At 59.5% G+C, this 97,074-nt stretch carries 81 protein-coding genes, 1 tRNA gene and 2 pseudogenes; 37 read left to right on the plus strand and 47 right to left on the minus strand.

The features are described from left to right. The 4 genes from AO388_RS29620 to AO388_RS12935 all read right to left on the minus strand — a co-directional run. On the minus strand, window positions 1–116 hold a 116-nt coding region (locus tag AO388_RS29620), incomplete at its 3' end, for a hypothetical protein (RefSeq protein WP_236713908.1). 179 nt (window positions 117–295) lie between these two features. Then, a complete protein-coding gene (locus AO388_RS12925) occupies window positions 296–2,347 on the minus strand; it encodes a putative bifunctional diguanylate cyclase/phosphodiesterase (protein WP_044310414.1) in 2,052 nt (683 codons plus the stop codon). Between the two features lie 403 nt (window positions 2,348–2,750). After that, complete coding sequence (sodB, locus tag AO388_RS12930) at window positions 2,751–3,332, minus strand: superoxide dismutase [Fe] (RefSeq protein ID WP_003313497.1); 582 nt, start codon at window positions 3,330–3,332, stop codon at window positions 2,751–2,753. A 192-nt stretch (window positions 3,333–3,524) separates the two neighbouring features. Beyond that, the gene (locus AO388_RS12935) at window positions 3,525–4,127 is read right to left on the minus strand and encodes a LysE/ArgO family amino acid transporter (protein WP_003363930.1); all 603 of its coding nucleotides are present in this window, start codon (window positions 4,125–4,127) and stop codon (window positions 3,525–3,527) included. A gap of 94 nt (window positions 4,128–4,221) precedes the next feature. On the opposite strand from AO388_RS12935, the gene AO388_RS12940 reads away from it, so the two are divergent. The 3 genes from AO388_RS12940 (at window position 4,222) to AO388_RS12950 (ending at window position 7,137) form a co-directional block, all read left to right on the plus strand. Continuing rightward, complete coding sequence (locus tag AO388_RS12940; protein WP_003431419.1) at window positions 4,222–5,121, plus strand: LysR family transcriptional regulator ArgP; 900 nt, start codon at window positions 4,222–4,224, stop codon at window positions 5,119–5,121. Window positions 5,122–5,194: 73 nt separating this feature from the next. Then, entirely contained in the window at window positions 5,195–6,187 is a 993-nt protein-coding gene (locus tag AO388_RS12945; protein WP_003363927.1) for an NAD-dependent epimerase/dehydratase family protein, read from the plus strand. Window positions 6,188–6,285: 98 nt separating this feature from the next. Next, window positions 6,286–7,137, plus strand: coding sequence for a hypothetical protein (locus AO388_RS12950; protein ID WP_003363925.1), 852 nt, complete (start codon window positions 6,286–6,288; stop codon window positions 7,135–7,137). A gap of 126 nt (window positions 7,138–7,263) precedes the next feature. Here the strand turns inward: AO388_RS12950 and AO388_RS12955 are convergent, their stop codons facing one another. The 3 genes from AO388_RS12955 to AO388_RS12965 are packed head-to-tail and all read right to left on the minus strand — an operon-like array spanning window position 7,264 to window position 9,844. Further along, window positions 7,264–8,313: an alkene reductase gene (locus AO388_RS12955; RefSeq protein ID WP_003431417.1), complete on the minus strand. Its 1,050-nt coding sequence runs from the start codon at window positions 8,311–8,313 to the stop codon at window positions 7,264–7,266. A gap of 21 nt (window positions 8,314–8,334) precedes the next feature. Then, window positions 8,335–9,501, minus strand: a complete 1,167-nt coding sequence (locus AO388_RS12960) for an MFS transporter (RefSeq protein WP_003431415.1) — start codon at window positions 9,499–9,501, stop codon at window positions 8,335–8,337. A gap of 28 nt (window positions 9,502–9,529) precedes the next feature. Continuing rightward, window positions 9,530–9,844, minus strand: coding sequence for an ArsR/SmtB family transcription factor (locus tag AO388_RS12965; protein WP_003363918.1), 315 nt, complete (start codon window positions 9,842–9,844; stop codon window positions 9,530–9,532). Window positions 9,845–10,008: 164 nt separating this feature from the next. On the opposite strand from AO388_RS12965, the gene AO388_RS12970 reads away from it, so the two are divergent. Then, the gene (locus tag AO388_RS12970; protein ID WP_003431412.1) at window positions 10,009–10,608 is read left to right on the plus strand and encodes an acyl carrier protein phosphodiesterase; all 600 of its coding nucleotides are present in this window, start codon (window positions 10,009–10,011) and stop codon (window positions 10,606–10,608) included. Here AO388_RS12970 and AO388_RS12975 read toward each other — a convergent pair. Both AO388_RS12975 and olsB read right to left on the minus strand, forming a co-directional pair. Next, a complete protein-coding gene (locus tag AO388_RS12975) occupies window positions 10,566–11,360 on the minus strand; it encodes a lysophospholipid acyltransferase family protein (protein ID WP_058416562.1) in 795 nt (264 codons plus the stop codon). The two genes, AO388_RS12970 and AO388_RS12975, sit on opposite strands and share 43 nt — an antisense overlap. Then, window positions 11,360–12,115, minus strand: coding sequence for an L-ornithine N(alpha)-acyltransferase (gene olsB / locus AO388_RS12980; protein ID WP_003405915.1), 756 nt, complete (start codon window positions 12,113–12,115; stop codon window positions 11,360–11,362). Before olsB ends, AO388_RS12975 begins: the two co-directional genes overlap by 1 nt. 234 nt (window positions 12,116–12,349) lie before the next feature. Between olsB and AO388_RS12985 the strand changes: the two genes are divergently transcribed. The 4 genes from AO388_RS12985 to AO388_RS13000 all read left to right on the plus strand — a co-directional run bounded on the left by AO388_RS12985 (window position 12,350) and on the right by AO388_RS13000 (window position 15,612). Beyond that, entirely contained in the window at window positions 12,350–13,456 is a 1,107-nt protein-coding gene (locus AO388_RS12985; protein WP_058416563.1) for a serine hydrolase domain-containing protein, read from the plus strand. Further along, on the plus strand, window positions 13,453–13,782 hold the full coding sequence (locus tag AO388_RS12990) for a hypothetical protein (protein WP_003363909.1): 330 nt from the start codon (window positions 13,453–13,455) through the stop codon (window positions 13,780–13,782). Before AO388_RS12985 ends, AO388_RS12990 begins: the two co-directional genes overlap by 4 nt. An 89-nt stretch (window positions 13,783–13,871) precedes the next feature. After that, window positions 13,872–14,453 carry a YceI family protein gene (locus AO388_RS12995; RefSeq protein ID WP_024661583.1) on the plus strand — a complete coding sequence of 194 codons (582 nt, stop codon included), beginning with the start codon at window positions 13,872–13,874 and terminating at the stop codon, window positions 14,451–14,453. A gap of 1 nt (window position 14,454) precedes the next feature. Beyond that, on the plus strand, window positions 14,455–15,612 hold the full coding sequence (locus AO388_RS13000; RefSeq protein WP_003431405.1) for a phospholipase D-like domain-containing protein: 1,158 nt from the start codon (window positions 14,455–14,457) through the stop codon (window positions 15,610–15,612). Between the two features lie 41 nt (window positions 15,613–15,653). Here the strand turns inward: AO388_RS13000 and AO388_RS13005 are convergent, their stop codons facing one another. Next, a complete protein-coding gene (locus AO388_RS13005) occupies window positions 15,654–15,887 on the minus strand; it encodes a DUF6124 family protein (protein WP_003313478.1) in 234 nt (77 codons plus the stop codon). Between the two features lie 434 nt (window positions 15,888–16,321). Here AO388_RS13005 and AO388_RS13010 point away from each other — a divergent pair, with 434 nt between their 5' ends. Further along, window positions 16,322–16,807 carry a hypothetical protein gene (locus AO388_RS13010; RefSeq protein ID WP_003363903.1) on the plus strand — a complete coding sequence of 162 codons (486 nt, stop codon included), beginning with the start codon at window positions 16,322–16,324 and terminating at the stop codon, window positions 16,805–16,807. Window positions 16,808–16,883: 76 nt separating this feature from the next. On the opposite strand, the gene AO388_RS13015 is transcribed toward AO388_RS13010, so the two are convergent. From AO388_RS13015 to AO388_RS13025, 3 genes are all read right to left on the minus strand, one after another. Next, the gene (locus AO388_RS13015) at window positions 16,884–17,324 is read right to left on the minus strand and encodes a type VI secretion system amidase immunity protein Tai4 (RefSeq protein WP_058416564.1); all 441 of its coding nucleotides are present in this window, start codon (window positions 17,322–17,324) and stop codon (window positions 16,884–16,886) included. A gap of 22 nt (window positions 17,325–17,346) precedes the next feature. Then, window positions 17,347–17,787, minus strand: a complete 441-nt coding sequence (locus AO388_RS13020) for a type VI secretion system amidase immunity protein Tai4 (RefSeq protein ID WP_003431402.1) — start codon at window positions 17,785–17,787, stop codon at window positions 17,347–17,349. A gap of 402 nt (window positions 17,788–18,189) precedes the next feature. Continuing rightward, entirely contained in the window at window positions 18,190–19,713 is a 1,524-nt protein-coding gene (locus AO388_RS13025; protein ID WP_003363897.1) for a fumarate hydratase, read from the minus strand. Window positions 19,714–19,892: 179 nt separating this feature from the next. On the opposite strand from AO388_RS13025, the gene AO388_RS13030 reads away from it, so the two are divergent. After that, on the plus strand, window positions 19,893–20,831 hold the full coding sequence (locus tag AO388_RS13030) for an iron-sulfur-binding ferredoxin reductase (protein WP_003431401.1): 939 nt from the start codon (window positions 19,893–19,895) through the stop codon (window positions 20,829–20,831). A gap of 145 nt (window positions 20,832–20,976) precedes the next feature. Here the strand turns inward: AO388_RS13030 and pyk are convergent, their stop codons facing one another. Beyond that, the gene (gene pyk / locus AO388_RS13035; RefSeq protein ID WP_003363893.1) at window positions 20,977–22,428 is read right to left on the minus strand and encodes a pyruvate kinase; all 1,452 of its coding nucleotides are present in this window, start codon (window positions 22,426–22,428) and stop codon (window positions 20,977–20,979) included. Between the two features lie 176 nt (window positions 22,429–22,604). Here pyk and AO388_RS13040 point away from each other — a divergent pair, with 176 nt between their 5' ends. Both AO388_RS13040 and AO388_RS13045 read left to right on the plus strand, forming a co-directional pair. Then, complete coding sequence (locus AO388_RS13040) at window positions 22,605–23,000, plus strand: tetratricopeptide repeat protein (RefSeq protein WP_003363891.1); 396 nt, start codon at window positions 22,605–22,607, stop codon at window positions 22,998–23,000. A gap of 203 nt (window positions 23,001–23,203) precedes the next feature. Next, window positions 23,204–23,563, plus strand: coding sequence for a PilZ domain-containing protein (locus AO388_RS13045; RefSeq protein WP_058416565.1), 360 nt, complete (start codon window positions 23,204–23,206; stop codon window positions 23,561–23,563). Between the two features lie 28 nt (window positions 23,564–23,591). Here AO388_RS13045 and AO388_RS13050 read toward each other — a convergent pair whose 3' ends face one another. The 3 genes from AO388_RS13050 to AO388_RS13060 form a co-directional block, all read right to left on the minus strand. Next, window positions 23,592–24,935: a DUF58 domain-containing protein gene (locus tag AO388_RS13050; RefSeq protein WP_003363888.1), complete on the minus strand. Its 1,344-nt coding sequence runs from the start codon at window positions 24,933–24,935 to the stop codon at window positions 23,592–23,594. Continuing rightward, window positions 24,932–25,990: an AAA family ATPase gene (locus AO388_RS13055; RefSeq protein WP_003363887.1), complete on the minus strand. Its 1,059-nt coding sequence runs from the start codon at window positions 25,988–25,990 to the stop codon at window positions 24,932–24,934. Before AO388_RS13055 ends, AO388_RS13050 begins: the two co-directional genes overlap by 4 nt. 185 nt (window positions 25,991–26,175) lie before the next feature. Then, window positions 26,176–27,069 (minus strand): LysR family transcriptional regulator, encoded by an 894-nt coding sequence (locus tag AO388_RS13060; RefSeq protein WP_003363886.1) that lies wholly within the window; start codon window positions 27,067–27,069, stop codon window positions 26,176–26,178. Window positions 27,070–27,350: 281 nt separating this feature from the next. Here AO388_RS13060 and speB point away from each other — a divergent pair, with 281 nt between their 5' ends. The 8 genes from speB to AO388_RS13100 all read left to right on the plus strand — a co-directional run bounded on the left by speB (window position 27,351) and on the right by AO388_RS13100 (window position 37,794). Further along, window positions 27,351–28,310 (plus strand): agmatinase, encoded by a 960-nt coding sequence (gene speB, locus AO388_RS13065; protein WP_044308907.1) that lies wholly within the window; start codon window positions 27,351–27,353, stop codon window positions 28,308–28,310. Between the two features lie 366 nt (window positions 28,311–28,676). Beyond that, window positions 28,677–30,179 carry a purine-cytosine permease family protein gene (locus tag AO388_RS13070; protein ID WP_058416566.1) on the plus strand — a complete coding sequence of 501 codons (1,503 nt, stop codon included), beginning with the start codon at window positions 28,677–28,679 and terminating at the stop codon, window positions 30,177–30,179. Window positions 30,180–30,221: 42 nt separating this feature from the next. Beyond that, a complete protein-coding gene (locus AO388_RS13075; protein WP_058416567.1) occupies window positions 30,222–31,082 on the plus strand; it encodes a sugar phosphate isomerase/epimerase family protein in 861 nt (286 codons plus the stop codon). After that, window positions 31,079–32,113, plus strand: coding sequence for an isopenicillin N synthase family dioxygenase (locus tag AO388_RS13080; RefSeq protein WP_058416568.1), 1,035 nt, complete (start codon window positions 31,079–31,081; stop codon window positions 32,111–32,113). Before AO388_RS13075 ends, AO388_RS13080 begins: the two co-directional genes overlap by 4 nt. Window positions 32,114–32,148: 35 nt before the next feature. After that, a complete protein-coding gene (locus AO388_RS13085) occupies window positions 32,149–32,943 on the plus strand; it encodes a transporter substrate-binding domain-containing protein (protein ID WP_003363874.1) in 795 nt (264 codons plus the stop codon). Window positions 32,944–33,119: 176 nt separating this feature from the next. Beyond that, window positions 33,120–34,637 carry an amino acid ABC transporter permease/ATP-binding protein gene (locus tag AO388_RS13090; RefSeq protein WP_058416569.1) on the plus strand — a complete coding sequence of 506 codons (1,518 nt, stop codon included), beginning with the start codon at window positions 33,120–33,122 and terminating at the stop codon, window positions 34,635–34,637. Beyond that, window positions 34,634–36,235 carry a 5-guanidino-2-oxopentanoate decarboxylase gene (locus tag AO388_RS13095; RefSeq protein WP_058416570.1) on the plus strand — a complete coding sequence of 534 codons (1,602 nt, stop codon included), beginning with the start codon at window positions 34,634–34,636 and terminating at the stop codon, window positions 36,233–36,235. The genes AO388_RS13090 and AO388_RS13095 overlap by 4 nt, the downstream gene beginning before the upstream one ends. A 131-nt stretch (window positions 36,236–36,366) precedes the next feature. Continuing rightward, window positions 36,367–37,794 carry an aldehyde dehydrogenase family protein gene (locus AO388_RS13100; protein WP_058416571.1) on the plus strand — a complete coding sequence of 476 codons (1,428 nt, stop codon included), beginning with the start codon at window positions 36,367–36,369 and terminating at the stop codon, window positions 37,792–37,794. A 152-nt stretch (window positions 37,795–37,946) separates the two neighbouring features. Here AO388_RS13100 and AO388_RS13105 read toward each other — a convergent pair whose 3' ends face one another. From AO388_RS13105 to AO388_RS13120, 4 genes are read right to left on the minus strand one after another with little or no spacing between them, the layout of a single operon-like run. Beyond that, a complete protein-coding gene (locus AO388_RS13105; protein WP_058416572.1) occupies window positions 37,947–39,164 on the minus strand; it encodes a DUF4350 domain-containing protein in 1,218 nt (405 codons plus the stop codon). After that, a complete protein-coding gene (locus AO388_RS13110; RefSeq protein ID WP_058416573.1) occupies window positions 39,161–40,750 on the minus strand; it encodes a DUF4129 domain-containing protein in 1,590 nt (529 codons plus the stop codon). The genes AO388_RS13105 and AO388_RS13110 overlap by 4 nt, the downstream gene beginning before the upstream one ends. Continuing rightward, the gene (locus tag AO388_RS13115) at window positions 40,737–41,717 is read right to left on the minus strand and encodes a stage II sporulation protein M (protein ID WP_058416574.1); all 981 of its coding nucleotides are present in this window, start codon (window positions 41,715–41,717) and stop codon (window positions 40,737–40,739) included. Before AO388_RS13115 ends, AO388_RS13110 begins: the two co-directional genes overlap by 14 nt. Next, entirely contained in the window at window positions 41,714–42,439 is a 726-nt protein-coding gene (locus AO388_RS13120; protein WP_058416575.1) for an RDD family protein, read from the minus strand. The genes AO388_RS13115 and AO388_RS13120 overlap by 4 nt, the downstream gene beginning before the upstream one ends. Window positions 42,440–42,619: 180 nt before the next feature. Here AO388_RS13120 and sbcB point away from each other — a divergent pair, with 180 nt between their 5' ends. Continuing rightward, window positions 42,620–44,050 (plus strand): exodeoxyribonuclease I, encoded by a 1,431-nt coding sequence (gene sbcB, locus AO388_RS13125; protein ID WP_058416576.1) that lies wholly within the window; start codon window positions 42,620–42,622, stop codon window positions 44,048–44,050. A gap of 73 nt (window positions 44,051–44,123) precedes the next feature. Here sbcB and mvaT read toward each other — a convergent pair whose 3' ends face one another. Beyond that, window positions 44,124–44,504 (minus strand): histone-like nucleoid-structuring protein MvaT, encoded by a 381-nt coding sequence (mvaT, locus tag AO388_RS13130; protein WP_058416577.1) that lies wholly within the window; start codon window positions 44,502–44,504, stop codon window positions 44,124–44,126. A gap of 358 nt (window positions 44,505–44,862) precedes the next feature. On the opposite strand from mvaT, the gene purU reads away from it, so the two are divergent. Together purU and AO388_RS13140 are read left to right on the plus strand one after the other, a co-directional pair. Further along, the gene (gene purU, locus AO388_RS13135) at window positions 44,863–45,714 is read left to right on the plus strand and encodes a formyltetrahydrofolate deformylase (protein ID WP_003363851.1); all 852 of its coding nucleotides are present in this window, start codon (window positions 44,863–44,865) and stop codon (window positions 45,712–45,714) included. A gap of 76 nt (window positions 45,715–45,790) precedes the next feature. After that, window positions 45,791–45,991, plus strand: coding sequence for a hypothetical protein (locus AO388_RS13140; protein ID WP_058416578.1), 201 nt, complete (start codon window positions 45,791–45,793; stop codon window positions 45,989–45,991). 49 nt (window positions 45,992–46,040) lie between these two features. Here AO388_RS13140 and AO388_RS13145 read toward each other — a convergent pair whose 3' ends face one another. Continuing rightward, window positions 46,041–47,513: an inorganic phosphate transporter gene (locus AO388_RS13145; protein WP_003363847.1), complete on the minus strand. Its 1,473-nt coding sequence runs from the start codon at window positions 47,511–47,513 to the stop codon at window positions 46,041–46,043. Between the two features lie 205 nt (window positions 47,514–47,718). Further along, a complete protein-coding gene (locus AO388_RS13150; protein ID WP_002554967.1) occupies window positions 47,719–47,916 on the minus strand; it encodes a hypothetical protein in 198 nt (65 codons plus the stop codon). A gap of 857 nt (window positions 47,917–48,773) precedes the next feature. Between AO388_RS13150 and pcaR the strand changes: the two genes are divergently transcribed. The 5 genes from pcaR (at window position 48,774) to AO388_RS13175 (ending at window position 54,122) form a co-directional block, all read left to right on the plus strand. Continuing rightward, on the plus strand, window positions 48,774–49,616 hold the full coding sequence (gene pcaR / locus AO388_RS13155; RefSeq protein ID WP_003363842.1) for a pca regulon transcriptional regulator PcaR: 843 nt from the start codon (window positions 48,774–48,776) through the stop codon (window positions 49,614–49,616). Window positions 49,617–49,772: 156 nt separating this feature from the next. After that, the gene (locus AO388_RS13160) at window positions 49,773–50,630 is read left to right on the plus strand and encodes a CoA transferase subunit A (RefSeq protein ID WP_058416590.1); all 858 of its coding nucleotides are present in this window, start codon (window positions 49,773–49,775) and stop codon (window positions 50,628–50,630) included. Then, window positions 50,627–51,409, plus strand: coding sequence for a CoA-transferase subunit beta (locus AO388_RS13165; RefSeq protein WP_170846028.1), 783 nt, complete (start codon window positions 50,627–50,629; stop codon window positions 51,407–51,409). The genes AO388_RS13160 and AO388_RS13165 overlap by 4 nt, the downstream gene beginning before the upstream one ends. Then, entirely contained in the window at window positions 51,409–52,608 is a 1,200-nt protein-coding gene (pcaF, locus tag AO388_RS13170) for a 3-oxoadipyl-CoA thiolase (RefSeq protein ID WP_003431382.1), read from the plus strand. Before AO388_RS13165 ends, pcaF begins: the two co-directional genes overlap by 1 nt. Before the next feature lie 212 nt (window positions 52,609–52,820). After that, the gene (locus tag AO388_RS13175) at window positions 52,821–54,122 is read left to right on the plus strand and encodes an MFS family transporter (RefSeq protein WP_003431380.1); all 1,302 of its coding nucleotides are present in this window, start codon (window positions 52,821–52,823) and stop codon (window positions 54,120–54,122) included. A gap of 67 nt (window positions 54,123–54,189) precedes the next feature. Here the strand turns inward: AO388_RS13175 and AO388_RS13180 are convergent, their stop codons facing one another. From AO388_RS13180 to AO388_RS13190, 3 genes are read right to left on the minus strand one after another with little or no spacing between them, the layout of a single operon-like run. Then, complete coding sequence (locus AO388_RS13180; RefSeq protein ID WP_003431378.1) at window positions 54,190–55,650, minus strand: AdeC/AdeK/OprM family multidrug efflux complex outer membrane factor; 1,461 nt, start codon at window positions 55,648–55,650, stop codon at window positions 54,190–54,192. Then, window positions 55,647–58,781: an efflux RND transporter permease subunit gene (locus tag AO388_RS13185; RefSeq protein ID WP_058416579.1), complete on the minus strand. Its 3,135-nt coding sequence runs from the start codon at window positions 58,779–58,781 to the stop codon at window positions 55,647–55,649. The genes AO388_RS13180 and AO388_RS13185 overlap by 4 nt, the downstream gene beginning before the upstream one ends. A gap of 3 nt (window positions 58,782–58,784) precedes the next feature. Further along, complete coding sequence (locus tag AO388_RS13190) at window positions 58,785–59,945, minus strand: efflux RND transporter periplasmic adaptor subunit (RefSeq protein ID WP_003363822.1); 1,161 nt, start codon at window positions 59,943–59,945, stop codon at window positions 58,785–58,787. A gap of 254 nt (window positions 59,946–60,199) precedes the next feature. Between AO388_RS13190 and AO388_RS13195 the strand changes: the two genes are divergently transcribed. Together AO388_RS13195 and AO388_RS13205 are read left to right on the plus strand one after the other, a co-directional pair. After that, the gene (locus AO388_RS13195; RefSeq protein WP_003363819.1) at window positions 60,200–60,859 is read left to right on the plus strand and encodes a TetR family transcriptional regulator; all 660 of its coding nucleotides are present in this window, start codon (window positions 60,200–60,202) and stop codon (window positions 60,857–60,859) included. Window positions 60,860–61,335: 476 nt separating this feature from the next. After that, on the plus strand, window positions 61,336–62,469 hold the full coding sequence (locus AO388_RS13205; RefSeq protein WP_058416580.1) for a DUF3396 domain-containing protein: 1,134 nt from the start codon (window positions 61,336–61,338) through the stop codon (window positions 62,467–62,469). Between the two features lie 14 nt (window positions 62,470–62,483). Here AO388_RS13205 and AO388_RS13210 read toward each other — a convergent pair whose 3' ends face one another. Both AO388_RS13210 and AO388_RS29365 read right to left on the minus strand, forming a co-directional pair. Further along, window positions 62,484–63,998, minus strand: coding sequence for an MDR family MFS transporter (locus tag AO388_RS13210; protein WP_330219497.1), 1,515 nt, complete (start codon window positions 63,996–63,998; stop codon window positions 62,484–62,486). 109 nt (window positions 63,999–64,107) lie between these two features. Next, window positions 64,108–64,278 carry a hypothetical protein gene (locus AO388_RS29365; RefSeq protein ID WP_164989056.1) on the minus strand — a complete coding sequence of 57 codons (171 nt, stop codon included), beginning with the start codon at window positions 64,276–64,278 and terminating at the stop codon, window positions 64,108–64,110. Window positions 64,279–64,443: 165 nt separating this feature from the next. On the opposite strand from AO388_RS29365, the gene AO388_RS13215 reads away from it, so the two are divergent. Continuing rightward, entirely contained in the window at window positions 64,444–64,683 is a 240-nt protein-coding gene (locus AO388_RS13215; RefSeq protein ID WP_003406313.1) for a hypothetical protein, read from the plus strand. Here AO388_RS13215 and AO388_RS13220 read toward each other — a convergent pair whose 3' ends face one another. The 9 genes from AO388_RS13220 to bglX form a co-directional block, all read right to left on the minus strand. After that, the gene (locus AO388_RS13220) at window positions 64,684–65,307 is read right to left on the minus strand and encodes a flavin reductase family protein (RefSeq protein ID WP_003406312.1); all 624 of its coding nucleotides are present in this window, start codon (window positions 65,305–65,307) and stop codon (window positions 64,684–64,686) included. 143 nt (window positions 65,308–65,450) lie between these two features. Continuing rightward, window positions 65,451–65,768, minus strand: coding sequence for a hypothetical protein (locus tag AO388_RS13225; protein ID WP_003363807.1), 318 nt, complete (start codon window positions 65,766–65,768; stop codon window positions 65,451–65,453). A 591-nt stretch (window positions 65,769–66,359) separates the two neighbouring features. Then, window positions 66,360–67,685: an MFS transporter gene (locus tag AO388_RS13230; RefSeq protein WP_003431373.1), complete on the minus strand. Its 1,326-nt coding sequence runs from the start codon at window positions 67,683–67,685 to the stop codon at window positions 66,360–66,362. Between the two features lie 215 nt (window positions 67,686–67,900). Beyond that, complete coding sequence (locus AO388_RS13235; protein ID WP_058416582.1) at window positions 67,901–69,448, minus strand: J domain-containing protein; 1,548 nt, start codon at window positions 69,446–69,448, stop codon at window positions 67,901–67,903. After that, window positions 69,445–71,139, minus strand: coding sequence for a molecular chaperone HscC (locus tag AO388_RS13240; RefSeq protein ID WP_044308891.1), 1,695 nt, complete (start codon window positions 71,137–71,139; stop codon window positions 69,445–69,447). Before AO388_RS13240 ends, AO388_RS13235 begins: the two co-directional genes overlap by 4 nt. Before the next feature lie 166 nt (window positions 71,140–71,305). Further along, entirely contained in the window at window positions 71,306–73,681 is a 2,376-nt protein-coding gene (locus tag AO388_RS13245) for a PAS domain-containing protein (RefSeq protein WP_072366703.1), read from the minus strand. A 223-nt stretch (window positions 73,682–73,904) separates the two neighbouring features. Next, window positions 73,905–75,239 (minus strand): sigma-54-dependent transcriptional regulator, encoded by a 1,335-nt coding sequence (locus AO388_RS13250; RefSeq protein WP_058416584.1) that lies wholly within the window; start codon window positions 75,237–75,239, stop codon window positions 73,905–73,907. 6 nt (window positions 75,240–75,245) lie between these two features. After that, entirely contained in the window at window positions 75,246–77,003 is a 1,758-nt protein-coding gene (locus tag AO388_RS13255; protein ID WP_054082088.1) for an ATP-binding protein, read from the minus strand. Between the two features lie 69 nt (window positions 77,004–77,072). Then, the gene (gene bglX / locus AO388_RS13260; protein WP_054082089.1) at window positions 77,073–79,370 is read right to left on the minus strand and encodes a beta-glucosidase BglX; all 2,298 of its coding nucleotides are present in this window, start codon (window positions 79,368–79,370) and stop codon (window positions 77,073–77,075) included. Between the two features lie 320 nt (window positions 79,371–79,690). Here bglX and AO388_RS13265 point away from each other — a divergent pair, with 320 nt between their 5' ends. Beyond that, the gene (locus AO388_RS13265; RefSeq protein WP_032609151.1) at window positions 79,691–80,383 is read left to right on the plus strand and encodes a TPM domain-containing protein; all 693 of its coding nucleotides are present in this window, start codon (window positions 79,691–79,693) and stop codon (window positions 80,381–80,383) included. Between the two features lie 26 nt (window positions 80,384–80,409). Beyond that, entirely contained in the window at window positions 80,410–81,027 is a 618-nt protein-coding gene (locus AO388_RS13270; RefSeq protein WP_003431360.1) for a TPM domain-containing protein, read from the plus strand. Window positions 81,028–81,084: 57 nt separating this feature from the next. On the opposite strand, the gene AO388_RS13275 is transcribed toward AO388_RS13270, so the two are convergent. Together AO388_RS13275 and AO388_RS13280 are read right to left on the minus strand one after the other, a co-directional pair. Next, window positions 81,085–82,101, minus strand: coding sequence for an alpha-xenorhabdolysin family binary toxin subunit B (locus AO388_RS13275; RefSeq protein ID WP_042930194.1), 1,017 nt, complete (start codon window positions 82,099–82,101; stop codon window positions 81,085–81,087). Further along, window positions 82,098–83,321: an alpha-xenorhabdolysin family binary toxin subunit A gene (locus tag AO388_RS13280; RefSeq protein ID WP_058416585.1), complete on the minus strand. Its 1,224-nt coding sequence runs from the start codon at window positions 83,319–83,321 to the stop codon at window positions 82,098–82,100. Before AO388_RS13280 ends, AO388_RS13275 begins: the two co-directional genes overlap by 4 nt. 296 nt (window positions 83,322–83,617) lie before the next feature. Between AO388_RS13280 and AO388_RS13285 the strand changes: the two genes are divergently transcribed. The 4 genes and pseudogenes from AO388_RS13285 (at window position 83,618) to AO388_RS13300 (ending at window position 87,985) form a co-directional block, all read left to right on the plus strand. Then, the gene (locus tag AO388_RS13285; protein ID WP_054082092.1) at window positions 83,618–84,838 is read left to right on the plus strand and encodes a class I SAM-dependent methyltransferase; all 1,221 of its coding nucleotides are present in this window, start codon (window positions 83,618–83,620) and stop codon (window positions 84,836–84,838) included. A 141-nt stretch (window positions 84,839–84,979) separates the two neighbouring features. Further along, window positions 84,980–86,129 (plus strand): annotated as a pseudogene (gene yiaY / locus AO388_RS13290) (L-threonine dehydrogenase). Between the two features lie 23 nt (window positions 86,130–86,152). Further along, the gene (locus AO388_RS13295; RefSeq protein WP_003431350.1) at window positions 86,153–86,614 is read left to right on the plus strand and encodes a GNAT family N-acetyltransferase; all 462 of its coding nucleotides are present in this window, start codon (window positions 86,153–86,155) and stop codon (window positions 86,612–86,614) included. A 105-nt stretch (window positions 86,615–86,719) separates the two neighbouring features. Continuing rightward, window positions 86,720–87,985: a pectate lyase family protein gene (locus AO388_RS13300; protein ID WP_058416586.1), complete on the plus strand. Its 1,266-nt coding sequence runs from the start codon at window positions 86,720–86,722 to the stop codon at window positions 87,983–87,985. Window positions 87,986–88,126: 141 nt separating this feature from the next. On the opposite strand, the gene AO388_RS13305 is transcribed toward AO388_RS13300, so the two are convergent. The 7 genes and pseudogenes from AO388_RS13305 to AO388_RS13335 form a co-directional block, all read right to left on the minus strand. After that, window positions 88,127–88,200, minus strand: a tRNA-Gly gene (locus AO388_RS13305). A gap of 158 nt (window positions 88,201–88,358) precedes the next feature. Continuing rightward, window positions 88,359–89,240 (minus strand): alpha/beta fold hydrolase, encoded by an 882-nt coding sequence (locus AO388_RS13310; RefSeq protein WP_058416587.1) that lies wholly within the window; start codon window positions 89,238–89,240, stop codon window positions 88,359–88,361. Window positions 89,241–89,366: 126 nt separating this feature from the next. Continuing rightward, a complete protein-coding gene (locus tag AO388_RS13315) occupies window positions 89,367–90,059 on the minus strand; it encodes a pseudouridine synthase (RefSeq protein WP_058416588.1) in 693 nt (230 codons plus the stop codon). A 35-nt stretch (window positions 90,060–90,094) separates the two neighbouring features. Beyond that, entirely contained in the window at window positions 90,095–90,331 is a 237-nt protein-coding gene (locus AO388_RS13320; RefSeq protein WP_003425245.1) for a cysteine-rich CWC family protein, read from the minus strand. A 41-nt stretch (window positions 90,332–90,372) separates the two neighbouring features. Further along, window positions 90,373–93,707, minus strand: a pseudogene (locus tag AO388_RS13325) (dermonecrotic toxin domain-containing protein). A 130-nt stretch (window positions 93,708–93,837) separates the two neighbouring features. Beyond that, window positions 93,838–95,655 (minus strand): allophanate hydrolase, encoded by a 1,818-nt coding sequence (gene atzF, locus AO388_RS13330; protein WP_058416589.1) that lies wholly within the window; start codon window positions 95,653–95,655, stop codon window positions 93,838–93,840. A gap of 36 nt (window positions 95,656–95,691) precedes the next feature. Then, on the minus strand, window positions 95,692–97,074 hold a 1,383-nt coding region (locus AO388_RS13335; protein ID WP_153003986.1), incomplete at its 5' end, for a carboxyltransferase domain-containing protein.

Genomic DNA, 97,074 nt, shown 5'->3' on the forward strand with positions numbered 1-97,074 from the left:
GGAGCAGCGGCTGGCGCGGGTGCCGGGGCGGCAGCCTTGTCCTTGCCTTCGCCACAACCGGCGAGAGAGATAGCGATGGCCAACAGACTAGCGGTTGCCAGAGGCATACGAATCATGACGGAATCCTGCGTCGATAAAGGTGATGGCGGGGTGCGCCCATAAAATCTGCGACATAATGCGAAAGATTTGCATTCGGTGTAAAGGCAAAAAGCCTGTGTCGGCGTATTCGGACATCCGGCAGGTTGTAACAGTCGGTTTCAAGATGACGTGAATGGCCGGAAGTGTGCAGGTCGGCTCACAGGCTGGTGGCGTGGTCCTGACGCGACTGCTTGAGGTAGGCCAGCAACTCCCGACCCTGCAACGGCTTGCTGTACAGATAGCCCTGGCCTTCATGACAGCCCTCGGTCACCACGTAGGCCTCCTGCTCGACGGTCTCCACGCCTTCGGCAATGACTTGCATGCCCAGGCTTTTGCCCAACTGGATAATGGCTCGCACGATGGTGGCGTCATCGTCGTCGTCAATCAGGTCCTGCACGAAGCTGCGGTCAATCTTGATCTTGTCCAGCGGCAGACTTTTCAGGTAGCTCAGCGATGAGTAGCCGGTGCCGAAGTCATCAATGGCAATCAAGGCGCCGGAGCGTCGCAAGCTCAACAGGTGCTGGGCGGCGGTGTTGATATCTTCCATCAGCCCGGTTTCGGTCACTTCCAGTTCCAGGCTGCGCGGTGGCAAGCGATAGATCTGCAGCAGGTTGTTGACCACACGCGGCAACTCCGCGTGATGCAACTGCACAGTCGACAGGTTGACTGCCATGCGCAAGTCGGTAAAACCCTGGTCGAGCCATTCGCGCAGTTGGCGGCAGGCCTGATCCAGCACCCATTCCCCGATGGCGATGATGCTGCCGTTCTGTTCGGCCAGCGGGATGAATACGTCCGGCGGCACCAGGCCATGTTCCGGATGCTGCCAGCGGATCAGCGCTTCCACGCCGACGATACGGTGATCGCGATAGCTGATCTGCGGTTGATAGACCAGATACAACTGATTGAGTGGCAGGGCTTCGCGCAGGTCTTTTTCAAGTTCGCGGCGGCGGCGCATTTCGCTGTCTACGCTGGCGATGTAGAACTGATAACGGTTACGCGAGCGGGCCTTGGCCAGCGTCATAGTCTGCTCGGCTTTTTGCAGCAACTTCTCGGTGCTGTCGCCGTCTTCGGGAAACAGGGTGATGCCGATGGTTGCCCGCAGTCGAATCTGTTGATCACCGACGATGAACGGCGCTTCCAGCTCATCCAGAATATTTTGCGCCAGCTCTGCCGCCTCGTAGGGCTGCTCGATGTTGGATTGCACCAGCGCAAACTGGTCGCCGCCCAGGCGCGCCAGTGCCCCGAGTCGCACGCTGTGCGCGCGCAGACGGTCAGCGAGTGCGAGCAGCAATTGATCGCCGGACTGGTAGCTGAACTGTTCGTTGATGCCTTTGAAGTCATCCAGACCCACGCACAACACCGCCACTCGGTGTTGCTGGCGTCCTGCATCTTCCAGAATCCTGTCCAGCCCGGTCTGCAACTGAAGTCGGTTGGGCAGACCGGTGAGGAAATCGTATTGCGCCATGCGCTGCAGATTGTTTTCGGCCTCATGGCGCAGGTAAGTGTGGCGTTCGATGGAGGCCAGCAACTGGTTGGCGGTGTTGACCCAGATCCCCAATTCGTTTTTCTCGTGGCCTTTAAGCAACGGCAATTGGTGTTCGCTGGGGCGGTCGGGGTTGATCGCGATCAGGTGCTCGATGATCTTCGACAGCGGCTTGGTCAGCAGCCAGTGATAGACCAGATACAGCACCAGCCCCATTGCCAGCGCACGCAGCACGCCCGCGACAAAGATGATTCCGGCATTGACCAGAAAGCTTTCACCGTAATTGGCCGTGTCCAGCGTGATGCGCAGGTCGCCGTAATACTCGCTGTAGGGGCTGCGGCCTACCAGTTGAGTGGTGAAGCTGCGTTCCTGGCCAAGGATGAGGTCTGTCAGCCACCGCGTAGGGGACGTCTTCAGCGGCCGGTCTTTCTCGGCGAGCAGGCTTTCGTTAGGGTGCCCGATGGACGCCATGCGCACCGAGTCATCCTGGAACAGGCCTTCGATGACCTGCATGCCCATCTCGCGGTCCAGGCTGTAGACGGCCTGTGTCGACGGATCGCGGAACATGCCGAGAATCCGCTCGGCGTCGCTCGCCACAGCCTGACGTGTCTTGTAGGCGTCGAAGACGATTTGCGCACAGCTGAGCAGGACGCCTACCAGAAGCGCCGAAAGCAGCACAACGCGCAGCAACTTTACCGACAGGCTGTTCTTGAGTTCCAGCTTCAATGGCCGTTCCTTAGTTAGTGTCGGAGGGCATATCGCCTCATGACCCTCGAAAAACCAGACCCGCACGCCGTGACCTTGTCACAACCGGTGCGCCTGGCTGATCTTCGCGTTCCTTGCACCTGCTGGCCAAAGCCACCTCAATGCGTCGGGTGGCCAGGTAGGTAACTAGAGCAGAACACTGTAAAGAATTACGTCATAGAGAATTAAGTTGTATTACGAGTCAGCGAGCGTTTTCCGACAATACACAAAGTACGAGCGGCAGGCGAAAAAAGATTTGCGATTCGCCTGACCGGCAGGCAGGCGGTTGACGCTATATGTGAAACAAACGTCTGGCAGGCGGCCCTTACAGGCCGGGAAACATAAAAAACCCGACGCGAGGCCGGGTTTTTCGATGAGGCTGGAATCAGGCTGCGAATTGCTTGGCCACGAAGTCCCAGTTCACCAGGTTCCAGAACGCTTCTACGTACTTCGGACGCAGATTGCGGTAGTCGATGTAGTAGGCGTGTTCCCACACATCGCAGGTCAGCAGCGGGGTGTCGCCGCTGGTCAGCGGGTTGCCGGCACCGATGGTGCTGGCCAATGCCAGGGATCCATCAGCCTTCTTCACCAGCCAGCCCCAGCCGGAGCCGAAAGTGCCGATGGAAGTCTTGCTGAACTCTTCCTTGAACTTGTCGAAGGAACCGAACGCCTTGTTGATGGCTTCGGCCAGAGCGCCGGTAGGCTCGCCGCCAGCGTTAGGAGCCAGGCAGTTCCAGTAGAACGTGTGGTTCCAGACCTGAGCGGCGTTGTTGAAGATACCGCCCGAGGAGGTCTTGATGATCTCTTCCAGGGTCTTGCCTTCGAACTCGGTGCCAGGCACCAGGTTGTTCAGGTTCACGACGTAGGTGTTGTGGTGCTTGTCGTGGTGATATTCCAGAGTCTCCGCAGAAATGTGCGGCACCAGAGCGTCTTTGGCGTAGGGCAGTGGCGGCAATTCAAAAGCCATGGTTTATCTCCTTTCAGGTCAATTGCGGTAGTCGCACGGCCGATCACGGGCGGCCAGATACAGCATGCACCGGGAGTTTTACTCTTTTGCGGCGCAGACCCCGGATCATAGCACCGGGTCTGCGCCTTAACCACGCAACAACTGTGTGGGATAGAGGTTCCCACGGGTTTGACTCTGCGGTCATGAAATCCGTCAGGCCGAGCGGATCAACTGCACGGCCACGCTGAACATCATCACTGCGATCATCAGGTCCAGCATCCGCCAGGTGGCAGGTCGGGCCAGCCAGGGAGCCAGCCATGCCGCGCCCAGGGCGAGGCTCGAGAACCACAGCAGCGAAGCGCTGGCTGCACCGGCGACATACGCGCCAGGCACGCCCTGTTGTGCGCCCAGCGAGCCAATCAGCAACACGGTGTCCAGATAGACGTGCGGGTTGAGCAAGGTAACGGCCAATGCGCTGAGCAACACGGTGCGCAGTGATTTTCTGCCAACCGCTGCGCTGTGTTCCAGGCTCTGCCGCGAGCAGGCGCGGCGTAATGCCTGCAGGCCATACCAGCTCAGGAATATCACGCCGCCCCAGCGCGCCACCGCCAGCAGCGTCGGATTCTGCGCCAGCACGTTGGCCAGACCGAACACGCCTGCAGCCACCAGGATGGCGTCGCAGACAATGCACAGCATCGCCACGGCCACATGATGTTCACGACGCAGGCCCTGAGCCAGCACAAAAGCATTTTGAGTACCGATCGCCATGATCAGGCCTGCCGCGATCAGCAGCCCATTGAGGTAGCTTTGCCACATGAGGATGTTCCATTGAGCGGATTCAGGTAGCCATTCTCAGAGGGTGAGGGTTATAAGGAAAACCAATAATCTTCATCGCTCATTAGGAAAACTGATGTTCGACTACAAATTGCTGTCGGCGCTGGCGGCCGTGATCGAGCAGGCCGGGTTCGAGCGCGCCGCTCAGGTGCTTGGGCTTTCTCAGTCAGCAGTCTCGCAACGCATCAAATTGCTGGAGGCGCGCATTGGCCTGCCGGTGCTGGTACGCGCCACGCCGCCGAGCCCGACCGACATCGGCCGGCGCCTGCTCAATCACGTGCAGCAGGTCCGCCTGCTGGAGCGCGATCTGCAAAGTCAGGTACCGGCACTGGACGAGGAGGGCATGCCCGAGCGTTTGCGAATCGCCTTGAATGCCGACAGTCTGGCAACCTGGTGGGCGCCGGCCATTGGCGCGTTTTGTACGCAACACCGTTTGCTGCTGGATCTGGTTGTCGAAGATCAGGACGTAGGCCTCAAGCGCATGCGCGCCGGTGAGGTGGCGGCCTGCCTGTGTGGCAGCGAGCGTCCGGTGGCGGGGGCACGCAGCCAGTTGCTGGGGGCCATGCGCTATCGGGCGCTGGCCAGTCCCGCGTTCATCGCCCGCCATTTCCCGGACGGTGTCAGCCCAGAGACGCTCGCCAGATCCGCTGCCTTGGTATACGGCCCGGACGATCTTCTGCAGCATCGGTATCTGGCTATGTTGGGTGTTCAGGACGGCTTCGAGCATCATTTGTGTCCTTCCTCCGAAGGTTTCATCCGTATGATCGAGGCGGGCATGGGCTGGGGGCTGGCGCCCGAGTTGCAGGTGCGCGACCAGTTGCGCAACGGCACGCTGCTCGAATTACTGCCGGACCGTTGCATCGATGTGCCGCTCTACTGGCATCATTGGCGCAATGGTGGGCAGCTTCTGACGCGCCTCACCGAACATCTTGCGCAACATTCGGCTCACTGGCTGGTGCCGCTGAGCGAAGACTGATCGTCAACAGGATCATGTGTAATCCATGCAGGCAGGGTTTGCCTTTCCTGCAGACGCGTTAACGGAGCGGTAAATGAAGATTCTGGTCACCGGCGCGAGCGGCTTCATCGGCGGACGCTTTGCGCGTTTTGCCCTTGAGCAGGGCATGAGCGTGCGGATCAATGGCCGTCGTGCCGAAGGTGTCGAGCACCTGGTCAGGCGCGGTGCCGAGTTTATTCAGGGCGACCTCGCCGATCCTTATCTGGTGCGCGCACTGTGCGATGACGTGGAAGCGGTCGTGCATTGCGCGGGCTCGGTCGGTACGTGGGGACGTCGCCAGGATTTCATGCAGGGCAACGTGCAGCTCACGGAAAACATCGTCGAGGGCTGCCTGAAACAGAGGGTGCGAAGGCTGGTTCATCTATCTTCGCCGTCGATCTACTTTGATGGCCACTCGCACCGTGGCATCAAGGAAGAGCAGGTGCCCAAGCGCTTTCACAATCACTACGCGGCCACCAAGTATCTGGCCGAGCAAAAGGTCTTCGGTGCCGAAGAGTTCGGGCTGGAAGTCATTGCCCTGCGGCCACGCTTTGTCACCGGCGCGGGCGATAACAGCATTTTCCCGCGTCTGCTGCACATGCAGCGCAAGAGGCGCCTGGCGATTGTCGGCAACGGCTTGAACGTGGTGGATTTCACCAGCATGCAGAACCTCAACGAAGCCCTGCTGAGCAGCTTGCTGGCAACGGGTTCTGCACTGGGCAAGGCCTACAACATCAGCAATGGCACGCCGGTCCCGCTGTGGGACGCGATCAATTATGTGATGCGGCAGATGCACTTGCCTCAGGCCACCCGTTATCGTTCATACGGGCTGGCCTACAGCGCTGCGGCGATCAATGAGGCCGCCTGTATGCTGTGGCCGGGCAGACCTGAACCTACCCTGTCGAGAGTGGGCATGCAGGTCATGAACAGGGATTTCACGCTTGATATCAGCCGCGCCAGGCATTATCTGGATTATCAGCCCCAGGTCAGCCTGTGGACGGCGCTGGATGAATTCTGTGGCTGGTGGCAGGCACAGCACGCGATCTGAAAGCGGTAGTGGCACAGTGAGATTGATTCTGCGCTGTTGTTATACTGCCCAACTTTGATCTACGAACTTTGATTTAACAGCTTCCTGAAGGGTTATTCATGCGCAACGATCCCTACGACGACGTCGATGACGTTCCCAGCCTGAGCGCCAAGGACGATGATGACGACTTCGCGCCGAGCAATAGCGCACGCGAGCGCACCACCGTCTATTCGCGCACCACGCCTGTAGTCAAGGTCAAGGCGCCGAGCACCGGGCCTTTGTGGGCATTGGTCGGTGCGTTGTTCATTGCTTTCTGCGGTTTGGGCTGGTGGAGCTTTCAGCAGGTTTCCCTGATGGAGCAGCAGTTGGTGGCGACTCAGGAAAGCTTTGCGCGCATCAGCGAAGAAGCGGCGGGGCGCTTGCAGGATATTTCCGGCAAGGTGGTCGCGACCGAAGCGCTTTCCAGTGATGGAGAGGCGCTCAAGCAGCGTATCAAGTTGCTGGAAGCGCAACTGGAAGATCAGGACAAACAACGCGAAGGCGTTGAAGGTCAGCAGGGCAGTCTCGACAAACGTCTGGAGCAGATGGCCGCGCAAACCGCCCAGCAGCAGAGTGAAAACGCGCAGTTGCAGGAACAGCTCAAAAGCGTTGTCGCTGAACTGACCACGCTCAAGGCCGCGTTGCCTGACCTGAAGACCGCTCAGGCGGATCAGGGCAAGCTGGATGCGCAGATCAAAAGCGTGGCGGCCGATGTCGCCACGTTGAAAAAGCAGGGCAACCCGTCTGCCGCTGTCGAACGCCTGGAACAGGACCTGATGGTGCTGAAAAGCGAACAGGAAAACCGCCCGGCGCCTTCGGCAGAAGCCAATACGGCCGAGTTCGATGCGTTTCGTGCTCAGGTGACTCGTAACATCAATACCCTGAACAGCCAGATCCAGAACCTGTCGCAACAGCTCAACGCACGCCGTTGACCTTGGCATCCTCTGCCGCCTTCAGCGCGGCAGTTCGCCGAGGGAGCGCTGGCCAGTAAATCCAGGTGCAGATACGAAGAAACCCCGATTCCTGCGAATCGGGGTTTCTGGTCTTACGACAGCGGTTTACATCCGTGGGTAGTCGATGTAGCCGACTGGCCCTTTGCCGTAGAACGTTTCCGGATGGGCTTCATTCAGAGGCGCATCGCTGGCCAGACGCTCAGGCAGGTCCGGGTTGGCGATGTAAGGCACGCCAAAGGCAATGGCGTCGGCCTTGCCTTCTGCCAGCCAGGCGTTGGCAGTGTCCTTGGTGAATTTCTCGTTGGCGATGTAGACGCCGCCGAAATCCTTCTTCAACTGTGGGCCAAGGCTGTCTTCAGCATCACGCTCACGGGCACAGATGAACGCGATACCGCGCTTGCCGAGCTCTTTAGCCACGTAGCTGAAGGTTTCGGCGCGGTTTGCATCGCTCATGTCGTGCATGTCGAAGCGAGGCGAGAGGTGAACGCCTACACGGCCAGCGCCCCAGACTTCGATGACGGCATCCGTGACTTCCAGCAGCAGACGCGCACGATTTTCCACCGAACCGCCGTACTCGTCGGTGCGCTGGTTGGTGCCGGTCAGCAGGAACTGTTCAAGCAGATAGCCGTTGGCGCCATGCACTTCCACGCCGTCGAAGCCCGCCGCCTTGGCGTTTTCCGCACCGACGCGATACGCCTCGACGATGTCACCGATTTCCGCCAGTTCCAGCGCCCGCGGGGTTGGCAATGGGGTGATCGGACGCATCAGGCTGACATGGCCTTCGGCTGCGATTGCACTTGGCGCGACCGGGGTTTCGCCGTTCAGGTAGGCAGGGTGGGAAATACGGCCCACGTGCCACAACTGCAGGGCAATGCGGCCACCGGCGTTATGCACTGCCTTGGTGATGTTGCTCCAGCCACGCACCTGATCGTTGGACCAGATGCCCGGGGTGTCGGGGTAGCCCACGCCCATTGGCGTCACAGAGGTGGCTTCGGTCAGGATCAGGCCCGCCGAGGCACGCTGAACGTAATACTCGGCCATCATCGCGTTCGGTACACGGCCTTCATCGGCACGGCAGCGCGTCAGTGGGGCCATGATGATGCGGTTGGGCAGTTGCAGATCGCCCAGGGTGATCGGGTCAAAGATAGTCGTCATGTGTCGAATCCTCGTAATTGATCAATGCGTAGCAGGTGCCAGCTCGGGGTTGCCGGTCTGGCGAAAGGTAATCAGGGTAATCAGCAGCGCCAGCACGGCCAGGATGGCGGCGGCCAGCGGTACGCTGGTCAGGCCCAGACCGTGGGCGATGACGCTGCCACCGACCCAGGCGCCCAGCGCGTTGCCGACGTTGAAGGCGCCGATGTTCAGGGTTGACACCAGGTTCGGTGCGGCTTTGCCGAACGTCACCACGTTGATCTGCAGGGCCGGGACGGCGGCGAAGGCCGCGACTGCCCAGAGGAACAGCGTGATTTCAGCCGGGATCAGCGCGGTGCTGGTCCAGCTGAGTACGGTGGAGATCACCGCCATCGAGACGAATACGCCAATCAGCGTGGACGCCAGGCGGCGGTCGGCCATCTTGCCGCCAATCACGTTGCCGGCGGTCAGGCCCAGGCCGATCAACAGCAGGGTCCAGGTCACGCCGTTGGGCGATACGCCGGTGACTTCGCCGAGCAGTGGGGCGATGTAGGTGAACAGGGTGAACATGGACGCTGAAAACAGCGCAGTCATGGTCAGCGACAGCCAGATGCCGGCCCCTCTGAGGGCGCCGAGTTCAGCGCGCATGTCGAGCTTTTCTTCGTTGCGGTTGGTCGGCAGGAAGCGGATCAGGCCGATCAGCGCAATCACCCCGATGACCGTGACGGCCCAGAAGGTCGAGCGCCAGCCCGCGTATTGACCCAGCGCAGTACCCAGCGGCACGCCCAGTACGTTGGCCAGTGTCAGGCCGGTGAACATCAAGGCCACCGCTGAGGCACGCCGGTTGGCGGGCACCAGACCTGCGGCAACCACCGAGCCGATGCCGAAGAACGCACCGTGACACAGTGCAGTCACCACGCGGGCGAACATCAGGACGTTGTAGTCACTGGCCAGCGCACAGAGCAGATTGCCGATGATGAAAATCCCCATCAGCGTGACCAGCGCGGCCTTGCGCGGCAGTTTTGCCGTGGCCATGGCCATGAACGGTGCACCGACAGCGACGCCCAGCGCATAGCCGGTCACCAGCCAGCCTGCACCGGGGATCGATACGCCGAGGTCGGCTGCCACATCGGGCAGCAGGCCCATGATGACGAATTCGGTGGTGCCGATGGCGAAGGCGCTCAGAGCCAGAATGAGTAGCGAAAGAGGCACGGGGCAACTCCTGGTAAACGTTGGAAAATCAGGTCGGGTTGTTCAGTTCTTCAACCAGCGCCTGAACGAATGCCTGTATGACTTCTTCGTTGCGTCTGAAGAAATGCCATTGGCCGACCTTCTTGCTGCTGATCAGACCAGCGCGTTGCAAGGTCGCCAGATGGGCCGAGACAGTGGATTGTGACAATCCCGCACGCTGATCGATCTGTCCGGCGCACACGCCGTGTTCGATCGAGTACTCCTGGGCGGGAAAGCTCGCACGCGGGTCTTTCAGCCAAGTCAGGATTTCTCGGCGGACCGGGTGGGCCAGGGCTTTTATTATGTCGTCGAGGTCGATCTGCATGTCGTTCTCACAGGCGGTGTAGCGATATATCGCGATAGAGCGAACCTTATATCTATATTTCGCGATATACAAATATGATTATGTGCTTAGGATCAGCCAAATCGCTATATCGGGTTATAACGATATATGGACAGCGGGCCCGAAAGCGGCCTAGGCTTGCAGCCATGAACTACTTGGCACATCTTCATCTTGGCGGGCACCGGCCCGCCCAATTGCTTGGCAGCCTGTATGGCGATTTCGTCAAAGGTCCGCTGCCGGGACGTTTTCCTGCGGAACTGGAGGCGGCGATTCGTCTGCACCGCAGCATCGACGCCTTCACTGACAGTCATCCGCTGATCAAGGCCTCCATTGCCCGCTTTCCGCTCCAGAGACGGCGCTATGCCGGCATCATGCTCGATGTTTTTTTCGATCACTGCCTGGCGCGCGACTGGCATCGTTATGCCGACCTGCCGTTGGACGCATTCACCCGCAAGGTCTATGGCACGCTGGCTGCCGAGCCACAATTGCCCGAGCGGCTGGCGCTGATCGCACCGCGCATGGCGGCGCAGGACTGGCTGGGGTCGTATCGGGATTTCGGAGTGCTGGAGCAGGTGTTGAGCGGGATATCCCGACGCCTGTCAAAACCCGAAGGGCTGGCCGGCGGCATGCAGGAACTGCAGGCGCTGTACCAGCCCTTGAGTGCGGATTTCGCCGAGTTCTATCCGCTACTCGAGGATTTCGCTCAGGCCGCTCGGGCCGGACGCGAAACCTCGTCGCTCGGCTGAACCGGCGGCTCGCCAAACAACGCCACCTGAACGGCCTGCTGGGCCTTGAAGGCCAGTGCGGCGCGTTCCTGGTCAGCGGTCGGAATCGGTGTCAGCAGGTGAATATGCACATCGCTCTGCTCGTTGGCGAACAGTCGGCGCAAGTGCGACAGCAAGTCATCGTCGCCAATGAAGGGGGCGATCGGGTCCGGCTTGCCGTCACGCGAGTAACCAATGGCCACCGGCTGGATCGGCACGCCAGCGTCGATGGCGCTGGACAGCAGACGACCGTGAAAGGTGCGCAGGCTTTTGCCGTCCGTGGTGGTGCCTTCGGGGAAGATCAGCAGCGCGTTGCCTTGCTGCAGATGGTTGCACATCTGCTTCTGGATCAGACGGCTGTCGCCCGATCCGCGACGAATGAACAGCGTACCGGCCTTCAGCGCCAGCCAGCCCGCTACCGGCCAGGTCCGCACTTCGGCCTTCGACAGAAACGACAGCGGCGCGAGCATGCCGAGCAGGGCGATGTCGGTCCATGACACATGGTTGCTGACCCACAGCATGGGTTGGGTTGGCAGTTGACCTGTCACGGTGACGCGAAACGGCAGGGCGTTGGTCAGGCGTGCCATGAACCAGCGGCTCCAGCGCTGCCTGCGCTCCATCGAACCTCCGATCCTGGTGCGTTCCAGGACCGCGAACGCGCTGGCAATCGTCAATCCGAGCGCTACGACCAGTAGCACCCGGACTACGCGGGCATAGCCGCGCAACCGGCTCATCACACGGCCGCCTTGAAGTGGCGGGCATAGCGCGGGCACAAGTCGTCGCGCTTGAGCAGGATGAACACGTCGGCCACCTGGAAGTCTTCGTCCCAGCACGGTTCGCCGCAGATCTTGGCCCCCAGACGCATGTAGGCCTTGAGCAGCGGTGGCATCTCGCAGATCACATTGCTCGGGATGTCGAGGGTCGGCAGCGGATTCTTCGGCTCGGCGCGCAGGTGCTCGTTGCACAGGTAGCGTTCGCGCAGGCGTTGCATGATCGCATGGGCCTGAATACCGCCGTCCTGCATCGGGATGCTCGCGCAGCCCATCAGGTAGCTGTAACCGCCTTCGTTGAGCACCTCGGCCAGTTCGCTCCACAACACCGCGATGGTGCCGCCGTTGCGATAGGCCGGATCGACGCAGGTGCGACCCAGTTCGAGGATCGGCCCTTGCAGATTGACCAGCCCGTGCAGGCTGAATTCCTCTTCGCTGTAGAAGCGTCCCAGCGTGTTGGCGGCCTGATGGTCGAGCAGCCGGGTCGTGGCAACCAGACGCCCGGTGTTCAGGTCGCGTACCCCGATGTGCGAGCAGTGAACATCGTAATCGTCGATGTCCAGGCCTTGTTCAGCGCCGTTGAGACGGGCGTTGAACTCTTCGCTGAACACACTGAAACGCAACGCCTGTGCTTCCTGCAAGGCGCGCGCTCCAATCAGGCGCTCGGCCTGAAGACGACGTTCAGAAGTGTTGTCACGAATGCGGGCGATCTGGGTCATACGAATCTCCATGAGCCAGCCTTGCAGATGCAGAGAGGGCTGGTTGACTGATTTGTCCAGGCGCTTTGCCGTACTTGCAGGCTAGGGAGATGGCGTGTCATGCCTGTGAAGCTTTGGTGATGGTTGTGTGACGGGAAACGCTGTGGCCATTTCCTCTGCGTCTGCTCTTGGGTTGATAGCTGACTGTCATGAAACGCTGATACGGTGTGCGGATAATTCTGTAGAGGCCTTGTCATGCCGCTTGGATTTGTCCGTCTGTGTCTGGTTCTGATTCTGGGTTTCAGTACCCAGGGCGTCGTTGCTCAAACATGGCCGACAGAGCAATGGCCTTCTCAGTCTGTGCCGCGATCTGCGGCCATCGAAGAGCTCGAGGCCTACGCCTTCCCGCCCCGTGACGACGCCACGCGCAAGGGCATTCGCACCGATGCGCTGCTGGTGATTCGTGATGGCGAAGTCGTGTACGAGCGCTACGGCGGTGTGACCACCGCGCAAACGCCGCACCTGACCTGGTCGATAAGCAAAAGCATCATGGCGACGGTGCTGGGGGTGGCGTTTGCAGAAGGACGCTTTCAACTGAATGATCCGGTGGCGAAGTTCTACCCGCCGTTCAAGGCGCACCCCGATATCGCCATCAAAGACCTGATGCACTGGGCTTCGGGTCTGGATTGGCAGGAAGACTACGAATACGCACCGCTCAACTCTTCGGTGGTCGCCATGCTCTACACCCGCGGGCGCGACGACATGGCGCGCTTCACCGCCGATCACCGCGCTGCCCACCCCCCCGGCAAGACTTACCTCTACTCCAGCGGCGATAGCACCGTTCTGGCGGCGGCCTTGAAAAAGATGGTCGGCGATGATGCTTATCCGGGTTACCCATGGACCGCGCTGTTCGACCCGCTCGGCATCCGCAGTGCGGTCTGGGAAACCGATGGCGCGGGTACATTTGTAGGCTCTTCCTATGCCTACATGACCGCCCGCGATCTGGCCCGCATCGGCCTGCTGATGCAGCGCGGCGGGCAATGGCAGGATCGGCAGTTGCTCAACAAGGAGTGGATGGGCTTCGTGCTGACGCCGTTTGCCGGTGAGGGCGTGGATGCCAGTGTTGAAGTGCCCGCTGGCCAATGGTGGCTCAACCGAACTGCCGATGGCGGCAAAGGACCGTGGCCAGACGCTCCCCCTGACACCTTCGCGGCATTGGGGCATTGGGGGCAGGCGCTGTATGTGATTCCCGATCAGAAGCTGGTGATCGTGCGCTATGCCGATGACCGCGACGCTACCTACAACCACAATGAGATGCTCAAGCGCGTACAGGCCGCGTTTGGCAAGGAGGGCGGTCAATGAGCACGCGCCGAATGTTCATCCTGCGCCGTCCCTTCAGCAGCCTGCTGTTGCTGATGGTTGCCGCACTTGCCGTGCTCGCCTGGCAGTACCGTGTGAACCTGCAGGCGTTCCCGACCATCATCAGTGCCTACACCGCCAAGGAATACTGCTCGTGCAGGTACGTCATGAATAATTCCGAAGCGTATTGCCAGGGCTACATCAAGCAGTATCTGCCCAGCACGCTGGTCGACGACAGCAGTCAAAAACGGGTCATTGCCAGCGGCCTGGGACGCACCAGCAGCGCGTCCTGGCAGGGTGAGCGACAGGGTTGTCGCCTGCTGCCATGAGGGCCTGATGAATTGCCGCCGAACGCGGGCGTTTGCCAGCGGTCAGACAGGCGGATAAGGTGGCCCTCAATTGCACGTCTGGAGTCTGCATGCTCACTATGAATCGCCTGCTGCTGGTCATGCTGGCCGCCGTGGCGTTACCTGCCCATGCGAACTGGTATCTGGATAACGAGTCGTCGCGACTCTCGTTCACCTCGACTAAAAATGCCGATATTGCCGAAGTGCATCGCTTTCTGGTGCTGCACGGCAAAGTCGACGCCAAGGGGCTGGCTGAAGTGGAAGTTGAAACCGATTCAGTCAGCACCGGCATTCCGCTGCGCGACGAGCGCCTTCGAGAGCAGGTGTTTCAGGTGCGCAAGTTTCCGGCTGCTCAGATCAATGCGCAGTTAGACATGCGCCCGATCAATAACCTCGCGCCCGGCGCACAACTGGAACTGCGTTTACCGCTGACCGTCAGCCTGCGCGGCAAGACCCACAGCTATAACGCCGAGCTGCTGGCGACGCGTCTCGACGAGCGGCGATTTCAGGTCGTGACGCTCGAGCCGCTGGTGATCCATGCCCAGGATTTCGATATGACCCCGGACTTCAAGGCCTTGCGCAACGCCGCAGGATTGTCGGCGGTGAGCCTCTCGGTCCCGGTCGGGGCTGTCCTGATCTTCACGGCGCGCTGATATGAACGGTGCGATTTTTCCGTGGCGTGAAAACAACCGCTTTCAATTGCTGATCGACGGTCCTGCGTTCTTTCCGCGCATGATCGCAGCCATCGATCGCGCCGAGCAGCAGGTCGATCTGGAGTTGTACCTGGTCGAAGCCGGGGCCTGCGCCGACGCTATCGTGCGCGCGCTGGTCGAGGCGGGCAGGCGTGGCGTGATTGTGCGCTGCCTGTTCGATGACTTCGGTTCCAAAGCCTTCGACGCCGGCCTGCGCAAGCAACTGACCGATGCCGGTGTGATTCTGCGTTTCTACAATCCGATCCACTGGCGGCGGGGCGTGCGTAACTTCTACCGCGACCATCGCAAACTGCTGGTGGTGGACAAGGCCTTGGCCGTGGTGGGCGGCACCGGTGTGACCGACGAGTTCTGGGAGCCGGACAAGGACGCCAGCCAGTGGCACGAAGTGATGGTCGAAATCACCGGGCCGTTGGTGATCGACTGGCAGGCGCTGTTCAACCGGCAGTTCCACGCCAACGCCCGGCGTTTCGCCTGGCGTCCGAAAGAAAACTTCGGCCTTGATCATCTGCCCAAGGCCCCGATAACCGGCGAGGGCCTGGGTCGTGTCGCGTATGCCGATTCCCGCCAGCACCGCGACATCCTGCAGTCGCTGGTACGTGCGCTGAACACCGGGCAAAAGCGGATCTGGCTGGCCACCCCTTACTTTCTGCCCACCTGGAAAGTTCGCCGCGCCTTGCGTCGGGCGGCGGCACGTGGCGTTGATGTGCGTTTGTTGCTGACCGGGCCGCGCACCGATCACCCGTCCGTACGCTACGCCGGTCACCGCTACTACCCGCGCCTGCTGCGTGCCGGGGTCAAGGTGTTCGAGTACCAGCCGTGCTTTCTGCACCTGAAAATGGTCCTGATCGACGACTGGGTGAGTCTCGGCTCGTGCAATTTCGATCACTGGAATCTGCGCTTCAACCTGGAAGCCAACCTCGAAGCCCTCGACCCCGGACTAACCCGAGACGTGGTCGCCAGCTTTGAAAAAGACTTCGCCCTGAGCGCCGAGACCACGCTGGCAGACTGGAAGGCCAGACCGCTGTGGCGACGGGTCAAGCAGCGCTTGTGGGGCTGGATCGACCGGCTGGTGGTGAACTTGCTGGATCAGCGTAACTGAGGTTTGCGCGGGGCCGAGCGTGGCCCCGGGTTGTCATCCGGTCAAACGATGCATTCCAGTGAGCGATCAACCATGGCTTTGGCCATCTCGGCCATGTGCAGCACCGAAAACGCCAGATCACGGCTGGTGCCCTGAGTGCTGTCGCCGGACTCATAGGCCGTCGTGATGATGCAGCGCAGCAGATCCGAAGCGTAGTTGAGCGCTTCTTCCTGGCTGACGGATGCGTTGACGGTGAACAGGGCGGTGGGCGGGTCGGGGACGATTTTATCGGGCATGTTTGCAACTCCTGATCAATGAAAGGAGCCGCCCCTTTCGCTACCAAACGATCAGGGTGGCGGCCGTACGCAGGTTGGTAGACCGGTGACCAGGCAAGCCGGTGCGTCCGAAGACGCCAAGCGCACGGCCACCATAAACGCAGGCCGAAAAAATGCGCCTTGAGAAGGTGGCGCATTGCGCACAGGTCACTCAGGTCTACCAAACCTGATCGCTGATTGGGCAGCGACCGATGAAGGCTAGAGACCTGAATAGCCAAGCGCAATAGGCCGGGATTTTCTCGGAAATTTCCTTCAATTGGAAGGGAGGCTTCCTGCAGTTAATTCTTACAAGAGTTATCGAAAAAGGTTTTCTGAGGATCTTTCGTTGCCTGCCTTGTAAACGTGGGTACACTCTTTTCTACGTCACAAAGACGTGTTCAGCGCTAAGGACAGGAATGGATAATATAGGGAGCGATGGGCAACAGCCGGAAAGCCTCAATCTGAAATTCAACTATAAATTCTTCTTCTGGCTGCTGTTCTCGATAGTGGTTTTGAAACTCACACTGTTCGACTACCTGGACAGCCCTTCGGGCGCGGACGAAGTAGTCATGAAGCGCGAGCTGCCACAGGGTGACTGGCTCTACATCACTCGCTACGGCGCACCCGCAACAGATCAGGACACCTTGCGTTTTTACATCAGTAAACGTCTGGATGGCAGCGACTCGCAAGTGCTGAAGCAGTTGAACGACTCTAATCTTTTTCTGCTGACTGACAGCGCTCTGAGTGATGTGAAGATTTTCGACACGCCAAATGGTGTTGGTGTAGAAGTGACTGGCGCTGTTTATCAGTATTTCAGCAAGCAGTACATCACCGAGGGGGTGACGTTAAAAAGCTATCGGATCACATTGAATCAGCATGATGTGTCTCCGCCCTACAGATAATGTGCGGGGTAGAGTGCTTGCAATGAAAATAGCCTGTGCAGCGTTTGCTGGACAGGCTTGTTGCTGAAGGAAGTAGTTAAGGCTTTTTGATATTCTGCATGTAGGTATGATTTGGTTCTGTAACGACTTTCTTCGTCAACGCGTCCAGTTCCTTGCTGTGATACATGTCCAGGCATTTCAGCAGGTCGAATTTTATACCCTTGATCTGGGATTCGGCCAAAGGGTTTGTGTAGTCGCGCGCGAGGTATTTTTTTACCAACGCTCTGATTTCATCTGGACCTTCCTCCCAATCGTAGTTTGCCCAGTCTTCCATTGCGGTGGCACTACTGCCCGCGTCAATTCCTACCTTGACATCATATGCATAGGCATTTGCTATACAGTTGGCGAGCACCAGGTCCTTGTAGTTCTGTGCATAGCTTCTATGCATGCCTTCCGGTGATGAAGGTAGTGTGTCTGCAAAACAGTTGGTTGTCGCGAATACAAGAAATACTGTCTTGATTGCAAGAGGTAGCCTCATTGCACTTAACTCCATTTGGTGTTTAGGGTTTTTTGTAGTCTTGCGCGTCGGTATGTGTAGGGTTTATTACGGCTTTTTTTGTCTGTGCTTCCAGCTCTTTGCTGTGGTAAAGATCAAGACACTTAAGCAAGTCAAATTTCACACCTTTTATTTCGGACTCGACAAGAGGGTTTGTGTAGTTTCTTGCGAGGTAGTTGTCTACGAATTCTCTGGGTTTCTCAGGACTTTTTTCCCAATCATAGTTGGCCCACTCGCGCAACGCTGTGACGCTGCTGCCAGCGTCAGTCCCGACGTTGTCACTGAATTTGTAAGCGCTCGCAATGCAGGTGGCAAGAACCATGTCTTTATAGTTTTGTGCGTGGGTTCTATACATGCCTTCTGGCGATGATGGCTGAGCAGATGCATGAATAGTAAGCGCGGTGAGCGAGCAACAGGCCAGTACGGTCGTAAAAAGTGATTTCATTGCGTAAGGCTCCAGAAATTTGTCATGGCTAGCAATCTCGACACAGTCCTTGTAGTGATCATCCAGTGCTTCACCCGGTATGCCTGAAAAAAAATTTATTTTTCATGAGTCCAGTGGTTTACAGCCAGCAGAAGAATAAGCTGTGTTGCGAGGAGGGACAGGGGCAATGAGCCTCAGGAAGGTACCGAACCATCTCGGTTTGTTGTCTGAAATGTATTACGGACTGATCGCAAGGGCACGATGTTTCTAGCCACTGTGCCGTATTATTCAGGGAGTAAGTTACCGGGTTATATTGGCAACAGACTGACGCGTCTATTTGAGCCGATCGCAATTTCAGGTTCAATCAGTTACTCAGCAAAAACCCGGCTTGCGCCGGGTTTTTATTGTCTTGCAGATCAAAGCTTACTGCACTTCCACTGCCAGACTGTCGCTGATCTTCTTCTGCCAGATCTGCGGGCCGGTGATGTGAACGGATTCACCGTTGCTGTCCACCGCAACGGTAACCGGCATGTCCTTGACCTCGAACTCGTAGATCGCCTCCATGCCCAGTTCGGCGAACGCCACGACTCGGGATTTCTTGATCGCCTGAGCCACCAGATATGCAGCACCACCAACGGCCATCAGGTACACGGCCTTGTGGTCACGGATCGCTTCGATGGCGGTCGGGCCGCGTTCGGATTTGCCGATCATGCCCAGCAGGCCGGTCTGGTCGAGGATCTGACGGGTGAACTTGTCCATCCGGGTGGCCGTGGTCGGGCCTGCCGGGCCAACGACTTCTTCGCGTACCGGATCAACCGGGCCGACGTAGTAGATGAAGCGACCCTTGAGGTCCACCGGCAGCGTTTCGCCCCTGTTGAGCATTTCGACCATGCGCTTGTGCGCGGCGTCGCGGCCGGTGAGCATCTTGCCATTGAGCAATACGGTTTCGCCCGGTTTCCAGCTCTGCACTTCTTCCGGGGTCAGGGTATCGAGGTCGACGCGGCGGGCCGATGGGCCGGCTTCCCAGACGATTTCCGGGTAGGCGTCCAGCGATGGAGCCTCCAGCGAAGCAGGGCCGCTGCCATCGAGTACGAAGTGCGCGTGGCGGGTGGCGGCGCAGTTGGGGATCATGCACACCGGCAGCGACGCAGCATGGGTCGGGTAATCCATGATCTTGACGTCTAGCACGGTGGTCAGACCGCCCAGGCCCTGAGCACCAATGCCCAGTTGGTTAACCTTCTCGAACAGCTCCAGACGCATCTCTTCGATACGATTCTGCGGGCCGCGAGCCTTCAGCTCATGAATGTCGATGGACTCCATCAACACTTCCTTGGCCATGACCGCAGCCTTTTCTGCGGTGCCGCCGATACCGATACCGAGCATGCCCGGCGGGCACCAGCCAGCGCCCATGGTCGGGACGGTTTTCAGAACCCAGTCGACGATCGAGTCGGAAGGGTTGAGCATCGCCATCTTCGATTTGTTTTCCGAGCCGCCACCTTTCGCCGCGACGTCCACTTCCACGGTGTTGCCCGGGACGATGGAGTAATGAATGACGGCCGGGGTGTTGTCCTTGGTGTTTTTGCGAGCGCCTGCCGGATCGGCAAGGATCGAGGCACGCAGCACGTTCTCAGGCAGGTTGTAAGCGCGACGCACGCCTTCGTTGATCATGTCGTCCAGGCCCATGGTGGCGCCGTCCCAGCGAACATCCATCCCCACGCGCACAAAAACCGTGACGATGCCGGTGTCCTGGCAGATCGGGCGGTGACCGGTCGCGCACATGCGCGAGTTGATCAGGATCTGGGCGATGGAGTCACGAGCGGCAGGCGACTCTTCACGCAGATACGCCTCGTGCATGGCCTGGATGAAGTCTACGGGGTGGTAATAGGAAATGAACTGCAGTGCGTCTGCAACGCTCTGAATCAGGTCGTCTTGCTTGATCACGGTCATGCGGCGCGCTCCTCTGTAAGGACGGGAACATTCAATTACGCTATCGGCGGCAGTCTGGAACTGCGGCTTGAACCAGAGCTGTCAGGTTGGCCGTAGCGGGCGCAAAAAGGCGCGGCAGTATAACCCGCCCGACAGGCCAGTCTGTACAATCGCCGTTATTTTCTGCACAGGCCGTTTTGATGCCTCAATTGCATGTGGGTGAGCTTAGCTGGTCGGTGGCGTCGGCCAGCAATCTGCTCGACGCCCTGAACCATGCCGGTATTCCGGTCCCTTATAGTTGCCGTGCCGGCAGTTGCCACGCGTGTCTGGTGCGCGTCGTAAAGGGCGAGCCTGAAGACGCGTTGCCCGACGCGCTGCCTGCTGAAAAGCGCCAGCAGGGTTGGCGGCTCGCCTGTCAGTGCCGAGTGGCAGGAGATCTGGCTGTCGAGGTGTTTGACCCGCAGCGCGATGGCCTTCCTGCCACAGTAGCAGGCTGCGACTGGCTCTCTGCGTCGGTGCTGCGCCTGCGTCTGGAGCCTGCGCGGCCACTGCGCTATAGCGCCGGGCAGCATCAGGTGTTGTGGACTGATAGCGGTGTTGCGCGACCATACTCGCTGGCGAGCCTTCCCGGCGAGGATGCGTTTCTGGAGTTTCATATCGACTGCCTGCAGCCCGGGGCCTTCCGTGACGTTGCCCGCCAGTTGCAGGTGGGTGACGCCCTGAGGCTCGGCGAGTTGCGTGGCGGGGCGCTGCGTTACGACCCGGACTGGCAGGAAAAACCCTTATTGCTGCTGGCCGCCGGCACCGGGCTTGGCCCTTTATGGGGTGTGTTGCGCGAGGCGCTGCGCCAGGACCATCAGGGCGCCATACGTGTGATTCATCTGGCCCGCGACAGCCAGGAGCATTATCTGGCCGATGAACTGCACGCCCTGGCTGAACGTTATCCCCAGCTGCATGTTCAGCTGGTTACTCCGCAGACGCTACAAACAACCCTGGCTGAACTGCGCCTGTTGTCGCGGCACGCAATGGCGCTGGTGTGCGGCAGTGCTGACAGCGTCGAGATGTTTGCCAAACGGCTGTATCTGGCCGGGCTGCCGCGTAATCAGTTGCTGGCGGATGTGTTTGTGGCGCGCGAATAAATAAAAGGCACGTTAGTTAAAGCTCTAGTTCCGTATGCTCCCACGCCCTACGGGCAGAAGCCTGAAAGCCCAACTTCCCGGGCTGACACAATGCAAAAAGGCCCCGGCTCTTGCGAGACGGGGCCTTTGGCTTGCAGTGCTGCGATCAGACCAACGGGTCGCCGACGTGCAGAATCTTCATGCCGTTGGTGCCGCCGATGGTGTGGTAGCTGTCGCCCTTGGTGAGGATGACCCAGTCACCTTGCTCGACCAGACCACGCTTGAGCAGTTCGTCGACTGCGGCCTGGCTGACCTGACCTGGCGGCAGGGCTGCCGGGTCGAAGGGCACGGTGTAGACACCACGGAACATCGCTGCACGCGCCTGAGTGCCACGGTGCGGGGAGAACGCGTAGATTGGCACCGAAGAGCGGATGCGCGACATGATCAGCGGGGTATAGCCGCTTTCGGTCAGTGCGATGATCGCCTTTACACCCGGGAAGTGGTTGGCGGTGTACATGGCCGCCAGCGCGATGCTTTCATCACAACGGGTGAAGGAGTGACCGATACGGTGGCTGGAAGTCTTGCCGGTCGGGTGCTTTTCAGCGCCGATGCAGATACGGGCCATGGCCTGAACCGCTTCGATCGGATAGGAGCCTGCAGCACTTTCGGCCGACAGCATCACGGCGTCGGTGTAGTCGAGCACGGCGTTGGCCACGTCGGACACTTCGGCACGCGTCGGCATCGGGCTTGAGATCATCGACTCCATCATCTGCGTGGCGACGATCACCGCCTTGTTGTGGCGACGAGCGTGCAGGATGATGCGTTTCTGTACGCCGACCAGTTCGGCATCACCGATTTCAACGCCCAGGTCTCCACGAGCGACCATGACCGCATCACTGGCGCGGATCAGCTCATCGAGCACTTCGTCGTTGGCAACGGCTTCGGCACGTTCGATCTTGGCCACCAGCCAGGCCGTACCACCGGATTCGTCGCGCAGCTGGCGAGCGTATTCCATGTCGGCGGCATCGCGCGGGAAGGAAACGGCCAGGTAATCCAGGTCCATCTCGGCAGCGAGCTTGATGTCCTGCTTGTCTTTTTCGGTCAGTGCCGGCGCCGTCAGGCCACCGCCACGACGGTTGATGCCCTTGTGATCGGACAGCGGGCCACCGATCAGCACGGTGCAGTGCAGTTCGTCGGCGGTCTGGGTGTCGACGCGCATGACCACGCGACCATCGTCGAGCAGCAACTCGTCGCCTACGCCGCAATCCTTGACCAGATCCGGGTAGTCGATACCCACGATCTGCTGATTGCCACTGGTCAGCGGATGAGCGGTAGAGAAGGTGAACTTGTCACCGACCTTCAGCTCTATTCGCTTGTCGGTGAACTTTGCAATACGGATCTTCGGACCCTGCAGGTCGCCCAGCAGAGCGACGAAGCGCCCGTGTCTGGCGGCGATTTCGCGGATCAGCCTGGCGCGAGCCTTGTGCTCGTCCGGAGTACCGTGAGAGAAGTTCAGACGAGCAACGTCGAGACCCGAAAGGATCAGTTGTTCGATGACTTCCGGCGAATTGCTGGCAGGGCCAAGTGTGGCGACGATTTTGGTGCGGCGAACGGTCATGCACAAACTCCTTAATTGAAGCGCAGCGAGAGGCTACTCCTGTCTGGGTCTTTAGTCATTGTTCCTTTGCACTACCGTGTCAGGGTCAGGGAGGGCAATCGGCTGACAACCGGCGCTCTATTGGCCTGAAGAAACAGGCCGTGACGCCGATACAGGGCAGAGAACAGGAGAGTCCCATGCGTATTGTAACGATTGTTGTATTACTGACTGCGCTCAGCGGTTGCACCCGCTGGGCGATGAATTCCAACCTTGATCACGCCTACCGTGCCTATCAGGAAGGTGATTGTGATCGGGTGATGCTCGATCTCTCCAAGGTCGAACGCCAGAGCCGCTCACGCCGTTATGTCCAGCCGGAAGTGTCGATGTTGCGCGGCCAGTGCCTGGAACGGCAGAAATTGTACGTCGATGCAGCGCAGACTTATCAATTTCTGATGGCCCAGTATCCAGAGAGCGAATACGCCTTCCGTGCACGCGCCAGACTCGACACGCTGGCACAAACGGGTCTTTATCCCAAGGCTCAGCCGGCCAGAACCATACCTGTACCTGTTCGAAACGCTCCTGTATCGAAATAATTACCCTCGTTTGAATGGAAGGCGTTGTGTTCGGGTGGCTTTCGAATAATTCTGAGCTAGGCTGAGGTCACACATTGGACGAGCTGCAGGGCACCGGGTCGAGGCTGTTTCCTGGATCGCTTCTGTAGTGCAGCGCAGTTGAAGTCCGCAACGAATACACGGTGTTGCCTGGGCGCAACACCCGACTCGGAAGGCAGCCTGCCATGTATAAAGAGCGGAAAATCGAACGCCATCAACTGCAGGATTATCTGCAGGTTTTCAATCGCCATACTGGCAAGCTGATGGGCTGTCTGGGGAATGTGTCCGGTGAGGGGCTGATGCTTATCAGCAGCCTGCCGATCCTGGTGGGCGTCAGGTTCGATCTGTGTCTGAAATTGCCGAATGGCAATGTCGGACAGCCCATCGACGTGAGCGCCACGTGCCTCTGGTGTCATGAAGATGAGACACCTGGCAGTTATGACTCCGGTTTTGAATTGTGCCAGGTCTCGACAGAGTATCTGGAGTTCGTGCAGCTGTTGCGACAGTACTTCTGTTTTTACCCTTCCTATGAAGCCTCTGCCTGAGGCTGCTGCCTGACGGGCAGGACGTCGTTCATAACGCCCCTGCCTTTTTCCAGCTCATGTAACGGTTGACCAGCTGTGGCCCCAGTTCTCCTGGTCGCGCATCCATGATCACGATGCCTTGCGCACTCAAACGGTCGTGCAGCGAAGTACGGGCGTTGAGAAAGTCGATTGTCCCGCAATAACTCAGCGCTTCATCGTACGTGTGTACCGGTGACTGACGCAGGCCGTCGAGCACTTCTTCGCGCAGACTGGCGATCAGTACCCGATGCTGTTTGCCAAGCTGTCTTGCGGCGGCCAGCAGCTCCTCATCGTCTTCATCGCGCAAGTTGGTCATCAACACCACCAGTGAGCGTCTCTTATGACGAACCATCAGCTGGCGCACAGCGGCGCTGTAGTCAGCGGGGCGCCGGGTGGTCTGCAGGTCATAGACCGAGTTGAGCACGCGATTCAACTGCCCGGGCCCCTTCACCGGAGCTAGATAACGATCCTGCTCGCCGGCAAAGGTCGCAATGCCGACAGAATCACCCTGACGCAGCGCGACATAACTCAATAGCAGGCAGGCGTTGAGCGCATGATCGAAGTGAGACAGTTCGCCGTCCTGACTGCGCATTCGGCGTCCGCAATCCAGCATGAAAACGATCTGCTGATCCCGCTCGTCCTGATACTCCCGTGCAATGGGCGCTCGCTGGCGGGCGGTAGCTTTCCAGTCGATCTGGCGCAGGCTGTCGCCCTCGCGAAACTCACGCAACTGGTTGAACTCCATGCCCAGCCCGCGACGTTGCAGCTGGCGCACACCCAGTTGGCTCAGCCAGTTATCCACCGCCACCAATTGCCCGCCGCAGAAGCGGGCGAAATCCGGATAGACCCGCGTGGTGCCGGGCACTGCCAGGTAGCGTCGTACTGTCCACAGGCGCAAAGGCCCCGGCAGGCTGATTTCGCACCGTTCAAACGTGAAATGACCCCGGCTTGAGGGGCGCAGGCGATAGCCGATGCTGCCTTTTCCGCGTGCGCCCAGGGTGAGGGACTGAGGCAGGTTTTCGTGTTCCAGCCCGTGCGGCATATGATCGAATAGCCGCACGGTAACGGGTCGGCCACCGTCGTGTTGCACGTCGAGTCGGGCTTCGTTCCAGCGGTCCAGCGCCAGACTGCCCGCCAGCTCGCGCTGCACGCGTGGCGAGGGGCTTCTGAGCAGCCAGATTGCATCCAGCAGGCTCACGGCAACGAGGGCCAGCAATGCTCCCCAGTAAAGGTCATCGATTTTTGCCGGATACTCGATGCTCAGCGCACGAAGCGTGCCGAGCAGCAAGGCCACGCCCATCAGTCCGCCGAGCCAGCGCAGCAGCGTTATCGACGGCTTGAGGACCTGTGTCACAGGCGCGGGGCCGAGACCTGATCGAGGATCTGCCTGAGCACCTGATCCACCGACAGCCCTTCGATGTCCAGCTCCGGCGACAGCCTGACCCGGTGTCGCAGCACCGCCAGTGCACAGCCCTTGATATCGTCCGGGGTCACGAACTCGCCGCCACGCAATACGGCTCGGGCCCGCCCGCCACGCACCAGCGCAATCGAAGCGCGGGGGCCAGCGCCCTGACTCAGACCCAGCCAGGTGCGCGTGCTGCGTGCCAGCCGCACGGCGTAGTCCAGCACCTGCTCATCAATCGGCAGCTCGCTGGCAATGCGTTGCAACGCCTGAACCTCGCGGGCCTGCATGATGACCCTGAGCGGTCGCACGTCCAGCATGTCAGCCCGGGACGAGCGGGTGACCTGACGCACCATGTTCAGCTCTTCCTGCGCTTCGGGATAATCCATGCGCAGTTTGAGCATGAAACGATCCAGTTCAGCTTCAGGCAGTGGATACGTGCCTTCCTGTTCGATGGGGTTCTGGGTCGCCAGCACCATGAACGGCTGCGGGATCGGCAAGGCGCGCCCTTCAAGGGTGACTTGCCGCTCCTGCATCGCTTCGAGCAATGCGGCCTGGGTCTTGGCCGGTGCCCTGTTGATTTCGTCGGCCAGCAGCAGGTTGGTGAACAGCGGCCCCTTGCGCAGCTTGAACTGCTCGGTCTGCATGTCGTACACCGCATGGCCGGTGACATCGCTGGGCATCAGGTCCGGCGTAAACTGGATGCGGGCGAATTCGCAGCCGATACAACTGGCCAGCGCCCGAACCAGCAGCGTCTTGCCAAGCCCCGGAACACCTTCCAGCAGTACATGTCCGCCGCCGATCAGCGCGGTCAACACGTCGTCGATAACCGCATTTTGTCCGATCACGGCCTTTTGCAGCTCGTTGCGCAACGCCTGGGCCAGCTGGCTGGCGCGTTGACGCTGCTGCAACTGGGTGCTTGCCGCAACGGTCGGGCTGACAGGCTCGATGGAGGGCTCGATAAATGGCTCGGTGCTTACCGATGGGTCGGGCGTTTGCTCGCTCATGCGTTCCGGCGTCCTGTTGACGGTTGCCTGTGTTTATCGTCGGTAAATCAGGCGCTAAGCTGATTTGGCTTTTTTCAAGTTTCTCAGTGTGCTGAAAAGAGGGGGGAGCGGTCTACCACTCCGTGTGAAATCGCGCTTGTACCCGGATTATCTCCGAGCGCGACGATTGCCTCCGCTGCGCATCGTCACCCCGCCTCAAACCAGCCTTTGAGCCGATCACGAAAGCTCTGTATCAACGGTTCCCTCGATCTGCCCCTGCGCAACGCCAGAGAAAACGGTGCCTGATAGCCGAACGTGGTCGGTAGCAACACCTTCAAGCGTTTCTGATCCGCCCAGAATTGCGCGTAATGCTCGGGCAGGTAGCCGATATACGCCCCCGACAGCACCAGAATCAGCTGGGCCTCCATCGACTCCACCGTAGCGGCGCTATGTTTGAACCCATGCCGCGCCAGTTCTGCCTGGCTCCAGTAGCCGCGTCCGACCATACGCTGCCGGGTGATCACTTCTGCCGGAATGCGGCGCTGGTCGAACAGTTCATGGCGATCGCTGCAATACAGCCAGTGTTGTTCGCGATAGAGAGCCTGATACATCAGGCCGCTCATACGAACCGAGAAGGCACCGATGGCCAGGTCCAGGCGATTTTCCTGTACGCCCAGTTGCAACTGCGCCGGGCTGAGAACACTCAGGTGCAAGTGCACGGCAGGGTGCTCCTTGCTGTAGGCGCCGATAACGTCCGCGAGCGGCAGGGCCGGGTCGCTGACAGTGGAGTCGAGAACGCCGAGGTTGAGGGTGCCGCGCAGTTCACCCTTGAGGGCAGCGCTGTAGCGTTCGAAGCCCTCCAGTTCAGCGAGCAGCCGCAGGGTTTCCTGGTGGAACAATTCGCCTTTGCTGGTCAGACTGAATCCACCGCGGCCCCGATGGCAGAGAACCAGACCAAGCTGGCTTTCGAGTTGGCTCATGTAGGTGCTGATTGCAGACGTGGAGAGGTTGAGCTCCTGCTGCGCGGCGGCGAAGCCCTGATGGCGCACAACGCTGGCGAAGATGCGCAGCAATTTGATGTCAGGCAGGACAGAGGACATTGGCGTCTCCGATGGCAGGCGCAGCGTGGCTCGGGTATTTCCGGTTCAGGCCGGCTGGCGTGTATCTATGTTCAGGGAGTGGGTATGTAACGTTCTTGCCGTGGGCTGAGCCCCTTCACGCAGGTGCAAAGCCGGCGGGAGTGTGGAGAGGATCAGGGGCAGAGTGTATCCATGGATAGTTTAGAAATCTCTGAACTGATTTTTTGTCTGCAGCGATTCTTCCGGCTGCCAGGCGTCACCAGAATGGCCTCACATTAATGACAACACGGTGAGGCACTCCTGTGGACACGACTTTCCACCAGCCCCTGAGCGGCAACGAGATGCCTCGTTTTGGCGGTATCGCCACCATGCTGCGTTTGCCGCATGTGCAGAGCGCTGAAGAGCTCGACCGGCTGAACGCCGCGTTTGTCGGCATTCCGCTGGACATCGGCACCTCGCTGCGTTCCGGCACTCGTTTCGGGCCACGGCAGATCCGCGCCGAGTCGGTGATGATTCGTCCTTACAACATGGCCACGGGGGCCGCGCCGTTCGATTCGCTGAACGTGGCAGACATCGGTGACGTGCCGATCAATACCTTCAACCTGCTGGACGCAGTACGCATTATCGAGCAGGAGTACGACCGGATTCTGGGCCACGACATCGTGCCGCTGACGCTGGGCGGCGATCACACGCTGACGCTGCCGATCCTGCGCGCCATCCACAAGAAGCATGGCAAGGTCGGGCTGGTGCATATCGATGCGCATGCCGACGTCAACGATCACATGTTCGGCGAAAAGATCGCCCACGGCACCACATTCCGCCGTGCGCAGGAAGAGGGCCTGCTGGACAGCAACCGTGTTGTGCAGATCGGTCTGCGTGCGCAGGGTTATACCGCTGAGGATTTCAACTGGAGCCGTAAACAGGGCTTCCGCGTCGTGCAGGCCGAAGAGTGCTGGCACAAGTCATTGACCCCGCTGATGGCAGAAGTGCGCGAGAAGGTCGGCGGCGGTCCTGTGTATCTGTCGTTCGACATTGACGGTATCGACCCGGCCTGGGCGCCAGGCACCGGGACACCGGAGGTCGGCGGGCTGACCACGATTCAGGCGCTGGAAATCATTCGCGGTTGTCACGGGCTGGACTTGATTGGTTGCGATCTGGTCGAGGTGTCGCCGCCGTACGACACCACCGGCAACACCTCGCTGCTGGGTGCCAATCTGCTCTACGAGATGCTCTGTGTGCTGCCTGGTGTGATACGCCGGTGATTCGCGAAGCCGGGTGATCCGTACGGCTGAGGAACGTCGTTGCAGGCGTGCGAGACGATTGTGTTCGGCTACGACAGCGGGCAATGGCTGGCCTGGCACGCACACTTGTCGGTGGTGACATCGGTTTAAGGACGGTTTGTTCGCAACAATAACAATGAGCACGACACACGTTTCATTCGCGGGAGCGAATGTGGTTCGCGAACCGGTGGGCAAGACTCACGCACCGGTGTAGTCGCGTGCTGACGTTGGAAGTGTGCCGGAAGTCGATTGAATGGAACCCCCCCGTCCGTGGTTAACGGGCGGCTATAAAGGGTCAGCGTGCCTGCGCTGGCCTTACAACAACCGTGACAGGCGCTGGAGCAACACATGAGCCATTCGACGCGTATCGAAACCTTTGGTGTGGAACAGATACCCGACACCCAACGCGATGCTTCCCCTATCGATCTGTTTCGTCTGATCTTCGGCGGTGCCAATACCTTTGCCACGGCGGTGCTGGGCAGTTTTCCGGTGTTATTCGGGCTGTCGTTCCAGGCCGGCGTCTGGGCGATAGTTCTGGGCGTGACAATGGGCGCGTTGATCCTCGCGCCGATGGGCCTGTTCGGTGCGATCAATGGCACCAACAACGCGGTATCTTCCGGCGCGCATTTCGGTGTGCACGGGCGCATCATCGGTTCGTTTCTGTCACTGCTGACCGCAGTGGCCTTCTTTTCCCTTTCGGTCTGGAGCTCTGGCGATGCGCTGGTCGGCGGCGCTCAGCGGCTGGTCGGCCTGCCGGAAAACAATACCAGCCTGGGGCTGGCCTACGGGCTGTTCGCAGTGCTGGTGCTGATCGTATGCATCTTCGGCTTTCGCTTCATGCTGTGGATCAACAAGGTCGCGGTCTGGGCATCCAGCCTGCTGTTTCTGTCGGGAATCCTGGCCTTTGCAGGGGCGTTCGATCCGGGCTATGCCGGCAGCGTCAATCTGCTGCAACCGGGCTTCTGGGCGGCCTTCACCGGGTCGGCCTTGCTGGCGATGAGCAACCCTGTTTCGTTCGGCGCCTTTCTCGGCGACTGGTCGCGCTACATCCCGCGCGACACCTCCAGATCGCACATCATGCTGGCAGTGCTCGCGGCTCAAGCCTGCACGCTGATCCCTTTTCTGTTTGGCCTGTGCACCGCGACGCTGGTCGCGACTCAGGCGCCGCAGTACATCGAGTCCAACAACTATGTCGGTGGCTTACTGGCGATTTCACCCGGCTGGTTCTTTTTACCGGTGTGCCTGATTGCGGTGATCGGAGGGCTGTCTACCGGCACCACGGCGTTGTATGGCACCGGACTGGACATGTCGAGCATGTTCCCGCGTCTACTCAACCGAGCCGCAGCCACGCTGTTGATCGGTGTGGCGGCGATTGCCTTTATCTTCATAGGTCGCTTCACCTTTAATCTGGTGCAGAGCGTGTCGACCTTCGCAGTGCTGATCATTACCTGCACCAGCCCATGGATGGTGGTGATGATCCTCGGCCTGATCAGTCGTCGCGGTTTTTACCACGCCGATGATTTGCAGGTGTTCACCCGTGGCCAGCGTGGCGGGCGTTACTGGTTTCACCACGGCTGGAACTGGCGCGGGCTGGGCGCGTGGATTCCGAGTGCGGCGGTGGGCCTGTGCTTTGTCAATCTGCCTGGCCAGTTTGTCGGGCCGCTGGGCGAGCTGGCCGCAGGCATCGACATCAGTCTGCCGATCACTCTGGGCCTGGCGGCGCTGCTGTACCTGACCTTGCTGCGCTCGTTTCCGGAGCCAGTGTCAGTGTATGGCCCCAAGGGCGCGCACCCGATGCTGGGGCGCAAGGCCATCAGCAGCGCCACCCCGTCAGCCACCGCCCATTCGTGATCCGCGCTGTGCCACTGCGGGCACAGGCGGCGAGGTTTGCCCATGAAACTGGAACTCTTTCGTACACTGTGGGGCTATCGCGGCACTTGGCAGCAGGCGCTGCTTGAGGCGCGTGAAGCGGGCTTCGAGGGCTTCGAGGCGCGCATCCCCGAGCAGACAGCCGAGCGTGCAGCGTTCGTGGCGTTCCTGCGGGATAATTGCGTGCCGTACATCGCCACTCTATTCACCTCCAGCCAAGTGCTGCCGGTGCAGGCGGCGACGCCTGCCGAGCATCTGGTGGATTTCGCCGGCAAGCTGCAACAGGCTGCCGAACTGGCGCCGCGGTTTGTCAATGTGCTGGCCGGCAACGACCGCTGGCCGCTGGCTCAGCAAGTGGATTTCTTTGGCGAAGCGCTGGAAATCGCCCGGCGCAGCGGCCTGACCTGCAGCTTCGAGACGCACCGCGCGCGCTCACTGTTCAACCCATGGCTGACCCTGCAATTGATCGAGCAGGTGCCGGATCTGCGTTTCACCAGTGATATCAGCCATTGGGTGGTGACCTGTGAGCGGTTGCTCGATGACCCGGCCGACGATCTCAGCGCTTTCGTCGAGCGTGTGCACCACATTCAGGCCCGGGTCGGTTATGACCAAGGGCCGCAAGTGCCGCACCCGGGCGCGCCGGAATACGCCGCCGCGCTGGCATTCCATCAGCAGCACTGGGAAGCGATCTGGCGCTCGCAGCGCGCCCGTGGCTTTGCCGGCACCACGCTGACGCCGGAGTTCGGGCCTGATGGCTACCTGCATCATTTACCGTTCACCAATGTGCCAGTAGCCGATCTGTGGGGCCTTAACGCCTGGATGGGCCGTACCGAGCGTGAACACTTTTCTTCGCTTTTCAACCGTCCGGGGAGCCTGCTGCCATGAGTCAACCTTCTGCTTTCACACACGTTCCGCTGATCGATATCCACGGCCTGTTCAGCGAACGTCTGGACGATCGCCAGGCAGTGGCCAAGGCTCTCGGCGAAGCGGCCCGGCGTGTGGGCTTTGTGTATATCACCGGTCACGGTATCGCGCCTGAACTGATCGAGAATCTGCACCGCGCTGCCGAGCAGTATTTCGCCCAGCCGCTGGACGCCAAGATGCGACATTACATCGGCGCTTCGCAGAGCCACAAAGGCTTCGTTCCCGAGGGTGAGGAAGTGTACGGGACTGGCAAGCCGGACCATAAAGAGGCGTTCGACATCGGCTTTGAAGTGCCCGCCGACAACCCATTGGTACTCGCCGGCACACCGCTGCTGGGGCCAAACGACTGGCCGGCCTTGCCGGGCTTTCGGGCGGCGGTGCAGGCCTACTATCAGGCGGTATTCGCCCTGGGGCATCAGTTGTTCCGCGGTTTTGCTCTGGCGCTTGACCTGGACGAGCATGCCTTCGATGACATGGCCCGCTTTCCACCTTCCAAGCTGCGCCTGATCCACTACCCGTTCGATGGCGATGCCCAGGACGCGCCAGGCATTGGCGCGCACACCGACTATGAGTGTTTCACCATTCTTCAGGCCGATCAGCCGGGTCTGGAGGTCATGAACGAGCGGGGTGAGTGGATCGATGCGCCGCCGGTGGAAGGGGCCTTTGTGGTCAATATCGGCGACATGCTGGAGGTAATGACCGCGGGTGCATTTGTCGCCACCGCTCACCGCGTGCGCAAGATCCAGCGAGAGCGTTATTCGTTCCCGCTTTTCTATGCCTGCGACTACCACACCCTGATCAAACCCCTGCCGCAGTTCGCGGACGGCGAGCAGAACTACGCGCCTGTCGCCATTGGCGAGCACATGTGGGCTCAGGCTTTGCAGACCTACCAATACCTTCGCCAGCGTGTTGCCGATGGGCAGCTTGCCCTGCCTCAGCACGCCAGAAAGCCTTCAAGCTTCGGGCACCTGAAAAACCAGAGCGTGACTTAGTGATCTGCCTTTTCCCTCAATCTGGAATGACGACTATGCCAAACACCACGTTTTCGCGCTTCGCCACATGTCTGTTGGGCCTGGCCCTGTTTGCCGGCAGCGTTCAGGCTGCGCCCACCGCCACACCCGGTACGCTGAAAGTCGGCATGGAGATTTCCTATCCACCGTTCGAGTCCTACGAGGGTGACAAGGTGGTGGGTTTTGACCCCGAGGTGGCGAACGAGCTGGCCAGGCAACTGGGCGGTATGAAGGTCGAGTTCGTCGACACACGCTTTCCGAACCTGATCCTGGGCCTTAACGCCAACCGCTTCGACACCATCATTTCCGGCATGTACATCACTGATGAGCGGACCCGGCAGGCCGAGGCGATTCCATATGCGCAGGTGGGCGCAGCCATCATGGTACGCAGCGACAGCACCGCGAAACCCCAGCAGCCTGAAGACTTGTGCGGCCTGAAGGTCGGTTTGCAGCAAGGCACCAACTGGATCAATCAGCTCAAGGCCGTGTCAGCCGATTACTGCGTCCGGCAGAACAAGGGCGAAATCGCGATCAGTGAGTTTCCGACCACGGCAGAGGCGTCGCAGGCACTGATCTCCGGCAATATTCAGGCACATCTGGAGATCTCGGCGGCGGCGAAAATGATCGTCGACAAGGCCCGTGGCCGCATCGTGATCAGTTCTGAAAAGTCCCTCTACCCGCAGACGCTGGGCATCTATGTGAAGAAGGGCAACGGCGAACTGATTGAAAAACTGCGCGATGTGGTCGAGCGCTACAAGCAGAGCGATGCGTACCGTGAGCTGCTGAGCAAGTACAACCTGGAACCGGCGTAAGTCACGGCTGCCCGCACACTTCACAGCAAGCGGCTTTTTGTCACGCGCGCGCATCGCGCAGCCGGCAAAGAGCTGCTTGCGCGAATGCGGTGCCTGCTTAACGGCCAGAGACGGTCCTGCGGCGACAGCGGTTCGCCGCTCGGCCTTCGCCATCCATCTGCTGCACCGAGGTCATCATGGCATTCGAATGGGCCTATTTTTTCTCGCTGTTCTCCGTACAGGCTTTCTGGAAAGCCTGCCTGACGGTGGTTCAGCTCAGCGTCCTGTCCTGGTCGGCAGGTCTGGCACTGGGTTTCCTGCTGGCCAGCGCCAGGCTGTCGACACATGCGTGGTTGCGCGTGCCGGCCAGCCTGTACATCTGGCTGTTTCGTAGCATCCCGTTGCTGGTGCTGCTGGTGTTCGTTTACAACCTGCCGCAACTGTTTCCGGCCTCAAGCAGTGTCTTGTCGCAGCCGTTTTATTCCGGGCTGATCGCCCTGGTACTGACCGAAACGGCGTACATGGCCGAGATTCACAGAGGCGGGCTGCTGTCAGTGCTCAAGGGCCAGCGTGAAGCCGCCAGAGCGCTGGGCATTCGCGGTCTGGGCGCGCAGCGTCTGGTGGTCATTCCGCAGGCGATTCGTATATCGCTGCCAACGCTGACCAACGAATACGTGACCATCGTCAAACTGACGTCGCTGGTGTCGGTGATCTCGCTCAACGAGTTGCTGCTGGTTGGCCAGCGCCTTTACGCACAAAACTTTCTGGTGCTGGAAACCCTGGCGGCAGTAGCGATGTACTACGTGCTGATCGTCACGCTGTTTGGCTGGCTGTTGCAATGGGCCGAGCGTCATCTGGACTTGTCGCGCAAAAACGCACAGACCCTGGAGGATGCGCAGACCGATGCCCTGCGCCAACCCGCAGGGTCTGGCAAGCCGCGTTGCGTGCCGGTTCCGGGACAACCCGATGCCCTGCTGCTGCGCGGTATCCACAAGCGCTATGGCAACCACGAAGTACTCAAGGGCATCGACCTGCTGGTCAGGCCCGGTGAAGTCATTTCGATCATTGGTCCGTCCGGCTCCGGCAAGACTTCGTTGATCCGCACGATCAACAATCTGGAAAGCATCGATCAGGGCGAGATTGTCCTGTTCGGCAATGACTTCATTCGCGCAGGAGAACGCGCCGACTCTCCGGTGATCCGGCAGGGCATCCGGCGCATCGGTATGGTGTTCCAGAACTTCAACCTGTTCCCGCACCGTACCATTCTCGACAACGTCATTCTCGCGCCGCGTTATCACGGCCTGGCCAGCACCGCTCAATTGCGTCGCAAGGGCCATGCGCTGCTGGATCGTGTCGGGTTGCTGGCGCATGCCGACAAATACCCGCATCAATTGTCGGGCGGCCAGCAGCAGCGTGTGGCGATTGCCCGTGCGCTGGCGATGGAACCGGACATCATGCTCTTCGACGAACCGACTTCGGCGCTGGACCCGGAGTTGGTCGGCGACGTGCTCAACGTCATTCAGGATCTGGCTGCCGAGGGCATGACCATGCTGATCGTCACTCATGAGATGGATTTCGCGTTGTCGATTTCCGATCGCATCGTGTTCATGGAGAACGGCCATGTGGTCACTGATGCCTCGCCCGCGACCATCCGCCAGGACGGCGATCCGCGCGTGCGACGCTTTATCGGCCTGGAACAGGAGCGCGCAGCATGACCACCTGTGGAGAGTTTCTGGTCAGACAACTGAGCGCCTGGGGCGTCGACACGGTATTCGGCATCCCCGGCGTGCATACGGTTGAGCTGTATCGCGGCTTGCCGGGCAGTGGCATTCGACATATCACGCCGCGCCACGAACAAGGCGCGGGCTTCATGGCCGACGGTTATGCACGGGTCAGCGGCAAGCCCGGGGTGTGCTTTATCATTACTGGCCCGGGCATGACCAATATCCTCACGGCAATGGGCCAGGCGTATGCGGACTCGATCCCGATGCTGGTGATTTCCAGCGTCAACGAACGTCATCGGCTGGGTCTGGGCAATGGCTATCTGCACGAGTTGCCGAACCAGCGCGCGATGGTCGCCGGGGTCAGTGCCTTCAGCCACACGCTGATGAGCGTCGAGGAACTGCCTGCGGTTCTGGCACGGGCCTTTGCCGTCTTCGACAGCCAGCGTCCACGGCCTGTACACATCGAGCTGCCGCTGGACATTATCGTCGCCAGCGCCGCGCACATGACACTGCAGCCGCGCCAGATCATCGATCGACCCGCGCCGGACCCTACAGCCATTGCCCGGGCCGCTGCACGGTTGCGCTCGGCCCGGCGTCCGCTGTTGCTGCTCGGCGGTGGCTGTGTCGCAGCGATGGAGCAAGTGCGCGAGCTGGCAGCCCGGCTGGATGCACCGACGGCCCTGACCATCAACGCCAAAGGCCTGCTGCCGGCCGGGCACCCGTTGCTGCTGGGCAGCAACCAGTCGCTGATGCCGGTTCGGCAATTGGCGCTGGACGCCGATGTGGTGCTGGCGATTGGCACCGAGCTGGGCGAGACCGATTACGATGTGGTGTTCGACGGCAATTTCAGGATTGGCGGCGAGTTGATTCGCATCGATATCGATGCCGGGCAGTTGACCCGCAACCATCCTCCGAGTCTGGCGATCCTCAGCGATGCCACTGCGGCAATAAGTGTCTTGCTTGCCGAGTTGCCAGTGCGTGCGGCCAATAAAGCCAGCCCGGGTGCTCAACGAACCGCGGCGGCGCAGGAGCAACTGGCCGAAGGCTTCAGCGCCTGGGCACACTACCGAAAACTGTTCGAGTGCGTGCTTGAAGTGCTGCCCGAGGCGCGTTTTGTCGGCGATTCGACGCAGACGGTGTACAGCGGCAATCACCTGGTCGAGCTGGACAGCCCACGTCGCTGGTTCAATGCCTCTACCGGTTACGGCACCCTGGGCTACGGCTTGCCTGCGGCCATCGGGGCCAGACTGGCTGAGCCCTCGCGCGCGGTGATCAGCCTGATGGGCGACGGCGGCATTCAGTTCACCCTGCCGGAACTTGCCAGCGCCGTGGAGGCGCGGGTCGGCATTATTGTGTTGTTGTGGAATAACCAGGGCTACGGCGAGATCAAGCGCTACATGGAGCGCCGCGACATCACGCCGCTGGGCGTGGACATCCATACGCCGGACTTTCTGACCATCGCCCGAGGGTTCGGCTGTGTGGCTGAACGTGCTCGGGATTACCAGCACCTGCAGGCGCTGCTGCGTGAAGCGCCGGATGACCGGCCGCTGATTATCGAAATCGAAGAGGCGCCGCCGTTTGCGCCTTGAGCCGCCGCGCGTCGTCACCGCCGCCGCCGCGAGCCAATCCGCTTCAGCCGCAAATCGGTGGCGTCTGCCTGGCGGATAAAGCCTGCCCGGTGCAATTGCGTCCTGCATGGAATTCTTGATGGAGCTCTGCCATGAACACCCCGCATTACATCAACGGTCGTTGGCTGGAAGGCCAGGGTGCTGACGTTCTGATCGTCCACGAGCCCGCTCTGGGCCAGCCCTTCGCCGAAGTGATCAGCGCCAGCAGCGCGCAGGTCGATCAGGCTGTCGCCGCTGCCCGCGCCGCGCTTCCCGTCTGGAAAAATACGCCTGCTGCCGAACGTGCCTCATTGCTGCGCGGCTTTGCTGATCACCTCGCGCAGCGCCGCGAAGCCTTGATTGCGCTGCTGATGCGCAATAACGGCAAGCCTCGTCATGAAGCCGAAGTCGATCTGGATGACGCCGTGGCAACGTTCAGTTACTTCGCCCACCTGCTCGAGGCTCAGCCCACCCATCGCGAGGTTGAACTGGCCGCCTCCGGCTTTACTTCGCGTACCCGCCTGGAGCCGGTGGGCGTAGTGGGTCTGATCGTGCCGTGGAATTTTCCGCTGGTCACCAGTGCCTGGAAACTCGCTCCGGCGTTGGCTGCCGGTTGCACTGTGGTGCTCAAGCCCTCGGAGGTCACGCCCCTGATCGAGCAGGTTTACGGCGAAATTGCCGACGCGCTCGGCTTGCCCGCCGGAGTGCTGAATATCGTCAGCGGCAGGGCTGATACCGGCGCAGCGTTGAGCAACCATCCCGGTCTGGACAAGCTGTCGTTCACCGGCAGCAACGGTGTGGGCCGCCAGGTCATGCACAGCGCAGCGGCGTATTGTCGGCCGGTGACGCTGGAGCTGGGCGGTAAATCCGCGATTATCGTATTCGACGATTGCGATCCGGATCAGGCGGTGGAATGGATCGTCGCAGGCATCTGCTGGAACGCCGGGCAAATGTGCTCGGCCACCTCGCGGCTGTTGGTTCAGGAGGGCATCGCCGAGGCATTGATTCCTCGTTTGCAGAAGGCATTCGAAGCGCTGCGGGTCGGTAATCCGCTGACTGAAGACGTCGACATGGGACCACTGAGCAGTGAGGCGCAGTGGCACAAGGTCCGTGAGTATTTCACTGTTGCCCGGGAGGAGGGTATGCAGTGTCTGACCGGTGGAACAGCACTGGCACGTGATGGTTGGTTCGTCAGCCCGACGTTGTACCGCGACGTGCCTGTCAGCAGTCGCCTGTGGAGTGAAGAAATCTTTGGTCCGGTGCTGTGCCTCCGCTGTTTCAGCACTGAACAGGAAGCTGTCGACCTGGCCAATGACAGCTGCTTTGGGCTGGTGGCGACGGTTGCCAGCGCTGATATCGAGCGCGCCGAACGGGTGGCCGATGCGCTTGACGTAGGGCATGTGTGGATCAACTCGATCCAGGCGGTATTTGTCGAAACGTCGTGGGGAGGCAACAAGGGCAGCGGTGTCGGGCGTGAGCTCGGGCCTTGGGGACTGGCGGCCTATCAGGCGGTGAAGCATGTGACCCGATGCCTGGGGTAGCTCCTTCTGCCTGGAAAGAGCCCCCCTTTATTCGTTATACGCTGCTGGACGTGGTTTATCGGACAGGGCTCACTGGAATGATCCCTAGTCGGCCTGGCATTCACACACCGGGTGATTGATGTACAGAAAAACGGCCCTCTGCGGGTGCCGGGTTACAAGGCATTCCTGAGCGTTTGCAGGTGGGCTACCTGGCGGGTGAATTCGCTGTGTGACAGGCGTTGCGGCGGGCGAGGGCGCAGTGCGTCGCTGATGGCGCTGGTGGGCTGACGGGTCAGGCGTGCAAGCACTTGCCATTGTTCGGCAACGACCAGCCGCTCGAAACCGGGATGCAGTTGGCGGGCGCGACGCAGGATGTCCTGTTGCAGGCGTTTGATCAGCGCCTGCTGCCCGGTATGTTTGCGCAGGAACTCGGCGCTGGCGCGCAGGTGCTCGGTCAGTTGGCGGCGTGCAAGTGGCGCGGGCCTGCGCAACGGGCCCTCGCGCAGACCGATGTGCCAAAGACCCAGGCCGATCAGCAGTGCCAGCGTCAGCAGCGCCTGAGGATAGTTGCTCAGCAACAGGCTCAGCAGGTTGTCGTGTTCGGTTTGCAGCACCAGGGTCACTTGGCTGTCCTGCGTCAGATACCAGAGCAGCCAAGCATTGTCATAGTGGCCGATCGAGCGGGTTTTCCACAGGTTGGCGTCCGTGACGACGGTGATCAGCCCGTTGCCCCGGCTTATTTGCAGCAGGTGTGTGGCATCGGCGCTGTTGGCCCAGGATTGAGCGTGATCTTCCGGGTCTTCGAGGTGAAACGCCGGATCGAAACTCATGTAGGCCGGGGCGCTTTCGTTTTCCAGGTACAGGCGGGTCAGCTCCGGCCAGGGCATTTTCTTACGTTTGGGGGCGGGCGTCATCAGCGGGATGGGCAGTGGCGGCTGAGCGTCGGTCAACTGCTGTTCCTTGGCATTGATGTCTTTGGTGAGGTACTGATGAATCTGCAGACTGTCCAGCAGCAGATCGCCGCTGCGGCCTTTTTGTTCGTCCCAAAGTTGTTCGGCGACGAACAGCAGGTGCCCGCCTGCCTCGGCCCAGTTCAGCAGCTTTTGGGTTTGCGTCGGGGTCATGTCTTCCCGGTCATCGAGCAGCAACAGGGTCTGGGTGCTCTGAGTCGGGTCGGGAAGTTGAGCCAGCGTGTCGATGGTATTGACCGTGATGGAGCGGCCACGCAGAAAATGTTCGGCCGCCAGCCAGGGATTGGCCTTCGCCTGTGGCGAGGGGCCCTGATCGACCGTTTTCTCGTAGCGCTCGAGCTGAGTGCTCAGAAACAGCGCGCCGCCTGCCAGCAGCAACAGGGCCAGCAGCCCGATCAGCAGGCCGGTGCGGCGGCTCATGGCTGCGCTGCCTGGCTGAACAGACGACGCCAGCCATCGCAGAGTTCCTGCCGGGCATGGGCCGGTGGCAGGCGATGTCCATAGGCGAGGTTCTGCCAGTGCAGGGTCAGCGTGTGGCTGAACTCACTCAGCCGCGGCTGGTTGAGCGCGGCGATACGTTCCAGCACCTGACTTTCGGTATCGGCATTTTTTAATGGCAATCGATAGTCGCTCAGCAAGCGGCTGAGCAGGGCGCGATACAACAGACCCAGCGCTTCGCGAGGCTGGCTGTTCCAGAGCTGTTCGGCCCGGCCGGCAACATCGTCGGGCAGGCTTTCGGCACTGACTTGCAGGCCGAAAAGTTGCTCCGGCGCCGGGCGGGTGATTTTTACCTTGCTGACCTCTCGGCCTGCGAAGGTCCTGAACCAGTCCCGATAACGGAAGATCACCAGCCCCACAAGCACGATGATCGCGGCCCACAGCAGCACTTCAATCAGGCTGGCCAGGGCGCTCGCTGCGCGCAGAAGCCGATTGAGCCAGGTCATCAGCCAGCTCTGGTCGCGCGTGTCCCGAGCCGCAGACTGGCCTTTCTGTTTTTCAGGAAAGCGCCAGCCGGTTTCAGTCTTTGGATTACGGAAGGGCGGTTGTTGCAGAACGTTCTGGATCTGGCTGCGTGCCGCTTCGCTGGTCAGGGACTGGCGGGTCAGGCGCGGTGTGTCGGGCGCGGCCATGGACGGGTCAGGGTCCGTCTGAGCGGTTTCCGGCAATGGGCAGCTGTAGCTGGGTTGATCGGCCCAAGCCGGTGCTGGCGCTGCAGAAAGTACCAGCCCGACGCCCATCAACACCGCATAGGCCGTGCCGATCAGGCGCTGTCGCAGGCGCCGGAAGATCAGCTCTATATCCCAGGCTTCAAGAACCGTGCGGCGATTCAAATACAGGGTGAAGCCGCAGGCGACATACACAGGCTCCCAGATGATCAGCGCCAAGGCATAGAAAAGGTTGGTCAGGTGGTCGATCCACAGCCACTGGTTTTCAACGTCGAGCAGACTTATCCAGTGCCAGTCGATCTGGATCTGCTGCGGTATCAGGGCGTAGAGCAGGATCAGCAGGCCTATCCACAGTGCGTATTCCAGGTGTGCGCCAACGATGGTGAGCAGCTGTGCGGCACGCAGGTCTTTCTGGCTGAGCAGGCTGATGCGCAGGGCGCGCTCGGTACCTGCCAGATGTTCCAGTTGCTGCACCGGCAGTTGGAAACTGCGACTCAGGGAAAGACGTCGCCACAGGAGGCTGGGCAGCAGTTGCTCCTTCAGGGTCGCCGGCCATGCCTTGAGGGCCTGTCCCAATGTCGGCGTGGCACCGAACAGTGACTGCGAAAGGATCAGCAGCGGCAACCGTTCGAACGCAGGTTTGAGCCACCAGAACAGCAGGATGGCGGCCGTGGGGTAATCCCAGAGCAACGCACTGAGGATGCCGAAAAAGGGCAGGGTGACGATTGCCCAACTGCTCATCAGCACGCGGCGGTGCCGCCCGGCGAGCAGCACGCCCAGGTCGATGGCTTCCCAGGGCAAGCGCGGGCGTATGGCAACGGTCGACTCAGTCAGGCGCATGAGGTGTACGTCCTGCCAGAGTCAGATACGCGGCCACCATCACCCACAGGACGGTACCTGTCACGTACTTGAGAAGTGGTCCGGGCCAGGTCATCGATGACCAGTACGCCTCGATGAAGGCTGCGATCAGCAGAAACAGGATTACCCCGCCGACCAGTTGCATACTTGCCCGCGCGGCGATGCGCAGCGCGGCACTGCGCGTCAGCCTTCCGGGGGCCAGCAAGGCCCAGCCCAGCTTGAGACCCGCCGCCCCGGCGAGGGCGATGGCCGTCAGCTCGAAGGCGCCGTGACCAATGACGAAGGGCCAGAAGGTCTGTCCGTATCCGATGTCTGTCAGGTGCCCGGCGATTGCGCCGTTCATCAAGCCGTTGAAGAGCAGGAAGAACAGGCTGCCCAGTCCGAACAGCAAACCGCTGGCATAGGTCTGGAAGGCGATACCGATGTTGTTCATGATGTAGTAGCCGAACATCATCCAGTCCGTATCGGAACCCCGCTCGACGGGCTGTCCGACCCGGCTGGCCGACGGGTCATACATGCTCTGCATGTCTGCCAGTTGTTCGGGGCTGACGACGCTGTAGATCAGTTGTGGAAAACCATACACCAGCAACGCCATGCCGATCAGGCTGCCGAACAGCAGGAGGCTGGCAACCAGTACAAAGCGCCACTCGGCCCGCACGCGTCGCGGAAAGCCGCTCAGAACGAAGCTCAGCAGTCGTACCCCGGCAGTGCTGCGGTGACGGTAGAGTTGCTGGTGACCGCGCATGGCCAATTGGTGCAGGGGGTCGACCAGATGGCTGCTGTAGCCGCGCTCCTGGGCCAGCGCCAGATGGTGGCAGAGGCGTCGATAATCGCCGGGAAAGCTCTCGCCGCCGCTGACATCGCCCTTGCCCTGTTCAAGGGCCGTCAGGCGCTGCTCAAAGCGTTGCCACTCCTGCTGATGGCGGGTTTCAAACAGGCTCTGCTTCATGTCGGCCCCAGCAGGTGGCGGGCGATGCCGTTGACATGAGCGACCGCCGTGTCGGTGGGGATACGCAAGGGTTCGGCAAGGATGGCCGCCAGTTCCTGGGTTCGTGCGCTGGACAGTTCACCCTGCCGCTCCGCCAGACCGAGCACCGCCCGCTGTTCATCCAGATGCAGGGCAAAGGGCACCATGACCGGTTCGGCCTGCGGCAGGGTAGGGCGCGCCACCGGCCGGTCGCTGTAAATCACCAGCGTTCCGGCGGCGAGATCACCCAGCCGTTTGAATAGCGGATGGTTCAGACAAGTGATCGCCCCCAGCCCGTAGCCCAGCGGGAGCATGTCGACGAAGCGCAGCAGATTGCGGATCAGCGACGAAGACCAGTCTATGGGCGTGCCGTCGTCATGCACCACCCGCAGCCCGAGCAGGCGCTTTCCGGGTGTGCGTCCCTGGTTGAGCACTTCAAACAGCACCATGTACCACCAGTTCAGCAGAAAAAACACCAATGCGGCCAGACCCATGCCGAGCTTGTCGAACAGTTGCAGAAGCACAAAGAACACGCCGATGAGGGCTGCGCGAATAGCAAAGTCGATGCCGAACGCCAGTGCGCGGGAAACCAGCCCGGCAGGGCGCAGAAGCATGTCGATGCCTTCTGGCGTCTCGATTTCAATGCGCGTGTCCAATGGCGTGGGCAGCGCTGCATTCCTTGGCGAAGCGGGACGGGATGACATTGTCGGAAGGACGCGCCTGAAAACGAAAACTGATGCTAGCTACCGCAGCGGAGCTAAGCAACCGACCATTCAATACGCGGGCTGTAAGAAAACATTTCCCGGTGCGCCGGATACGACCCGATTAGCCAATGACACCTGTCACGCCCTACACTTCGCGGGTCTTTTGTTCAGGATCAGCCCGTGACTTCCAGCATCTTCTGGTACGACTACGAAACCACCGGTATCAACCCGCGCAATGATCGTGCGCTGCAGATGGCCGGGATTCGCACGGATACCGACCTCAATGAAATCGCGGCTCCGGTCAATCTGCACTGCCAGCTCAGCGATGACATCCTGCCTCATCCTGCCGCCTGCATGATTACCGGAATCACTCCAGCCACGCTGGCAGAAAAAGGCTTGTGCGAGGCCGATTTCATGACGCGCGTACATGCCGAACTGTCGGCACCGGGTACCTGTGGCGCGGGTTACAACACCTTGCGTTTTGATGACGAAGTCACGCGCTACAGTTTTTATCGCAACTTCTTCGACCCCTATGCCCGCGAATGGCAGGGGGGCAACAGTCGCTGGGATCTGATCGATGTTGTCCGGGCTGCCTATGCATTGCGCCCCGATGGCATTGTCTGGCCGGAACAGGACGGTCGGGTCACGCTGAAACTGGAGCGGCTGACGGCTGCCAATGGTATTGATCATGGACAGGCGCACGACGCGTTATCCGATGTGCGTGCAACTATTGCTCTGGCCCGTTTGATTCGTGAAAAGCAGCCGAAGCTTTATGACTATTTGTTTGCATTGCGCAGCAAACAGAAAGTCCAGGAGCAGGTTCGCCTGATGCAGCCTCTGGTGCATATTTCCGGACGCTTTTCTGCGGCGCGCAATTACCTCGGCGTGGTGCTGCCGTTGGCATGGCACCCGCATAATCGCAATGCGCTGATCGTGTGTGATCTGCACCTGGATCATTCACCGTTGTTGCACGAGGACGCTGAAATACTCAAACGGCGTTTATATACGCGGCACGACGCGCTGGGCGACGGCGAATTGCCCGTGCCGCTCAAACTATTGCATATAAACCGCTGCCCGGTGATCGCGCCGCTGGGGGTGCTGCGTAGCGAAGATCAGCAGCGGCTGCAACTGGACATGGCCGGCTATCAGGCACGCGCAACGCAATTGAGTGAACACCGCGAAGTTTGGCACGATAAACTGGCGGCCGTTTACGGCAAGGACGATTTCGCCGCAAGTGAAGATCCCGAACAGCAGTTATATGATGGTTTTATGGGGGACCGTGATCGTCGACTGTGTGAGCAAGTTCGGCAGGCCGAACCCGAACAATTGGCGCGTGACGCCTGGCCGTTTGATGATGCCCGATTGCCTGAATTGTTATTCCGGTATCGCGCTCGTAACTTTCCTGACACCTTGAGTGGCGAAGAGCAAACACGCTGGCGGGATTTCTGTCAGCAGCGATTGCGCAGCCCGGAATGGGGCGCTCCCAACACCCTGCATGACTTTACGGCCGCATTGATAAAATGCTCCCTTAGTGCCGCGCCAGAGCAGTTGGAGGTGTTGCGGCAATGGCAGGATTATGCAAACGAACTGAGTAACCGTCTGGGCGTATAGAAAATACCGGGCAATAAAAAACGCCAGCAAGCTGGCGTTTTTGCAATCGCGATGAACCGCGACCTTGTGAAGCTTAGCCCAGCAAAGTGGCCCAGCTTTCAACGTCGTCGCTGCCCCACTTGGCTTTCCACTCTTTCAGCGTCTTGTGGTTGCCACCTTTGGTTTCGATGATTTCACCGTTGTGCGGGTTCTTGTATTGCTTGACCTTGCGCGCGCGTTTGGTGCCGGCAGGTTTAACAGCGCCGCCACGAGGGGCCTTGTTTACCTTGGCATCCGGATCCAGCAGGGCAATGATGTCACGCAGCGACTTTTGGTATTCGCCCATCAGCGTGCGCAGTTTGCCTTCGAATTCCAGCTCGGTTTGCAGTTTGTCGTCTTGCGACAGGTTCTTCAAACGGGCTTGCAGTTCTTTGATGGCTTCTTCTGTGGCGCGGTATTCGTTGATCAGGGACATGAGGAGACCTTATGTTGTGAGGGTTGCAGGGATACAGTGCGGCAATAATAGTCACTGTAAATGAGCAAGTAAACATTAAATAAAAGTTTTATTTGAATTATTTAGCAATATACACGCGTCCTACAGACCTCTGAACTAGGGGTGGGCCGTGCGTCCTTCAAAAGATCGCCGCTATAAAGCCCTCCTTATTACAGGTTTTGTTTAGCGGCGGACCCCGTAAAAACCCATACTGGCAAGGTGCAATCTTTGGCCTTGGCGGTGTGCTTTTTCGGCATCCGAATTCAGGCAACAGAGATACTGCAGTTTTGCTGCGCAGCCGCTAGAATAGCGGCTTTGCGAAGTTCTGGAGTTTCCCCTAATGCGCACTTTTCGTCTGGTGATTGCTTGCCCGGACCGTGTAGGCATCGTTGCCAAAGTCAGTAACTTTCTGGCGTCCCATAACGGCTGGATCACCGAAGCGAGTCATCATTCTGACAATCTCAGCGGCTGGTTTTTCATGCGTCACGAGATTCGTGCCGACACCCTGCCTTTTGACCTGGACGGGTTCCGTGAAGCCTTCACGCCGATTGCCGAAGAGTTTTCGATGGACTGGCGCATTACCGACTCGGCGCAGAAGAAGCGCGTCGTGCTCATGGCAAGTCGTGAATCGCACTGTCTGGCTGACCTGCTGCACCGTTGGCACAGTGACGAACTCGACTGCGACATCGCCTGTGTGATTTCAAACCACCAGGACCTGCGCAGCATGGTCGAGTGGCATGACATCCCTTACTACCATGTTCCGGTGGACCCGAAAGACAAGGAGCCTGCGTTCGCCGAGGTATCGCGTCTGGTCGGTCATCACCAGGCCGACGTCGTGGTTCTGGCGCGTTACATGCAGATCCTGCCGCCACAGCTGTGCCGTGAATATGCCCATCAGGTCATCAATATCCACCACAGCTTCCTGCCATCGTTCGTCGGCGCCAAGCCTTATCACCAGGCCTCGTTGCGTGGCGTCAAACTGATCGGTGCGACCTGTCACTATGTGACCGAAGAGCTCGACGCCGGTCCGATCATCGAGCAGGACGTCGTGCGCGTCAGCCACCGTGACAGCATCGAAAACATGGTGCGTTTCGGCCGCGACGTGGAAAAAATGGTGCTGGCCCGCGGCCTGCGTGCTCACCTGGAAGACCGCGTTCTGGTTCACGACAACAAGACAGTCGTCTTCGACTGATCTATCTTTTCCGGAGCGCGCCCGTCGCGCTCCCGACTCAATGTCGGCAATGGTGCAACGCGCAAGGTGACCGCCAATGACCGATCCTCTCGACAAAGCCACTTCCACCGCTCCGGCAACGCTTGGCGAAGGCTGCCTGAGCCGCTATGACCCTGCTGAACTGACTGCGGAAAACGGCACTGATTTCGACGGAGCCGCAGCACTGTGGCGCGAGCTGCAGCAAGCGCAAGCGCCTGTTGAAGGGCTTGAGGAGGAGGGGACGCAAGAGGGGAAGTGAGTCAAACCCTTGAGCGGCGCCATGCATGCACCGCCCAAAGGGTTTCAGATCAGGCCAGGGCTTTGGAAGCCAGCCAGAACAGCGCTGCGGACAAGGCGACGGTCGCCGGCAGGGTCAGCACCCAGGCCAGCAGGATGGTGCGCACGGTTCCGCCTTGCAGGCCGCTCTTGTTGGCGACCATGGTGCCAGCTACACCTGAAGACAGAATGTGCGTGGTGGAGACTGGCAGACTGAACACGTTGGCCAGACCGATCGCGCAGGCGGTGGTGATTTGCGCCGACATGCCTTGTGCGTAAGTCATGCCCTGCTTGCCGATCTTCTCGCCGATCGTCAGGACCACGCGTTTCCAGCCGACCATGGTGCCGATGCCCAGCGCCAGTGCCACCGCGAGAATCACCCAGAACGGTGCGTATTCGGTGGTGGTGGTCAGGTCCTTGCGAAGTTTCTCCAGGTCGGATTTTTCACGCGCAGACAGGTCCGGAAGTTTGCCGACCTTGCGGGCGGTGTCGTCCAGGCACAACAGATAGCGACGTACTTCGATGCGGCTTTCAGGGGCCAGCGCGTGGTAGTCGGACACGCCTTTCAGGCGGTCGAGCAGCGCGTCGATGGTAGGTTCGGTCTGCTTCGGATTACAGGCGGAGCTGGACGGCAGGTCGCCTTTTTCAGCTTTACCCATCGCCAGATATTCACCCAGCGTGCTGCTGTTGCGCTGATAGAACTGGCTCAGGTGCTGGGTCGCATCGCGGGTGCGTTCGATCTGATAGGTGGTGCTGGTGAGGTCAAGCACGAACTGGCTGGGCACGATACCGATCAGCACCAGCATGATCAGGCCAATGCCTTTCTGGCCGTCATTCGAACCGTGTACGAAGCTGACCGCCATGGCGGAAATGACCAGCACCAGACGGTTCCAGAACGGCGGGTGCTTCTTGTCATCCAGCTTGCGGCGCTGGTCGGGGGTCTTGTGCATCTTCGACAGCGGGCGCCACCATTTCAGGGCAACCAGCACCAGACCCGCAACGATAAAGCCGGCCAGCGGCGAGAACACCAGCGAAGCACCGATATCGATCGCTTTTTGCCAGTTCACGCCATCGGCCAACGGGATATCGTTGAGCAGCGCATTGGCCAGACCCACACCGAGTATCGAGCCGATCAGCGTATGCGAACTGGAGGCCGGAATACCGAAGTACCAGGTACCGAGGTTCCAGGTAATCGCCGCCGCCAGCAGCGAGAACACCATGGCCAGGCCATGTCCGGTGTTGACGTTGATGAGCAGCTCGACCGGCAGCAGATGGACGATGGCATAGGCAACGCCTACGCCGCCCAGCAACACGCCGAGAAAGTTGAATACACCGGAAAAGAACACGGCCAGATGAGGCGGCATCGCTTTGGTGTAAATGACTGTCGCCACCGCGTTGGCGGTGTCATGAAAGCCGTTGATGAACTCGAAGGTGAGGACGAAAGCCAGGGCGAGCAACAGGCTCACAAGCACCCAGGCATCAAGCCCGCTGAATAAATCGATCATGTAGGTTTTCTGACCGGGTCTGAAGGGGGCGCGATTATGACAGAAAAAATACCGAACGACTTGTCGTCACCGCCAGGTGTCGCCTCAAACCAAAAAAAAGACGCATGAGCGCCGCCCCGTTGAATGCTCAATGAGGCAGTAAGGCATGTAATTCAGAGTGCTGGAAGTGAGAGGCGAATCGGGCAGGGTCATCAGACCCGCGCTGTCACGGCTCTTCTTTCAGGCCTTCTTCCATTTTTTGCAGTTCTTGCTTGAACGCCTGGTCCAGCAGGCTGGCTCTTTTGCGCCAGGGCTTGCGTTCCGGTTCCGGTTGCGCGGCGTAGGTGGTGATTTCACCGCCGTAGACATCCTTGTAGCGTTGCTCCTGGCGCTCAAGTTCCGCGCGCAGTTCATCTTTAGTCACTTTAATACCTGTTTGAGTCGAATGGGCTCTGGCGATGACGCAAAACATTGCAAGTATGTTCACTCCAGTCTGGCTGTATACCCAATACAGTCAGCGACCTGTTCGGACAATTGCGCGAAAGGTTTACCGGACATGCCTGTTGTTGTCTGCGGCTACGTGCACCAGAGAAAAACACCTGTCGTAGCGACACTCGTTTGATTTCAAGCGCAGGGCTTGCGCTGGCAGGCCTGCTTAAGGTCTCGCTGCGAGGGTGCACCGCGACAACGCGCCGACAGGACAGTCGAGGCGTGAATCGGGTGAACGGATCAATCGTTGCGAGTGTAGAGCCGACCAACTGACGGATACTATCTCCAAGAACTTCTGCTACGTCAACAACAGAGGTTGAATGAGTTCACAGGTCTGGTTTTTTTGTACGATTGTTCCGAAGTTTCAGTGAGCCGTTTATATGACATAAGTTTTATAAAACAGTTTTCACTTTCGACGACAAAATGTTGGCGAATAAATTCAACGCCTTTTATATGCAGGATGTGTGGAGTTACGCGGCGGGCACAGACCGGGAACGGGATGACGAGGAGAGGGTCGCAAGCGTCGGTCGCGCGGAAGGTGCCTGAATAATGAAAACGGCCTTGCTTGATAAGCAAGGCCGCTGCCTTGGACTTCTCAGTGGGTACCTGACCAGTATTTCCAAGAAGTCACTTCATGGCAGAGGTAAAGGTATAAGTATATTTACATGGGGTCAATTGCGATTATCGGCCACCTGTTCGATAATCGCACAAGTGGGTGCGGGTTTCGCTTCTCTAAAAAGAGCTGAAACCTGCGGTTTACAGGGCTTCAAGGCAGTTACATAAGGTGTGTCAATGAACGACGAACTGCGTAAATCTTTTGCCTCATTGGCACCGCCCATCGTGGCATCGCCCGCAAAGCGCATTCAGGCGCTGACCGGTGACCCGGATTTCATGACGTCGCTGGCGCGTGGGCTGGCCGTGATTCACGCCTTTCAAGAGCGCAAGCGGCACCTGACCATTGCGCAGATCAGCCATCGCACGGAAATCCCCCGCGCGGCAGTTCGCCGTTGCCTTCACACGCTGATCAAGCTCGGTTATGCGACCACTGACGGCCGTACCTACTCGCTACTGCCCAAGGTGCTGACCCTGGGCCACGCCTATTTGTCATCGACGCCACTGGCAACGTCTTCGCAGCCTTATCTGGACCGTATGAGTGACCAGTTGCATGAGGCGTGCAACATGGCCACGCTGGAAGGCGACGACATTCTTTATATAGCGCGCTCTGCCACGACGCAGCGGCTGATCTCGGTCGACCTCTCAGTGGGCGGCCGTCTTCCCGCGTACTGCACGTCCATGGGCCGCATTCTGCTGGCCGCACTCGATGACGTGTCGTTGCATGAATACCTTGACCATGTGGATCTGCAGCCCAAGACCAGCCGCACCATTCGCACGCCGGAAGCCTTGCTCGAATGTCTGCAACTGGTTCGGCAGCAGGGCTGGTGCATTGTCGATCAGGAACTGGAGCAGGGGCTGCGTTCGATTGCCGTGCCGGTCTATGATGCGTCGGGCCAAGTGCTGGCCGCGCTGAATGTCAGCACCAGTGCCGGGCGTGTGGCACGCAGCGAGCTGGAGCAGCGCTTTTTGCCGATCATGCTCGATGCCAGTCGTGACCTGAGCACGCAACTGTTTACCTGACGTGGCCGTGTTTTCGACTGACTGAATTCGTTCGATTACCGAACGTTTAGTCGATTATCGGATTGTTTGCCCTCGTGCTCAGGCATAACCTCATTTTCATTCCGGCGCAGGTCTTCGCGCTGATCATTGAACGTGATGTTGGGTTCGGAGCACCTCATGGCAGACATTCTTTCTCTACGCGATGCGGTGAAGCAACTGGTCAACGATGGCGACACCGTTGCGCTGGAAGGCTTCACTCATCTGATCCCCACGGCCGCCGGCCATGAAATCATCCGTCAGGGTAAAAAAGACCTGACCCTGGTGCGCATGACGCCTGACCTGATCTACGACCAGTTGATCGGCGCCGGTTGTGCGAAGCGGCTGATTTTTTCGTGGGGCGGCAACCCTGGGGTTGGCTCCTTGCACCGTTTGCGCGACGCCGTTGAAAAACAGTGGCCGCGTGAAATGGAAATTGAAGAGCACAGCCACGCCGACCTCGCCAACGCCTATGTCGCTGGCGCATCCGGTCTGCCGTTTGCGGTGCTGCGCGCTTATGCCGGGTCCGACCTGCCCAAGGTCAACCCGCTGATCAAGACGGTCACCTGCCCGTTCACCGGCGAAGTATTGGCAGCGGTGCCTTCGGTACGTCCCGACGTCACCGTGATTCATGCGCAGAAAGCCGACCGCAAGGGTAACGTGCTGTTGTGGGGCATTCTCGGTGCGCAGAAAGAAGCCGCGCTGGCTGCGAAGCGTTGCATTGTGACGGTGGAGGAAATCGTCGATGACCTCAAGGCACCGATGAATTCCTGCGTGCTGCCAACCTGGGCGCTGAGTGCGGTGTGCCTGGTGCCAGGTGGCGCTCACCCGTCTTATGCGCACGGTTACTACGAGCGTGACAATCCGTTCTATCAGGCCTGGGACCCGATCGCCCGAGACCGGGAGACGTTCACGGCGTGGATCGATGAATACATCCACGGCACCGCAGACTTCAGTGAATTCCAGAGCAAGCTGGCTCACGCTTCGGAGGCCAAATAATGACTTACTCCACCAGTGAAATGATGACCGTTGCCGCAGCCCGTCGCTTGCGTAATGGTTCTGTGTGCTTCGTCGGCATCGGCCTGCCTTCGAAGGCGGCGAATCTGGCACGTCTGACCTCTGCGCCCGACGTGGTACTGATATACGAGTCGGGTCCGATCGGCGCCAAGCCCACGGTGTTGCCGCTGTCTATCGGTGATGGCGAGTTGGCTGAAACCGCAGACACAGTGGTATCCACCAGCGAAATCTTTCGTTACTGGCTGCAGGGCGGCCGTGTCGATGTCGGCTTTCTCGGCGCGGCGCAGGTCGACCGTTTCGGCAACATCAACACCACCGTGGTCGGCGATTACCATCATCCAAAAGTGCGTCTGCCGGGAGCCGGTGGTGCGCCGGAGATCGCCGGGTCGGCCAAGTCAGTGCTGATCATTCTCAAGCAGTCGGCGCGTTCGTTCGTCGACAAGCTGGACTTCATCACCTCGGTTGGCCATGGCGAAGGCGGCGATTCGCGCAAGCGTCTGGGTCTGCCCGGTGCTGGCCCGGTGGGCATTATCACCGACCTGTGCATCATGGAGCCGGAAGCCGGCACCCATGAGTTCGTCGTGACAACGCTGCACCCTGGCGTGACCCGCGAGCAGGTTATTGCCGCAACCGGCTGGGCGATCCGCTTTGCCGACACCGTTGTTGTGTCCGAAGAGCCTACTGACGTCGAACTGACGGCGCTGCGTGATCTGGAAGCACGAACCGCTGCGGCTCACGGTCAGGTTGCGGGAGAAGCGTGATGCGTGAAGTATTCATTTGCGATGCGATTCGTACGCCCATCGGTCGGTTTGGTGGCGGGTTGTCTTCAGTGCGTGCAGACGACCTGGCCGCGGTGCCGATCAAGGCGCTGATGGAGCGCAATCCTTCGGTCAACTGGGAAGAAATCGACGAAGTGTTCTTCGGCTGTGCCAACCAGGCCGGTGAGGACAACCGCAACGTTGCGCGCATGGCTGCTCTGTTGGCCGGGCTGCCGGAAAGCGTACCGGGCGTCACCCTCAATCGCCTGTGTGCTTCCGGAATGGACGCCATCGGCACCGCTTTCCGGGCCATCGCGTCAGGTGAAATCGAGCTGGCAATCGCCGGAGGCGTCGAGTCGATGTCTCGTGCGCCCTTCGTGATGGGCAAGGCCGATGCCGCGTTTTCGCGCAACATGAAGCTGGAAGACACCACTATCGGTTGGCGCTTTATCAATCCGGCGATGAAAGCGCAGTACGGCGTGGACTCAATGCCGGAGACAGGCGACAACGTTGCAACCGACTTCAGGATTTCTCGAGCCGATCAGGACGCTTTCGCCCTGCGCAGCCAGCAACGCACTGCCGTTGCCCAGGCTGCGGGCTTTTTCGAGGAAGAGATCGTGCCGGTGCGGGTCGCGCACAAAAAGGGCGAAACCATTGTCGACAAGGATGAGCATCCGCGTGGCGATACCAGTCTGGAAACCCTGAGCAAACTCAAGCCGGTCAACGGCCCGGACCGCACAGTGACTGCCGGTAATGCGTCCGGGGTCAACGACGGTGCTGCGGCGCTGATTCTAGCGTCGGCCGAAGCGGTGAAAAAGCATGGCCTGACACCCCGTGCCCGCGTACTTGGCATGGCCAGCGCGGCGGTTGCACCACGGGTGATGGGCATTGGCCCGGTGCCAGCGGTGCGTAAACTGGTCGAGCGGCTGGGCTTGGCGGTGACCGATTTCGATGTCATCGAACTCAATGAAGCATTTGCCAGCCAGGGTATTGCGGTGCTGCGCGAACTGGGTCTGGCGGACGATGCGCCGCAGGTCAATCCCAACGGCGGGGCAATTGCCCTTGGCCATCCGCTGGGCATGAGTGGCGCGCGGCTGGTGCTGACGGCGCTGCATCATCTGGAGAAAACCGGCGGGCGCAGAGGCCTGGCAACCATGTGCGTCGGCGTCGGGCAGGGGCTGGCGCTGGCCATCGAGCGGTAAGCCCTCCCGTTTCAACCTGTTGTCCAGCAACCCGGATCGTTTGTCTGCCTCCACGAAAAGGCGGGCCGATGATCCGGGTTGTTGTTCGTCCGGGCACTGGATGTTCAACCCTGCCGATTTTTCCTGGTGGCTGAATTGCTCTGACTTATTGTGCTCGATTAAAGACGGTGTTACAGATTGTTTCTTATGGACAGTTCTGCTTGGGGAAAATAATGACTACAACATCAAAAGCACCGCATTACACCGGCGAGGAGCGAAGCAAAAGAATATTCGCCATTGTCGGTGCTTCATCCGGCAACCTGGTCGAATGGTTCGACTTTTATATCTACGCCTTCTGCGCGATTTATTTCGCACCGGCTTTCTTTCCTTCCGATGATCCGACCGTTCAGTTGCTCAACACTGCAGGTGTGTTTGCCGCTGGCTTTCTGATGCGTCCGATTGGCGGCTGGCTGTTTGGTCGTGTCGCAGACAAACATGGCCGCAAGAACTCCATGCTGATTTCGGTCACCATGATGTGTGCCGGATCATTGATCATTGCCTGCCTGCCGACCTATGCATCGATTGGTGCCTGGGCGCCGGCCTTGTTGCTGATGGCGCGCCTGCTGCAAGGCCTGTCGGTGGGTGGCGAGTACGGCACCACGGCCACTTACATGAGTGAAGTGGCGTTGCGTGGCCAGCGTGGCTTTTATGCTTCGTTTCAGTACGTGACTCTGATCGGCGGGCAACTGCTGGCGGTGTTGACGGTGGTCATCCTCCAGCAATTCCTGACCACCGAAGAGTTGCGTGACTACGGCTGGCGCATCCCCTTCGTGATCGGTGCTGCCGCAGCGGTCATCGCCTTGCTGCTGCGTCGCACCCTCAACGAAACCACCACAGCCGAAAGCCGGCAGGACAAGGACGCCGGCAGTATCGCGGCACTGTTCAAGCATCATGCCGCAGCCTTCATCACAGTGCTGGGTTACACCGCCGGTGGCTCGCTGATTTTCTACACCTTCACGACCTACATGCAGAAATACCTGGTCAACACCGGAGGCATGGAAGCCAAGACCGCCAGCTACATCATGACCGGCGCGCTGTTTCTGTACATGTGCATGCAACCGTTTTTCGGCATGCTCGCGGACCGCATCGGCCGTCGCAATTCGATGCTTCTGTTCGGTGCGCTGGGTACGCTGTGTACAGTGCCGATCCTGATGACGCTCAAGACCACCACCAACCCGTTCATTGCGTTTGTGCTGATTACCCTGGCGCTGGCGATCGTCAGCTTCTACACCTCGATCAGCGGGCTGGTCAAAGCCGAGATGTTTCCACCTCAGGTTCGCGCACTGGGCGTGGGGCTGGCGTATGCGGTGGCCAACGCGGTGTTCGGTGGCTCGGCTGAGTGGGTTGCGCTGAAACTCAAGAGTGCCGGGATGGAGAACAGTTTTTACTGGTACGTGACGGCCATGATGGCGGTAGCGTTCCTGTTCAGTCTGCGCTTGCCCAAAGAGCCCAAGTACCTGCATCAGGATCATTGATCGCAGGGTTTGTTTCGGCCACAAAAAAACCACCTGATCAGGTGGTTTTTTTGTGTGCCGCTGTCAATCAGAACAGCTGAACCGAAGGCTTCTCCTTGGAGATGGTTTCGGTCTGTCCGGTTCTTTCATACCAGCCGCCACCGAGGGCCTTGTACAGGTTGACCTCGCTGGTCAGCTGCGACAGGCGATCGGTGATCAGCGTTTGCTGCGCACTGAACAGCGAGCGCTGGGCGTCGAGGAAGGTCAAGTTGCTGTCGATGCCGATCCGGTAGCGACGCTCGGCCAGACGGTAGTAGTCCTGGTTGGCTGCGACGAAGTCGCGTTGCGCCTGGAGCTGCTCGTCATAGGTCTTGCGTGAGGCCAGGCCGTCGGACACTTCCTGGAAGGCGGTCTGAATCGCCTTCTCGTAGTTGGCGACGCTGATTTCCTTCTGGATTTTCGAGTAGTCCAGGCTGGCGCGCAGGTTGCCGGCGTTGAAGATCGGGATGTTGATGCTTGGCTGGAACAGCCAGGCACCCGATCCGCCCTTGAACAGGCCGGACAGCTCGCTGCTGCTGGTCCCGGCACTGGCCGTCAGGCTGATGCTCGGGAAGAACGCTGCACGTGCCGCGCCGATGTTGGCGTTGGCCGCCTTGAGCGAGTGCTCGGCCTCCAGAATGTCCGGACGACGCTGCAGCAGGTCGGACGGCAGGCCTGCCGGCATTTCGGTCAGCATGTCGGAATCGAGCAAGTGGCTGGCCGGCAGATTGTCAGGCAGGCTGGTGCCGAGCAGCAGCACCAGGCTGTTCTGATCCTGGGCAACCAGGCGCTGGTACTGGGCCAGTTTGGCACGCGCGCTTTCGACGGCGGTGCGCGACTGGCTCAGGTCCAGTGCCGAAGAAACGCCGACTTCGCTGGCACGCGAGGTCAGACGGAAGCTTTCTTCGTAGGTCTTCAGGGTGTCCTGCGTCAGCTTGAGCAGTTCCTTGTCGGCCTGCCAGGTCATGTAGGCATTGGCGACGCTGGCCACCAGACTGATCTGGGTGCTGCGACGCGCTTCCTCGCTGGCGAAGTAGGTCTCCAGCGCCTGCTCGCTGAGGCTGCGGACCCGGCCGAAGAGGTCCAGCTCGTACGAGCTGACGCCCAGACTGGCCGAGTAGCTGCTGGTGATGCCGGACTGACCGGTTTGCGACTGGTCGGCTGGCACGCGCTGACGTGTACCGCTGCCGGTGGCCGAAACAGCAGGGAACAGGTCCGAGCGCTGGATACGGTACTGGGCGCGGTAAGCGTCGATGTTCAGCGCCGCAACCCGCAGGTCACGGTTGTTGAGCAGTGCAGTCTGAATCAGCTGTTGCAGCGCCGGGTCATTGAAGAAGTGCCGCCAGCCTTGTTCCGCGGCGGCCATTTTGGCGCCTTCGACCGGCGAGTACGCCGGCCCTTGCGGATATTGTGCGGCGACCGGTGCTTCCGGCTGCTTGTAATCGGGGATCAAAGAGCAGCCGCCGAGAATGAACGCGGTAACTGCAAGTGAGATCAATGACTTGCTCATTGGCCAGCCTCATCGTGTGAAATATGTTTCTGCTTGCTCTTGAAGAGCCCCGAAACCGTTACGAAGAACAGGGGCACCCAGAAGATCGCCAGAATAACTGCGGTGATCATACCGCCAATTACGCCTGTACCGATCGAATGCTGACTGCCCGAACCTGCGCCCGAGGAAATCGCCAGCGGTACAACGCCGAGGATGAAGGCCATGGAGGTCATGATGATCGGGCGCAGACGCATGCGGCAGGCCTCGATCGCCGAGTCGACCAGGCTCTTGCCCTGTTCGTGAAGCTCTTTGGCGAACTCGACGATCAGAATGGCGTTTTTCGCCGCCAGACCTACCGTCACCAGCAGCCCGACCTGGAAAAACACGTCGTTGGACAGACCGCGCAGGCTGGTTGCCATCAGTGCACCGATGACCCCCAGTGGCACCACGAGGATGACCGCGATCGGAATCGACCAGCTTTCATACAGCGCCGCCAGACAGAGAAACACTACCAGCAACGACAGGGCATACAGGGCAGGGGCCTGCGATCCGGACAGGCGTTCCTCGTAGGACAGACCGGTCCACGAAATGCCGATACCTTGTGGCAGCTTCTTGGCCAGCGCCTCGACTTCGGCCATTGCCTCGCCGCTGCTGTAACCAGGGGCGGGAGTACCGAGCACTTCCTCTGCCGCCACGCCGTTGTAGCGTGACAGTTTCGGCGAGCCGTAGGACCATTTGCCGCTGGCGAAGGCCGAGAACGGCACCATCTCACCCGCGCTGTTGCGCACGTACCATTTCTTCAGGTCTTCAGGTGTCATACGCGCACCTGCATCGCCCTGGATGTACACCTTCTTCACACGGCCACGGTCGATGAAGTCGTTGACGTAGCTGCCACCCAACGCAATGGACAGGGTGTTGTTGATGTCCGACAGAGTGATGCCCAATGCACTGGCGCGCTCATCGTCGATGATCAGTTGGTACTGCGGTTCGTCGTTCAGCCCGTTCGGACGTACGCCCGCCAGAATCTTGCTCTGTGCGGCTATGCCGAGGAACTGGTTACGCGCTTCCATCAGCTTGTCGTGACCCACGCCGCCCTGATCCTGCAAGTAAACGTCGAAGCCGGTGGCGTTACCCAGTTCGAGTACCGAAGGCGGGACGACCGCAAACACCATCGCGTCGCGCAGGCTGAAGAAATAGCCCTGAGCCCGTTTGGCCAGTTCGAAGACGCTGTTATTGGAATCACGCTCCTCCCACGGCTTGAGCATCACGAAAGCAATCGCCGAGCTTTGACCGCGGCCCGCGAAGTTGAAGCCGTTTACCGAGAACACCGACTTCACTGCGCCGCTTTCCTTGGTCAGCAGGTACTCACGCATCTGATCGATGACTTCCTGCGTACGCGCGGTCGAGGAGCCGGCCGGTGTCTGGATCTGGGCGAAGATAACGCCCTGGTCTTCTTCGGGCAGGAACGCAGCCGGAATACGCATGAACATGAACACCATGCCCGCACAGATCAGTATGTAACCCAGATACGCAGGCCACTTGTGCTTGAGCATGTTGCCGACGCCGCGCTCGTAACTCAGAACGCTGCGGTCGAAGGTTCGGTTGAACCAGCCGAAGAAACCACGTTTCGGTTGCCCGTGCTTCTCGTGATCGATGGGCTTGAGCATGGTGGCGCACAGCGCCGGCGTGAAGATCAGCGCAACCACGACCGACAGGGCCATGGCCGAGACGATGGTGATCGAGAACTGCTTGTAGATCACCCCGGTGGAGCCGCCGAAGAACGCCATTGGCAACAGAACCGCCGAGAGCACCAGGGCAATACCGACCAGCGCGCCCTGAATCTGAGTCATGGATTTGATCGTGGCGTCGCGCGGGGAGAGCTTTTCCTCCTCCATGACCCGCTCGACGTTTTCCACCACGACAATCGCATCGTCCACCAGCAAGCCGATGGCCAGCACCATACCGAACATGGTCAGGGTGTTGATGGTGAAGCCGAAGGCGGCGAGGATACCGAACGTACCCAGCAAGACCACCGGAACCGTCATCGTGGTGATGATGGTTGCGCGGAAGTTCTGCAGGAACAGGTACATCACCAGGAACACCAGCACGATCGCTTCGATCAGGGTGTGCACCACGCCGTTGATCGATTCGCTGACCACCGGTGTGGTGTCATACGGGTACACGACTTTCATGCCAGGCGGGAAGAACGGCTCCAGCGAGGAAACGGTCGCGCGGATGGCCTTGGCGGTGTCCAGTGCGTTGGCGCCGGTGGCGAGTTTGATGGCCAGACCGGAAGCCGGTTTGCCGTCGAACTGCGAGTCGGTGCTGTAGTTCTCTGCGCCCAGGCCCACGGTGGCGACGTCTTTCAGGCGAACCTGCGAGCCGTCGGTGTTGACCTTGAGGAAGATATTGCCGAACTGCTCGGCGGTCTGCAGACGGGTCTTGCCGATGATCGTGGCGTTCAACTGCTGGCCGCTGATCGATGGCAGGCCGCCCAACTGGCCGGACGACACCTGAACGTTCTGCGCGGTGATCGCGTCTTTCACGTCTACTGGCGTCAGCTGGAAGTTGTTCAGCTTGGCCGGATCGAGCCAGATACGCATGGCGTACTGCGAACCGAACACCTGAAAGTCACCCACACCGGAGGTCCGCGAGATCGGGTCCTGCATGTTCGACACGATGTAGTTGGCCAGGTCTTCCTTGCCCATGCTGCCGTCTTCCGACACCAGGCCGATCACCATCAGGAAGTTCTTCACTGCCTTGGTGACGCGGATACCCTGTTGCTGCACTTCCTGCGGCAGCAGCGGGGTGGCGAGGTTGAGCTTGTTCTGTACCTGCACCTGCGCCGTATCCGGGTTGGTGCCCTGATTGAAGGTCGCCGTGATGGTCATGCTGCCGTCGGAGTTACTTTCCGAGCTGACATAACGCAGGTTATCGATACCGTTGAGCTGTTGCTCGATGACCTGAACCACCGTGTCCTGCACCGTCTGGGCAGACGCGCCCGGATAGGTGACCTGGATACCGATGGCAGGCGGTGCGATGCTCGGGTACTGGTTGATCGGCAGGCTGGAAATCGACAGCGCGCCGACCAGCATGATCACGAGGGCAATAACCCAGGCAAAAATGGGTCGATCAATAAAAAATTTCGACATGGGTTACTCCCCTTTGCTGCCTGCGGCTTTATCAGTGGCCGGGGCAGGTGCCGGGTTTGCTCCTTTGACGTTGGTCGCTTCGGCGACTTTCACTTCGGCGCCTGGTTTGACGTACTGCAAGCCTTCGGTGATGACACGATCGCCTTCCTTCAGGCCGTCTTCGATCAGCCAGTCGCTGCCCACGGTGCGATTGGCCACCAGCGTACGCATTTCAACCTTGTTGTCCTGATTGACGACCATGGCGGTCGGCGTGCCTTTCAGGTCGCGGGTCACGCCTTGCTGCGGTGCCAGAATGGCTTTCGAGTTGACGCCAGCCTGCAATTGGGCGTGAACGAACATGCCCGGCAGCAGACGGTGTTCAGGGTTCGGGAACACGGCACGCAGGGTCACGGAGCCGGTAGTCTGGTCAACCGACACTTCGGCGAATTCCAGTTTGCCTTCCTGGCCGTAGACGCTGTTGTCTTCCAGTGTCAGCTTGACCTTGGCGGCGTTGTCGCCGGCTTTCTGCAGCTTGCCGCTGTCCAGATCGCTGCGCAGCTTGAGCATGTCGGCAGACGACTGCACCACGTCGACATAGATCGGATCGAGCTGCTGGATGGTTGCCATCGCGTCGGTCTGCGCGCTGCTCACCAATGCGCCCTCAGTCACCGCAGAGCGACCGATACGGCCGGAAATAGGGGCCAGCACCTTGGTGTAGCGCAGGTTGATCTGGGCGGTCTGCAGGCTAGCCTGAGCTTCCTGGGTGGAGGCCAGCGCCGTGTCGTATTCCTGACGGCTTACCGCTTGCTCGCTGACCAGTTGCTTGTAGCGATCGGACATCGACTTGGCGGACTGCAGGGTGGCCTTGGCGCTGTTGGCGTTGGCCTCATAGACAGCCGGGTCGATCTGATAGAGCTGCTGACCGGCTTTGACATCGCCACCTTCGGTGAACAGACGCTTGAGAATGATGCCGTTGACCTGAGGGCGAACCTCGGCGACGCGGAAGGCGGTGGTCCGGCCTGGCAGCTCGGTGGTCAGGGTATACGGCTGTGCTTTGATGGTAACGACGCCTACCTGAGGGGTTTGCGCAGGCGGGGCGGCCTGTTCCTTCTTGCTACAGCCACTGAGCAGGGTTGCCAGGGCGACGGCAGTGACCAGAACGGTAACAGCTGGCTTGAATTGCATGAAGATCCTCGGGGCAGGAGCCTGTTATCTCAACAGTACGTTGAAGTGTAAAAAAATATTTCGGCTAGATAAGTAGCATGCTAAGGAATATACTTACATTCGCGGCTGTTTGTAAACACCGCAATGCGCATTCGGCCACTATTCAGGGAGCCGGGAGCCGATTCGGGACAAGGCGAGACAAATGCCGCCCGGCCATATCTCGAGGCATGACGCAAGACGCGTGCCTGAGGTGAATTTTTTGAGGTCTTATTGCCATGGTTCGTCGCACCAAAGAGGAAGCTCAGATCACTCGCAGCCAGATCCTGGAGGCTGCCGAGCAGGCTTTTTATGAGCGAGGCGTCGCCCGCACCACGCTGGCCGATATTGCGACGCTTGCCGGTGTGACGCGAGGCGCCATTTATTGGCACTTCAATAATAAGGCCGATCTGGTGCAGGCCATGCTCGACAGTCTTCAGGAGCCTCTCGACGAAATGGCGGAGGCCAGTCAGAGCGAGGACGAGGAAGACCCGCTGGGCTGCATGAGAAATCTGTTGATTCACCTGTTTCATGAACTCGCACTGGACCCGAAAACCCGTCGCATCAATGAAATCCTGTTTCACAAGTGCGAGTTTACCGACGAGATGTGTGATTTTCGTCGTCAGCGCCAGGACAACGCCATACAGTGCCACGACCGTATCACCCTGGGGCTGAACAATGCCGTACGCCAAGGACAATTGCCCAAAGGGCTGGACACGGCCCGGGCTGCAGTGGCCCTGTTTGCTTACGTCAATGGCATCATCTATCAGTGGCTGCTGGTCCCGGACAGCTTCTCTTTGCCCGCAGAGGCCGAGCAATTGGTCGACGTGTGTCTGGACATGCTGCGCTTCAGTCCGACGTTGCTGATTAATGACACTCGCTCAACGACTGGCGTCTGACTAAACACGACCGGCGGCACCCGCCGGTTCTGCCTGCCAGCGACTCTGTGCAGAGCCTAACTCCAATTCGTGCCTCTTATATAGCGGGTTTACCGATCGTTTATCGGTATTCATGGATTGCGCTCGCCGTGCAAGCATCGGCGAGCGTTGATCTGACAAGATATTGTAGGAAGCAGGTAGGACATTTCCTGATACATGTAGCTGATTTCCCAAAGTAAATTCCGAGTATTGCTCCGCAGGAAAACTCCCTTCACTCTTCGCCCCCTGAAAGAACAGAAGAGAGGAAAGTTGCATGTTTTTGCCGGATCTTGCGCTTATGTGCCCTGAAATCATCGCCAGTTACGTTGATGTCCAATCGGGCGGGCAGGGCCTCGGCTACCCCATGAGCGGGGAGATTTCCGGGTTGATCAAAACCTGTGAAGGGCATGCACGCACGCGCAAAAACCTGACTTCCGCGAATAATGGGAGGGCGGAGCATGTCGGATACTGCAACTGACGCTGTGAGGTTATTGGCCAGGATCACGCAACAATCCGAGCGTGTGGCCATGGATTCCGTATTGGGCACACCGGTCATTCGATTGGGGTTGATCACCACGCTGTATTTTCGCAACGGCCACAGCGTGGAGATGAAGCGTCGCGTCGAGGCCTGTTTTTCGCGCTTCTATGACGCGTTCAAAACGAAACTCAAATGGCAACTGTTCAAACGCATGCGGCGCCTGAGCGGCACCGGGTTTGCCTCGACCCGGCGTCAGATTGTCGAGAGTCCGCCAGACGAGCAGTTCATCTGGTCTATCGCCAGTGCGACTCAGGCTGAAGTCGCCACCTACAGCCTGTTTGTGATGAACACCTCGGAGGGGCAGGCCGACAACGATCGATCGTGTCTGAAAATGGTCTTGCCCTGGTCGTATCTGACCGAGCCCGAGGGGTTGAAGCATTACGAGAACTGGATCAGGTACCTCAGCAGCGAACTGCAGGCCGAGCACGGCTTTGGTGGTCTTGCCTGCGTATTGCCGTGTGACGGTCATCAGTATTTGCCTTGGGAATATCGGCTGGCTCAGGATTACAGCGGGCTGATGGTCGACCCCGGCCCGCACATTGAAAGCCTGCGCCTGCTGGACCGTATCAAGGGTGTCAGTTGGTACACCGTGCTCGGTGATGCGTTCGTCAGGCAGTTGGGAGGCAGCGACAAAATGCGCGGCGAGATGAGTGCACACAGCGAGATCGTGTTCCACACCTACCGCAACGGCCTGATCATTCGCGCCGGTGAGGTGCCCGAGCTGGGTGGGCGAGGGCTGCCGCCGCCAAAGCCTTATGTGACGGTCAACAGGATGATCAAGCCAATCCGCTTGCAGGACACCGGCAATCTTCATCCCTACCTGGCTCCAGGAATTGGCTTTACCGATGAAACCACTGCGCAGTGGTATGCGCGATTCGATGAAAAGCCGCTGCCGCCGGTCGATGCCGGGCAAGTATGCCCTCGCTCAGGCAGCTGGTTCAGCAGCGCTCAGTCAGGCTCCCGTCGGCACTTCGATGAGGGCGAACTGATGCCTGCGTTTGCCCATATAAAGAGCAAGAAAACGCAGTGGTTCTGGGCCGGGATGCTTTCCTGAGCCCGAGAAGCGAATCAGTCCCGTCCTCGCAATAGCGTATTAGGCATCACTGCGGCTGCCGCAAGGCCGAGCAGCGAAATGGCCGCGCTGGTGATCAGCAGGTTTCTAAAGGTCAGTGCCAGTTCGGCGCGCAGGGTTTCCAGCGCGGGTCCGGTGGCCGCGTTCAGACTGTCGAGCAGGACGTTGCCGGAGCTGCCTTCGCCACCCAGCGCCCCTGCACCGAGTTGACCGACGCCGGTGTGCTGCAACATGGCCAGCAGCAGCGCCGACATCAGTGCCACGCCCACGGCGCCACCCAGCGAGCGGAATAGATTGGTCGTGCTGGTGGCCACGCCCATATCCCGCGGCTGAACCGAATTCTGAGTGCCCACCAATGAGGTGGGGAACTGCATGCCGGTGGCAACCCCCGTGAGAATCATGAACAGGCTCATCACTATCAGCGATTGCGGCGGCGTGAAGGCCATGCCCAGAATCGCAATCGGCATCAGCAGCGCACCGGTCAGGATAAGCGGCTTGTAGCGCCCGGTATGCGCGGTGCGTCGCCCGGCGAAATAGGCACCCATCGGCATGCCAATCGCCAGCGGAAGCAAGTGCAGGGCGGCGCTGTCTGCTCCGCCACCGGTGACGGTCTGGTAACGCAGCGGCATCAGGACAATCAGGGAGATGGCCTGAAAGCTGGTGAAGAACACGGTGCACCAGCACAGCACCGCGCTCTTGTTGGTGAACAGATGCATGGGCAGCAAGGGTTCGGCCGTGCGACGTTCATACCAGACGAAAATAGCCAGTGTCAGCAGGGCGGTGCCCAGTAACAACTGAACCTCGGTATCGCCCAGACCGTGCCCTTGGCCAATCTCGGTAATCCCCAGCAGCAGCGCTGTCAGGCCGATGATCATCAGCACGGTACCGAGATAATCGATAATCGGCTTGCGTTGCGGTACTGGCAGGCCGACGAGGGTCCGATACGCGACGATCAGCGCGGCGGCCCCCAACGGCAGATTGATCAGAAACACCCAGCGCCAGGACAGGTATTCAGTCATCAGGCCACCGAGCACCGGCCCGGCGACGCTGGCCACGGCGTACATGCTGCTGAAGTAACCTTGATAACGGCCGCGCTCACGAGGTGGAACGATGTCGGCGATGATCGCCTGGCTGACCGAAACCATCCCGCCCGCGCCGATACCCTGAAGGACGCGCGCCAGCACCAGTTGTTCCATGCTTTGCGCCAGGCCACAGAACAGCGAAGCCAAGGTAAAAATCCCCAGCCCGAACAGCATCAGTTTACGTCGCCCGTAAAGATCGCCGAGCTTGCCGTAGATCGGCACAGCCACGGTCAGCGACACCATGTAGGCGGAAATAACCCACGCCAGTAGATCGATGTCCCTGAACTGGGCGGAAATGGCAGGCATCGAGACCGCGACGATGGTTTGGTCCAGCGCGCTGAGCAGGACTGCCATCATCAACGCAAACAGGATGCTACGAATGGCCGGAGGCGTATGAGTAAGACTGGTCAAGGCAAAACCTGATGGCAGTGTTGACCCGCCGCAAGTGTGGCAGGAGAGTCTGGCCAGTCTAATCCGATAGCTTGCTAATCGATAGGTGCCTTTGCGGAATGGCGATGCAATTCACGCTGTGCGAGCCTCATCGCAAGGCGCTGAAGGTGGCATCGGTTGGCACGCAATGGCCAAACGTACAGCTGGAGACATAAGGGGCCTGGCGCGCCAGTTCGTTACGATAGGCGCCGGCGGTGTAGACGGCCAATACCGCCAGAGCTCCTGCGACAACCATGCATTTTCTTGTTATTGCTTTCATGACGCACTCCTTACCTCGGCTACAGAGCAGTTTGAAAGAACTGATTAGAGTGTAGGACAAGGTTGGGTTTTGCGTCGGCTGCCGTTATCGCTGGATGCCGCATGTCGGACGAACCGGAAGACGCGCTAGAATTCGCGCTTTGACGTATTGGCAGGGTTGAGACACATGGCACGCAAGGAATACAACGGGTTTGAAGTGGTCTCGGCAGTGATGCCGTCCGAGCAGGGTTATAACGCGGCGATTGCCGTAAAGGCGCTGGGTGCCGGCGGCGCACCGCGCTTCCATGCGCTGCTGCCGGACCAGAAATTCAAGACCGCCGATGATGCCGACCTAGCCGCTGTGCAAGAGCTGCAGCGGCTGGTCGATATTGATGCAGAGGGCGAACCGGTCTGGGCTGACGCCTGATCAGGCGCCTGGGCGGAACATCTTGAACAGCGCTTCCGGGCCAAGCTGGAAGTAATCCGCCGGGCCGCCGCCGCGCAGAATCGGCTCGGCGGCGGCAGTGTCGTAAACGCCGTCCTTGAGCAGTGACTTGTCGATGTGCACCGCCACGACCTCGCCCAGAATCAACCAGCTGGGCACCAGTTCCTTGTCGGCGCGTTGCAACTGAATGATCTGCGTGACCTTGCACTCGAACGACACCGGCGTTTCGAGTACACGCGGCACCGAGACGATCTGCGAGGCCAGTGGTGTCAGGTTTGCCAGCTCGAATTCGCTGACATCCGGCGCTACCGGTGCGCAGCTCTGGTTCATGGCTTCGGCCAGCGAGCGGGTCGCCAGGTTCCAGACGAACTCGCCGGTCTGCTCGATATTATTGAGACTGTCCTTGCGACCCACGCTGCAGAACCCGATGATCGGCGGCACGTAGTTGAACGCATTGAAGAAGCTGTAAGGTGCCAGGTTGAGTTTGCCGTTGGCATCCTGCGACGAAATCCAGCCAATCGGGCGTGGGCCTACAATCGCGTTGAACGGGTCGTGCGGCAGGCCGTGACCCTTGGAAGGCTCGTAGGAGTGAATAGCGTCTGACATGCTCGGTTCCTGATGGGCTCAATAATGGATGTCAGCATAGTGCTGCGCATTTGCAGAGGATGCCAGAGCAGTTCGCGTGTTTCACTCTGAGCCAGACATGAAGAAGCCCGACATTGGCCGGGCTTGGGATGTTGCGTGAGCGATCAGCCCAGACGATTGGCGCCTACGCGATCTGCACCGTCTGCCGCAAGACGATTGGCACCGACGTGGTCTGCACCATCGGCAGCCTGACGGTTGGCACCGACGCGATCTGCACCATCAGCGGCCAGACGATTGGCACCGACGTGATCGGCGCCGTCAGCAGATACGCGGATCGAGCCGACGTTGGTATGTTTGGTACCGCCTTCAGCAACGAGGGTGGCGCTGGACAGGTCGCTTTGAACGTGGGTGACTGGAAGTGCAAATGCGCTGGAAGCCAGAACAGAGATAGCCAGGCCAAAGATCAATGTGTTGGTTTTCATGATGATGTCTCCAATGAGTGTCGGGTGAGTTGTCATCCCGGTATGGAGGCAATGCTACGCGCCAGCGGATTATTAAGAAGTTAATAGGATTGCTAGCGATCATCGCTGAAAATGATAGTTGGCTGTAATGCTCTGGTTTCGGGCCTTTCAGGCGGGGTTGCATTATTGTGGTGCAATTCTTGAAAAGTCTTGTAATAAAGGCCCTTGACAAATTAAAAGTACAGCTAATTCAAGCGGTTATTGCTGAAAGTTGGCCAAATGATGCACCGCCCTGTAACACTTTGTTGCAGGTCATGGATGTAATTGATTGTTTTGTAGCGGCTGATGTATCGATGCGGACGATGATATTGATCGTTGTAAGCGAGCTTGATGACTCTCGTGCCTTGGCAGAGTCCTCAGCGTTATATACAGGTCTCGATAAGCCCGAAAAATGGAGTGAACGGGGCGGCGATCCCCATTGCTCACGAAGAGTCAGTCATAACGCTCTATTTCTGGAGGTTGTACCGGCCTCTTCGCGAGCAAGCTCGCTCCTACGAGATTTATATATCACGATGAGAGCGGAGCCTGGGCACGAGAATCGTCGCAATCCGATCAGTCAGTTTCGATGCGCGAGTGCTTGCGGGTATCTTTCATGAACACATACACCAGCAGCGAGCAGGCGATACAGGCAGTGACGTACCAGTAGTAACCGGTTTCCATACCGATGCTCTTGAACCACAGCGCGATGTATTCCGCAGTACCGCCGAAGATCGATACCGTCAGGGCGTAAGGCAGGCCGACGCCCAGCGCGCGGATCTCGGTCGGAAACAGCTCGGCCTTCACCACTGCGTTGATCGAGGTATAACCGCTGACGATGATCAGCGCCGCCATGATCAGGAAGAACGCACCCCACCATGTCTGAATGGTATGCAGCGTGGTCAGGATCGGTACGGTACACAGCGTTCCCAACACGCCGAACGCAATGAGGATCGGACGACGCCCGACCTTGTCGGACAGCGCGCCGACGATCGGTTGCAACAGCATGAACAGAAACAGTGTTGCCGCTGATATCGACGTCGAGTCGGTGATGCTCATGCCGACGGTGTTGACCAGATACTTCTGCATGTAAGTGGTGTAGGTGTAGAAAGCCAGTGTCCCGCCCATGGTCAGACCGACGACGGTCATCAGTTCCTTGGGATGACGCATCAGCGTGCGCATCAGGCTTTCCTTGGGTTTTTCCTTCTTCTTGCGCGTGAACGATTCGGTTTCTTCCATGCCACGACGCAGGAACAGCGCGACGATTGCGCACAGGGCACCGATGACGAACGGGATGCGCCAGCCCCAGGCATACAGTTGCTCGGTGGTCAGCGTCTGTTGCAGCACGATCAGCACGCCCAGTGCGATGAGCTGGCCGGAAATCAGCGTCACGTACTGAAAGCTGGAGAAAAAGCCGCGACGTTCCTTGGTCGCCATTTCGCTCAGGTAGGTGGCGGACGTGCCGTATTCACCGCCGACAGACAGCCCCTGCAGCAAGCGGGCGAACACCAGCAGGATCGGAGCACCGACGCCGATGCTTTCATAGCCTGGTGTCAAGGCAATGATCAGCGAGCCGAAGCACATTAGCAGCACCGAGGCCATCAGCGCAGCCTTGCGCCCTTTGTAGTCGGCGTAAAGCCCCATCAGCCAGCCACCGATGGGCCGCATCAGAAAGCCGACGGCGAAGATCGCGGCGGTGTTGAGCAGCTGTGCGGTGGTGTCGCCCTTGGGAAAGAAGGCTTTGGCGAAGTACAGCGAGAAGGCGGCGTAGACGTACCAGTCGTACCACTCGACCATGTTGCCGACCGAGCCACTGAAAATCGATTTGAGACGGCTGGAGGTGGTTTTCTGGCCAGCAGCAGTAGCAGCCGACCCATGGGAGGCGGGATTGGAGGTTTCCATGGTGTTCCTTGTTTTCATTATTTTTGGAAGGAGGCATTGGGTGCCCTGCCTGTTACATAGCAGGAGCTGTGCCAGACCATGAGGGCTTGTTCTAGAGCCGTCGGGAATCTTTGATGAGCAAGAATCCGCTTATCTGCCCGGTTGAGGTAAGCGGATTCTTGCCGATGGGAGCGCTCGCAGCAGGGCGTTCTGGTCGATTGCCGACAGAAGACCGCTCAAGCGCTCAGTTTGGAGGAGAGCAACAGCGCCGCCATGACGATGCTCAGCGTGCCGATGATCACCATGATCGTGTGCCTTGCATAAAACTGCCGAATCCTTTGCCGGATAGGCGCTGTTTGAAACAGGTAGCGATAAGGCGACAGGGCGACCCACAGCACCGCCAGCACCAGATAAGCCAGAAGTGTCCGCGGGCCGTCGAGCACCTGGACAAGGCCCAGAAACAAAAAGGGGAGGCCATGCCGCAAGACCAGCGCCTGGGCACCGGGCCAGCTCAGCACCTTGGGCAGTAACTTGCTGCTCAGCCACGCATCGGCTGGCTCTGCCAGAACCATCAGCGGACGCCATACGCAGATGAAGATGAAGAAGCCGACGGTTGTCCAGAGCGGTGACAGGAATAGCACGAGGACCCGCGTTCCCGGATCGTACTCCACACCTTCAGGCGCCAGCGGGGGTGCCAGCAACGCCAGCAGAAACGCGCCTATGTAGACCCAGATGAGCGGCGTGAAGTCGCTCTGCTCACGCATGAGTTTCCAGGCGCTCAGGTCCGCTTCGGGGTAGCGCTTGAGGACGTCGGGGTAGTGAACGGTCAACTGCTCCTGAATATGCGCGCAGGCGTTCCACACCGAAGCGTCTTGCTTGACTGCGGTACGGATCCGCGCGGCCAGACGTGGCGGCTTGAACATCAAGTGCGCGGCCTTGCCTTCGGCAGTGCTTGGTTTGGCATCGAGCAGGCGTTGCAGATGCTCGGCATACTCCACTTCTTCGTATCGCTGGCGCAGCGCCTGCCAGAGGTCTTCGGGACCGGGGTGGAGGTTTTGCTGCAGGTTCCAGCCAAATACCGCGCGCGTCTGTTCCAGCAGGTCGGAGGTCACAGGATGGCTGGCAATCAGCAAGACCATGCACCTGCATTGCAAATGCTCGCGACGCTCCAGTTCTGTCAGCCAGGGCTGTTGTTCCAGCGCCCGAAGTTCTTCAATGAAGCGCGCATGCTGCCCGTTCTCGATGAGTGCGCTGAACGCTTCGAACGCCTCGCGCAATATCGCCTCTGCCAAGGCGTGCTGCTGGTAGCTGCTGATATGAATGCTTTGCCATACCGTCAGCCAGCGCAAATGCTGAAATGCAGCTTTGATCAACTCGACACGGCGCGCCGAGTCGTTCAGGCACTCCAGCAGCAACAGTTGTTGAAAGCGCTCCGCCTGTCCGTGCTCCATGGCGATCTGCTGTTGCTCGGGCAGATTCTGCGCAGTGGTCTGCCTGACCTGTTGAAGCCAGTCCATGCCATCGTGCTGCTCGATAACAGTCGTTGTCAGGAGGGGGGCAGGCGAGGGCTCAGGCAAAGGCTGGCGCAGCATGACGGGCGGGTCATCTTCGTCCGCGCGTGATCGTGCCAGCTGCAGCGCCTCTTCATAGGCATCACGCAGATTCTGGAAGGCTGCCGGGTCTTCATCAGGACGGTTGACCTTCAATAACCGGGCATATTGTCGTTTGATGCTGCGCTCGTCGGCATCGTTATTCAGCTCAAGTACGGACCAACAGTCGATCATCTTGCGCCCTGCTCGAACGTGTCGACTTCCTGTTTGAGTTGCTTGCGAATTTCGCTGATCTGCCGCTCGTCCTGTGTCTCCAGCACATGCTGAAACTGGCTGGTCCAGTGATCGATAAGTTCTCGATCGCTGCCCAGGCATTCCTGGTACAGGCGTTCAAGTCTGGCGATCAGGTGAGTGTTGGCCTGCTGTTCGCGTGGATGGACTTTGAGCGCTTCGAGTACCTGAAGGCGTTCCTGTATTTCATCAGGCGTCATCACGCCAGGGTTGTTTTCGATAACCAGCTTGTGACGTTCCCCGGTCAGCTGTGTCATCACATCGGCCTCCAGCAGGCCGTTGTTGTCATAGGTAAAGCGCACATCCAGCGCTACTTCGCCGGCCTTGGCTTTGGGGATCGGAATGATGAGCTCACCCAGCGCAATGTTGTCCTTGACCATGCGACTTTCGCCCTGAAAGATCCGCACCATGACGTGTTCCTGATCATCACTGACGGTCTGAACTGTTTTTACCCGGCTGACCGGTACGACGCTGTTGCGTTCGATAATGGGCAGGTAATGACCGCTTTCATAGCGATTGGCAATTTGCGCGATGGTCTCGATTCCCAGCGTGTAAGGGCATACGTCGGTGAGGACGATCTCCTCCAGCGCTGCGTCCCGCTGCTTGAGCGCCGCTTGCACCGCGGCGCCCTGTGCGACGATTTCATCAGGGTTGAGTGCGATGGAAGGGAAGCGCCCGAACAGGCTCGCGGCGAGCTTGCGGATCAGTGGCATCCGCGTTGTGCCGCCCACCAGCAGAATCTCATCCAGATCGGCGACGCGTATCCTCGCGTCTCGAAGCGCACGCTCTGCCGGAGCGCGCAGGCGGTTAAGCAGGGGCGCATAAAAATCGCTCATCTGCTCTTGAGTAATGGTCTTGCGCCATTCCCTCTCGGCGTGACGCAATACGAAGTCGGCACTTCCGTCCTGACCCAAAGCCCTGCGCACTCGCTCGGCTTCGCGCCGCAAGGCCGGGGCAATCAGCTCCGTTGACGGGAAGTCCGGCTCATCGCGGTGCAGGTTCACGAAGTGCTCGACCATGACCTGGTCGAAATCTTCACCCCCCAGAAAGTTGTCGCCCGCACTGGCACGCACTTCCATCACGCCGTCGAAGAGTTCGAGGATCGAGATGTCGAACGTACCGCCACCCAGATCGAAGACCAGAAACGAAGTTTCGCCTTCCTTCTGGTGAAGGCCATACGCGAGTGCCGCCGCTGTCGGCTCGTTGATGAGCTTCTCGACCTTGAGCCCCGCCAGCTCTCCGGCAATACGCGTGGCTTTACGTTGAGCGTCGCTGAAATAGGCCGGAACGCTGATCACCGCTTCCGTGACAGGCTCGCCAAACGCGCGCTCGACATCGGCTTTCAGGCTTTTGAGGACCAGCGAGGACAACTCTTCCGGGCGGTAAGTAGCAGAGCCCAGTCGAATTTCCTGGGCACTGCCCATGTAGCGTTTGAACAGGGCCGTGGTTTTTTCCGGGTGAGTCTGCAGTCGTTCGCGGGCCGCCTTGCCGACCAGAATCTGCCCGTCATCGTCCAGCCCGACAACGCTGGGGGTGAGAGTTTCACCCAGTGCGTTGGTCACCAGTTCACTGCTGCCGTCGCGCCATACAGCCACCAGGCTGTTGGTAGTCCCCAGATCAATACCAACGATCATCTCGAAAATGCTCCCTGCTCTAAGAGTGTTGCGATGTTTTGCGTGATTCTGAATCAAGGCAACCGGTGTTGTCTTGGTTTTATGCGTGGGAAGTGCCGGGGTTCACTCATGCGTATCAGGCATCAGTGAATCCGCTGGCATGATGGATTCAGACCAATTCACACCATCAGTGCTCGCCGGTACGACTCACGGCCTTGTGCAGAATCGCCGCCAGATCATCTTTGGAATAGGGTTTCTGCAGCAGGTCGAAGCGGTGTGTTTCGTCCTGAGCGATCGTCGCGAACTCGGTGCTGTACCCGGTGGTAAGAACCACCGGCATCCACGGATAGCGCGCTTCGATTTCGGCGTACAGCTCCAGTCCGCTCATGCCCGGCATGGCGATGTCCGAGAACACCACATGAAAGTTTTCCGGGTTACCGGAGAGCTCTTTCAGCGCCTCGGCGGCACTGCTCACCCAGAGCACCTGAAAGCCCAATTGCTCAAGCATCGGGCGTGTATAGGTGCCGATGTCCTGATTGTCCTCGACCATCAGCACGCACATCCCTGGCAATGGGGGGAGGATATGGTGATTATCTTCCTGGATCACTTCGTGACGTTGTGCGCTGGGCAGGCACAGCGTGAAGCGGCTGCCCTTGCCCAGCTCGCTTTCAACCAGAACTTCACCGCCCGACTGTTTGGCAAAACCGAATACCTGCGACAACCCCAGCCCCGTGCCCTGGCCGACACTCTTGGTGGTATAGAACGGTTCGAAGATCAGCCCCAGCTTCTCCTTGGCGATACCTGCGCCGGTATCGGTCAGCGATACCCTTACATAATCACCCTCACCGAGTGAAGCGGGCTGATCGTCGGCAGCACAGGCAGCGCAATCAACCTTTATGACCAACTTACCCGCGCCGGACATGGCATCGCGGGCGTTGACCACCATGTTGACCAGCGCCGTGTCGAACTGGCTGCCGTCGGCAAAGATGAAGCACGGCTCGGCAGGCAGGTCGATGCTGACCTGAATACGTGCGCCGGTAAGCGTGTCCATCATCTCGCCAATGCGCGCCACACTCTTGCAGACATCGAACACTTCCGGCTGCAAGGCCTGGCGGCGGGCAAACGCCAGCAACTGTCCGGTCAGGCGAGCAGCTCGGTCTACCGTGCTGGAAATGGCCTCGACATACTTAACGCGACGGGACTCTTCGAGGTTAGGCGATTTCAACAGGTCGCTGCAGGAGCGGATCACCGTCAACAGGTTATTGAAATCATGCGCCACGCCGCCGGTCAGTTGACCGATGGCTTCCAGCTTCTGCGCCTGGTGCAGGGCGTCCTGCGAAAGCCGCAACGCTTCATTGGCCTCTTCCTCGGCCTGAATGTCACGGCCGACGGCATGGATGAATTGTTTGTCCGGCACGGCAGTCCAGGAGATGGTCCGGTACGACCCGTCCAGATGGCGATAGCGGTTCTTGAAGTGAGGAATAGTGCGGCCGTTCTCCAGCCCGCTCATGGCGGCCAGCGTACTTTCCACGTCTTCAGGGTGCACCAGTGCCAGGAACTGGCTGTTGAGCAGTTGCTCTTCCGACCAGCCCAGAGCCTGATTCCAGGCCGGATTGACCGCCGAGACGATCCCGTCGAACTGCGCCACCAGCATCAGGTCGGTCGACAGCCGCCAGATACGATCACGGTCCTGGGTGCGTTCGATCACGCGCTGCTCGAGTGTCTCGTTGAGCGACAGCAACGCTTCTTCAGCGTCTCTGAGCTGGGTCATGTCTCGGGAAACACACAGAATCTTTTCCGGTTTGCCATCCTTGCCGAAAATCGGGCTGACCTGCACATGCCACCACTTGGTGGTACCGGCCATGGTCTGCGCCGAGCCGGTGAAGCTGGCGTTTTGACCCGATCTGGCCGCTTCGACCGCAGCGATGGCGTCCAGATTGCCCTGGTCCTGCCAGAAGTCGGGCCAGGGGCAGCCGCGAATCGCGTTGAAATCGCTGACTTCCATGATCCGCTGGCCGCCTTCGCTCATGAAGGTCAGGCGCGAGTCGAGGTCCAGCACCTTGATGCAGTCGTTGATGCTCGACAGCACACGGTCCGTGAACGCTTCGTTCTCCGACTGACGGGCTTCAGCCATGACCTGCGAAGTGGTTTCGTTGACCCGGCAGAATACCCCCTCGATCAGGCCGCTATCGCCGTACAGTGGAGAATAGGACAGCGACCACCAGGTCTGCTCGGGCTTGCCATTACGGACGATGGTGCGCTGAATATTGTCGGATCGGCGGCTTTGTCCGGCCAGCGCGTGCTCGGCGAGTGGCCGCACGGCGTCCCAGGCATCGCCCCACACCGAGGCAATGGGTTGGCCCTGCGCCTGTCGTGCCGCAATGGGCAGCACCTGAGAGTAAGCGTCATTGAAGAACAGAATGTAGTCAGGGCCCCAGAGCAGGTACATGCTATCCGGGCAACTGAGCATCAGGTTCATTGAAGACAGTAGCGCTGCGGGCCATGCTTGCTTCGGTCCAAGCGCGGACGTAGACCAGTCCGTCTCTCGGATAAACCGACCCATTTCGCCGCCTCCCAATGGGAGGTCGAGGGGAGTATTCACGGTAGAAAATGCCCCATCTTTCGGACTGTCAAAATGAGCTGAATAGCCAGGCGGGTATGATGTCATTATGCCTTGCCAGTATCCAGCCATCACGACCGCACATGGCCGTGACAGTATGCAGACCCGGCGCTGCGGGAAATGTTCGGTTATCGCCGGAACAAGCTGTACGGAATATGCGCAGCCCTCATTCGAGGAACGTTTCGCGTACCAGAGCATGGCGCTGCATCTTCTCGTTCAGCGTCCTTCGAGGCAGTTGCAATTCATTGAGCACCGCCTTGATGTCGCCTTTGTGACGGGCCAGCGAGGCGCGCAGGCATTGTGCTTCGAAGGCCTCCTGACGCGCCGCCAGCGAGTGCCCCGGCCATTGCGTATCAGGTTGCGGCAGGGCTTGCTCCAGCCCCAGGGCCTGGCGCTCGGCGGCATTGGCCAGCTCGCGCACGTTGCCTGGCCAGCCATGGCCGAGCAACTGACCTAGATGTGCGGCATCCAGCGCTGGCGCTTCCCGGCCTACACGCTCGGCGGCGGCGCGGGCGAAGTGGCTGAACAGTTGCGCGATGTCTTCAAGGCGCTCGCGCAGCGGCGGCAGGCGCAGCTCGGCAACGTTGAGGCGGTAGGCCAGGTCTTCGCGGAAGCGCCCGGCACGCGCTTCTTCGAGAAGATCAGGTTTGGTCGCCGCGATGATTCGCAGGTCGACGTCGATACTCTGATTCGAGCCCAGCCGCTCAAGGCGCTTGTCCTGTAGAACGCGCAGCAGCTTGACCTGTTGCGCCATCGGCATGCTCTCGATTTCATCAAGGAACACCGTGCCGCCGTGGGCATATTCCAGGCGACCGACGCGCTTGCCCTGTGCGCCGGTGAAGGCGCCGCTCTCGTGGCCGAACAGCTCGGCTTCGAACAGGTGCTCCGGGATGGCCGCGCAGTTGAGTGCGACAAAAGGTTTGGCGGCGCGCGGCCCAAAATCATGCAGGCAGCGAGCGACCAGCTCCTTGCCGCTGCCGGTCTCCCCGCGGATGATCACGTTGACCGGCAGTTGCGCCAGTTCCAGCACCTGGCGACGCAGGGTCTGCATACCGGGCGATACGCCGAGCAACGTGGCGTCCAGGCGGGTTCTGGCATCGGCCTGCTCATGCAGGCGGCGGTTTTCCAGCACCAGTTGGCGTTTCTCGAGGGCGCGCCGCAGGTTGCTGATCAGGTTTTCCGGGCTGAAGGGTTTTTCCAGAAAGTCATAGGCCCCTTCGCGCATCGCCTCCACAGCCATCGGCACGTCGCCATGGCCGGTCAGGAGGATGACTGGCAGGTCGCGGTCTGCGCCTTGCAGCCGGGTCAGCAACTCCAGGCCGCTCATGCCCGGCATGCGCACATCGGTCAGCACGACGCCGGGGAAGTGCTCCGGTATACGGTCCAGGCACTCTTCGGCGCGGGCGAAGACCTGCACCTCGAACCCCGACAGCGTCAGCCATTGCTCGACGGCTTGCCGAATGGGCGCCTCGTCGTCTACCACGATGACCGAATTCAACATGCCGGGTCAGGCCTCCAGAAAGTCATTGGGCAAGCTGAACCAGAACTCGGCGCCGTCCGCATGGTTTTGCGCCGTCAGTTGTCCGCCCAGTTCATGAATGATGGCGTACGACACAGCCAGGCCAAGGCCCAGGCCGTCGCCTACCGGTTTGGTGGTGAAGAACGGATCGAAAATGCTCGGCAGATCCTTCGCAGCGATCCCGCTTCCGTTGTCCCTGACGCTGAGCCGCCACTGGTTGTCGACGGCGTCGATACGCACTTCAAGGCGCCTGGAGCGGCACTCGCGCATGGCGTCCAGCGCATTGCGCAGCAGGTTTATCAGTACCTGTTCCAGGCGGATGGCGTCGCCGCGCACCCATGCCGGACGTGACACATGCAGAACGCAGTCGACGTGCTCCTCGCGCAGGCGCGGGTCGAGCAGCAACAAGGCCTGATCGACCACCGTGGCCAGGTCCAGCCGTTCGCGCAGTCCGCTGGGGCTCTTGCGTGCGAAGGTCTTCAGGTGGCTGGTCAAGGCGGCCATTCGTGTCAGTTGCTGATCGACGGGAACCAATGCTTTGCACGCTTCATCGATTCGGCCCTGATCGAGCAGCAGCCGCAGGGTCGCCAGTTGCATGCGCTGGGCGGTCAACGGCTGGTTGATTTCGTGGGCCAGCGCTGCCGACATCTGCCCCAGCGCCGCCAGTTTGGCCGACTGCACCAGACCGTCCTGCGCGGTTTGCAGATCACGCGTGCGTTCTTGCACCAGGCGCTCCAGTTCATCCCGGTTGCGCTCTCTCAGTCGCGCCAGTCGCCAGCGCTGATAGAGAAACAGACTCAGAAATACCAGCGCCAGCCAGATACCCGCGGCAGCCAGTCCTGCATTGCGAACGTCCTCACTGGCCGCGGGCGGCTTGCGCAGCAGATGCAGAGTCCAGTTCTCATCCGCAAGGGGCAGCGACTGCCAGAGATAATCCGTGGTGCCGTCCGGGCCTTCGACACGGCTCAAATGACTGTTTTCGCTGAAGCTGTCGAGGACCCGGCTGCGTAGCGGTGACAATACTTTCTTGTCGTACTGGCGGGTGCGCAACAGGCTGGCACGATCTTCCACCGAGATTGGCAGCAGCTCGCGATAGCGCCAGCCTGGTTGATTGGCGATGAACACGATGCCTTTCTCATCGCTGACCAGCAGCAGGTCCTCACCCTGATCCCACTCCTGCTCAAGGCTCGGGAACTCCAGCTTCACGACCATCGCCCCCATGAACCCGCCGGTATCGTTCAATACCGCACTGGACAGAAAGTACCCTGGAATTCCGGTGGTCACACCGACCGCATAGAAACGCCCGGTGCCCTTGGCGCGGGTTTGCAGGAAGTAGGGTCGAAAAGCGTAGTTGTGGCCGACATAGCTATTGGGCGTGCGCCAGTTGCTCGCGCCAATCGCCAGACCCTGCCGGTCGAGCAACTCCAGCGTCGACGAATGAGCCGCGCTGTTGATCTTTTCCAGCTTGAGGTTGAGGGCGTTTTGCACCTCCCCGGTCACCGGGCCGCTCAGCGCGGCACGAATTTCCGGGTCCAGCGCCAGAACGGAGGGCAGGGCGCGATAGCGCTCGATCAGGGTGTGCAGGGTATTGGCATACAGTGCCAGCTGTCCTTCGGCACGCGCGGCATCTTCCGACATGGCGTGACGCTGCGCCTGACGCATCGCGAGCCCGGCGCACAGGGCCGCACCGGCCAGGATCAGCAGCACGTACAGGGTAATGCGCCAGTAGCGATGCTTGAGCGTCATGTCGCAGCCTGATCGGACCCTATCGGCGCGTTCCCGAGCGAATGCTCACGAACGCGCCACGCGCAGGGTTTACAACAGATTGAAGGTCGCTTCTTTCACTGCTTGCGAGTCCAGACCGATCATGACCTTGAATTCGCCAGGTTCCGCCACGTGCTTGAGCTCGCTGTTGTAGAACTTCAGATCGTCTTCACTGAGGGTGAAGGTCACGACTTTTTCTTCTCCGGGCTCAAGCATTACCTTTTCGAAGTTCTTCAGTTCTTTTACCGGACGGCTGATCGACGCTGCCACGTCATGCAGATACAACTGCACAACGGTTGCACCGGCCACCTTGCCGGTATTCTTCACGGTCACGCTGGCAGTCACCTTGCCTTTGCGCGTCATGCTGGCGTCCGACAACTTGATGTCCGAGACGTCGAACTGGGTGTAGCTCAGGCCATAACCGAACGGAAACAGCGGGCCATTGGGCTCCTCGAAGTAGTGCGAGGTGTAGTTGCCTGGCTTGCCTTCGTGATACGGACGGCCGGTGTTCAGGTGCGCATAGTAGACCGGCAGTTGACCGATCGAGCGTGGAAACGACATGGCCAGCTTGCCCGACGGGTTGTAGTCGCCGAATAGCACATCAGCCACTGCGTTGCCGCCTTCGGTGCCCGGGAACCAGGTTTCGAGCATGGCGTCAGCCTGTTCCTGTTCGTCGACCAGAACCAGCGGACGGCCATTCATCAGCACCAGCACCAGTGGTTTGCCAGTGGCCTTGAGCGCCTTGATCAGGTCGCGCTGTTTGCCCGGAATGTCCAGGCTGCTGCGGCTGGCCGACTCATGCGACATGCCGCGCGACTCGCCGACCACGGCAACGATCACATCGGCCTGCTCGGCGACCTTGACCGCTTCGTCGATCATTTCCTGCGCCGGGCGCGGATCGACCTCTACTTCCTTCTCGATGAAGTTCAGGTAGTTGAGGACGTGTTCGTTGTCACTGACGTTGGCACCGCGCGCATAAACCAGCTTGGCCTTGTCGCCGACCGCGTTGGCCAGCCCTTCATACACCGTCACCGACTGGTTGGGACGACCCGCTGCCGACCAGCTGCCGAGCATGTCGAGGTGACTTTGTGCCAGTCCGCCAATCACTGCGATGGTGCCTTGTTTCTTCAGCGGCAGTGTCTCGTTCTGGTTTTTCAGCAGTACCAGTGTCTTGCGCGCCACATCGCGAGCTTCGGCACGGTGCAGGCGGTCATCGGAATAGGTATCGGCAGGATCATCGGTAGCGACGCCGATGCGGCCGTAAGGCGAGGCGAACAGACCCATGTCGTACTTGGCACCCAGCACTTCACGCACGGCGTTGTCGATTTCCTTCATGGAAACTTCGCCGTCTTTCACCAGGCCAGGCAATTGCTCGCCATAGGCCGCGTCGTTCATGCTCAGGTCGACGCCCGCCTTGATGGCCAGCTTGGCGGCCTCGCGGAAATCCTTGGCCACGCCGTGGTCGATCAGTTCCTTGAGCGCACCGTGGTCGCTGATGGTCACGCCCTTGAAGCCCCAGTCCTTGCGCAACAGGTCCTGCATCAGCCATTTGTTGGAGGTCGACGGCACGCCGTTGATCGAGTTGAGTGCGACCATGATGCCGCCGGCGCCGGCATCGATGCCGGCCTTGTAGGGCGGCAGGTAGTCCTGGTACATGCGCGTCATGCTCATGTCCACGGTGTTGTAGTCGCGTCCGCCTTCTACTGCGCCATACAGGGCGAAGTGTTTGACGGCAGCCATGATGCTGTCATTGGCTGCGACGTTCTTGCCCTGGAAGGACCTGACCATCACGTCGGAAATGCGTGACACCAGGTAAGTGTCTTCACCGAAGCCCTCGGAGCTGCGGCCCCAGCGAGGGTCGCGGGAAATATCCACCATGGGGGCGAAAGTCATGTCGATGCTGTCGGCACTGGCTTCTTTGGCCGAGACCCGGGCCATCAGTGCGATGGCGTCCATGTCCCAGCTGGCGGCCATGCCCAGGCTGATCGGGAAAATCGTGCGATGACCGTGAACCACGTCGTAGGCAAAGAACATCGGAATTTTCAGACGGCTTTTGGCGACTGCGGCTTCCTGCAGCGGACGATTTTCCGAACGGGTAATGGAGTTGAACGTTCCGCCGATTCTTCCGGCGGCAATTTCCTTGAGAATTTGCGGCTGTGGCATTTCCGAACTGATACTGATGAGTCGTAACTGACCGATCTTTTCGTCCAGAGTCATTTGTTTCATGAGTTTGCCGATGAAGGCATTCTTGGCTTGAAGCGTTGTATTGTCCGTGGCGGAAACGGTCTGGGCCATCACCGACTGACTGGCCATACCGACCAGCAAACCTAATAAACACAGCTTATTCATGAATGATTTCTCAAGGCTTTTGTCAGTAACTCGCGTTTAATGTCCGACAGCCAGTTTTTGGGTTATGGACCTTTGGCGTTATGGTTCGCACGGGATGCAAGGATAGTTGCTATCCGCTTCACTGTACGAAGTCTCCCCAAGGTGTGTACGAAAATGGCGGTTTGATTGATTTTTGTACAGACCCTGTCGATCAAATAGTGACCGCATCAGGTGTTGGCGGTGGATTATGCCGGGGAACTTGTGTTTTGGCTAAGGCGTGTCGTTTCAATGGATTCAAAAAAACACCGGAGGTCTGGATTTTGAAGTCTGTTTCACAGTGGATGTTATACGTGGTGATGCTGTTGGGAGGGGTATTGCGTGCCGAGGCAGAGCCAGAAGCACTGGTTTTTCCGCCGATGACCGGCAGTGTGGTGGATGCCGCACAAATGCTCGACAGCCAGACTACGGTTCGTCTGGCGAGACTTCTAAGCGCCCACGAAAAGGCGACCGGGGAGCGTGTGGTGGTGGTGACCCTCGCGGATCTGCAGGGCACGAGCATCGAAGAGTTCGGCGCTCGACTCGGGGACACCTGGGGCCTGGGGCTGCACGGCAAGGATGACAGTGTTCTGCTGGTGGTCTATCGCGACAAGCGCAAGGTGTTCATGGAGGTCGGTGGAGCGCTGAAGGATCGTCTCAATGACGCCCAGGCTTCTCTGATCATCGACATGCTGATGACTCCGGAGTTTGACGACAACCGGTTTGCCGTCGGTATAGAGCGCGGTACACGTGCGATCATCGCGGCACTGGGCGGGCAGATCCCCGATTACCCCGAGCCGACAGGTCAGATGTCCGAATATGACGAGCAGACCAATGACGACCAGGTCTGGCTGATCGGTATCGTGTTGACCCTCATCGTTCTGGGGATTGTAATCATCAGCGTCAGAAGGAGCGGCGTCACCCGCCCCTCACGTGAAAGAGCCGCTGATCGCAGTGGTGGACGTTTCGGCGGTGGCGGTGCTTCCGGTAACTGGTAGTTGATTGATTCGGGAATGAGGGAACCATGGCTTTACTGAACAAAGACGAGCAGCGGCAGGTTGCCGAAGCGATCGACCGCGTCGAACAGCGCACTGACGCCGAGCTGGTCACGGTGCTGGCCTCACGTGCCGACGACTACGCCTACATGCCGCTGATCTGGGCCGGGCTGATCGGCCTGCTGCTGCCGGGTACGGTCAATTACTGCTTTCAATGGCTGAGCGCTGACGAGTTGATGCTGGCGCAGATGAGCACGTTTATTATCGTGGCGCTGGCGTGCCGCATCCCGAAAGTATCCGCCTTGCTGGTGCCGGTCTCGGTCAGACGCTGGCGTGCCGGCAACCTCGCGCGTCGGCAGTTCCTCGAACAGAACCTGCACAAGACCCATGACGGCACCGGCATTCTGGTGTTTGTCAGCGAGGCCGAGCGTTATGTCGAAATTCTGGTCGACCATGGCATCGCCAGTCGTCTGCACGACGACACCTGGAAGGCGATGGTTGATGTGTTTACTCAGCAGGTTCGGGACGGGCAGATTCTGCAGGGATTTCTGGGTTGTATTCACGCCTGTGGCGAGTTGCTTGCCGATCACGTTCCTGTGACTCACGGCAGGAATGAGCTGCCCAATCGGCTGGTGGTGCTGGGGTAAGGCCAAAAGGCAGGTGTCGAGTTTATCGACACCTGCCTTTCTTGAAACCCGTGCGGGTCAGACGATACGCTTTACGTCGTAAAACGATTTTATGTAAGTCTGCAGTTGTTCGACCTGCTGGCTGATCAGCGTCGAAGTATCAACGGGCGACGTTATCTGATCCAGAAAATGGTAGAGCGATTGATAAACCTTTTTCGCCTCTTGTACCCAAAGCGCTTTGCTCTGCGCAACGCCTGCGAGCGCTGTCAACTCGTCGAGTTTTTCTTTGATTGCCTTTGCTTCCCGGGCAGCCGTGCGGGAATCGTCGAGCAGAGCGTTATAGCGCGACCTCAGTCGGTCGCGTTCTTCAATGAGGTCAAGGTATTTCAAGGCGCTGCTGACCTTGTCGAGTAATTTTCCGAGTCTGGCAATCCCGGCGTTGACCAACTCAAGTTCCGGCGATGTCATGTTGACCAGCTTGAGCTCCTCCGGAGTAGGCAGCATTTCCTTGAACACATCGGCAAGGTTGTATTTTTCAAATGTCGTGATCGTTGTATCAAGCAGGCGTCGGTCTGCAGCGATTAAAGCCATTGCGCTTTCCAGCGTGGCTGAGCGCTGGGTTATGCTGTCGATCTGTTGCTGGAGTGTTTCCAGCAAACGATTATTTTCCAGCGTCAGGTTGATCTGCGCCATATCATCGCTGTGTCCGGCAATCGCTTGAGCGCTGCGGCGCACCACGGCGGTGAGATTCGATACCTGCCGAATGCGCTGCCCGTTCAGCTGGCTGATCGCTTGTTGTTTCTGTTTGTCGCTGAGCCTTGTGTCGGCTTCAATCAGTTGTTGTTTCTGATCGATCGACTTCAGGTATACGTTATTCAGCTGTACGGTGACAGTGGCCAGTGCCTGGCTATAGACCTTGTCTGCACTTATCAAGGCGTCCTGAAGCGGCCGCATTTTTTCTTTCATGACCGGCAGAAAGTCCAGCTTCAGCGCGGTCACGTGCGCAAGAATATTCTGGCGGGCGGTTTTCATGACTTCAGTGTCAGGCGGGGTGAGGATCAACAGCTCACCCAGGGTTTCAGTGCTCATGATTATCGTCCTATTACAATGACGGGTTGCTGTTCGCGTTTAAACTGATCCAGCGCACTATTAAATATCTTCAATAGCTCAGTCGTTTTGCCTTTTATTTCCAGCCACGGCATGACAACGCCGTGAAACTGCATGGCGAAAATCAGCAGTGCCTGATCGTCTCTGATCGCCGCCAGTTCGTTTGCGGAACTGTCTACGTAGGCGGCCAACAGGGCCCAGAGGTCTTTCAGGTGAGTGGCGCCCTTATGAGCGTCCAACATGCGAATATACATATCATCAAACAGCAGTTGCAGGCTGCGCACGGCGGCTGCCAAGGGGATTTTTTCCTTGAGTATTTGAACTTTCTGGCTCTTGGACGCTACCATTCGATTTTTTTCCTTTCGGATTTTTTCCGCGTTGGCGCCAAAAATACCTCCGGTTATAGCGACCCCGATGGGGCCGCCGAAAACACCCCAGGCAATATTATTCAGTGTGTTTTTATACTCTTTGTTTTTCTGCTCGATTTCTCTCGTCAGCTGTTCGATATCTTGTTCCAGCTCCTTGATTTGCTGGTCCAGGTCCGAGCGCGTTGCCAGTTTTACCTTGTCATTGATGCCGGGAATGAGCTGGACGCTCAGGACGGTGCTGAACGTTTCGATGTGTTGCGCCAGCGTTTGCGCAGCGTGCTGATGGTTTTTTATTTGTGACGCGGTGTTCTTCAGAAATTCGGCCAGCGTGACACAGACCCTCTGATCAGTTTCACCCAGAGGTACCGGAGGCGTGTTGCGGACCTCTTCAATGGATAAATCGGCAACGGTCAGATCCAGCTGTCTGGCAAAATCCATCTTTTCAATGTAGTTGATGATCTGCTGACCCTGCCCCGAGAACTGTGCGGCAAACAGGTCAATGTTGGTTCCGGTGCGCTTGATGCCATTCTCGATCCCCGACCAGCTTTTGCCGTGACTGTTAATGGCCTTGTAGGTCTTCAGCATGTCTTCAGGCTCAAGCCCGGGAATGCCACTTTTGGTAAAACCCAATTGCTGTTCGACGCGAGCGAGTGACGTGGGGATATTAAGAGCGTGTCGTTCGTAACGCTTCAGGCTAAGAATGTCTTCCTTGGTTAGAACAAGGCCGGCGCTTCGGCCACCACTTTTTTCATCATCAAAGACAGCGTTCAGATACTCTAAGGGTTTCAAGGTAATCCGAGCGATGTTTTCGTTTTCCAACAGGGCTGCTTGACTCAACATAATGCACGTTCCTTGTGCGAGTTATTCCAGTAGAACAAAGGACTCTAGAAGTGTGTTCTGATTGTCTGTAATCAGCCAAGGCGACTATAAAGATGTTTGTATGCCGTGCAAGTAATGGCGCGTCGTTTTTGACAAGGATTACTTTACCATTTATGTGCGTTTCTTCAGGGCGTGTACGACCGCGCGAACAGTGTGTGTAGTCCCTGAAAAATAGGGGTGCCCATGACGCGCTGACGCGCCTAAAATGCCGGTCTGATTTTTCGAGTCCCGGACGGGACGCTTGAGGCACATTTTCAATGTCAGTCATTACCTCCACGTCACCCATCGCTGCGACTGATCATCGCGCGCAGTTCCTTGGCCTGCTGGAGACCAGTCTGTCGCAGAACTCGTTGATCAAGCTGGTCCTGGCCAAATACGTGGGCAGCGAGGCCGATCTGCAGCGCGTTATCATCAAGCCGCTGACCGTCAAGGAACAACCGTGCCTGAGCTTCGTGTATCGCTACAAGACTCGTGACATCACCAAGAATTTTTCGCTTGCTGAAGCAGTAGCTGTTATTGCCAGCCTGATCCCTGAATCGTTCAAGAACGCGCACCTGTTGTCGCTGACCGACGAGGTGCAGCTGGAATACAGCAAGAAGGGCAAGACCACGCTGTTCAAAAGCAAGGCGCAGCAGGAGCGTCAGGCCCCTTCAGCCGGACATGACCGCGAGAAGAAGCGCTACCTGGAACTGACCCGGCCGTTCCTGACCGACTTGGGTGTGACCAATCGCCAGCATGAGCTGATCCCGGCCATGTCGCGCAAGTGGAAGCAGATCAACAAGTTCATCGAAGTGTTTTCCCATGCCTTGAGCTCATCGCCACTCAAGCTCGATCAGCCGATCAAGGTCGCGGACTTTGGCTCAGGCAAGGGCTACCTGACCTTCGCCATTCACGATTACCTGTGCAATACCTTGCAGGCGCAAGGGCAAGTGACCGGCGTCGAGTTACGTGAGGACATGGTTACCTTGTGCAACAACGCTGCGGCGGGCCTTGAACATCCCGGCCTGACGTTCCAGCACGGTGATGTGCGTACTGTCGCGCCCAGCGCGCTGGATGTGATGATCGCGCTGCACGCCTGTGACATCGCGACCGATTACGCCATTCATATGGGCATTCGTTCCGGTGCCTCGATCATCATGTGCTCGCCGTGCTGCCACAAACAGATTCGTCTGCAGATCCAGAGTCCTGCCTTGTTGAAACCGATGCTGCAATACGGTCTGCACATGGGACAGCAGGCAGAGATGGTCACCGACAGCCTGCGCGCGCTGTTGCTGGAGGCATGCGGTTACGAAACCAAAGTCTTCGAGTTCATCTCGCTGGAGCACACCAACAAGAACAAGATGATCCTCGCGGTCAAGCGTGCCGAGCCGGTCGATCCGGCCCAGTTGCTGGCACGCATTCAGGAGCTCAAGACGTTCTATGGCATCAGCGAGCAGTGCCTTGAAACGCTCCTTGAGGCGGACGGTTTCATCGGCTGAAACAGCCACTCTGCGCCAGCAGACCGAAGAGTCTTCGACCAACGGTCTGCCAGTGGGCTGCTTCGTTGCTCCAGGTCAATGGTTGTACCTCGCGCAAGGCGGATGCTTGAGCTATCTCCAGGCATCCCACGAGGGTCCGTCATGATCAGCACTTTTTTCATCCCCGCTGTGAACATCATCGGCACTGGCTGCATTGATGAAGCCATGCTCGCCATACGCAACTACGGATTTCGCAAGGCCCTGATCGTCACGGATGTGGGCCTCGCCAAGGCAGGAGTGGCCAGTCAGGTCGCCGGGCTGCTGGTGGAGCAGGGCATCGACTCGGTCGTGTACGACGGTGCCCGCCCCAACCCGACCATCGCCAATGTCGAGAACGGCCTTGCCTTGTTGCAGGAGCGCCAGTGCGATTTCGTCATCTCGCTGGGCGGCGGCTCGCCCCACGACTGCGCAAAAGGCATTGCCCTGTGCGCGAGCAATGGAGGGCATATCAGCGACTATGAAGGCGTCGACCGTTCGGCAAAACCGCAGTTGCCACTGATTGCCATCAATACCACCGCCGGAACCGCAAGTGAAATGACCCGCTTCTGCATCATCACCGACGAAGCCCGGCACGTAAAAATGGCGATCATCGACCGCAACGTCACGCCGCTGCTGTCGGTGAATGACCCCGACATGATGGTCGCCATGCCCAAATCGCTGACCGCCGCCACCGGTATGGATGCTTTGACTCACGCAATCGAAGCCTATGTCTCCACGGCTGCCAACCCGATCACTGATGCCTGCGCGTTGCAGGCCATGGCGCTGATCGCCAACAATTTGCGCGACGCATTCAACAACGGGGCAAACATCACTGCTCGCGAGAACATGGCCTATGCCCAGTTCCTGGCCGGCATGGCGTTCAATAACGCCTCACTGGGCTACGTGCATGCCATGGCGCACCAGCTGGGCGGCTTTTATGATTTGCCTCACGGTGTGTGCAACGCGGTACTGCTGCCACATGTGCAGCGCTTCAACGCCCAGCGTCAGCGCTGCACGCCTGACCGACGTTGCACACGCCATGGGCAGCAATATCCGTGGGCTCTCTCCGGAAGAAGGCGCCCAGGCGGCCATCGACGCCATTCGTGCATTGTCAGCTGCCGTGGAAATCCCGGCAGGCCTTGCTACGCTGGGCGTCAAGGAAGAAGACTTCCCGATGCTGGCCACCAATGCCCTGAAAGATGCCTGTGGCCTGACCAATCCGCGTCCTGCCGATCTTGAGCAGATTCAGGATATATTTCGCCAGGCACTTTAATTCTTTCTGCAAAAAGGCTCGCAATGGACATGCTTCGGCCCTACACCCTCGCAGATCGTGAGCGTTGTCTGGATATCTTCGACACCAACGTCCCACGCTACTTTGATCCAGTGGAGCGCAAGCAATTTGCCAGTTTTCTGATGGCTCCGCTGGGCCAGTACTTTGTCGCCGAGCGTGACGGCGAGGTTGTTGCCTGTGGTGGCTATCTGGTGTTATCAGACCCGGAAGTGGCAGAGCTGACCTGGGGCATGGTCATCAGCGATCGCCACGGCAGCGGCCTTGGCCGATTTCTGACCGAGGCCCGGCTGCAGCGCATGCGGTCTTTACCGGGCGTCACCCGAGCCTTTATCGATACCAGTCAGCATGTTCAGGGGTTCTACTCGAACCTGGGCTTTGCTGTTGTCTCGGTCGATGTCGACGGGCATGGGCGCGGGATTGACAGCGTCAGGATGGAGCGAGAGGTTTTCGTGAGCGAGGGTGCCTGAACGGCGGCTGACCAGCACCATGGAAGCGGAGCAGGCCAGGCCGAAGTCCGTTTAGCATTCAGATTGTCCTCGCGATTCCCGCGAGCATGACGGGAAGCTCAACCGATGACGCCCCTGCGTTCTCTTTTGCAAAGCGGCTATCTGAAGATCGCTGCCACTCTGGTTCTGCTCCTGTCAGGAGCGCAATGCTTGCGCGCAGCAGACATACCTGATGGCTTTGCCAAGGGCGTGACCGACGGAGGCTCCGCTGCTGCCGTGCATCCCTCCACGCTGGATGAACTTCGATCAGCGCTCTGCTCGTCTCATGACTCACACGGGGTCTGCACCGATGACACACCGCGAGTGATTGTACTGGACCGCACGTTCGACTTCCGCACGAGCGTGATTGCCAACGGCAATACAACAACCACTGAGCCTGGCTGCGTCGTGAAACCTTGCCCGCAGGGGGGTGAGCAGCTTGCACTGAATGGTGCGAACAACTTCTGCCAATCAAGGCCGCCCGTTATGGTGACCTACGATAACGCGGGGCTGAAACCACTGAAAGTCGGCTCGAACAAGACATTGATCGGGCTTGGCGACAAGGCAGGCATTCAGGGCGCTGGGCTGTTCATTGGCGACGGCGCGCATAACGTGATCGTTCGCAACCTGACGCTTTCGGATATCAATCCACGTGTCGTATGGGGCGGCGATGCGCTGACCCTGAACAAGGCTGATGGCGTCTGGATCGATCACAATACCTTCGCGCGGATCGGTAGACAGATGATTGTTACGGGCTGGGGCTCTGCGTCACACATCACCATTTCCAGCAATGAGTTCGACGGCCGAACGCCTTACTCGTCTACCTGCGATGGCCATCATTACTGGGTATGGCTGTTCCTCGGCAGTCAGGACACGCTGACGCTGTCGAGAAACTACGTACACGATACCTCCGGCAGAGCACCGCATTCAGGCGGTATGAACAATGCGCTGGTTCGTGCCCAACTGGTCAACAACGTCTTTCAGCGTATGACCTACCAAGGCGCAATCATGTCGCGGACCTCATCTTCACAGTTGCTGGTTGAAGGGAACGACTTCGAGAACGTAGCCCACCCACTGTTCAACGATACGGATCAGCCAGGTACGGCATTCGCCTTGTTCGATCCGATTTCAGCGGCTGCAAACAACGAGTGCATGAGCGTGATCGGCAGGCCTTGTGTGGCGAATCGGCAACAGGATAGCGGCGACGACTATCGCCCGCAGGACGCTTCTGCCTTGCAGGCGTTCCGCGAGTATCTGCAGTACCTGGTGGTGCCGGTTTCGGCGCAAGAAGCCAAGGCGCGGGTGCCGGGAGAGGCGGGGGTGGGGAAGGCCAGTGCCGGTCTACTGCAATGACTTCGATGTTTGAGTTGCATTGACGTGTTTCTGGGTTTTGCTATCTGAGAGTGGAGGCGGGGAGAGGGGGAGAGGGGGAGTTTTGAACGGCAAGGGGGAGGAATTTCAGGAGTGCAGAGCAGATTTTGTGAAAGACTGAAATGGAGCGGGTAGAGGGAATCGAACCCTCAACTAAAGCTTGGGAAGCTTTCGTTTTACCACTAAACTATACCCGCTCTGATAGCTGCTCTGAGCGGCTGACTTTGTACCAGAACCCTGCCCTGATTTGAAGCGCTAATTTCACTGCGCAGCGCTTTGCCTCCTGATACTCACCCCGAAAACCAACCGCCAGATGATACTGCTGCGCAGCTGACGGTGGCTTCGTGTGCGGTTTTCAGAAGGTCAGGGACGGGTAGTCCTGAGCGCGGTTATGGGCGTTGCGTGGCGTCTGTGCCGGTTGCAGAAAATTCATCAGCACCTGTTTCGAGTCACGGCAGGCGGCCTTGTGTTCCATGTCCAGGAAGTGGCCGGTAGCGTCGATGGTGCTGAAGCGGCAGTCGCGCAGGTATCTGGAGAAGTGGGCGGCGTCGTTTGCGCAGGTGTATTCGTCCAGGGCTCCGTTGATGAACAGCACGGGGACGGTGATGTTCTTGCCTGCGGTCAGGTAATTGTCCGGGTCGAGCTCCAGGACCTGGCTGAAGTGGTAATGCATCTGGTCATACTCGTGAGCATCCAGGCTGCTGATATGACGGAAATTGAAGCGCTTGAACAACGCAGGCAGATGCTTGCCGACGGTGTTGTTGATCAAGTGGCCCATGTCATAACGGCTATGCGCGCCCAGGTGCGTGATGCCGTGACACAGGTAGTCATGCATCTTCTCGTTGATCACTGGGGAGAACGAACTGCTTACCGCGCTTTCGATGCGTTTTGGCCGATGCGCCAAGGCAACCAGCGTGGCCGCTCCGCCCCATGAGAACGACAGCACGTGCTCGGCGTTGAAGTGATCGATCAGTTCCAGCAACAACTGGCCTTCTTCTTCCCGGGTCAGTGGCGCGCCATGCAGGTTGTGCGGTTTGGATTTGCCTGAATAGGGCTGGTCGTAAAGCACCACGTTGAAGGTCGGGTAGAGATTGCGGACGGTCTGGGTAAATGAAGCGGTGGTGGCCAATGAGCCGTTGACCAGAATGATGGTCTTGGCGGCGGTATCGGTGCGATAGAGTTCGGTATAAACCCGAAACTGTCCTTGTATGTCGAGCACTGCTTTTTCTGGCGACATAGGTGTCACTCCTGGCGTAGACAGGTATGCGTACCTATGACGTTGCACAAGTTTCGTGACAGACAGGCGATAGTCGATCAAAAGCCTGTGCCGATCCGACCAGCGTTTGTCAGGCGGCCATGACGTTCAAAACAGGTCGATTTCCCCGACGTTAAGCGCGCGGTAGCTGCCGGGGGGCTGGTCGTGGTCCAGCGCCAGCGCGCCGATGTTTTCCCGATGCAGGCGCAACACTTTGTTGTCGAAGTGGCCGAACATTCGTTTCACCTGATGATAGCGGCCTTCGACAATGCTCAGGCGCGCACTGCGCGGCCCCAACAAGGTCAATTGCGCCGGCTGTGTGGTGATGTTCTCGAATGCGAAATACAGGCCTTCGGCAAACTTCGCGGCGTAGCGCTCGTCGATCGGTTGCTCGGTCTCGACGTAATACACCTTGGGCATTTTGGTCTGTGGCTGAGTCAGTCGTCGCGACCATTGACCATCGTTGGTTATCAGCATCAGGCCGGTGGTGTTGAAGTCAAGCCGTCCGGCGATGTGCAGTTCGTGCTTGTCAGGCTCGTCCAGCAAGTCGAGCACGGTCGGATGCTGCGCATCGCTCGTCGCGCTGACACAGCCTTCGGGCTTGTGCAGCATGAAGTAGCGGGCAGCTTTGCCTGCCTGGAGGATTTCTTCGTCAAGCGCCACACAACTGAATTCGCGTACTTCGTGATGCGGGTCGCGGGTTGCCTGGCCGTCTACCTGCACTCGTCCGCTGGCCAGCGCCAGGCGCACTTGTTGACGATTGAAGCGTGGCAGGTTGCTGAGGAAACGATCAAGGCGCATGGCGATAACAGCGAGCAGAGTATGGGGTGCGCATCTTACTCTGTGGCCCGGCGTGCCTGTGGACCTGGCGCTGCATCTTCGATCCCGGCGCAGCGCGGGCACAGACAGGCCTTGTCGCGAAGGTTATCCGGCAGCGCTGCCAGCAATGCAGGGTCGATGCTTTGCGAAAAGCACCAGCAGGGCTGGTCCACGGTACGCGGATCGGCCAGGCTGCATTGGTTGCTGAAGCCGCACAAGGGGCACAGCGCGGTGTCAGGGGAGGCCGTTGTCATGTCGGAGGTAAGCGCCGTGCTGGATGATCGGGGTGTTTGGTTCAGGCCATATTAGCAATCACCGAGCTCGCTGTCGGGGCATGATAGACGGGTGAACGGTTCATCAGCGCCGATATCGCCGCACACCGGCAGTGCACCAGCAATATTCTGTCGTAATGGATGCCTTGAATGGATAGGCTTTCGAACAGGTCGGCCAGCGATGGTGGGGGCATGCCAAAGCGATTGCGTACTGTCAGAACATCCATCGGCGTCGGCGGCAACCAGCCGCGCAAGGGCGACGCCCGCGAGTTGCCCACCACGCTTGCGATCTCGTCATAACTCTCGCTGGTCGCCGTCTGAAACTTGGACAGGCTGTAGTTCTTCAGTCTGCCGGGCAGCGAAGTGCCTGCTATCAGCTTGTTGGTGAGAAGCAGGGGTTCAAGCGGCGTGGGCTGCATCACGCTGTGCACTGCCGTGTTGGAACGTGCGAATGGCCGGGCATCCTTGTTGACGACCCGATGCAGTTTCGGGTCCACCAGTTCGTAGCCATGCGGCGCGTAGGTGCGAATCTCGGTGCCATTGGGGATCTTCACGGTTCGGGACCACGGCGTGTAGTACCCGTGGCTGCTGACCACCAGAGTGCGCGCCTGACCTCTGTCCGACGTCCATAAAAGGAACCTTCTACCCAGCTTCCAGGCATGGACCTGCAACAGGTTTGACGAGACGGCAGTGCTGACAGTCCAGCGTTTGAGCAGGGCGTCGGTGTGAAAGAACTTCTCCAGCCGGGTCTGGCGCGGTGTGACAAACTGCCTGCGCAACGGTCGTGTGCCGAACGCCCGGTCGAGCGTAATCGCTACGGTTTGGGAACTGCTCACGGCAGGTTTTACGATTCGGCTCAGTGAGCGCAGCATTCTTGGCGTGTGCGGAGCCAGTTGCAGCAAGCCCAGCGTTAGCGTGGCCAGCAGCGCCTGGTTTTTCTCTGCGTAACGGCTGCCCGGCAGATGCGTTGCGGTAATAGCCAGCGAGGTGATGCCAATCTCTGTCGCCAGGGAGGCGACAAGCGCAGGTGTCAGCAACAATGACATCGGCACCAGCAGCCGCTGTAATTGCTGAAGCCGGTCGGTCCAGTCCGCCAGTGTTACCTGCGTCGACGTGACGATCTGATCCTCTGCGTCATCCAGTGCGTTCTGCTTGAGCAGTTGGTGCAGAAAAGCGAATGGCGTGTCTTCCAGCCTTTTTTCACACAACGACTGGCTCATGGCCTGGCGCGTGTCAGGGTTGTAAAGCGCATCGGTCCAGGGGCGAAGGATGGAAACGGGCGGGTTGGGCACGTGTGTCCCGGCCCATAATTTGAGCAGGTAGTCCAGGCGCTGGTGATGGCGGCGGGGAACATAGCGCATGACCGTCTCACGCCATTCTGGATTGGCTGCTGCCCGGTTCAGATGCAGCTTCAGCGTCGTGTCATCTGCAAACTCGATGAACGCATCGGCATGTCCTGCCTGATAAAGCACGTTCGGCAAGCCCGGCTGCTCAAGTACCAGCAGGCCGGTGTATTGCTCCTGCATGCCGTCGGTCAACGCGCCTTGAACGAAAAAACCGAGAGACCGCCATTGATCGGGCGCAGCCGGCGCAAGGGTTTCCACGAGCAGATCGAAGGTGCCGCGCGTGAGGCTGCCGCGCTTCAGGCTGATCAGCGCCTGGCTGATGAACGTGGTTCTGAACGCCTGTTCTATGGGGCTCTCTGCTGATCCCAGAAGTCGTGGATGCGCTGAGTCATCCAGGTCAGAAAGTCGAAAGCTCTGATGTAGTCCTCGATCGCCTGCGGGCTGATCTCCAGTACCTGACCCTGCTCACTGTCGCCCTGTCCGGTGGGGTCGAAAAAGACCACGGTACCGCCGCCGTGATCGTTGTAGCCAGCAGGATGATCGACTCGATAATTGCTCATCAGCGCCTCGCTCAGGCTGATCGGCCTCGGGTCGGGCGTGTGCACATACGTAGGCGGCAACCGGGGGTTGCCTAAGGGGTTGCTCGAATAGCCAGGTTGATAAGCAATGAACACCTGCTCGGGGTTGAGCGTCAGCGCGTGGTTTTCCTGCAGATAGTTCGCCATGACCTGGCCGGCCATTTTCGACGCAACCGGGATCTGCTCCAAAATGCTCGGCTGTGTCTGCCACAGGTCGGCTGCACCTGCCAGCGCCAGGCCGCGAGCGACTGGCCTGAGCAGGTCGAGCGTGCTGCGCGTGTGGCTGTCGGCAAGAAGCCCGGCGAACGAAGCCTGGGTCAGTGCGCTGAACAGGTCGCCTTCGATCAGTGGCGCCTCGACAACGATGCCGGCGTGCTGCTCAAGCGAAAGAAATACCTGGCCGTAGAGCCCTGAGGCGTTCATGGCCGTCAACAGCCGCTTGCTCATCTGGCGTGGATCATCGCTGATGTATTCGATGACGTTGCCCTTGGCACCCAGAATGTGAATGAAACAGTGCGACGTGGTTTTCGAGCTGATCTGAAATATCCCCGGCACCTGTTTGCCATTCAGCGTCAGGACCCGGACCTCGGATTTTTCACCTCGTCCGCTCATGCTGATCGTGTCGGTGTCGACGGGAGACCGGTCAAGTCCCATGGCGTCCCGCGCCAGCCAATAACCGTCCCGGCTGATGTGCCTGTGGTTGAGCTGCCGAGCCAGGTTGTCAAGGAACGCCAGCCGCGACAAGGTGCGCCAGGTAGCCTCATGGCGGGCTCTGAACGCCTCCAGTACGGCGTTGTAATTGCGTTTGAGCGGCAGCTCGCCGATCAGCTTGAACATTCGCGCCGTGGTCAGCGCTGGCGTGTCTTCGCACAGTGAAAAGTCGGCAAGGGTGCTACGAGACAGCGCCTGGAAATGCGCAGGGTCGAAGCTGGCCAGCGCTACATCGGTCAGCGACAGGCTGACGCTGTAATGCTCGTGTCCATTGTCGTCCACAGCAGGTCGGTCATCATCGCTGAAGGTGATTTGCAGTACGTCCGGGTCGAGTGCCTTGCCGCTCTGCTGCCTGAGCAGCGTGGTCAGGTGCTGGCGAACGTAATCCTGTCGGGTCGGTGGAAAGTCCATGTCCAGTTGGCAGGCTTTCAGGAGCAATGTCGAGTCGGCAATCAGCCGGAAACCTGCGCTGCTACGCATGGCTCTGAGTTGACGTTCGATGTGTGGCGCGGCATCTTCCGGCTCGCTTTCTTCGGCTATCGCAGGCAACGGCGTCGGTTCGGGCGCTGAAAAGCCGTCTGGCAGGATAAACGGCGCCGACGCGTTCAACGTGTCGTGCCTGCTATTGCTGTGCTCGGGGCGCAGAATGCTGGTTTGTTCCAGCAGCAAAGAGGACGGGTGAAACAGTGTGTCCTGACGAAGCGGACTCCAGATGGGATTCATGACGTGCGGTCAAAATGAATGAATGCCCATTATTTCGGGAAGCGCGATGTGGAAGGTCATAACTATGTAGTGCGACTGCTCGTCACGTTGAAAGAGCAAGGCGGCACGTCTGAGCATGCCGCCTTTATGCTTAATGCTGTTGCTGCACGTGCGCGCGCCAGCCACCGAGAGGGCGGATGTCGCGGGCACCCTCCAGACCATAGGCTTCGCAGATGAAACCGGTCTCCCAGCGACCGTCGGCCAATTGCACTTTGCCCAGCCCGAGCGGTGCCGGAATGCCGGTCAGAAACGACCCCAACTCGATACTTGGCAACTCCCAGACCTCCACGTCGATGGCTACGCCGTGTTCGGCCACCCGCACCATGCCAGGCCGGAAGGGCGGACCACCGGCCAGCGCATACAACCGATAGTCGGCCGAGCTTTGCGTGGTTTCCAGCAGGCGTGCCCCGCGTTGCCTGAGCTGCCAGTTCAAGGCCAGCCCGTCCAGATGGGCACCGCAGACCACCAGCCGCGCCATATCGTTGCGCGCAATGGTCTGCGGCACAGTCAGCCGAGGTGATTCGCCGCCAATCAAGGGCAGGGCGGTTTGCCGCTGCAAGGCGTCGGCCAGACTGAGCAGGTACTGATCGGTGAATGCCCGTCCGAACAACGTCACGCCCCACGGCAGACCGTTGCCCATGAAAGCGCTGGGCACGGCGACGGCGGCGTAATCGAGCAGGTTGACGAAGTTCGTGTAGTAACCCAGCTCCGAATTGCGCAACACCGGCTCGGCCGCCAGCTCTGCCAATGTCACCGGGCGGCCGATGCTTGGCGTCACCACGCACTCCAGCCCTTCAAGTGCCCGATCGCACGCTGCCTTGAGCGCTTGCAGGCGGTATTGCGCGCGAAACGTATCGACTCCACTGACCTGGGGAGCCTTGGCCAGCACGTCGCGGATCACCGGCAATACCGCGTCAGGGTGTTCTTCCATTAACTGCCCGGCGACGCTGTAGCGTTCGGCCACCCACGGCCCCTCGTACAACAACCGCGCCGCTTCGAGAAACGGTGACAGGTCCACCGTGACCGCTTCGCCACCCAGCGCGGTCAGGTGGTCGATGGCAGCCTTGAACAGCCTCGGCCCTTCGGTACAGCCGAAGAACTGCAGGTCCTCGGCGCGGGGTACTCCGAAGCGAAACGGGCGAGGTGCGCCAAAAGCCGAGGCGTCGTTCCACAGCGGGTTGCGACGACTGTACTCGTCGCGCGGATCAAATGTGGCGATCAGCGCCAATAGCTCGCTGGCTTCCCGTGCTGTGGCGGTGAAGGTCGAGACACAATCCTGCGTGCGGCATGCGGGCACCACGCCTGCCGTGGAAATCAGCCCCTTGCTGGCTTTCATCCCCACCAGGTTGTTCAGGGCCGCAGGCACCCGGCCCGAGCCCGCCGTATCGGTGCCCAGCGAGAAACTGCTGACGCCCAGTGCCACGGCCAGCGACGAGCCAGCGCTCGAACCGCCGGACGGGTACTCGTTCAACACGCTGTTGGGGCAAGCGCCGTAGGGTGAGCGGCTGCCGTTCAAGCCTGTGGCGAACTGGTCCAGATTGGTCTTGCCCATGGGCACTGCGCCCAGCGCGATCAGTTGCGTGACGACGCTTGCCGAGTGTTCGGGTGTGTAGGCGTAGTCCGGGCAAGCCGCGGTGGTTGGAATGGCCGCCAGATCAATATTGTCCTTGATCGCGAAGGGCACGCCGAACAGCGGCAGGTCTCTGGGATCACGATCGTCCAGCGCGGCCAGGTAAGGCTCGAGTTCAGCTGCGCTGAGCAGGTGGATGAACAGGTGATAATCGCTGTTCAGCCGTGCGGCCTTTTCGCGCAGCGCCAGGATCAGCTGGCGCGGTGATATCCGGCCTGACTGGTAGGCCGCGCGGACGGTGTCCAGGCGCAGGTCATTGAGCAGTGCTGTGTCGTTCATGACGGGATTCCCTCGAAAGTAAAAAAGTCGGTCGATTCAGTCGGCGGCCAGCACCACGACCCGTTGCCCTGCGCGTACTGCCGAGCCGGGTTGCACCCTGACGTCCTGCACCACGCCGGCGATCGGGGCGAGCAGGGGGATTTCCATTTTCATCGACTCCAGAATCACCAGCACATCGCCCGCTTCCACGCGGTCGCCCGGTTGCACCTGGACTTGCCAGAGATTGCCGGCGATGTGGCTGTCGACGCCTTGCTGGCCTTTTTGCAGAGGCTGTTCTTCAGTGTTCGACGCCACGCCTTCATCGCTCTCAAAATCGGCCTGCCCGTTGGCGATCCAGCGTTCGCGCTCGGCGTTGAAGGCGGCGTTTTGCTGGGCGCGGAATGCCGTAATACCTTCGGCTTCGCGGCTCAGAAAGGCCTGGTAGTCAGCCAGATTCAGGGTGCTGTGTTCGATGTTCAGGGCGAAGCGACCCAGCGGGAAGTCGCGGCGGATACGTAACAGTTCGTCGGCGCTGACCGGGTAGAAACGGATCTGATCGAAGAAGCGCAACAGCCATGGTTTGCCCTCGAAGGCGGCGACGTCGCGATAGCGATTCCACATCTGCAGCGTGCGGCCGACGAACTGATAACCGCCGGGGCCTTCCATGCCGTACACGCACATGTAGGCGCCGCCGATGCCCACCGAATTCTCGGCGGTCCAGGTGCGTGCCGGGTTGTACTTGGTAGTGACCAGCCGGTGCCGCGGATCCAGTGGCGTGGCCACCGGCGCGCCGAGGTAGACATCGCCCAGCCCCATGACCAGATAACTGGCGTCGAACACCGTGCGCTGTACTTCATCGAGGTTGGGCAGATCATTGATGCGGCGGATGAACTCCAGGTTGCTCGGGCACCAGGGGGCGTCCTTGCGCACGGTGGTCATGTATTTTTCGATGGCCAGTTGGCAGGCCGGGTCATCCCAGGACAGTGGCAGATGGACGATGCGCGAGGCCACTTGCAGGTCTTTCGCGGCGCACACGGCATCCCATTCTCCGGCGACGATGTCGAGCAGTTGCCGAAGCGGCAGTTGCTCGGGGCGGTAATGGACTTGCAGTGAGCGAATGCCCGGCGTCAGATCGATCACCCCCGCCAGCGCCTTGGCCTCCAGCGCAAGCATCAAGGCATGGCCGCGCAGACGCAGCACCAGATCCAGCTCCGGCGCCCCGATTTCCAGGAGCAGATGGGTATCGCCGGACAGGCGCGCAACCAGGCGTTTATCGTCCTGACCGATGTCGAGAATGATCGGGGAGGGCAGATCCTCTATGCGGACAACTTCGCTCCCACAGGAGTTTGCGGTGCCTTGTGGGAGCGAGCTTGCTCGCGAAGAGGTCGGTACAGCCGATGTATTTTCTGGGTCAGGAATATAGCCTTCGCGAGCAAGCTC

The sequence above is a fragment of the Pseudomonas sp. ICMP 10191 genome, assembly GCF_001467335.1.
GTDB classification, from domain to species: Bacteria; Pseudomonadota; Gammaproteobacteria; order Pseudomonadales; family Pseudomonadaceae; genus Aquipseudomonas; species Aquipseudomonas cerasi.

Bases quoted from the DNA above. Each gene is read 5' to 3' on its own strand.
- sodB (WP_003313497.1), bottom strand. From the start codon at position 3,332: ATGGCTTTTGAATTGCCGCCACTGCCCTACGCCAAAGACGCTCTGGTG.
- AO388_RS12935 (WP_003363930.1), bottom strand. From the start codon at position 4,127: ATGTGGCAAAGCTACCTCAATGGGCTGCTGATCGCGGCAGGCCTGATC.
- AO388_RS12940 (WP_003431419.1), top strand. From the start codon at position 4,222: ATGTTCGACTACAAATTGCTGTCGGCGCTGGCGGCCGTGATCGAGCAG.
- AO388_RS12945 (WP_003363927.1), top strand. From the start codon at position 5,195: ATGAAGATTCTGGTCACCGGCGCGAGCGGCTTCATCGGCGGACGCTTT.
- AO388_RS12950 (WP_003363925.1), top strand. From the start codon at position 6,286: ATGCGCAACGATCCCTACGACGACGTCGATGACGTTCCCAGCCTGAGC.
- AO388_RS12955 (WP_003431417.1), bottom strand. From the start codon at position 8,313: ATGACGACTATCTTTGACCCGATCACCCTGGGCGATCTGCAACTGCCC.
- AO388_RS12965 (WP_003363918.1), bottom strand. From the start codon at position 9,844: ATGCAGATCGACCTCGACGACATAATAAAAGCCCTGGCCCACCCGGTC.
- AO388_RS12970 (WP_003431412.1), top strand. From the start codon at position 10,009: ATGAACTACTTGGCACATCTTCATCTTGGCGGGCACCGGCCCGCCCAA.
- AO388_RS12975 (WP_058416562.1), bottom strand. From the start codon at position 11,360: ATGAGCCGGTTGCGCGGCTATGCCCGCGTAGTCCGGGTGCTACTGGTC.
- olsB (WP_003405915.1), bottom strand. From the start codon at position 12,115: ATGACCCAGATCGCCCGCATTCGTGACAACACTTCTGAACGTCGTCTT.
- AO388_RS12985 (WP_058416563.1), top strand. From the start codon at position 12,350: ATGCCGCTTGGATTTGTCCGTCTGTGTCTGGTTCTGATTCTGGGTTTC.
- AO388_RS12990 (WP_003363909.1), top strand. From the start codon at position 13,453: ATGAGCACGCGCCGAATGTTCATCCTGCGCCGTCCCTTCAGCAGCCTG.
- AO388_RS12995 (WP_024661583.1), top strand. From the start codon at position 13,872: ATGCTCACTATGAATCGCCTGCTGCTGGTCATGCTGGCCGCCGTGGCG.
- AO388_RS13000 (WP_003431405.1), top strand. From the start codon at position 14,455: ATGAACGGTGCGATTTTTCCGTGGCGTGAAAACAACCGCTTTCAATTG.
- AO388_RS13005 (WP_003313478.1), bottom strand. From the start codon at position 15,887: ATGCCCGATAAAATCGTCCCCGACCCGCCCACCGCCCTGTTCACCGTC.
- AO388_RS13010 (WP_003363903.1), top strand. From the start codon at position 16,322: ATGGATAATATAGGGAGCGATGGGCAACAGCCGGAAAGCCTCAATCTG.
- AO388_RS13015 (WP_058416564.1), bottom strand. From the start codon at position 17,324: ATGAGGCTACCTCTTGCAATCAAGACAGTATTTCTTGTATTCGCGACA.
- AO388_RS13020 (WP_003431402.1), bottom strand. From the start codon at position 17,787: ATGAAATCACTTTTTACGACCGTACTGGCCTGTTGCTCGCTCACCGCG.
- AO388_RS13025 (WP_003363897.1), bottom strand. From the start codon at position 19,713: ATGACCGTGATCAAGCAAGACGACCTGATTCAGAGCGTTGCAGACGCA.
- AO388_RS13030 (WP_003431401.1), top strand. From the start codon at position 19,893: ATGCCTCAATTGCATGTGGGTGAGCTTAGCTGGTCGGTGGCGTCGGCC.
- pyk (WP_003363893.1), bottom strand. From the start codon at position 22,428: ATGACCGTTCGCCGCACCAAAATCGTCGCCACACTTGGCCCTGCCAGC.
- AO388_RS13040 (WP_003363891.1), top strand. From the start codon at position 22,605: ATGCGTATTGTAACGATTGTTGTATTACTGACTGCGCTCAGCGGTTGC.
- AO388_RS13045 (WP_058416565.1), top strand. From the start codon at position 23,204: ATGTATAAAGAGCGGAAAATCGAACGCCATCAACTGCAGGATTATCTG.
- AO388_RS13055 (WP_003363887.1), bottom strand. From the start codon at position 25,990: ATGAGCGAGCAAACGCCCGACCCATCGGTAAGCACCGAGCCATTTATC.
- AO388_RS13060 (WP_003363886.1), bottom strand. From the start codon at position 27,069: ATGTCCTCTGTCCTGCCTGACATCAAATTGCTGCGCATCTTCGCCAGC.
- AO388_RS13070 (WP_058416566.1), top strand. From the start codon at position 28,677: ATGAGCCATTCGACGCGTATCGAAACCTTTGGTGTGGAACAGATACCC.
- AO388_RS13075 (WP_058416567.1), top strand. From the start codon at position 30,222: ATGAAACTGGAACTCTTTCGTACACTGTGGGGCTATCGCGGCACTTGG.
- AO388_RS13080 (WP_058416568.1), top strand. From the start codon at position 31,079: ATGAGTCAACCTTCTGCTTTCACACACGTTCCGCTGATCGATATCCAC.
- AO388_RS13085 (WP_003363874.1), top strand. From the start codon at position 32,149: ATGCCAAACACCACGTTTTCGCGCTTCGCCACATGTCTGTTGGGCCTG.
- AO388_RS13090 (WP_058416569.1), top strand. From the start codon at position 33,120: ATGGCATTCGAATGGGCCTATTTTTTCTCGCTGTTCTCCGTACAGGCT.
- AO388_RS13095 (WP_058416570.1), top strand. From the start codon at position 34,634: ATGACCACCTGTGGAGAGTTTCTGGTCAGACAACTGAGCGCCTGGGGC.
- AO388_RS13100 (WP_058416571.1), top strand. From the start codon at position 36,367: ATGAACACCCCGCATTACATCAACGGTCGTTGGCTGGAAGGCCAGGGT.
- AO388_RS13105 (WP_058416572.1), bottom strand. From the start codon at position 39,164: ATGAGCCGCCGCACCGGCCTGCTGATCGGGCTGCTGGCCCTGTTGCTG.
- AO388_RS13110 (WP_058416573.1), bottom strand. From the start codon at position 40,750: ATGCGCCTGACTGAGTCGACCGTTGCCATACGCCCGCGCTTGCCCTGG.
- AO388_RS13115 (WP_058416574.1), bottom strand. From the start codon at position 41,717: ATGAAGCAGAGCCTGTTTGAAACCCGCCATCAGCAGGAGTGGCAACGC.
- AO388_RS13120 (WP_058416575.1), bottom strand. From the start codon at position 42,439: ATGTCATCCCGTCCCGCTTCGCCAAGGAATGCAGCGCTGCCCACGCCA.
- mvaT (WP_058416577.1), bottom strand. From the start codon at position 44,504: ATGTCCCTGATCAACGAATACCGCGCCACAGAAGAAGCCATCAAAGAA.
- purU (WP_003363851.1), top strand. From the start codon at position 44,863: ATGCGCACTTTTCGTCTGGTGATTGCTTGCCCGGACCGTGTAGGCATC.
- AO388_RS13140 (WP_058416578.1), top strand. From the start codon at position 45,791: ATGACCGATCCTCTCGACAAAGCCACTTCCACCGCTCCGGCAACGCTT.
- AO388_RS13145 (WP_003363847.1), bottom strand. From the start codon at position 47,513: ATGATCGATTTATTCAGCGGGCTTGATGCCTGGGTGCTTGTGAGCCTG.
- pcaR (WP_003363842.1), top strand. From the start codon at position 48,774: ATGAACGACGAACTGCGTAAATCTTTTGCCTCATTGGCACCGCCCATC.
- AO388_RS13160 (WP_058416590.1), top strand. From the start codon at position 49,773: ATGGCAGACATTCTTTCTCTACGCGATGCGGTGAAGCAACTGGTCAAC.
- pcaF (WP_003431382.1), top strand. From the start codon at position 51,409: ATGCGTGAAGTATTCATTTGCGATGCGATTCGTACGCCCATCGGTCGG.
- AO388_RS13175 (WP_003431380.1), top strand. From the start codon at position 52,821: ATGACTACAACATCAAAAGCACCGCATTACACCGGCGAGGAGCGAAGC.
- AO388_RS13180 (WP_003431378.1), bottom strand. From the start codon at position 55,650: ATGAGCAAGTCATTGATCTCACTTGCAGTTACCGCGTTCATTCTCGGC.
- AO388_RS13185 (WP_058416579.1), bottom strand. From the start codon at position 58,781: ATGTCGAAATTTTTTATTGATCGACCCATTTTTGCCTGGGTTATTGCC.
- AO388_RS13190 (WP_003363822.1), bottom strand. From the start codon at position 59,945: ATGCAATTCAAGCCAGCTGTTACCGTTCTGGTCACTGCCGTCGCCCTG.
- AO388_RS13195 (WP_003363819.1), top strand. From the start codon at position 60,200: ATGGTTCGTCGCACCAAAGAGGAAGCTCAGATCACTCGCAGCCAGATC.
- AO388_RS13205 (WP_058416580.1), top strand. From the start codon at position 61,336: ATGTCGGATACTGCAACTGACGCTGTGAGGTTATTGGCCAGGATCACG.
- AO388_RS29365 (WP_164989056.1), bottom strand. From the start codon at position 64,278: ATGAAAGCAATAACAAGAAAATGCATGGTTGTCGCAGGAGCTCTGGCG.
- AO388_RS13215 (WP_003406313.1), top strand. From the start codon at position 64,444: ATGGCACGCAAGGAATACAACGGGTTTGAAGTGGTCTCGGCAGTGATG.
- AO388_RS13220 (WP_003406312.1), bottom strand. From the start codon at position 65,307: ATGTCAGACGCTATTCACTCCTACGAGCCTTCCAAGGGTCACGGCCTG.
- AO388_RS13225 (WP_003363807.1), bottom strand. From the start codon at position 65,768: ATGAAAACCAACACATTGATCTTTGGCCTGGCTATCTCTGTTCTGGCT.
- AO388_RS13230 (WP_003431373.1), bottom strand. From the start codon at position 67,685: ATGGAAACCTCCAATCCCGCCTCCCATGGGTCGGCTGCTACTGCTGCT.
- AO388_RS13235 (WP_058416582.1), bottom strand. From the start codon at position 69,448: ATGATCGACTGTTGGTCCGTACTTGAGCTGAATAACGATGCCGACGAG.
- AO388_RS13240 (WP_044308891.1), bottom strand. From the start codon at position 71,139: ATGATCGTTGGTATTGATCTGGGGACTACCAACAGCCTGGTGGCTGTA.
- AO388_RS13245 (WP_072366703.1), bottom strand. From the start codon at position 73,681: ATGGGTCGGTTTATCCGAGAGACGGACTGGTCTACGTCCGCGCTTGGA.
- AO388_RS13250 (WP_058416584.1), bottom strand. From the start codon at position 75,239: ATGTTGAATTCGGTCATCGTGGTAGACGACGAGGCGCCCATTCGGCAA.
- AO388_RS13255 (WP_054082088.1), bottom strand. From the start codon at position 77,003: ATGACGCTCAAGCATCGCTACTGGCGCATTACCCTGTACGTGCTGCTG.
- bglX (WP_054082089.1), bottom strand. From the start codon at position 79,370: ATGAATAAGCTGTGTTTATTAGGTTTGCTGGTCGGTATGGCCAGTCAG.
- AO388_RS13265 (WP_032609151.1), top strand. From the start codon at position 79,691: ATGTTATACGTGGTGATGCTGTTGGGAGGGGTATTGCGTGCCGAGGCA.
- AO388_RS13270 (WP_003431360.1), top strand. From the start codon at position 80,410: ATGGCTTTACTGAACAAAGACGAGCAGCGGCAGGTTGCCGAAGCGATC.
- AO388_RS13280 (WP_058416585.1), bottom strand. From the start codon at position 83,321: ATGTTGAGTCAAGCAGCCCTGTTGGAAAACGAAAACATCGCTCGGATT.
- AO388_RS13285 (WP_054082092.1), top strand. From the start codon at position 83,618: ATGTCAGTCATTACCTCCACGTCACCCATCGCTGCGACTGATCATCGC.
- AO388_RS13295 (WP_003431350.1), top strand. From the start codon at position 86,153: ATGGACATGCTTCGGCCCTACACCCTCGCAGATCGTGAGCGTTGTCTG.
- AO388_RS13300 (WP_058416586.1), top strand. From the start codon at position 86,720: ATGACGCCCCTGCGTTCTCTTTTGCAAAGCGGCTATCTGAAGATCGCT.
- AO388_RS13310 (WP_058416587.1), bottom strand. From the start codon at position 89,240: ATGTCGCCAGAAAAAGCAGTGCTCGACATACAAGGACAGTTTCGGGTT.
- AO388_RS13315 (WP_058416588.1), bottom strand. From the start codon at position 90,059: ATGCGCCTTGATCGTTTCCTCAGCAACCTGCCACGCTTCAATCGTCAA.
- AO388_RS13320 (WP_003425245.1), bottom strand. From the start codon at position 90,331: ATGACAACGGCCTCCCCTGACACCGCGCTGTGCCCCTTGTGCGGCTTC.
- atzF (WP_058416589.1), bottom strand. From the start codon at position 95,655: ATGAACGACACAGCACTGCTCAATGACCTGCGCCTGGACACCGTCCGC.